Annotated in this window: 99 protein-coding genes, 1 tRNA gene and 1 pseudogene (2 of these 101 running past the window's edge); 43 read left to right on the top strand and 58 right to left on the bottom strand. The window is 54.5% G+C overall.

Annotated features, from left to right (window positions below; genetic code table 11):
• The 4 genes from CCALI_RS04905 to CCALI_RS04890 all read left to right on the top strand — a co-directional run.
• A protein-coding gene (locus CCALI_RS04905; RefSeq protein WP_016482370.1) for a circularly permuted type 2 ATP-grasp protein crosses the window boundary here: on the top strand, nt 1–277 show its 3' portion. Its footprint begins 1,271 nt before the window's first position; only the last 277 of its 1,548 coding nucleotides appear in the window; the start codon falls outside the window, past its left edge; it ends in the stop codon at nt 275–277.
• 2 nt (nt 278–279) lie between these two features.
• A complete protein-coding gene (locus CCALI_RS04900) occupies nt 280–1,236 on the top strand; it encodes an alpha-E domain-containing protein (RefSeq protein WP_016482369.1) in 957 nt (318 codons plus the stop codon).
• Nucleotides 1,237–1,335: 99 nt separating this feature from the next.
• A complete protein-coding gene (locus tag CCALI_RS04895; RefSeq protein WP_016482368.1) occupies nt 1,336–2,223 on the top strand; it encodes a transglutaminase family protein in 888 nt (295 codons plus the stop codon).
• A complete protein-coding gene (locus CCALI_RS04890) occupies nt 2,220–2,558 on the top strand; it encodes a P-II family nitrogen regulator (protein WP_016482367.1) in 339 nt (112 codons plus the stop codon). The genes CCALI_RS04895 and CCALI_RS04890 overlap by 4 nt, the downstream gene beginning before the upstream one ends.
• A gap of 4 nt (nt 2,559–2,562) precedes the next feature.
• Here CCALI_RS04890 and CCALI_RS04885 read toward each other — a convergent pair whose 3' ends face one another.
• Nucleotides 2,563–4,596, bottom strand: coding sequence for a DUF6785 family protein (locus CCALI_RS04885; protein WP_016482366.1), 2,034 nt, complete (start codon nt 4,594–4,596; stop codon nt 2,563–2,565).
• A 302-nt stretch (nt 4,597–4,898) separates the two neighbouring features.
• Here CCALI_RS04885 and CCALI_RS04880 point away from each other — a divergent pair, with 302 nt between their 5' ends.
• The 7 genes from CCALI_RS04880 to yabN all read left to right on the top strand — a co-directional run bounded on the left by CCALI_RS04880 (nt 4,899) and on the right by yabN (nt 10,843).
• Nucleotides 4,899–5,861, top strand: coding sequence for a P-loop NTPase (locus CCALI_RS04880; protein WP_016482365.1), 963 nt, complete (start codon nt 4,899–4,901; stop codon nt 5,859–5,861).
• Between the two features lie 170 nt (nt 5,862–6,031).
• Complete coding sequence (locus CCALI_RS04870) at nt 6,032–6,307, top strand: hypothetical protein (RefSeq protein ID WP_016482364.1); 276 nt, start codon at nt 6,032–6,034, stop codon at nt 6,305–6,307.
• Nucleotides 6,308–6,383: 76 nt separating this feature from the next.
• Complete coding sequence (locus CCALI_RS04865) at nt 6,384–7,154, top strand: FliA/WhiG family RNA polymerase sigma factor (RefSeq protein WP_016482363.1); 771 nt, start codon at nt 6,384–6,386, stop codon at nt 7,152–7,154.
• A 44-nt stretch (nt 7,155–7,198) separates the two neighbouring features.
• Complete coding sequence (locus CCALI_RS04860; protein WP_016482362.1) at nt 7,199–7,468, top strand: hypothetical protein; 270 nt, start codon at nt 7,199–7,201, stop codon at nt 7,466–7,468.
• 82 nt (nt 7,469–7,550) lie between these two features.
• Complete coding sequence (locus CCALI_RS04855) at nt 7,551–8,066, top strand: hypothetical protein (RefSeq protein WP_016482361.1); 516 nt, start codon at nt 7,551–7,553, stop codon at nt 8,064–8,066.
• A gap of 63 nt (nt 8,067–8,129) precedes the next feature.
• A complete protein-coding gene (locus CCALI_RS04850) occupies nt 8,130–9,317 on the top strand; it encodes a peptidyl-prolyl cis-trans isomerase (protein WP_016482360.1) in 1,188 nt (395 codons plus the stop codon).
• 11 nt (nt 9,318–9,328) lie between these two features.
• A complete protein-coding gene (gene yabN / locus CCALI_RS04845; protein WP_016482359.1) occupies nt 9,329–10,843 on the top strand; it encodes a bifunctional methyltransferase/pyrophosphohydrolase YabN in 1,515 nt (504 codons plus the stop codon).
• Here yabN and CCALI_RS04840 read toward each other — a convergent pair.
• Nucleotides 10,840–11,847: a KpsF/GutQ family sugar-phosphate isomerase gene (locus tag CCALI_RS04840; RefSeq protein ID WP_016482358.1), complete on the bottom strand. Its 1,008-nt coding sequence runs from the start codon at nt 11,845–11,847 to the stop codon at nt 10,840–10,842. The two genes, yabN and CCALI_RS04840, sit on opposite strands and share 4 nt — an antisense overlap.
• A gap of 224 nt (nt 11,848–12,071) precedes the next feature.
• On the opposite strand from CCALI_RS04840, the gene CCALI_RS14875 reads away from it, so the two are divergent.
• The 5 genes from CCALI_RS14875 to CCALI_RS04820 are packed head-to-tail and all read left to right on the top strand — an operon-like array spanning nt 12,072 to nt 18,452.
• Nucleotides 12,072–14,531 carry an HD family phosphohydrolase gene (locus CCALI_RS14875; RefSeq protein WP_016482357.1) on the top strand — a complete coding sequence of 820 codons (2,460 nt, stop codon included), beginning with the start codon at nt 12,072–12,074 and terminating at the stop codon, nt 14,529–14,531.
• Nucleotides 14,413–14,871 (top strand): rRNA maturation RNase YbeY, encoded by a 459-nt coding sequence (ybeY, locus tag CCALI_RS04835; protein WP_231725953.1) that lies wholly within the window; start codon nt 14,413–14,415, stop codon nt 14,869–14,871. The genes CCALI_RS14875 and ybeY overlap by 119 nt, the downstream gene beginning before the upstream one ends.
• The gene (locus tag CCALI_RS14870; protein ID WP_016482355.1) at nt 14,868–15,878 is read left to right on the top strand and encodes a diacylglycerol kinase; all 1,011 of its coding nucleotides are present in this window, start codon (nt 14,868–14,870) and stop codon (nt 15,876–15,878) included. The genes ybeY and CCALI_RS14870 overlap by 4 nt, the downstream gene beginning before the upstream one ends.
• 11 nt (nt 15,879–15,889) lie before the next feature.
• Nucleotides 15,890–17,479: a hemolysin family protein gene (locus tag CCALI_RS04825; RefSeq protein ID WP_172636627.1), complete on the top strand. Its 1,590-nt coding sequence runs from the start codon at nt 15,890–15,892 to the stop codon at nt 17,477–17,479.
• Between the two features lie 4 nt (nt 17,480–17,483).
• The gene (locus CCALI_RS04820; protein WP_016482353.1) at nt 17,484–18,452 is read left to right on the top strand and encodes a tyrosine recombinase; all 969 of its coding nucleotides are present in this window, start codon (nt 17,484–17,486) and stop codon (nt 18,450–18,452) included.
• A 79-nt stretch (nt 18,453–18,531) separates the two neighbouring features.
• Here the strand turns inward: CCALI_RS04820 and CCALI_RS04815 are convergent, their stop codons facing one another.
• The 19 genes and pseudogenes from CCALI_RS04815 to CCALI_RS04730 all read right to left on the bottom strand — a co-directional run bounded on the left by CCALI_RS04815 (nt 18,532) and on the right by CCALI_RS04730 (nt 38,515).
• A complete protein-coding gene (locus CCALI_RS04815) occupies nt 18,532–19,683 on the bottom strand; it encodes a cysteine desulfurase family protein (RefSeq protein WP_016482352.1) in 1,152 nt (383 codons plus the stop codon).
• A gap of 102 nt (nt 19,684–19,785) precedes the next feature.
• Nucleotides 19,786–20,898, bottom strand: coding sequence for a cell division protein FtsZ (gene ftsZ / locus CCALI_RS04810; protein WP_016482351.1), 1,113 nt, complete (start codon nt 20,896–20,898; stop codon nt 19,786–19,788).
• Nucleotides 20,899–20,967: 69 nt separating this feature from the next.
• Entirely contained in the window at nt 20,968–22,203 is a 1,236-nt protein-coding gene (gene ftsA / locus CCALI_RS04805) for a cell division protein FtsA (RefSeq protein WP_016482350.1), read from the bottom strand.
• A 24-nt stretch (nt 22,204–22,227) separates the two neighbouring features.
• On the bottom strand, nt 22,228–22,686 hold the full coding sequence (locus CCALI_RS04800; protein WP_016482349.1) for a small basic family protein: 459 nt from the start codon (nt 22,684–22,686) through the stop codon (nt 22,228–22,230).
• Nucleotides 22,683–23,456: a DUF881 domain-containing protein gene (locus CCALI_RS04795; protein WP_016482348.1), complete on the bottom strand. Its 774-nt coding sequence runs from the start codon at nt 23,454–23,456 to the stop codon at nt 22,683–22,685. Before CCALI_RS04795 ends, CCALI_RS04800 begins: the two co-directional genes overlap by 4 nt.
• Nucleotides 23,453–24,301 carry a cell division protein FtsQ/DivIB gene (locus tag CCALI_RS04790; RefSeq protein ID WP_016482347.1) on the bottom strand — a complete coding sequence of 283 codons (849 nt, stop codon included), beginning with the start codon at nt 24,299–24,301 and terminating at the stop codon, nt 23,453–23,455. Before CCALI_RS04790 ends, CCALI_RS04795 begins: the two co-directional genes overlap by 4 nt.
• Nucleotides 24,291–25,379, bottom strand: a complete 1,089-nt coding sequence (locus tag CCALI_RS04785; RefSeq protein ID WP_016482346.1) for a D-alanine--D-alanine ligase family protein — start codon at nt 25,377–25,379, stop codon at nt 24,291–24,293. Before CCALI_RS04785 ends, CCALI_RS04790 begins: the two co-directional genes overlap by 11 nt.
• Nucleotides 25,376–26,794 (bottom strand): UDP-N-acetylmuramate--L-alanine ligase, encoded by a 1,419-nt coding sequence (gene murC, locus CCALI_RS04780; RefSeq protein WP_016482345.1) that lies wholly within the window; start codon nt 26,792–26,794, stop codon nt 25,376–25,378. Before murC ends, CCALI_RS04785 begins: the two co-directional genes overlap by 4 nt.
• 15 nt (nt 26,795–26,809) lie before the next feature.
• Nucleotides 26,810–27,955 carry an undecaprenyldiphospho-muramoylpentapeptide beta-N-acetylglucosaminyltransferase gene (gene murG, locus CCALI_RS04775; RefSeq protein ID WP_016482344.1) on the bottom strand — a complete coding sequence of 382 codons (1,146 nt, stop codon included), beginning with the start codon at nt 27,953–27,955 and terminating at the stop codon, nt 26,810–26,812.
• A complete protein-coding gene (locus CCALI_RS04770) occupies nt 27,952–29,157 on the bottom strand; it encodes an FtsW/RodA/SpoVE family cell cycle protein (protein ID WP_016482343.1) in 1,206 nt (401 codons plus the stop codon). Before CCALI_RS04770 ends, murG begins: the two co-directional genes overlap by 4 nt.
• Nucleotides 29,154–29,531, bottom strand: coding sequence for a glutamate ligase domain-containing protein (locus CCALI_RS16905; RefSeq protein WP_425481263.1), 378 nt, complete (start codon nt 29,529–29,531; stop codon nt 29,154–29,156). Before CCALI_RS16905 ends, CCALI_RS04770 begins: the two co-directional genes overlap by 4 nt.
• Nucleotides 29,462–30,580 (bottom strand): annotated as a pseudogene (murD, locus tag CCALI_RS04765) (UDP-N-acetylmuramoyl-L-alanine--D-glutamate ligase); the annotation flags it as partial. The gene CCALI_RS16905 and the pseudogene murD, both read right to left, overlap by 70 nt.
• Nucleotide 30,581: 1 nt before the next feature.
• The gene (gene mraY, locus CCALI_RS04760) at nt 30,582–31,610 is read right to left on the bottom strand and encodes a phospho-N-acetylmuramoyl-pentapeptide-transferase (protein ID WP_016482342.1); all 1,029 of its coding nucleotides are present in this window, start codon (nt 31,608–31,610) and stop codon (nt 30,582–30,584) included.
• Complete coding sequence (locus CCALI_RS04755; protein WP_016482341.1) at nt 31,603–33,012, bottom strand: UDP-N-acetylmuramoyl-tripeptide--D-alanyl-D-alanine ligase; 1,410 nt, start codon at nt 33,010–33,012, stop codon at nt 31,603–31,605. Before CCALI_RS04755 ends, mraY begins: the two co-directional genes overlap by 8 nt.
• A complete protein-coding gene (locus tag CCALI_RS04750) occupies nt 33,012–34,556 on the bottom strand; it encodes a UDP-N-acetylmuramoyl-L-alanyl-D-glutamate--2,6-diaminopimelate ligase (protein ID WP_016482340.1) in 1,545 nt (514 codons plus the stop codon). Before CCALI_RS04750 ends, CCALI_RS04755 begins: the two co-directional genes overlap by 1 nt.
• 134 nt (nt 34,557–34,690) lie before the next feature.
• Nucleotides 34,691–36,592, bottom strand: a complete 1,902-nt coding sequence (locus CCALI_RS04745; RefSeq protein ID WP_016482339.1) for a peptidoglycan D,D-transpeptidase FtsI family protein — start codon at nt 36,590–36,592, stop codon at nt 34,691–34,693.
• 2 nt (nt 36,593–36,594) lie between these two features.
• Nucleotides 36,595–36,972: a hypothetical protein gene (locus CCALI_RS04740; RefSeq protein ID WP_016482338.1), complete on the bottom strand. Its 378-nt coding sequence runs from the start codon at nt 36,970–36,972 to the stop codon at nt 36,595–36,597.
• Between the two features lie 15 nt (nt 36,973–36,987).
• On the bottom strand, nt 36,988–37,968 hold the full coding sequence (gene rsmH, locus CCALI_RS04735) for a 16S rRNA (cytosine(1402)-N(4))-methyltransferase RsmH (protein ID WP_044949844.1): 981 nt from the start codon (nt 37,966–37,968) through the stop codon (nt 36,988–36,990).
• Between the two features lie 4 nt (nt 37,969–37,972).
• Entirely contained in the window at nt 37,973–38,515 is a 543-nt protein-coding gene (locus CCALI_RS04730) for a division/cell wall cluster transcriptional repressor MraZ (RefSeq protein ID WP_016482336.1), read from the bottom strand.
• Nucleotides 38,516–38,719: 204 nt separating this feature from the next.
• On the opposite strand from CCALI_RS04730, the gene CCALI_RS04725 reads away from it, so the two are divergent.
• Nucleotides 38,720–39,010, top strand: a complete 291-nt coding sequence (locus tag CCALI_RS04725; RefSeq protein WP_016482335.1) for a hypothetical protein — start codon at nt 38,720–38,722, stop codon at nt 39,008–39,010.
• An 845-nt stretch (nt 39,011–39,855) separates the two neighbouring features.
• Here the strand turns inward: CCALI_RS04725 and CCALI_RS04715 are convergent.
• Nucleotides 39,856–40,161, bottom strand: coding sequence for a hypothetical protein (locus tag CCALI_RS04715; RefSeq protein WP_016482334.1), 306 nt, complete (start codon nt 40,159–40,161; stop codon nt 39,856–39,858).
• A 225-nt stretch (nt 40,162–40,386) separates the two neighbouring features.
• On the opposite strand from CCALI_RS04715, the gene CCALI_RS15960 reads away from it, so the two are divergent.
• From CCALI_RS15960 to CCALI_RS04700, 4 genes are all read left to right on the top strand, one after another.
• Nucleotides 40,387–40,557 (top strand): hypothetical protein, encoded by a 171-nt coding sequence (locus CCALI_RS15960; protein ID WP_016482333.1) that lies wholly within the window; start codon nt 40,387–40,389, stop codon nt 40,555–40,557.
• 5 nt (nt 40,558–40,562) lie between these two features.
• Complete coding sequence (locus CCALI_RS04710) at nt 40,563–42,161, top strand: DNA methyltransferase (RefSeq protein WP_016482332.1); 1,599 nt, start codon at nt 40,563–40,565, stop codon at nt 42,159–42,161.
• The gene (locus tag CCALI_RS04705) at nt 42,158–43,114 is read left to right on the top strand and encodes a type II restriction endonuclease (RefSeq protein ID WP_016482331.1); all 957 of its coding nucleotides are present in this window, start codon (nt 42,158–42,160) and stop codon (nt 43,112–43,114) included. Before CCALI_RS04710 ends, CCALI_RS04705 begins: the two co-directional genes overlap by 4 nt.
• 118 nt (nt 43,115–43,232) lie before the next feature.
• On the top strand, nt 43,233–45,068 hold the full coding sequence (locus CCALI_RS04700) for a DEAD/DEAH box helicase (RefSeq protein WP_052572328.1): 1,836 nt from the start codon (nt 43,233–43,235) through the stop codon (nt 45,066–45,068).
• A 377-nt stretch (nt 45,069–45,445) separates the two neighbouring features.
• On the opposite strand, the gene CCALI_RS04695 is transcribed toward CCALI_RS04700, so the two are convergent.
• From CCALI_RS04695 to CCALI_RS04670, 5 genes are all read right to left on the bottom strand, one after another.
• Nucleotides 45,446–45,955 (bottom strand): DUF3592 domain-containing protein, encoded by a 510-nt coding sequence (locus tag CCALI_RS04695; RefSeq protein ID WP_016482328.1) that lies wholly within the window; start codon nt 45,953–45,955, stop codon nt 45,446–45,448.
• Nucleotides 45,956–47,547: 1,592 nt separating this feature from the next.
• Entirely contained in the window at nt 47,548–48,441 is an 894-nt protein-coding gene (locus CCALI_RS04680) for a hypothetical protein (RefSeq protein WP_016482326.1), read from the bottom strand.
• 22 nt (nt 48,442–48,463) lie between these two features.
• Entirely contained in the window at nt 48,464–49,582 is a 1,119-nt protein-coding gene (locus CCALI_RS04675; RefSeq protein WP_016482325.1) for a DUF3592 domain-containing protein, read from the bottom strand.
• Between the two features lie 133 nt (nt 49,583–49,715).
• Nucleotides 49,716–49,814, bottom strand: coding sequence for an RHS repeat-associated core domain-containing protein (locus CCALI_RS16900; protein WP_155850477.1), 99 nt, complete (start codon nt 49,812–49,814; stop codon nt 49,716–49,718).
• 29 nt (nt 49,815–49,843) lie between these two features.
• Nucleotides 49,844–51,499 carry a hypothetical protein gene (locus CCALI_RS04670; RefSeq protein WP_016482324.1) on the bottom strand — a complete coding sequence of 552 codons (1,656 nt, stop codon included), beginning with the start codon at nt 51,497–51,499 and terminating at the stop codon, nt 49,844–49,846.
• 296 nt (nt 51,500–51,795) lie between these two features.
• Between CCALI_RS04670 and tyrS the strand changes: the two genes are divergently transcribed.
• The gene (gene tyrS, locus CCALI_RS04665) at nt 51,796–53,130 is read left to right on the top strand and encodes a tyrosine--tRNA ligase (RefSeq protein WP_231730010.1); all 1,335 of its coding nucleotides are present in this window, start codon (nt 51,796–51,798) and stop codon (nt 53,128–53,130) included.
• Between the two features lie 6 nt (nt 53,131–53,136).
• Nucleotides 53,137–54,855, top strand: a complete 1,719-nt coding sequence (locus CCALI_RS04660; RefSeq protein WP_016482322.1) for a hypothetical protein — start codon at nt 53,137–53,139, stop codon at nt 54,853–54,855.
• Here CCALI_RS04660 and CCALI_RS04655 read toward each other — a convergent pair.
• The 5 genes from CCALI_RS04655 to flhF form a co-directional block, all read right to left on the bottom strand.
• Entirely contained in the window at nt 54,793–56,052 is a 1,260-nt protein-coding gene (locus tag CCALI_RS04655; RefSeq protein WP_016482321.1) for a M48 family metallopeptidase, read from the bottom strand. The genes CCALI_RS04660 and CCALI_RS04655 overlap by 63 nt on opposite strands.
• A 14-nt stretch (nt 56,053–56,066) precedes the next feature.
• Nucleotides 56,067–56,585, bottom strand: a complete 519-nt coding sequence (gene tpx / locus CCALI_RS04650) for a thiol peroxidase (RefSeq protein ID WP_016482320.1) — start codon at nt 56,583–56,585, stop codon at nt 56,067–56,069.
• Nucleotides 56,586–56,645: 60 nt separating this feature from the next.
• Nucleotides 56,646–57,347, bottom strand: a complete 702-nt coding sequence (locus CCALI_RS04645) for an ATP-binding cassette domain-containing protein (protein ID WP_016482319.1) — start codon at nt 57,345–57,347, stop codon at nt 56,646–56,648.
• 15 nt (nt 57,348–57,362) lie between these two features.
• Nucleotides 57,363–58,511, bottom strand: a complete 1,149-nt coding sequence (locus CCALI_RS04640) for an ABC transporter ATP-binding protein (RefSeq protein ID WP_016482318.1) — start codon at nt 58,509–58,511, stop codon at nt 57,363–57,365.
• Nucleotides 58,512–58,783: 272 nt separating this feature from the next.
• A complete protein-coding gene (gene flhF / locus CCALI_RS14865; RefSeq protein ID WP_016482317.1) occupies nt 58,784–60,247 on the bottom strand; it encodes a flagellar biosynthesis GTPase FlhF in 1,464 nt (487 codons plus the stop codon).
• 145 nt (nt 60,248–60,392) lie between these two features.
• Between flhF and CCALI_RS04630 the strand changes: the two genes are divergently transcribed.
• The 3 genes from CCALI_RS04630 to nadB all read left to right on the top strand — a co-directional run bounded on the left by CCALI_RS04630 (nt 60,393) and on the right by nadB (nt 64,136).
• Complete coding sequence (locus tag CCALI_RS04630) at nt 60,393–61,463, top strand: M42 family metallopeptidase (protein ID WP_016482316.1); 1,071 nt, start codon at nt 60,393–60,395, stop codon at nt 61,461–61,463.
• Nucleotides 61,464–61,525: 62 nt separating this feature from the next.
• The gene (gene hemC / locus CCALI_RS04625) at nt 61,526–62,464 is read left to right on the top strand and encodes a hydroxymethylbilane synthase (RefSeq protein WP_016482315.1); all 939 of its coding nucleotides are present in this window, start codon (nt 61,526–61,528) and stop codon (nt 62,462–62,464) included.
• A gap of 79 nt (nt 62,465–62,543) precedes the next feature.
• Nucleotides 62,544–64,136, top strand: a complete 1,593-nt coding sequence (nadB, locus tag CCALI_RS04620) for an L-aspartate oxidase (RefSeq protein ID WP_016482314.1) — start codon at nt 62,544–62,546, stop codon at nt 64,134–64,136.
• 69 nt (nt 64,137–64,205) lie between these two features.
• Here nadB and CCALI_RS04615 read toward each other — a convergent pair whose 3' ends face one another.
• Both CCALI_RS04615 and CCALI_RS04610 read right to left on the bottom strand, forming a co-directional pair.
• Nucleotides 64,206–66,494, bottom strand: coding sequence for a GH116 family glycosyl-hydrolase (locus CCALI_RS04615; RefSeq protein ID WP_016482313.1), 2,289 nt, complete (start codon nt 66,492–66,494; stop codon nt 64,206–64,208).
• A 2-nt stretch (nt 66,495–66,496) separates the two neighbouring features.
• Nucleotides 66,497–67,867, bottom strand: coding sequence for a putative glycoside hydrolase (locus tag CCALI_RS04610; protein ID WP_016482312.1), 1,371 nt, complete (start codon nt 67,865–67,867; stop codon nt 66,497–66,499).
• Between the two features lie 227 nt (nt 67,868–68,094).
• On the opposite strand from CCALI_RS04610, the gene CCALI_RS04605 reads away from it, so the two are divergent.
• Entirely contained in the window at nt 68,095–68,568 is a 474-nt protein-coding gene (locus CCALI_RS04605; protein ID WP_016482311.1) for a hypothetical protein, read from the top strand.
• Nucleotides 68,569–68,678: 110 nt separating this feature from the next.
• Here the strand turns inward: CCALI_RS04605 and CCALI_RS04600 are convergent, their stop codons facing one another.
• From CCALI_RS04600 to CCALI_RS04560, 9 genes are all read right to left on the bottom strand, one after another.
• Entirely contained in the window at nt 68,679–69,998 is a 1,320-nt protein-coding gene (locus CCALI_RS04600; protein WP_231730011.1) for a glucoamylase family protein, read from the bottom strand.
• An 80-nt stretch (nt 69,999–70,078) separates the two neighbouring features.
• On the bottom strand, nt 70,079–70,930 hold the full coding sequence (locus CCALI_RS14860; RefSeq protein WP_016482309.1) for a DUF1559 family PulG-like putative transporter: 852 nt from the start codon (nt 70,928–70,930) through the stop codon (nt 70,079–70,081).
• A gap of 58 nt (nt 70,931–70,988) precedes the next feature.
• The gene (locus CCALI_RS04590) at nt 70,989–71,180 is read right to left on the bottom strand and encodes a hypothetical protein (protein ID WP_016482308.1); all 192 of its coding nucleotides are present in this window, start codon (nt 71,178–71,180) and stop codon (nt 70,989–70,991) included.
• 11 nt (nt 71,181–71,191) lie between these two features.
• Complete coding sequence (locus tag CCALI_RS04585) at nt 71,192–72,253, bottom strand: LacI family DNA-binding transcriptional regulator (protein ID WP_172636626.1); 1,062 nt, start codon at nt 72,251–72,253, stop codon at nt 71,192–71,194.
• A gap of 128 nt (nt 72,254–72,381) precedes the next feature.
• Entirely contained in the window at nt 72,382–75,639 is a 3,258-nt protein-coding gene (locus CCALI_RS04580) for an FtsW/RodA/SpoVE family cell cycle protein (protein WP_016482306.1), read from the bottom strand.
• A 53-nt stretch (nt 75,640–75,692) separates the two neighbouring features.
• Nucleotides 75,693–75,929 (bottom strand): preprotein translocase subunit SecG, encoded by a 237-nt coding sequence (secG, locus tag CCALI_RS04575; RefSeq protein ID WP_016482305.1) that lies wholly within the window; start codon nt 75,927–75,929, stop codon nt 75,693–75,695.
• Between the two features lie 51 nt (nt 75,930–75,980).
• A complete protein-coding gene (tatA, locus tag CCALI_RS04570; RefSeq protein ID WP_016482304.1) occupies nt 75,981–76,217 on the bottom strand; it encodes a twin-arginine translocase TatA/TatE family subunit in 237 nt (78 codons plus the stop codon).
• 79 nt (nt 76,218–76,296) lie between these two features.
• A complete protein-coding gene (locus CCALI_RS04565; RefSeq protein WP_016482303.1) occupies nt 76,297–76,770 on the bottom strand; it encodes a Sec-independent protein translocase subunit TatA/TatB in 474 nt (157 codons plus the stop codon).
• A gap of 17 nt (nt 76,771–76,787) precedes the next feature.
• The gene (locus CCALI_RS04560) at nt 76,788–77,729 is read right to left on the bottom strand and encodes a 1-phosphofructokinase family hexose kinase (protein ID WP_016482302.1); all 942 of its coding nucleotides are present in this window, start codon (nt 77,727–77,729) and stop codon (nt 76,788–76,790) included.
• Nucleotides 77,730–77,831: 102 nt separating this feature from the next.
• Between CCALI_RS04560 and CCALI_RS04555 the strand changes: the two genes are divergently transcribed.
• A tRNA-Leu gene (locus tag CCALI_RS04555) sits at nt 77,832–77,914 on the top strand.
• A 53-nt stretch (nt 77,915–77,967) separates the two neighbouring features.
• A complete protein-coding gene (locus CCALI_RS04550) occupies nt 77,968–78,741 on the top strand; it encodes a class I SAM-dependent methyltransferase (protein WP_016482301.1) in 774 nt (257 codons plus the stop codon).
• Nucleotides 78,742–78,761: 20 nt separating this feature from the next.
• Here the strand turns inward: CCALI_RS04550 and leuS are convergent, their stop codons facing one another.
• The 12 genes from leuS to CCALI_RS04490 form a co-directional block, all read right to left on the bottom strand.
• Entirely contained in the window at nt 78,762–81,419 is a 2,658-nt protein-coding gene (leuS, locus tag CCALI_RS04545) for a leucine--tRNA ligase (protein WP_016482300.1), read from the bottom strand.
• Between the two features lie 49 nt (nt 81,420–81,468).
• Nucleotides 81,469–83,055 (bottom strand): glycoside hydrolase 5 family protein, encoded by a 1,587-nt coding sequence (locus CCALI_RS04540; protein ID WP_016482299.1) that lies wholly within the window; start codon nt 83,053–83,055, stop codon nt 81,469–81,471.
• 27 nt (nt 83,056–83,082) lie between these two features.
• The gene (uvrB, locus tag CCALI_RS04535; RefSeq protein ID WP_016482298.1) at nt 83,083–85,164 is read right to left on the bottom strand and encodes an excinuclease ABC subunit UvrB; all 2,082 of its coding nucleotides are present in this window, start codon (nt 85,162–85,164) and stop codon (nt 83,083–83,085) included.
• 220 nt (nt 85,165–85,384) lie between these two features.
• On the bottom strand, nt 85,385–86,119 hold the full coding sequence (locus tag CCALI_RS04530) for a basic secretory protein-like protein (RefSeq protein WP_052572327.1): 735 nt from the start codon (nt 86,117–86,119) through the stop codon (nt 85,385–85,387).
• 163 nt (nt 86,120–86,282) lie between these two features.
• On the bottom strand, nt 86,283–86,888 hold the full coding sequence (locus CCALI_RS04525; RefSeq protein ID WP_016482296.1) for a hypothetical protein: 606 nt from the start codon (nt 86,886–86,888) through the stop codon (nt 86,283–86,285).
• 241 nt (nt 86,889–87,129) lie between these two features.
• Entirely contained in the window at nt 87,130–88,779 is a 1,650-nt protein-coding gene (locus tag CCALI_RS04520; protein ID WP_016482295.1) for a CRTAC1 family protein, read from the bottom strand.
• 2 nt (nt 88,780–88,781) lie between these two features.
• Nucleotides 88,782–90,065, bottom strand: a complete 1,284-nt coding sequence (locus CCALI_RS04515; protein WP_016482294.1) for a tetratricopeptide repeat protein — start codon at nt 90,063–90,065, stop codon at nt 88,782–88,784.
• A 48-nt stretch (nt 90,066–90,113) separates the two neighbouring features.
• On the bottom strand, nt 90,114–91,343 hold the full coding sequence (locus CCALI_RS04510) for a tetratricopeptide repeat protein (protein ID WP_016482293.1): 1,230 nt from the start codon (nt 91,341–91,343) through the stop codon (nt 90,114–90,116).
• 33 nt (nt 91,344–91,376) lie between these two features.
• Nucleotides 91,377–93,086 (bottom strand): CRTAC1 family protein, encoded by a 1,710-nt coding sequence (locus CCALI_RS04505; protein WP_016482292.1) that lies wholly within the window; start codon nt 93,084–93,086, stop codon nt 91,377–91,379.
• Nucleotides 93,083–94,306, bottom strand: coding sequence for a tetratricopeptide repeat protein (locus CCALI_RS04500; protein ID WP_016482291.1), 1,224 nt, complete (start codon nt 94,304–94,306; stop codon nt 93,083–93,085). Before CCALI_RS04500 ends, CCALI_RS04505 begins: the two co-directional genes overlap by 4 nt.
• A 128-nt stretch (nt 94,307–94,434) precedes the next feature.
• Nucleotides 94,435–95,298 carry a DUF1559 family PulG-like putative transporter gene (locus CCALI_RS14855; protein WP_016482290.1) on the bottom strand — a complete coding sequence of 288 codons (864 nt, stop codon included), beginning with the start codon at nt 95,296–95,298 and terminating at the stop codon, nt 94,435–94,437.
• A 101-nt stretch (nt 95,299–95,399) separates the two neighbouring features.
• Entirely contained in the window at nt 95,400–95,645 is a 246-nt protein-coding gene (locus CCALI_RS04490; protein ID WP_016482289.1) for a hypothetical protein, read from the bottom strand.
• A 394-nt stretch (nt 95,646–96,039) separates the two neighbouring features.
• On the opposite strand from CCALI_RS04490, the gene trpE reads away from it, so the two are divergent.
• Nucleotides 96,040–97,548 carry an anthranilate synthase component I gene (trpE, locus tag CCALI_RS04485; RefSeq protein ID WP_016482288.1) on the top strand — a complete coding sequence of 503 codons (1,509 nt, stop codon included), beginning with the start codon at nt 96,040–96,042 and terminating at the stop codon, nt 97,546–97,548.
• A 233-nt stretch (nt 97,549–97,781) separates the two neighbouring features.
• Nucleotides 97,782–98,783, top strand: coding sequence for a prepilin-type N-terminal cleavage/methylation domain-containing protein (locus CCALI_RS04480; protein WP_016482287.1), 1,002 nt, complete (start codon nt 97,782–97,784; stop codon nt 98,781–98,783).
• Here CCALI_RS04480 and CCALI_RS04475 read toward each other — a convergent pair.
• Nucleotides 98,708–100,015 (bottom strand): hypothetical protein, encoded by a 1,308-nt coding sequence (locus CCALI_RS04475; RefSeq protein ID WP_016482286.1) that lies wholly within the window; start codon nt 100,013–100,015, stop codon nt 98,708–98,710. The two genes, CCALI_RS04480 and CCALI_RS04475, sit on opposite strands and share 76 nt — an antisense overlap.
• A 135-nt stretch (nt 100,016–100,150) precedes the next feature.
• Here CCALI_RS04475 and CCALI_RS04470 point away from each other — a divergent pair, with 135 nt between their 5' ends.
• The 11 genes from CCALI_RS04470 to CCALI_RS04420 all read left to right on the top strand — a co-directional run bounded on the left by CCALI_RS04470 (nt 100,151) and on the right by CCALI_RS04420 (nt 111,896).
• Nucleotides 100,151–100,708 (top strand): nitroreductase family protein, encoded by a 558-nt coding sequence (locus CCALI_RS04470; protein WP_016482285.1) that lies wholly within the window; start codon nt 100,151–100,153, stop codon nt 100,706–100,708.
• 10 nt (nt 100,709–100,718) lie between these two features.
• Entirely contained in the window at nt 100,719–102,206 is a 1,488-nt protein-coding gene (locus CCALI_RS04465; protein ID WP_016482284.1) for an alpha-N-arabinofuranosidase, read from the top strand.
• Nucleotides 102,203–103,147, top strand: coding sequence for a phosphoribosylaminoimidazolesuccinocarboxamide synthase (locus tag CCALI_RS04460; protein ID WP_016482283.1), 945 nt, complete (start codon nt 102,203–102,205; stop codon nt 103,145–103,147). Before CCALI_RS04465 ends, CCALI_RS04460 begins: the two co-directional genes overlap by 4 nt.
• Before the next feature lie 69 nt (nt 103,148–103,216).
• Nucleotides 103,217–103,900 carry a cation efflux transmembrane domain-containing protein gene (locus CCALI_RS04455; protein WP_016482282.1) on the top strand — a complete coding sequence of 228 codons (684 nt, stop codon included), beginning with the start codon at nt 103,217–103,219 and terminating at the stop codon, nt 103,898–103,900.
• Nucleotides 103,884–104,996 carry a M24 family metallopeptidase gene (locus CCALI_RS04450; protein WP_016482281.1) on the top strand — a complete coding sequence of 371 codons (1,113 nt, stop codon included), beginning with the start codon at nt 103,884–103,886 and terminating at the stop codon, nt 104,994–104,996. The genes CCALI_RS04455 and CCALI_RS04450 overlap by 17 nt, the downstream gene beginning before the upstream one ends.
• Before the next feature lie 36 nt (nt 104,997–105,032).
• Entirely contained in the window at nt 105,033–107,708 is a 2,676-nt protein-coding gene (locus tag CCALI_RS04445; protein ID WP_044949814.1) for an MGH1-like glycoside hydrolase domain-containing protein, read from the top strand.
• Nucleotides 107,709–107,710: 2 nt separating this feature from the next.
• Nucleotides 107,711–108,631: a ChaN family lipoprotein gene (locus CCALI_RS04440; RefSeq protein ID WP_016482279.1), complete on the top strand. Its 921-nt coding sequence runs from the start codon at nt 107,711–107,713 to the stop codon at nt 108,629–108,631.
• Nucleotides 108,618–108,827 (top strand): hypothetical protein, encoded by a 210-nt coding sequence (locus CCALI_RS04435; RefSeq protein WP_016482278.1) that lies wholly within the window; start codon nt 108,618–108,620, stop codon nt 108,825–108,827. Before CCALI_RS04440 ends, CCALI_RS04435 begins: the two co-directional genes overlap by 14 nt.
• Nucleotides 108,828–108,848: 21 nt before the next feature.
• Nucleotides 108,849–109,523 carry a DUF1361 domain-containing protein gene (locus CCALI_RS04430; protein WP_016482277.1) on the top strand — a complete coding sequence of 225 codons (675 nt, stop codon included), beginning with the start codon at nt 108,849–108,851 and terminating at the stop codon, nt 109,521–109,523.
• An 82-nt stretch (nt 109,524–109,605) separates the two neighbouring features.
• Nucleotides 109,606–111,021 carry a glycine--tRNA ligase gene (locus CCALI_RS04425; RefSeq protein ID WP_016482276.1) on the top strand — a complete coding sequence of 472 codons (1,416 nt, stop codon included), beginning with the start codon at nt 109,606–109,608 and terminating at the stop codon, nt 111,019–111,021.
• An 11-nt stretch (nt 111,022–111,032) separates the two neighbouring features.
• Nucleotides 111,033–111,896, top strand: coding sequence for an alpha/beta hydrolase family protein (locus CCALI_RS04420; RefSeq protein ID WP_016482275.1), 864 nt, complete (start codon nt 111,033–111,035; stop codon nt 111,894–111,896).
• 102 nt (nt 111,897–111,998) lie between these two features.
• Here the strand turns inward: CCALI_RS04420 and CCALI_RS04415 are convergent, their stop codons facing one another.
• Nucleotides 111,999–112,958, bottom strand: coding sequence for a hypothetical protein (locus CCALI_RS04415; protein WP_016482274.1), 960 nt, complete (start codon nt 112,956–112,958; stop codon nt 111,999–112,001).
• Nucleotides 112,959–113,151: 193 nt separating this feature from the next.
• Here CCALI_RS04415 and CCALI_RS04410 point away from each other — a divergent pair, with 193 nt between their 5' ends.
• On the top strand, nt 113,152–114,438 hold the full coding sequence (locus tag CCALI_RS04410; protein WP_016482273.1) for a neutral/alkaline non-lysosomal ceramidase N-terminal domain-containing protein: 1,287 nt from the start codon (nt 113,152–113,154) through the stop codon (nt 114,436–114,438).
• Between the two features lie 38 nt (nt 114,439–114,476).
• Here the strand turns inward: CCALI_RS04410 and CCALI_RS04405 are convergent, their stop codons facing one another.
• Nucleotides 114,477–115,343 carry the 3' portion of a hypothetical protein gene (locus tag CCALI_RS04405; RefSeq protein ID WP_044948871.1) on the bottom strand. 48 nt of this gene lie beyond the right edge of the window, so only the last 867 of its 915 coding nucleotides appear in the window; the start codon falls outside the window, past its right edge; it ends in the stop codon at nt 114,477–114,479.

Genomic DNA, 115,343 nt, shown 5'->3' with positions numbered 1-115,343 from the left:
AGATCATTTTGAGGGGCGGCATGTGGACTTGCGACCCTATACGCTTTATGGACGCAAAGGGGTTACCGTTATTCCGGGAGGCCTGACACGCGTTGCATTGCAGAAAGGCTCGTTTGTGGTGAACAGCTCGCAAGGCGGGGGCAGTAAGGATACATGGGTGCTAGCCGGCGAGCATCGAGGGGGTAAGATGCCTGTAGGTGAGCTTGCTGAGCCGATCTGTTTAAGCCAACGACAGCGGTCGGGGGCTTTACCGAGACAGAGTGGGGAGGCACAGTGACGATGTTGTGTCGCGAGGCGGATGCCTGCTTTTGGATAGGGCGCTATGTAGAACGTGCGGAAGCCACCGCTCGTATGGTAGATGTGCACTATGCCACAGCGCTGGAGATAGGTTCGCCCGCTCAGGATGAAGCGCTGCGTTGGGAGCCTTTGTTAGCCATTGCTGGAAGCACCGAGGCGTATGCGGCTCGGTATGCGGGGCAAAACGACCGCGACGTGCTGCATTTTTTCGCCTTCGATGTGGAGAACCCAAACTCCATTCTTTCCTGTTGGGAACGAGCACGCCACAATGCGCGCGTGGTACGGGAGCAGCTCTCATCCGAGATGTGGGAAAGCCTTAATGCCGCCTACCTTAGAATGCGGGAGTGGAGCGTGGACAAGATGCTAGCTGATACGCCCCACATCTTCTTCCAGATGGTGAAAGATGCCTCGCACCTGTTCCAGGGCCTTTTGAACCGGACGATGCTCATGGATGAGGCTCGAGACTGGCTTGATGCCGGTCGTTTTTTAGAACGTGCCTCGCAAACACCACGTCTGCTCGATATAAAGTACAAGGAGTTGCTGGGTGATCGCTCTCCGTTGCAGGAGGTGGCCACCGATATCCATCAATGGATCGCCGTTTTGAAGTCCGTAAGCGCTTTTGAAATGTACCGAAAAGTGCATCAGGAGGGCATTCACCCGGAGGGCGTGGTGGATTTTCTGGTGTTCGACATCCGTTTCCCCGCCTCGGTACGTCATGGCATTGCACGTGTGGAAGGCTGTTTGCGGCGCATCGGTGGAAACTCACAAGCCCAGCCGCACAATGAAGCCGAGCTGCGGGTAGGGCGTCTCCTCGCCGATCTCACCTATAGTCGCGCTAAAGAGGTTGTGGCAGCAGGGCTTCATTCCTTTTTACGGGACGTGCAACGACGATGCGCCGAGATAGGCGAGGCGATTTCTGCGCAGTATCTTGCGTATTAGGACGGGAGAGGAGAGCCTATTGAGAGGTGAGATGGGACATCCAGAGGAAAGCGGGCTTTGCAGAGAGATATCCGTGTGAGCAAAGCCTTTTAGAACACGATGCAACTTTGTGTACGACATATTACCTGTTATGCCTATCCGGCAGCGGTAAGAGATAGTTATAACGAGCTTCGGTTAATGCCTGTAAGCGACAACAATCAGACCTGTCGTTCCTTTGAGCTTGACGTGGAGCCTAAAGCGCGCATTTTTAGCTACGAGTTACCAACCGGTACGGTACATCATTTTAACATCCGTGCCCCGCACAATGCACTGACTGTTCGTGCCTATTCAGAGGTTACCACGCATGTTCAAGACCCGTTCATAGGGCTGCAGATGCACGAGGACGACAGCGCGTTCTATGCCCGTGAAGGAGTGCGACAGCGCTTTTACGACTATCTGTCGCCAACTCGGCTAGTTCCTTTAACACCAGAGACCGATCGCATTGCGCAACTCGCCAGGCGACAGGCTGGAGGGCCGGCGACGGCCACCTTTCTGATTGCTCTCATTCGTCTACTCCATCGTGTGTTAGAGTATGCGCCCGGCTCTACACAAATTGATACCCCTATTCAACAGGTGCTGAAACAGAAGCGCGGTGTCTGCCAAGATTTTACGCATCTCATGCTGGCCATATGTCGCCGTCAGCGCATCCCCTCTCGTTATGTTAGTGGCTATATCTATACAGGCCATGGAACGAAGGAGCGTGGGTGGTCGGAAGAGAAACACCTCATCGGCGGGGATGTGATGCACGCTTGGGTAGAGTGTCTTCTGCCCGATGGGGCGTGGCATGGGTTTGACCCAACCAACAATCTGGTGGTGAACGGGCATTACATTAAGGTGCACCACGGCAGAGACTATAGCGATGTCTCGCCGATACGTGGGGTTTATCACGGACCGGCCGATCATCGTATGGAGACGAGCGTTCAGGTGTGGTTGGAGGAGGAAGGTTGAAAAGGATAGAGGCGATTATTCGGCCCAGTCGGCTCGATGCGGTGAAGATCGCTTTGGGCGAGATTGGGGTTACAGGTATGTCGGTGCAGGATGTGCGCGGAAGCGGACGTCAACAGGGGCATCGGGAGAGCTATCGGGGGGCGGAATACGCTATTCCGTTGCCCATTAAGGTGAAGTTAGAGATCGTAGCCCGTGATGAGGAGGTCGAAGCGATCGTAGAGACCATTCTGCGCCACGCTCGCACCGGCGAGCCAGGAGATGGCAAAATTTTCATTCTGCCGGCCGACGATGCGGTGCGTATTCGCACAGAGGAACGGGGCGAAGAGGCCATCTGATTTGCTATGGCCAAGGGAAGGTAGGAGTGGGTGTAAAGCGGTTGAAGATGGCCGGTACGGTGAAGAGAATAGCCATGATGAACTCGCCCAACACAGCTCCCAGAAAGAGAGGGCGCAGGCGTGCGTAGAGCTTCATGCCGCCATACCGGATGATCAGCGATTTTAAAACCCACGCAACAAGACAAGGAAACCAAAACACCATCATCGTCCAACTACCGGAGAGCGCATAGCCTAGAGGATGAAATGGAAACCAAGGCAAGCGGCTACGCAATGCGACTATCAGCACCGTTACCAAAATTCCTATCCCAAAATTGAGTATATCGAAGAACTGAATATTGGGGTTGGTGTGGTTCATGGTAGAGGCCGCATCGGTGAAAGCCCAAACCGGATTGCCCTGATAGACGTAGCTATACATTTGAACAGCGCCGTAGGTGTAGGGCAGGTGGATGCTGTAGTAGCCGGAAACAAGCAGGGCTGTGATGAATGCCAGTAGGAAAACCGGCACAAGAGTTCGACGGCGCACAGATAGACCATCGGCAAGTTTCATCGAGTCGAGGAAGCCGGTAAGAATCAGTCCGCGTTGGTCACGTAGCATCACCGCATCTAGAAAGGCTAAGGAGGTGAGATTCGCCGGACCTAGGTTGCGTAGATCACCTACCATTCGATAGATATCGGTGGGACGAAAGCAGGTTTCGGTCATCAACATGCCTGCCTCGGAGGTACTACGTGCCATGACGAGGGCGATAACGAATATGCCGACTCCGAGCTCGAAGAGAGCAAGCCAGTAGCTCATGCCCAGCAGGTGCAGCCATAACGCGAGCAGCAGTACACTGCCTACGAGGCCGAAGGTAGCAAAGCGATAGGGTAGCAACTCGTTCTCTTCACCCGGCAAACAGACGGGCCGCCTCCATGTCCACAAAGCGCTCCAGATAGCTCGAAGATAGGGACGTGCGGTGTAGATCATGTAGCCCACGAGCGTGAGATAACAGCCTATAAACTGGTAGCCCTGATAGGTTTTACAGCCGTACATGGGCATGGTAGGAAACTGATAGCCGAAGCGGGCTCCGAGAATGTCCTCCAGACGGGTCAGCAGAAAAAAGAACCACAGGGAAAAGAGAAGGTCGGAAGGCAGTAGGTAGAAAAAGCCAATGGCCATAAACGAGATATAGACATGAAAAAAGCCAATGGCGCTATTGTAGGGCGGTTGCGAAAAAAGCAAGCTGTTAAGATCGAAGTCGGTTGTGATGTCGGGCACAGCGGGGGCGTACTGATGTAGCCCTTTAAGGCCAAATACAAAAGCTGGGATGGCGAAGCCCAGCCACATGAGGCGATTCTTAAGGAAGCTTGGTTGAGTACTGCCCCCTATGGTGATGTTCTCTCCACGGATCATCTCTAAGGGAAGTTGCGCAAGAGGAAAGGTGAGACGCTCATTATCGGCCCATTGGCGTCTTAGGAGGGCGGCAAGGCAGAGAAAAGCAGTGAAGAGCAGCCCGACAAATAGCCCCCAAGCTGCAAGAGGAAAAGCCCAGAGTGCCCAAGGGATGTGCTCTCCTGGGCGTAGGCCATCGAAAAAGCGGGCGGCAACAAACTGTTTTGGAGGGCCGTGCGGATCCCAGGGAACCGCCCATTTCGGAATCCATTTAAAAAACATGCTGGCCCACCCGTTTGTGGGAGAAGCAAAGTAGTTTGGCACCACGAGGAGAGGGATGAGCTTCTCCATAATGCCGCGAGAAGAGACCATGGATGCCAACAGCATCATGACGTAGATGGTGTAGAGTTCATGTTGAGCCAAACTGAGGCGCTCCGAAAGCTTGCGGAGGATGGCTTGTATGCCTAAGATCAGGGCCAACATGCCCACTACGACAGGGGGAAGCTGCAGGTAGCCTATCTGAATTTTCCCGACGACGAGTTCGGCGTAGCAAACAAGCACACAAGTAACACCCACGCAGATAAGCCCAATGAGAAGCGCTTTCAAGCTAAGGGCACTTCGCGCGGGTGTCTCTTTAGATTGTGAAAGATTGCTGGGCGAAACCGCCATGCTTTCCTCCAGGAGCGCTAACTTCTGTAATACGAGGGCCTGGGCGACAAACCAGAGCTGTGGGCTTGAGCCGTGCTCATTATGTTTCGTATTAGCTAGCTCTGTCAAGCCGAAGCGAAGTCTTTTGGGCAGCGCTCTAAAAAGCCCTCTTGATCCTACATTTCCGTGCCGATAATGCCGATAATTTGGGAAGACTATAGCTTCTTCACAGTGCCTATGAGAGATAGGTACTTGCCATCAGGGTTTCGGCACCTCATGCGGAAACTCTACCAAGGTAAATTCTACGCAGGAGACGCTCACCTATGCTAGACCAAGCGCATGGACTTCGGGCTTTGGCAAGTCAGAATCGGGATGAGAGAAAGGCAGCTACAAGTCCATCTCTTACCGAGAAGAGCTCCGAGACGTTTGCGCAGGCCGTCGTCACCCCACCCGCGCAGGTGCGCAGAGCGCGCGTTATCGCTGTTACGAGCGGTAAAGGAGGGGTTGGCAAAACGAACTTTTCTTCCAACCTGTCCCTTGCTCTAGCCGAAACCGGCAACCGTGTGATCGTTGTGGATGCCGATCTCGGCTTGGCCAATCTCCATGTGGTGTTAGGCATCTACCCACAATATAACTTAGAGCACGTAACGCACGGCGATCGGTCGTTGCGCGAGGTACTTTGCCCAGGTCCTAACGGCATTCGCATTGTGGCTGGCGCCTCGGGATTAGCGGAACTTGCCGATCTCGATGCCATCCGTCGTGAAGCCCTTATTGAGAGCCTAGGAGAGCTTGATGCGTTAGCAGACGTCGTGCTTATAGACACAGGAGCCGGCTTGGCCCGAAATGTGCTGGCTTTCCTCTGTGCTGCCGGAGAGGTGTTGGTGGTTACCACGCCGGAGCCAACGGCCCTAACCGACGCCTACGCAATTATCAAAACGGTCTATCATGAGAACCCCCAGTCGCGCCTTATGCTGGCAGTCAATATGGCGCAAAACGAGGCAGAAGCCCGTTCCGCCCAGGAGCGCGTCGTCTCCATCGCACGCCGTTTTCTGGGAACAGAGGTGGTGTCTCTTGGAAGCATTCCTCACGACCCTGTAGTGGGGCAAGCTGTGCGAAACGGCAAACCGTTTTTATTGAGCTATCCCTCCTCGCCTGCGGCACGCGCCGTGCGAAAGATAGCCCATCAGCTTACCTACTCTGCCCCGGCACCGGCGGAAGTGGAAGGGGTAGGAGGACTCCTAAATCGCATGCAACGTTTCTTTAACAGGCATCTTGGAGGGCGTTAAGCTCGTCGGGTAAGCAGGAGTCCGAACGATCACAAAGTAAAGATTCAAAGTAAAGATTCATAGATATACCCCATTGGGGTGTATCTATTTCCAAAATTTTATCCACAGGGATAAGGCGTGTGAAGTCGTTGACCTCCCAACTACCAACTATATTAGGTGCATTTTCCGCCATGTTAGTCTCTTTTTTAAGTCTGCTAAATGGCACCTCGCCGGGAACTTGCCTCGCTCGTTCGACGGCGGCGTTTCTCGTGTTCGCCGGTTTCGGCCTTGTGCTGCGCTATGCGCTTACCGAAGGAACGCGAGAGGGGACGTTAGATTCTGCTCTGCTTGAGGAAGGAAGGGAAGAGACAGAGCCTAAGCTGGATGTCATTGTGCCAGGCACAACGGTGGCAGACCTGTTGGGAGTTAAGTCGGAAAATCAGAGGGAAGGAAATTCCAAACAATAATCGTTACTAAAGTCATACCGGAGCGCCGTACGTGAGAGCTTTGACGTCGGCGTTTCGCAATAAAGGAGTGAACCCGATGAGACCAGAAGATGTGCAAAGGGATTGGTATCGTTTCAAAGAGTTTCAAGATGAGAACGCTCGAGCGCGTTTAATACAACATTTCGCTTACTTGGTGAAGATCACAGCGGGACGGGTGATAGCGAATCTTCCGCCTAGCCTGGATCGAGAAGATCTGGTGAGCGCGGGAGCTTTAGGCTTGATCAAAGCCGTTGACCAGTACGACCCCTCGCGGCAAGTAAAGTTCGAAACTTATGCTATTGCCCTTATTCGTGGTGCTATTCTTGAAATGCTACGTGAGGACGACTGGGTACCCCGTTCGGCTCGTGAGCGCATCAAAATGTTGGAACGAACCTACAACCTTTTGGAGGCAAGACTTGGGCGCCCTGCCACAGAAGAGGAGGTGGCCGCCGAACTCCATATGGAGATGGATGAGTTCCACAAGCTGCTCATCGAGGCAGGGAGGTCCTCTCTGTTATCCTTAGAGGATGTTCTCGTTGGCAGTGAAAACGGCGAGAACCTCCACCTCTCCGATGTTATTCAAGACGAGCGTCTCTTGCCCTCTGTTGAGGCGGAGCTACAGGAACGCAAACATATGCTTGGCAAGGCGATCGATCGTCTGCCAGAACGGGAGCGTTTGGTGATATCCCTTTACTACTATGAGGGATTGACGTTTAAAGAGATCGGTCGTATCCTTTCGATCTCGGAGTCTCGAGTTTATCAGTTGCATACCCAGGCGGTCGTTCGATTGCAGGGGTACTTGCAGCGAGATAAGGAGCTTTTTCACTGATGGCCTCCGCTCTCCGCGGCGGGCATCGGTGAAGGAGGTAACAAATGGATCAAAGCGATTTACTTTCTATTCACCGAATCGAAAATACAGAAAGCATTCGCGAAGTGGGGCGAGAGCCGCGCCAGCGCCCTTCTCCGGAGCAGCATCAAGAGAAACCGCCAAAGAAGCAGGAAGAGGACACCACAGCTGAGGAGGACGTGGTAGAGCTAAGTGCCGATGCACTTGCAGGAACCACCATGGCGACGGATGAGACGATCGTGTCAGAAGAGGCCCCGGTTCTCTCCAAAACTCCTCATATAGATATTATCACCTAGTCATGAGAGAACTGCCTGCAAGAGAGATGTTTTTCGACGCCGTTTTGTGCCATATTATTCGTATTGAGAAAGGATGTTCCGTATGGAGTGGCAGGCCATAGGTTTTGCTCTGCAGATACTCCTGCTCACGGTAGGATGGGTTTTGTTTCAAAAAGCTCGCGCCGAGCTTTCCGTTCGTGCTATCGAGGCGCCTGTGCTTTCGGAGCTAAAGGGCTTGCAGCGGAATGTGAATCGGCTCATCGAGCAGCTGGAGGAGGCGTCGTTAGAGGCCTCTGTTCGGCTCGAGCGCAGCTGCGAAGAAGCGCGTGAGCTGTTGGCCTCCTTAGAGCGCCAGATAAAACGATATGAGGAGCTTGCGGAGCCAACAGCTGCGCTGACGCAGAGGAGCGGCAAGTCCCAAAAAGAGGGAGCGGTAAACCACGACCTCAAGGGCGCTCCCATCGAATCTTCACCAACGCCTACTAAAACCACCGCTCCAAAAGAGGCCATCTATGCCTTAGCGGAAAAAGGTATCCCTCCGGCTACTATAGCCCGTGAAGTAGGCGTATCCGAGGGCGAGGTGGAGACGTTGTTGGGGCTGAAACTGACCCATCGCTAAGAAGCCATTCCAAGCGGCCATCTCTTTCTAAACAAAATCCTTCATTAAGGAGACATTCTACCTTTGGCTTCCGTTTCCTTTCGTCAAGGCCAAGGCCTTGCTTGTTGTGGCTGGCGTCTCTCTCTTCGACAGGTCGCTGGAACTCTGTGTCTACTATTGCTACCTCTGCTGACAGGATGCCAAGGCGATAGCATTATCGCCCAAGTGGGCGGTCAGAGTATTAGCATGAAGCGCTATTACGATACCCTTGAAAACCTTACACAGGCCGATTTTAGCAACGCTCCCGATCTGCAGGCCGGTCCCCTAGCTCTGCTGTATCTCATTCGTGAAGCGGCTACCCAACAGCTTGCACAACAGAAGGGGTTCATTCCGTCGGACGATTTCATCGATCGAATTTTAGAGTATCAACGAGAAAAAGACCCCAATCTCGACGATAACATTAGACGTGGTCTAATCTCGGAAAGCCAGCTAAAAAAGCAACTCATACTTCTTTACGAGATTCTCACCATTGGTGCCGATACAGACCATGTAGATGAATCCCAACTGAAACAGATGTATGCCCGAGAAAAGAGCCAACTCGATCTGCCGGAGCGCTTTGTTGTGAGGATGCTCTTGGTTAAGAACGAACAAGATGGCATTGAAACGCTGAACCGGTTGAAAGCCACAGGGAATTTCGCGGCGGAGGCTCAACGCGAACGGGATGCCCCACCCTTCGACGGAGAAGAGATAACAGTAAGCGCCGAACAGGTGAAGCAGCAACAACCGCAACTTTACGAGGCTCTTGAAAAGCTCTCTCCCGGCCAGTTTGCCGATGCACCGATACCTCTCAAGCAGCCAGGGGCTCCAACACCTCTGTATGTGCTGGTGCAGCTCACGCATAAAATGCCTGCCAAGTCTATGAGTTACGAGCAGGTACGTCCGTTGCTGGTAGAGCAGTACCTTCAACAGGCCTTCCCACAGTACCAGCAGCATTTCTACCAAACTCTCACGGAGTATCTGAAAGGGCTTTTGGCACAAAATAAGATCGTCATCTACAACCAACGATATGCAAGTATCGTGTTAGTACACCTGAACCAGCTGTTGAATCAGCCTCCACCCGTGTCGACGCCTGCGCCCGCGCAATCGGTCCCTACACCTCCATCAATTCGTGGAGAGTATCGTGTCTATCGCGTGCCGATGCATGCGCCCTCGCAATCGGTCCCTACACCTCAGACGCCGCAGAGCAGTGCTCCTCCTAAGAGCGGTCCATAGGAAGACATGGTATGGTGACTCTGATCGGTTTGGGGCCTGGCGATCCCGATCTCATCTCGCGCGGGGCCGAACGTACCCTGCGCGAGGCCTCAGCTCAAAGCGCACTCTATCTACGTACTGAACGTCATCCGTGCGTGGCCGCTCTAAAGGAGTGGGGGCTTACGTTTGAGACCTTCGATAGCTTTTACGACACGGCCACAAGCTTTGAAGAGGTCTATCGGTCCATTGTCAACAGGCTATTAGATAGGGTCCATGCGGGAGATTCGGTGGCCTATGCCGTTCCAGGGCACCCGCTGCTCGGTGAGGAGAGCGTGCGCCTGTTGCTCGAACGACTTAACGCTGAAAACATTGCCTACCGCATTGTCTCCTCCTGTAGCTTCATCGAGGCGGTGCTAGCGGCAGCCCATCTCCCTCTATCGGAAGGGTGTGATGTGCGGGATGCACTGTCTCTGCAGCTCGATGATCGGGTGAGCCCTGAGGGTTATCCGTTAGGAGGACGCATTGACACTTCGCGAGGTCTACTGCTTTTTCAGGTGTTCGATAGAGCCTCGGCCTCTCATGCCAAACTGGCCCTCATGCGCTACTATCCTGACGATTGGCAGGTACTGCTCGTGCGCAATGCCGGTGTGCCCGCTATGGAGAGCGTTCAGACCATACCGCTTCATCAGCTCGATCGTCTCTCCATCGATCATCTGACCGCTGTCTATGTGCCGCCACTTCCGCCCTCGTTGCGTCCCAAGGATTTCTACGCGCTCGTAGGAGTTATGGCACGATTGCGTGCGCCTGATGGATGCCCCTGGGACCGCGAGCAGACGCACACCACATTGAAGCGGTATTTCGTCGAGGAGACCTATGAAGTTCTTGATGCGATAGATGCTAATGACCCGAATGCCCTCTGTGAAGAGCTTGGCGACGCCTTGCTGCAGACGGTTTTTCATGCCCAACTTGCTCGTGAGGAGGGACTGTTCACCATAGATGACGTTACAGCACATATTGTGGAGAAGCTAGTTCGCCGTCATCCGCACGTTTTTGGAACGACAGAGGTTGCCGATAGCGCGGAGGTGCTGCGCAATTGGGAACGCATTAAGCAGACGGAAAAGAGTGAAAATGTCGCACAAGCCAAATCGCTTCTGGACGGAATCCCGAAGGGATTGCCGGCGTTGATGTACGCGATGGAGCTGAGCAAGCGGGTTGTAAAAGTGGGGTTTGAATGGCCGGGTCTGGCGCAGGTGCTGGCTAAAGTGGATGAAGAGTGGGAAGAGCTCAAGAGAGAGCTGACGGCTGCCGAACCCGATCAGGAGCGAGTGGCCGCCGAGTTAGGGGATCTGCTGTTTACCCTAGTCCAGGTAGCGCGTAAACAGAACCTCGATGCCGAGGATGCGCTGCGGACGATGTTGCGACGGTTTGAGATGCGGTTTCGTTATATGGAGCGCTGTGCAGCAGAGATGGGCCGTTCCCTAAAGGAGATGAATCTCGAGGAGCTTGATACTTTGTGGGAAGAGGCCAAACGCCAGGAATCCCTCTAAAGCCCGGCCTTAACAAGATCGTTTACCCGTAACAGCCCTAGGCAGATGCCCTCCTCTGTAAGAACAGGGGCTACCGAAATGGGACGTGGACGCTGGGTCATTTTTTGGAGGGCCTCATAGGCGAGCTGGTCAGGCGCAAGGGTTAAGATAGGATTTGGGTTCATCATATCCGCTGCGGTTAATTTGAAGCTCTCTTGTTGATACTTTAGAAAGGCTTGACGCAAGTCCGATTCGGCGATCAATCCGAGCAGGTGGTTGGTATCATCAAGTACGCACACAGCTCCCATATGCCCGGCGGTAAGTTCGCAGACAACCTCTTGAAAGGAGGCGTTGGGTGCCACGTGGGGCAAGGCGCTCCCGTTGGGGGGCAGCAGATCCTGGACGCGCAGGGTGAGGCGGCGCCCAAGGCGCCCGCCGGGGTGATTGCGAGCATACTCCTCTGGGCTTAGATGACGTCGGCGTTGAAGCGCCATGGCGAGCGCGTCGCTGAGGGCAAGTGCGGCGACAACGCTTGTGGTGGGGGCGAGATTCAGTGGACATATTTCGCGCTCCACCGAGGCATCGAGAGTAACATGAGCGTAGCGTGCAAGGGTGGAGTGAAGATTGCCGGTGATGGCGATAAGGGGGATATCACGTGCTCGTAGCAGAGGAAGGAGGGTAAGAAGCTCTTCACTTTCACCGCTATTGCTCAACGCGATCACCACATCTTCACGGGTTACCAGCCCTAAGTCGCCGTGGAGCGCCTCGGTGGGGTGGAGAAACACGGCGGGCTGTCCAATAGAGGTGAGCGTAGCTGCCAGCTTGCGAGCGATGATACCGGATTTACCAACACCGGTTGTGATCACCTTGCCTTGGCAGGCTTCGAGAAGGAAAAGCGCCTGAGCAAAGGTCTCTCCAATGCGTGCCGAGAGACGATGCACCGCTTCCGCCTCAACACGGAGCGCCTCTCTCGCGAACTGGAGAGCCTCGTTCTCTTCCTGGGAGAATCTGTCCTCTTGTTGCATACTTCTCATTGTACCCCGATGTGCAGCCCGAGCGCAGCCACACTTGACGGAATTTGTTGCGGAGTGTATAATGCCATTATGTACGTTATGTGCGATTCAATGTTGCAAGCTCGGCCTGAGTGCCGATTTCTGCATAGAGCGACGAGGGCTACCGACAATAGACGTAGGCAGTGCACGTCTTAGCCTTTCAAGAGGGGCGTATGAGTGGATAGGCCCGATTGCCTATGATAAAACCTTTTAACAGACTGCTGCGTTCGCGGCCGCTTCTCGCATTCCATGAGCGCCAAAAGAATCAGGAACGAAACCTGAACCGTATCTTCTCGCCCCTCCTGATCGTTGGCACCATTCTCCTTTTGACGCTTCTGCTGGCCTATCAGCCGGGAGCAGGGCATATCTATCTGCGCGTTGGCGAGGTAAGCCCTCGAGAAATACGCGCCAGCCGCAGTGTGTTCTATGTCGATACCACTAAAACACACCGTCTTCAAGAAGCCGCTGCCGAGGCGGTGCACCCCGTGTTTGACCCCGACGACAAGGCCAATGTGGAGGCGATGCGCACGGTGGCACAGCTCTTTGAACGGATGCAGACCGAGCGTGCTGCCCTCCAAGCGCATAACCCTATTCATGCAGTAAACCTTCATAATGCGGTTGTCTCTTCTCAATTTACCTCCTTACTGCCTTCCGATGCCTTGCGTCGTATGCTGACACTGCCCGAACCGGTGTTTCAGCGCCTGCAACAGGTCACGAGTCGCCTCGTGAGCACAGCAATGGAGCGCGAAATACGAGACCAAGGGACGGACTTAAAGGATGCTATCGTCCAAACCAGTGAAGCGCTCGACAACGCCCTGCCAGACGCCCAAGACCGCGTGATAGCTCGTATGGTCATCGCACATGCTCTGCGGCCCAATCTGCATTTCAACGCGCTGAAAACAGCGCGAGCGCGTGAGGCCGCTATGCACTCTGTGCGTCCCTATATTGACCGCGTCTTCATGGGCGATCGCATTCTGGCGCCGGGCGAGATCGTTACCCAACAGGCTTTGGATAAGCTCACTGCGCTCGGTCTGGTGAACCCGCGCGAAGAGTTAGCAACGAACGTGGCGATTGCTATATTGACCGTTCTTATGGTTCTGGCCATTAACTACTACATCGCTGTGAACCTACCTCAGGTCTATAGAAACCGCAGGCGCATGGCGCTGCTGTGGACGATCGTCGTACTGGCCGTGTTTGGTCTCAAAGCAGGAGCGGTGCTGTTCGGCATGACCGTGGCTAACGGTCAGCCTGGCTATCTCAGCATCGCAAGCGTAACGGCAATGGGCATGTTAGTATGTGCCCTTATTGATATGAACTTGGCTGTGCTGTTAGTGGCTGTGATGGCCGCATTAACCGGCATTTTGATGAATCATGAGGTGCGCTTTACCGTAATGACCTTGGTGAGTGGGCTTGTTGGGATTATGGGCGTGCAGGTAACGAAGCGCAAAAACCGACTGCTCATGTTGCTCCTCACCTTGGCCATCGTGAATGTGGCTATGGTATGGCTACTGGGAATGCTCTTCGACGACGAGACGGCAGATATGCTGCGGGGCACCTTATGGGCGGTTATTTTAACGGCGCCAGTAGCCACTTTCCTCTATTGGATCGGCACGTTGGCCCTCGAAAAACCTTTTGGTCTCTTAACTCCTTTTCTTCTTATGGAGCTCTCTTCCACCGATCATCCTCTGTTACAGAAACTTTGTGCACTGGCCCCAGGCACCTATGCTCACAGCATGATGGTGGGGACGCTGGCGGAAGCAGCGGCAAGAGCCATAGGAGCCGATGCACTGTTGTGTCGGATTGGGGGCTACTATCACGATATCGGTAAGATGGATCACCCGGAGTTCTTCGTGGAGAACCAGCGGCGTGAAAACGTTCATAGTCGTTTAAGTCCCTCTTTATCTGCGATTATCATCATCGCTCACGTGCGTGATGGCGTGAAGATCGCCAAAGCCGCAAGATTACCACAGGAGATATGCGACATTATCGAGCAGCATCACGGCACGACGCTCATTAGTTATTTTTATCATCGTGCTCTTATGGATAATGGGGGAGGCGATGAGATACCCCTCGGTTTTGAAAAGCGATTCCGATACCCCGGCCCCAAGCCACAGACCCGAGAAGCTGCCATTGTCATGATGGCAGATTCGGTGGAAGCGGCAGCGCGTAGCTTGGAAAACCCCGATCCAGAACAGCTGCATCGGCTTGTGGAAGAGATCCTTCATCATAAAGCCGAGGATGGGCAGTTCGACGAATGCCCCTTAACATTTCGGGACATGCGCTTGATTTCTGATGCGTTTTTGCGAATCCTTCAAGCCATTTGTCATCGTCGCGTACCCTATCCGGACCAAGGTAACGCCGTCGTGAAACCGGACACACTTGCAACTTTTGATGCAAACCTTCCCATTGAGCAGGAGATCGAGAGAAAGGATGTTAGCTCTTCGTTGCTGCTTGAACCCTATGTAGATACCGAAGCATCGGTACTCTCCTCGATCGTCCCTGAAGCAGCGGAGGCCGAACGAGAAACCTATGCCCATCGTGATTTGTCGCAACTATCCCAAGAGAGTTCCGACACTGCCGCTTCGACGCGCCGTTCGTCAACTCCTTCAAAGCGAAGGAAGGAGTCGCGCCGAAGTGAGCATTCTACTGACAAATGATACCGAAGTGCATCAGCTTAACCTCCTATATAGAGGAAAAGACTCCCCGACCGATGTGCTCTCATTTGGCCAGTACACCGCGCCGTCAGATCGGGTGTCCCTTCTGTCTACCGATGGTCTTCCTCTGCTGCTAGGCGACGTCGTTATCTCTGTGGATACGGCCATTCGCCAGGCGCAACAGCACAGCCTTGCCCTCGCGGATGAGCTGGCCTTGTTAGCCGTACACGGCACGCTTCATCTTCTTGGTTATGAGGACGAAACGGAGCAAGGAGCTGCTATCATGCGCCTGAAAGAGCGTGAAATCCTGGGAGTCTCCCTAGACCCAGTGGAGAAGTTATGAGCCAAGAAAAGATAGAGACGTCTTCTGTGGATCGGGAGCTTGCAGTGCCAACGCGCCGCTCTCGTCCTAAACGCATCGATGGTTCAGACCAGGTTGAACCAGCAATAAGGCCCCTATCGGCTCTACGATCGCTTCTCAACTATTTCGGGAACGATGACAGTTCAACCGCGCGGCGTGCGGGCGCTTTCGTCGGTTTTCGGAACGCACAGGACGGCATTTTGCACTGCTTTCGTACCCAGCGAAACATGCGAATTCACTTCATCGTGCTCGTGGCCGTTCTGCTTTCGGGTTTGCTGCTTAATTTTGATAACCGCGACATGCTCGTTCTACTTTTTGCCATTACGCTGGTTATCGTTTCAGAGATGTTCAATACGGCGGTCGAGATCATCGTGGATATGGTGACCGAGCACTATAGCCCGGCAGCGAAGCTGGCAAAGGATGTGGCCGCTGGGGCAGTGCTGCTTTCTGCTATGAACGCTATCATTGCCGGGACTCTCATCTTCTTTGGTCAGAAAAAGTTGGTGCAGATTCAAGAGCAGATGCGTCAGAACACAGGGCCCGACATCGTGCAAGTGGTCGTTATTGGGGTGGTAGCGCTCGCTTTATTAGTCATTATCTCCAAACTGCTCAGCAATACGGGCTCCCCTTGGCATGGGGGCATCATCAGTGGACATACGGCGCTGGGCTTTCTCCTGGCTATGACCATCTTCTTTACGGCTGCCAACTCCTATATTGCTGTGCTCGCCGTGTTGTTGGCTGTGCTCATCGCGCATAGCCGAGTAGAAGCAGGAGTTCATTCCGTGCGAGAAGTCATCCTCGGTGCGGTTATCGCCATTTTTCTGACCTCCTTGGTCTTTCGACTCATGCCGCTCGTTCGTAGCTGGACAATGCATCGCATAACATCGCCTGCTGCAGCGGTGCACAACGTCGGTAAGACCTCTGGCCAGCTTTCGCAGAATCTGCATAGAGTACGTGAGAGCGGTTTAGATCCGGCTTCGAGCCATTAACCATGTTTGCCATGAACCGAAAAAAGAGACATCGTTCTGAACGACCATCAGAGAAAGAGGTTCCGAGTCCGCAGCCCCAAACCGGCATGCGCTGGATATGGGGCGTTGTGGTGGGGATGGTGCTTATAGGGGCGACTCAGGCGTTACTGGCTCATCCAAACGATCATCTTACGGTCTCTTCTGTAGAGGTTGCAACCTCCCTAAGACCTTCTCAAATGCTCATCGCGCTTGTTATCGCGTTCCTGTTCATTCTGGTAAACGGTCTGTTTGCCATGGCTGAGTATGCGCTCATCATGGTACGTAAAACCCGGCTACATCAGCTCGCAGACGAGGGGGTGCGAAGCGCCCAGCTGGCGCTGAAGATGACATCGGGGGAACAGCTCACTCGGCTTATGGCCACGATACAGATCGGGGTTACCGTGGTCGCTACACTCTCCTCGGGGCTGGCCGCTAGTAGCACAGTGGCACCCCTAGCTCACTGGTTACGAACGCATCTTCCTACAGAGTTTACCCCCTATGCGGGTACCGTTGCCCTGCTGGTCGTTACATTGCCTGTTGCGGTATTAACGCTCGTTATCGGAGAGGTTGCGCCGAAGAGTTTAGGCCTGCAGTATGCGGAGCGCATTGCGCTGGTGGCCGTCTATCCGCTTAGCTGGTTGCAAACCCTACTTGTGCCCGCCGTCTCGCTGCTTACCATCCTCTCTAACTTCGTGCTAAAGCCGTTTGGCGGGACGGCGAGCTTCTCCCCACCGGCGATTAACGAAGAGGAGATCAAGCTGTTGGTGGAAGCCAGCGAAAAGCAAGGAGTTCTGGAAGCCGAAGAGACCGAGATGATCGAGTCGATCCTCGATTTCGGCGATACTCCAGTACGTAAGGTAATGACCCCGCGCATTGACATTACGGCCTTTGAGATAGGAGGATCGCTATCGGAGCTTATTCGCCTTATCGGCGAGTCGGGACATTCGCGTATTCCGATCTATGAAGGAGATATGGACAACATTATCGGCATCGTCCATGCGAAGGATCTGCTTGGTCTCGCCGTAAACACGGAGGTGGGTGAGCAGGACATACGACGCATCATGCGTCCGGCCTATTTCATTCCAGAGACCAAGAAGATAGGGGAGCTGCTGTCGGAGTTCCGTAGAAGCCGCCAACAGATCGCTATCGTGCGCGATGAATATGGTGTCACGTCTGGATTGGTCACCATCGAAGACCTCCTCGAGGAGATAGTGGGCGATATTCAGGATGAGTACGATACGGAAGAGCCTATGGTTCATGAGATTGATAGTCATACCTATCTTCTCGATGGACGCATGAGCCTAGAGGATATCAACGAGCGATTTGAACTCCATTTGCCTGAGGAAGAGGCCGATACCATCGGTGGGTTTGTTTTTGCCCTTTTAGGGCGGCAGGCACAAGCAGGAGAAGAGGTCGCTTACGAGGATATTCGATTCCGTGTGGAAGCCACAGATGGGCGGCGTATTACCAAAGTGAAAATGGAGTTGCCAATGCCACGTCAAGAGGAGGGCGAGGTGATGGATGACGAGCATGCATTGATGAACGATGAGAATGAAGGAAAACCGAGCGGTTTGGAGAGATAGAGCCATGCCAAGTGAGTTACACAGCTATATGGAAGATTTTCTGAGCTATATTGCGCGGGAACGTGGCTTTTCACAAAACACGGTGGCAGGCTATCGTAACGATTTAGGGCAGTTTCTCCTCTTAGCCATGCAGCGAGGTGTCCGCACCGTGGCCGATCTAACAGAGACACATGTGCTGGCTTGGATTGCACAGATGCAGGAGCAGAAGTTTTCTGAAAACAGCATTGCGCGAAAGCTTGGGGCTCTGCACTCTTTCGCTCGCTATCTGGTAGTGGCCGGCGCTCGCAAAGACGATTTCATGGCTAACATCCCTAGCCGAAAACGCCCAGCGAGGTTGCCACGTGCGCTTTCGATGGATAGCGTGGAGCGCTTGCTGCATATTCCAGACCCTCAAGACCCTCGTTCCTTGCGTGATCAGGCGCTTTGTGAGCTGCTGTATGCCACGGGGCTAAGAGTCTCCGAGCTTTGCGCTCTCACTGTAGACGATGTGGATTGGGAGGCAGGCATGATCCGCTGCTACGGCAAGGGGCGCAAAGAGCGACTCGTGCCGATGGGAAAGACAGCTGCCGAATATCTAGCGCTCTATTTGGAAAAGAGGCGACAGGTGTTGCAAACCGGTCAGGAGCCCGTTCCACGCGAGCGTAGGCGGGGACGACCACGCGCCACCGGAATCGGGCTGAAGGAGGCAGCAAGCCCTTATCTATTCCCGAACCAGCGCGGCGGCATGTTAACCCGTGTGCAGGTTCGGCTGATATTACGTGAACGGGCTGCCAAAGCGGAGATTAATGAGCCAGTCTCCCCTCACGTCATCCGCCACTCTTTTGCCACCCACCTGTTGTCGCAAGGGGCCGATCTGCGCACCATTCAAGAGCTTTTAGGGCATCGCCAAATTACCACCACCGAAATCTATACCCACGTCAGCAATCTTCGCCTAAAAGAGGTCTACAAACAGAAGCACCCGCGAGCGAGGTAACGAACAGCAGACCTGTTGTCAATGCAAAATGTCTCCGACTCGGATAGACGAGTCGGGGAGAGAACGTGCCACGCGATGCTCAGTTCCTCCTAAGGCGATGAACGATGGAGAGGTAGGCCTCGGCAGCGCGGTCTATCTCATCGAAGGTATTGTGACGGCCAATGCTAAAGCGAATGCCGCTGGCTGCAAGAGAGGGCGGAAGTCCGAGAGCTAGCAGGACGTGAGAAGGCTCAATGGAGCCAGAAGAGCAGGCGGCACCGCTAGAGACAGCGATACCAAGTCGGTCGAGGTTCATCAGCAAGGTCGCACCCTCGATGCCTTCCACGGAAGCGTTAAGAATGCTAGGAAGGCGGTGGCTGAGATGGCCATTGATACGGAGCTCCGAGCACCCCTCTAGGAGTTTCTGCTGGAGCCTATCGCGAAGCGCGGCGATGGTTACGGCGTCTTTTGGACGCCGCGTCCGCGCAAGCTCTGCCGCCTTACCAAAGCCAACGAGGGCCGCCACATTCTCGGTGCCGGCTCGTTTTTCTCTTTCCTGTGCACCTCCGTGGAGGATGGGGGATACTTTAAGTCCCTGACGAATGTAGAGAGCGCCAGCCCCTTTAGGCCCGTAGAGTTTGTGGGCGCTAAGAGAAAGAAGGTCGCAATTTAGTTCGTGCACGTGGATCGGAAGCAGCCCCGCCGTTTGCACGGCGTCGGTGTGAAAGAGCACCCCCCGCTCATGCGCGATCGCGGCTATCTCCGCTATCGGCTGAATCGTTCCGATCTCGTTGTTTGCATGCATTATGGAGACAAGTGTCGTAGAGTCTGTAATGGCCTCGGCAACGGCCTGCGGTTCTACCTGCCCGTCAGAGTTTACCGGTACGACCGTTACTTGATAGCCCAGCGTTTCCAGAAAGTGTGCGGAATGAAGCACCGCATGGTGTTCAATGGCGGAGACCACCAGATGGTTTTTAGTGGGGGGCGCAGCGAGCATCGTACCGATGATGGCTAGGTTGTCGGCCTCGGTGCCGCTTGAGGTGAAGTAGATTTCACTGTAATCGGCGCCGATAAGAGCGGCCACCGAATCGCGAGCCGAATCGAGCGCGGCTCGCGCCTCACGTCCAAGCCGATGAATGCTGGAGGGGTTACCAAAGCCCTCTTGAAGCCAGGGCAACATCGCCTCTAACACCTCTGGCTCGATAGGGGTGGTAGCTGCATGATCTAGATAGATTATCTCTTTCGTTCCCACAGCAGGTTTTCCAGCAACACAAAAACAATAGGGCCATTAAGCCCTTTAGAATATACCGGTATACTCTACTCATGAGCCGAGAGAGTTGTTCCCGCGCAATCGCTAGCGTCGGCGCAGAAAGGCGGGAATATCAATATCTTCGGGCGTAACCCGCTCTGGCTCCTGCGGTTTGGTTGGCTGGGGTGGGGCTGGTTTCTGAGCCGAGGTCGGTTGTTGCCCCGTCGGCTGCTGCGGGCGGCTGTCCATACTCCCAAAACCGGTGGCGAGCACCGTGATGCGCACAGCACCCTCCATACTGGGGTCTGGAACCCATCCGTAGATGATATTGGCATCGCGTTGGTCGCAGAGTTGCGCGATCTGGTCGGCGGCCTCATTGAACTCGGAGAGAGTGAGATCGTTGCCGGAGGTCACGTTCACGAGCACACGGGTAGCTCCGTTAATGCTGGTCTCTAGAAGCTGGGAGGAGACAGCCATCTGAGCGGCTTCGACGGCACGATGGTCGCCTTCGGCCATACCGATGCCCATAAGCGCTGGGCCGGCGCCGGTCATAATGGCCTTCACATCGGCAAAGTCCACGTTGATCATGCCGGGGATGGTAATGATGTCGGAAATGCCCTGAACACCTTGTCGGAGGACATCATCGGCGGTTTTAAAGGCGTCTACCAACGTCATATGGCGATCGCTTATCGAGAGTAGGCGTTGGTTTGGCACCACGATAATGGTATCCACGCGGGCTTTCAGGGTCTCGATGCCCTCTTCGGCAAGGCGTTCCCGCAGGGGGCCTTCAAACTTAAAAGGTTTTGTGACGACAGCCACGGTAAGGGCACCGATTTCCCGTGCAATTTCGGCGATGATAGGTGCCGCGCCCGTGCCCGTGCCACCGCCCATACCCGCGGTAATAAAGACCATGTCGGCTCCGTCGAGCACTTTTTTGATCTCGCTCTTGCTCTCTTCGGCGGCCATGCGCCCCAGATTCGGGTCACCTCCGGCTCCTAAGCCGCGCGTGGAGTTTTCACCAAGCTGAAGTTTGCGATTAGCTTTAGAGATATTCAGTACCTGGACGTCCGTGTTCATTGCGATGAACTCGACTCCAGTAAGACCCGCCTCGATCATGCGGTTCACCGCATTGGTGCCACCACCGCCAACACCAACGACTTTGATACGTGCAGAACCGAGGTCGGGCAGATTGCTTCCAATCAGGTTATTATTTATCATCGGCAGGTATATCCCCCTTTAATATTTCGTATGTTTGGTTTGCGCCCCTATCCGTTTGCGTCAGATAAGCTACACATCGAAGAACCTACGAAACCATTTGATCAGGTTGGGCAGTAGCCCTGTCGCCCGGCGATAAGCGGCCTGCACGGGCGCTTTCGATTGGCGTGCGGCTCCATAACGCAAAAGCCCTACTGCCGTGGCGTACATGGGGTGGGTTAGCGTCTCTCCCAAGCCGCCAAGTCGCGCCGGAGTACCAAGCCGAACCGGCAGCGCCAGCACGTCATGAGCTACCTCTTCACAACCGGCCAAAAGGCTTCCACCACCGCTCAGCACGAGCCCCGCAGGCACCTGCCCTAGCAGGCCCTCTGATTTTAGATCGTCTCGTACCATCTCAAACAGCTCTTGCATGCGAGGCTCGATAATGTGTACAAGCTCCATGCGAGGAAGTCGCCTCGACTTTTCCCGCCCCAACTGATGCACTTGCACAAGCTCTTCCTCAACGACGAGTTTTGGCGAAGCGCTGCCGCTCTCGGTTTTGAGCCTTTCAGCCTCTTCTGGGGCGACGGTTAAGCCATAGGCAAGGTCATTCGTCACATGGTTGCCGCCGATTGGCACGACGGATGAGTGGCAGATAGCCCCATTTTGGAACACGGCCACATCCGACGTACCCCCTCCAATATCCACCAAACAGACGCCTAGTTCCTTCTCTGCTTCCAGCAGCACGGCCTCTGCAGTAGCGATCGGTTCAAGTACCGACTCGATGATGGCAACTCCTGCCCGCGTCACGCACTTCTCAACGTTCTCCAGGAGGGTCGTTGCCCCATGAACGATATGCAGGCTTACCTCGAGTTGCTTTCCACTTAGGCCTATCGGATCGCGAATGTCGCATTGACCGTCTACTGTAAAGCCGCGCGGAATGGTGTGAAGAATACGTCTGTCCGGCGGCAGGGTAATGGTACGGGCTACCTGAATGACGTGGGCAACGTCCGTCGGCGTTATTTCCTGGTTAGGATGGGTAATCGTGATGCTGCCTTCCGTATTGAGAGAGGCGATATGTTCCCCTGTTACCCCCACATAGGCAGCCTCAATGTCATAGCCGGCCTGCTGTACGGCTTTCGAAAGGGCCTGTTCCACCGCGCGAGCGGTTGCCTCTAAATCTACGACGACACCCCGCTTTATCCCCTGAGATGGCTCCAGCCCTACGCCGGTCACCACGATCTCTTGGGGACCATGCAGTTCGGCGATAAGCGCGCATATTTTGGTTGTTCCTATGTCGAGTGCGGCAATTGTTGGCTGTTTTGGCACGCTATCTTTTCCGAGTCATAAGGTTTAGATTCCTTCACCGATCTCCGATTTAGAGGCGATCGGGGTGGGGTTGTAGCCGGCTTGCTGGGCGGCGGCCTCTTCCTGCTGGCGTTTTCTGGCTAGCGCGAGATTGTTCAGGTAGTAGCGCCGGATGAGGGAGAGGTTATTGAACACCCGTGCCCCCAGAACGAGAACGGCCACAAAGGCCAGGTTAATGCCGAGGTGATCGCCGATCCAGGCGAGCAGAGCAGCCAGCAAGGTATTAAGAATGAAGCCGCTTGTGAAGATATCGTTTTGGAAGCGGCCTTCAATGCCTGCGCGTATGCCTCCGAACACGGTATCTAGCCCGGCGAGGGCGGCCAGCGACAGGTAGGGCGCCAGTTGGGGGGGAACGTGCCATTTAAACAAGGAGAAGGCCTCCATTCCCATCGCGGCGCCGGCAATAAGACCGGTTACCGGTAAAAGGACTTGCCAAGATTTCATTTCGTTGTCTCGTTTACATCGGAAGTTGTTGGAACACGACCATAGCGCATCTGGGTGCTGCCCGCGTAGGCAGGAATATGAAGTTTCTGCACCCGTTCTACCCGCACCATGCTGGGGCTCACTTCGCGCAGTTGTTGCAAAAGGCCGCCCGGCAGATTCAAACCTCCCCAAAGTGCGTTTGGATCTCCAATGGCCTGAATCACATAGGGAGGAGTGGTTGGTACACCGTTGACCTGGATAACTGGCCCCACACAGCGAATGGCGCTTGTGGCCACGATGCGCTGGCCGTTCACAGCAATGGCTTCGGCACCGGAGGCGCGCAGTTCGTTCACAACCTCCGCAATGTCGGTATCGTGAATGAGGTTTTGCAGGGTATAAGGTGAATCTGCGGAGACCGACTGCTTTGTGTTGTCGTTGAGGATCACCTCAACGCCAGGGCCAACCAGATCGGTTAGCCCTGCGAATTTGCGGGCATCCTTCAGCTCCTGATTAATGGTGTCGGCACCGCCCTTTCTGCGGGCAAGCTCATCGTTGAGTTTTTGGTTTTCGTCTCGAAGGTGCTTGATTTCGCTTTGGTAGTCCTCAAGTTTTTTGGCGGTATCCATGCTGCTACCATAGACAAACCCTTCGCGCTGTGGGCCTGTGCCGGCACGAGAAAACTGGGTAACAACGCGCCAAGTGGCCGAAAGAATAAGTCCTAGAATGAAGCAGAGCGCCGTAAGCTGCCAAATAAAGGACCTGTGACTTATGTTCGAGGTAAAAATGTTCATCCTTGGATTTTGCTCCGTTCGTTTCTTGGCGGCGATGGTATGGAATGCGATGGGCTCGACGCCTCCGGTTGGGAGGTCGCTTTCAGATAGGCGAGCCGCGGAATTGCCGCTGGATGCGATGGACACGTAAGATTGACAACAGAAAGTAGTTGTGCAACATTGGGCTGTAGTTCATAAATCCGATTCAGGAGAGCGATCTTCTGCTCTATTTCCTCCGCCTGGCCGAAGAGCACGCGCATACCGTCAGACATATTTAAGCATATATTTCGCTCAGAATCAACCTCCACGTCTGCAATGGCAGGATGATTTTCTATTCGACTCTGCTTGAGAATAGTGAGCAGGGCGCCGATCTCGATGTCTTCAAGCGGTCTGCCGCAGACAATAGCTTCTTGTGGAAGATGGATAGTAGGCAAAGGGGGCAGGGAGCTGCGTGCTAATCGAATGGGCACTCCTTCGTCATCCATTTCATAAGTTGTCGAGCCAACCACGAGGCGACAGAAGGGCTGACGTAGCCCAATGACCAACCGTAGCGTGTGCGGAAAATGACGAACGATATGCACCGATCGCACCCACGGCAAGTGATGTAACGCTTGGCGAACCGAGTGCGTGGGCGCAATAAACCAGTTATGTCTTAAAAGCTTCGCGGCTGTTTGTTGGGTTAGGTCTATCTCTTGGGGAGACAAGTCGGCTAGCCCTTTGACCACAACGTCGCTTACCCTCAAATAGGGCGAGGTGAAAAGGGCACAAGCAACCTCAATACAAAGCAGTAGGGATAGTGTCCCCACCACCAACCGGCGTTTTTTGGCTGTGGAACGATAACTTTTGGGAGGAAGATCAGCTATCATAAGCCGTGGTGACCTCCTGTTTTGGAGGGATCGTGTGGCGAAGGGCGCAGCGGATAAGCCGTTCCACTAGCTCAGCAAACGAAATTCCGGCAGAGGCCGCAGCATCTGGCAAGAGGCTTGTAGGCGTCATTCCAGGTATCGTGTTCACTTCTAAGATCAGCGGTTCCTGGTTCGCGACGATCAGGTCGGTGCGGGACATCCCACGGCATCCTAACAGCATATGGCAGCGCGTGGCGACCTGCTGGGCTTTTGAAAGCACCTCTGCGGGCAGTCGTGCCGGGATGATATGTTCGCTACCACCCATAGTATATTTACTGTCATAGTCATAAAAAGTCGATCTCGGAACGATCTCCACCACCGGCAACGCCTCTACATCGCCAGTCTCCGGATGTTCCAGAACGCCCACCGTTATCTCGGTCCCGGATACATACGGTTCAATAAGTGCCAAAGCGTCGTAGCAGTGGGCGGTTTCAATAGCGGTCTCAAGCTGTTCTGGGCGCTCTACCAGGGTACAGCCCACACTAGAGCCTTCCTCGTTGGGCTTTACGAAAACAGGGAGGCCACCCCATTGTGCGGTGATGTCTTCCAATAGCGAAGTGAGCGAGGGCATTTTGCCACGCACAACGGCAATGTCAGGAACGATTGGCAGGCCATCGGCTCGAAAAAGCTGTTTGGAGAGATGCTTATTCATTGCCAAAGCGCTAGCCAGAACGCCTGAGCCCGTGTAGGGGATGCCGAGGAGATCCAGAAGACCCTGAACTCTGCCATCTTCGCCGTTTCGCCCGTGTAAAGCAATAAAAACGACATCGGGACGCACGACAGCGGAGGCGGGCAAAAGACGCTGTCGCTGTTTTTCTAGCCATTCGAGGCCCGGCAGCGATACTCCCGTTTCCGAAAGGCTCACGAGATGCTGTGAGGCTAAATAGAACAGGGCATCCATATCGGCGCCTACGGCGTCGTAACGCGATGGATCGAGCGCCTCAAGGATCATCTGGCCGCTAGACAAGGAGACGGCGCGTTCGGAGGAGCTGCCACCCATTAGAACCAGGACCCTGTATTTTCTACCGGTTGAGCTCATTCGGCAAGCCCTGCCTTTTGAAGGAGATGGAAGAAGGTGATGGCCTCGTCACGAATATCGCCGGCTCCAAGAAACAGCACGACATCACCTGGTTGCGCTAGCGCGCGCAGCATCTTGGGAGCGTCGGTTTTATCTGGAAGAAAGATGGCCGGCATAGAAGGTTTTAGACGCACGATGCCGTGCACGATATCGGCGGCGCGCACGCCGGGGATAGGGCGCTCGCGTGCCGGATAGATATCGGTGACGATGACCGCGTCGGCCTCAGAAAGGGCCGTAGCAAACTCGTTCAGAAAGTCGCGGGTTCGGCTGTAGAGGTGAGGTTGAAACACAACGATAAGGCGAGAACGAGGATGGACTTGACGCTGCGCCGCAAGAGTCGCGCGTATTTCTGTTGGATGGTGGGCATAGTCATCTATAATCTGGATGGTGCCATTTGGCAAGCGCACTGTGCCAATCGGTTCTTGTCGCCGTTCCGCTCCCGTAAAAGCCGCTAGTCCTTCTGCGATCTGCGTTTCGGTGAGGCCGAGAAGCTGCCCCGATAGAGCGGCCGCAAGGGCGTTCAACAGGTTATGCCGGCCAGGAAGATGAAGGGTTAGGGTTAACTCACGCCCTTCAAAGTTCCAAAGAAAGCGGGTGTGCTGGCCCTCCTCTAAAATTCTAACATCGCTGAGGCCGTAGGTGTAGAGAGCGCAAGGCGGATGGAAGTCCTTGAGAAGCTGTTGCACCCCTGGGTCGTCTCGGCAGACGATAAGCGCTCCATCGGCAGAGCGGATTTGGGATGCGAAGTTCCGAAAGCCGTTCACTACATTTTCTGGGGTCTGATAGTAGTCTAGGTGATCGGCTTCGATATTGGTGATCACCACATAGTGAGGGTGAAGATGTAGAAAAGAGCCATAGGCTTCGCAAGCTTCTGTGATAAAAGGAGCCGATGGGGCACCTATGCGGGCATTTCCGCCGAGCTGAGGCACCTCTGCGCCTACGAAAACGGTGGGGTCTTTACCGGCCTGTTGCAACATCACGCCGATCATCGCTGTCGTGGTGGTTTTTCCATGGGTGCCGGCGACAGCTAAGGTGGGGCCACGATGTTCATCCATTAGGGCGCCGAGAAAGGCCGCGCGCGAAAGGACGGGAATCCCTCTTCGGTAGGCCTCTTGCAACTCCGGGTTGTCTTCTGGAACAGCAGCAGAGGCAACTACCATGTCAACGGACGGCGCGAGGTTTTCACGTGCATGAAAATCGAATATCTCGGCGCCCTCCTTTAAAAGCCTTGCCACAGCTGGGTTGGAGTCGGCCTGGGCGTGAGGGTCGGACCCGCTCACCTTTACCCCGCGTCGCAGTGCCGCCTGGGCGAGGGCGCTCATCCCCACACCGGCAATACCGATGAAATGAATATGTTTTGGCAGCTCGCTGATCATGGCGCTAAGAGATCCCTATTTTAAAGAAGCTATTTTACCCTGTCGGGCCTCGACGAGTGAGAGAATTTCATTGGCGACCGATTCGGCCGCATCGGGGCGCCCCAACGCCAAGGCGGCATTGCGCATCTGTTCACGTCGGGTCGCTTCGTTTTGTAGTCCCAACACAAGTTGAACCAGTCGCTCGGGCGTTAACGAAAATTGAGGAAGCAACAATGCGGCTCCAGCCTGCTCCAAGGCGCGCGCGTTATGGGTTTGATGGTCGGCATACGCTGTGGGCAGGGGCACAACGATGGAGGGTAGCCCATTGGCTAAGATCTCCGAAAGGCTGGAAACGCCACCGCGGCACACCACCAGATCGGCGGCACGGTAGGCGTAGGCCATCTGTTCCGTTTCTAGAAACGCAAAAGGATGGTAGCCCTCCCTATGGGCTAGGCCCTGCGCTTCGAGCTGGTTCGAAACCTCAGGGAAGTCGCGCTTTCCTATCTGATGAAGAATCTGCACTCCGGCCTCCAGCAAAACGGGTACCGTCTGCAGAACCACTTGATTGATGGCGCGTGCGCCCTGGCTTCCGCCGAGTACGAGAAGGGTGAAGCGCTCGGAAGAGAGACTGGGAAAGTGTTGCCTTGCCTCCTGAGGCGTGATCTGTTTGGGAGCAATGATGCCCCGTCGTAGCGGCAACCCCGTAAGCACCACGCGATCCGGCGGAAAGTAGGCGGCAGAGGCTGGAAAAGCGATACAGACACGTTGTGCCCATCGAGCAAGGAGACGATTGGTGCGACCTGGCACAACGTCGGGAGCGCAGATAACCGACGGAATGCCCTCACGTGCGGCGGCCAACACGGCGGCGGCGGCCACATAGCCGCCTGTGCCGAGAACCGCCTCGGCGCGAAACCGACGAAGATAGGTTCGTGCCTCCTTATAGCCGTTCCAAAGCGACCAGAGAACCAACAGAGTGGAAGGGGAAAGCACCTTACGAAGCTTACGGGCGGTGATAGGCTGAAAAGGCCACCCGTATTCTGGAACGATCTGGGCTTCCATGCCGTTAGCGCTACCAATATAGAGCACTTCCGCTGCGGGCCGAAGCTGGGTGAGGCTTTCAGCTACGGCCAGCGCAGGAAAGATATGACCACCGGTTCCTCCCCCTGTCACCACGACTCTCATGACGAACCCTCCCATGTTGGAGGTGCGGAAATCTTCTCTACGGCCGACCGCTTGGAAAGGGCGGCCTGTTGTGCGATGTTCATAAGCAGCCCGATATCGGCCAACATTAGAACAAGAGATGTAGAACCATAGCTGATAAAGGGAAGAGGGACACCCGTTGCCGGAATCGAATCGGACGCCACCGCGACGTTTACAATGGCTTGCCAGGTGATAAGAGCTGTTAGACCCGCGGCCAGCAGCGCTCCGAACCGATCAGGCGTGTGGCGTGCGATGGCAAAGCCACGCCAGCTGATAATGCCAAAGAGCACCAATAAGATGCACACACCCACCAACCCCGTCTCTTCGGCATAGGTTGCAAAAACGAAATCCGAGTCGGCTTGTGGAAGGTAGTATTTCTCCCTTCCATTTCCTAGTCCAAGCCCCGTCCATTCGCCAGAGCCTACAGCTAGGCGCGCATGATAGATTTGATAGCCAATACCCTGAAGGTCTTTTTGAGGATGCAAAAAGGCGAGAATGCGCTCTTGTCGGTTCCCACTAGCTCTCCCAAAAAGGCTTGTGATGAGCACTAAAAAGGCGATCATGCCCGTGAAAAGCAGCAGGTGCCGTTTGCGTACGCCGGCCAGGAAAAGTTGGGTGAGCAAGGTGAGGAACAGCACAAAGGCGGTTCCGAGGTCGGGTTGTCTCTCGATAAGCATAAGATAAAGCAGACTTACCAGCAAAACGGGCGCTAGATGCTCTAGGGAAACAGCAGTTTTAGCTCGGCGCGAGCGTCGCGGCTCTTTTTGGCTTTCAAGACGCGGTACGGAGAGACGGGCAGCCACGTAGAGAATCAAGCAGAGCTTAGCAACTTCAGAGGGTTGAAAACTGAGGGGCCCGAGGCGTATCCACCGGGCGGCGCCGTTCATTCGGATGCCTACGTGAGGAATATGAACCGCTATAAGGAGCCCAATTCCCACGAGCAGTGCAGGGATGGCGGCGACGCGCAGTCGTCGGTAATCGGTATAGAGGAGCAAGCTTAGCGTGCAGAAACCGATGAAAGCGCCAAGCGCTTGCCGTTTCACAAAGAAGAACGGATCGTGAGCAAGGTGTGGGTTATAGAGCGCTTGGGCATAGCTGGTATCTAGCACCATCCAAAGCCCAATAACTGTAAGGATAACAGCGGTAACGAACAGCCCTAGCTCCGGCTGGCGCGATGTCGTCATGGTTCTTGCTCCTTGAGAAGGGCCTTAACGGCGGAGCGGAAAGCGGCCCCACGAGCTTCGAAATTGGCAAACATGTCGAAACTTGCACAGGCAGGCGATAAGATGACGATATCTCCGGGCGATGCGAGAGCGTGCGCTGTGTGCACCGCTTCCTCTAGCGAAGCCGCACGATGGATGGCCTGAAACCCTCCTCTTCTGAAAGTCTGCTCCATACGGTCGGCCGCCTCACCAATAAGCACAAGGGCTTTCGCATGGCGAACAAGTGCCGGGGTGAGCGGAGCAAAATCCAAGTTTTTTCTGCCCCTCCGGCGATCACGATAGCTGGCCGCGAAAGTGCTTCCAGCACACGCGTGGCGGCCGCGATGTTGGTGCACATGCTGTTGTTGATGTAGAGTACACCCTCACTCTCGGCAACGATCTCCATGCGGTGAGGAACCCCCTTGAAACGGCGGACGGCTTCTGCTATGGCCTCTGGGGTGGCGCCAAGGAGCAAAGCCGTTATGGCGGCGGCCAGCACGTTCTCCACGCTATGAACGCCGGGCAAGGATGTTGGAAAATCGGTGATGGGCAAGAGAGGGGTTGCTGTGGCCGCAGAAGAACGATAGAAAAGCCGATCCCCTTTACGCCATGCGGCAATGGAGCCCTTCGGCTCTTCCTGGGCACTGAACCAACAGAGCTGGGCCTGAAAGTCGGCTGTCTTCAGCGTTTGTGTGATGGGGTCATCGGCATTAAGCACGGCGAAATCCTCTGGCGTTTGATAAGCAAATAGCCGCGCTTTTGTCTGTGCGTACTCCTCTATGCTTGCGTACCTATCCAAATGGTCGGCCGTGATGTTGGTAAGCACGCCAATTTTCGGCCGGAAACTCTGCGTCCATTCCAGTTGGAAGCTCGATACTTCCGCCACGAGGGTGGTGTTTGGGGGAACGTTTTGCTGCATTGCCGCTTCCACCAACGTTTTTTTGATCTCATCGGCGCTGATGTTGCCGCAGGGAATGGCTGGAATATCGCTCTGTTGGAGCATATCGGCGATCAGCAGGGTAGTGGTGGTTTTGCCGTTCGTACCGGTTATCGCTACGATAGGGAGGTTGGTAAGACGATAAGCCAGCTCTATTTCTGACCAGATGGGAATACCCTTTTGGAGGGCGCTCTGAAGAAGAGGATTCCCTTTCGGCACGCCGGGGCTAGTAACCACGAGCTGTGTGTCTGGGTAGAAAGCGTTCTCCGGGGTGGCGGGCGCACAGAGGAAGACCCCCATCTCCCTCAATTTCGTCACCGTTGTGGCAGGTAGCTGTTCAAGCGGTTTCTGGTCGGCGACAAGCACCGCCGCGCCCAGTTGGTGCAAGGCCTCGGCGGCGGCGAGGCCGCTTCTCCCGGCACCCACCACGGTAACGCGCTTTCCTTTCCAGCTGCCGACGGGTTCCATTCTAGTATCTCCAAAGCAAGGCGAGCGCAGCGCATACGAGGCCTGCGAGCCAAAAGCGAAGTACCACCTGGGTTTCTGGCCAACCTAGCTCCTCAAAGTGATGATGGAGGGGGGTACGAAGAAACACACGATGGGTTTTCGCGTAGTCTAACCCACGACGCCTGCGGCGATATTTGAAAACGAGCACCTGAACGATGACGGAGACCAGCTCTGCCCAGCAGACAAGAGAGGCCACCACAAATCCCACCTCCTGTTTTCCCATGATGGCCGCACCGGCCAGGCCAGCACCGATGGCTAAAGAGGCCGTGTCGCCCATGAAAACGCGTGCGGGATAGGCATTCCACCAGAGGAAACCGGCGAGCGAACCCGCCAGCGCGATACAGAAGAAAGCGATGGTGGGCTCGGTGGAGTAGACCAGCACGGCCAGCGCCAGCGCTGTTATGAGGTTCAACCCAGCGGAGAGACCATCGAGACCATCTGCGAAGTTCGTCGCATTGGAAAACCCCACAATCAGCAGAAGACAAAGCAGATAGTAGAAACCGTAGAGGGCGATGGGGCTGTAATAACCTAGTTGAACCGGCGCGATGTTGACCAGATTGATGTCGGAATTCGATGTGAGCGCTAACCAAAGGACAAAGAGAGCGGCGACAAGGCACTGTGCCAAGAACTTTTCGCGCGCCCGTAGGCCAAGGTTCTTTCCTCTTTTGAGGCTAAGATAGTCGTCTAAAAAGCCGATGGCTCCAAACGCCAGGGTGAGAAGGAGGAGGGGAAGTAGCTTTAAATCACCGATGAGATGTCGGTGCATATCCCACTGAAAAAAGCCGATATAGGCTAACATGGCAAGTGTCAGCCCAAAATGGATGAGAAGCCCTCCCATGGTAGGTGTGCCCTGCTTTTTGGTATGGGTTTGGGGGGCATCTTCGCTGATGTTTTGCCCGATTTGCATGGCCCTTAGGCGTGCGATCAGTTTTGACCCAGGCAGCGAGGAGAGAAGAAAGGTTACAATGAAGGCAAAGACAAGTCTAGGCATGAGTCTCTCCTGTAGGGGTGCCTGTGAGGGCGCTCACGATCTGCTCCATCTGCATGGCGCGAGAGCCTTTAACCAATACCGTGTCCGAGGGACGAATATGCAGCCCGATGTTTTTGGCCGCCTCTTCGGAAGTGGGAAAGTGCTGGTGCAAGAGGGGCACGCCTGGTTGAAGATTCCTGTTTGCCTCCTCCGCGATCTGTTGGGCGAGGTCTCCCACGGTGATAAGAAGACGCAGGCCTATTTGGGCAACCGCTTGCCCTACCATCTGGTGCGCTTTCAGCGCGAAGTCGCCTAACTCCTTCATGTCGCCTAGCACGGCAACACGGTTTTCTGGGCCGGTGAGGCTCGCGAGCGTCTGCAGCGCGGCGAGCATGCTTTCAACGCCAGCATTATAGCAGTCGTCAAGAACGCAGGCTCCGTTTTGCGCCCGCCGTGAGGTCATCCGCCCCTCTGCCCCTGGCCACTGGGATAGAGCCGTAAGCGCTTTTTCAAGAGGGACCTCCAACGCGAGAGCCACCGCCAAAGCTGCGGCGGCATTGTGCGCCTGGTGGCTACCTAAAGCTGTCATCTGCACCGTATGACGATGACCATGAAGGTCTAAGGCCAATCGCAAAGACCCTTTTTCGCGCGCTTCAAGAGGTTTTACCGAAACATCGGCCGGGGAGCCTGTGCCGGAGAAAGTGATGATACGGCAGGTGGAGGCAACACGGCTGCGAAGGTAGGGGAGGAAGTCGCACTCCGCCGGTAAAACGGCGATTCCATCTGCAGGAAGCCGCGCGAGTAGCTCCGATTTTGCCTCAGCGATCTTTTCTCTAGAGCCGAGCAGTTCGATGTGCGCATAGCCGATTTTGGTGATGACACCGATGTTGGGAGAGGCGATCTCGGCAAGTCGGTCAATTTGGCCTAGTCCCCGCATTCCCATCTCAATAACGGCCACCTCATGATGGGATGCAAGCTGAAAGAGGGTAAGCGGTACGCCGATCTCCGTGTTAAGGTTTTTAGGGTTGGAGAGAGTTGTGTATCGCGTACGAAGGAGGGCTGCCGTCAGCTCTTTCGTGGATGTTTTCCCTACACTACCTGTGATGCCTACCAGAGGAATGGGAAACCGACGACGGTAGTGGGCAGCTAGATCGCCCAAAGCACGAAGCGTATCGGGCACAACGATCTGTGGAATGGGGAGGTCATGGAGAGGGATTTTGACGATGGCGGCGACTGCACCGCGTTCGGCAGCCTGTTGCAGAAAACGATGTCCATCCGTATGCTCGCCTGTAAGGGCAAAGAAGAGGGCGCCCGGCTGGAGCGTGCGCGTATCTATGCTTACGCTCTCGACGAGGGTGTTTGGGTTGCCGACAGGCGGTGATTTGAGCACTTCGCATACCCATTCAATGGAAAAAAGCGGCATTAGGGCGTCTCTCCTTGCAGGGCCTCTCGAGCTACCTGACGATCGTCGAAGGGAAACTTAGTGTCACCAACGATCTGGTAGTCTTCGTGGCCTTTACCAGCAATAAGCACCATATCACCGGGCTGGGCGAGCGCCACGGCCTTATAGATGGCAGCACGTCGGTCGGGCTCCACGATGATCTGCGCTTTGATATGAGGGTCGCGCTCTGGGTTCATGCCGGTGAGAATCTCTTGGATGATCGCGTTTGGGTCTTCATGACGTGGGTTATCCGAAGTGACGATGGCGATGTCGGCCATGGTGGCTGCCAAGTTGCCCATAATAGGCCGTTTGCCTCTATCACGATTACCTCCACAGCCGAAGACACAGATAAGTCGCTTTGGCTGAAGACGTAAGGCGGATTGCAGTAGGTTCTGCAGTCCATCCGGGGTATGGGCATAGTCTACGATCACGCTGAAGCCCCTATGGGCTGTTGGAACCGGCTCGAAGCGGCCAGGCACGGGCGGTAAGTTCGCTAGCCCTCGTGCGATCGCTTGCCTATCTACGCCGAGCCGAAGACAGGTAGCGATGGCGGCGAGGGCGTTTCCTACTTGGAAAGCGCCTCCGAGCGGCACCGTGATGGGCAGCTCAAAACGCTCGGTCCCGGAATCGTAACAGGCGACAAACTGTGTGGAGGTGGCTGAGAGCGTGATCGACTCGGGGCGAAGCACGGCCGGGTCGTTGGCATCTACGGAGTAGGTAATGATGTCGCCCCGTGCCAAAGTCACCAACTCTCTGCCCTCCCACTGAGAGACGTTGATAACGGAGATGAACTCGGCTTTGTCGGGGCGCGGATAGAGCACCGGATATTCGGTGAAGAGGCGTGCCTTTGCGTTGAAGTAGGCCTCCATCGTTTTGTGGAAATCGAGATGATCTTGCGTTAAATTGGTGAACACTCCCGCCCTAAAGGCGATGCCATCCGTGCGATAGAGAGCCAGTGCGTGAGAGGAGACCTCCATCACCACCGAATCGGCACCTTGGTCGCGCATGGTGGCCAGCAGCTCCTGCAGTTGGTCTGCCTCAGGGGTGGTATGTTCGCTGGGTAGGGTGGCACCATCGAGCTCGGCACCGAGCGTGCCTATGGTGCCCACGCGTTCTCCGGCGGTGCGGAGAATGTTGGCGATCATGTGGGTCGTCGTGGTTTTACCGTTGGTTCCCGTAACCCCAATGACCCGCAACGTATGCGAAGGATCGTCGTAAAAGGCACAGGCGAGCAGAGGAAATGCCTTACGTGTATCCGGCACTTTCACAATGGGGATATGCGGGGGCAGCGTAATGCCAAGTTTTTCAAGAGCGTCCTGCTGCACCACCACCGCTGCCGCCCCGCGTTCAACGGCTTGAGGGGCGAACTGATGGCCGTCGAAGTTTTGGCCTATAAGGCATACGAAAAGCCACCCAGGGTTAACCGCCCGTGAGTCGTGAGTAAGTCCTGCAATAGATGGGTTGTTTGTGGAAGAGACAGCAGCATTCGGCAGTCTTGCTATCAAATGATGCAATGGTTTAGACATCGGCTTGTTTCCCAAATCGCTAAGTATTTCTATTTTAGTATAGAACGCCGAACAGGTTTCCTGCATCATCGCTTCAGGCGCTGTGTTTCCGTCAAAGAGCTGCCGCATGGCGTGCCAGAATCGGGCGGAGTGGCCTAATTTCTATTCGTTTTGGTCGGCAGCGTAGACGGCAGAAAGGCGACTTTCGGCAGTTGCCCAGCGGCGATGGCCTGTGTGTTTTGAGGGTCGTCTTGGGGAACACGCCAGAGAGCCATCAGTCGCGCGGCGATATTGTGAAAGGCCGGAGCGGCGACCTCGGCCCCGTAGTAGCGGCCGGTAGTTGGTTGATTCACCATTACCAGAATGACAGCACGGGGCACGGTATTTGGGTCGGCGGGAACCATGCCGATAAAAGATCCGATATAGGCGCCAGGGCGATATTTGGTAGCGGTGCCGGTTTTGCCGGCCACTATATAGCCAGGGATGGCGGCAGGTTGGCCGGTGCCCGAGGTAACAACACCGCACAGCATCTGGCGTACCTCCCTGGCCACGCTGGGAGATATCACCTGACGTACGGGGGTTGGAGGAATACGTTCGACAACGCGGCCATCGCTGGAGACCATCGCGGTGACGAGGCGCGGTTGCATGAGGAGACCGTTGTTGGCGATGGCGGCGTAGGCCATTGCCAGGCCGAGAGGAGTGACCGTGACGGACTGGCCAAAGGCCGCACGAGCGGTTTTTGCGGCGCAGTAGGGGGCCTCGTACTTATCTAGCGACCAGTGTCCTCGTGCGATGCCGGGCAAGGGCAGATCGGGACGGGTAAATAGGCCAAAGCGGGCATAGATCGCTTTCAGTTGTTGGCCGCCAAGCCGCAGACCGATCTGAGCTGCCCCGATGTTGCAGGAGACACGCAGAATTTTAGCGACATCCTCGTCGCCGTGAACTTCTCCATGAGCGCAATGGATGGTGCGTCCTTGCACCCGAAACTCGCCGCTGCAGTGAAAGTAGGACTGCGGAGTGATGACCCCTTCTTGCAAGGCCCCACAGACGAGCAGGGGCTTGATGGTGGACCCGGGTTCATAGCAATAGGCGGTGCAGCGATCATAGATGGAATCGAAGGGTATAGGCGAACGTTTCTGTGGGGCGTTCGGCAGTGGATTTGGGTTAAAGCTAGGTAGGCTGACCAGGGCGCGAATATCGCCGGAACGAGGGTCTACAACGACCACAGAGACGCCATGTGGATGAAACTGATTCCATATGCGCATGGCCTCTTCGGTGGCAATATGTTGCGCGTCGGCATCGAGAGTGGTGTAGATGTTCAGCCCGTTGTTTGCCAGGCGCAGCTGATGCAGGGTGTTTGGTATCTCGTGGCGATGGGCATCGAGTTCCACCTCCGCATAACCATCGGTGCCTTTAAGCCATCGGTCGCAGCCCTGTTCCAAACCGAGGACGCCCTGTCCGCTCGGATTAACAAAGCCGATGACCTGCGCCGCATCGGCGCCGCAGAGGTAGCGTCGTACGCGATTATCCTGAACGCCGAACCCGCAGAGATGTGCCGCTTTAAAAAGCTGCGCTTGCGTTTGGGTAAGGCCATACTTCAGCGGATAAAAACCATGTTCGGCATAGTGCCCTTCCGCCAGACGTTGTTGATAGGCGGCCACGGCCTGTTGTATTTGAGTGTTCAGCTGCGACAAGGGGATCCCTAGGAGCATGGCCGCGCGCGGGAGGTCGTTTGTCAAGCGCTGTTGCAGCCGTTTGCGAGTGGCGCTGTCCATAAAGGGATTGGCCAGAACGGCGGGGTCGAAGCCCGCGGTGCCGCTGTAGGTATCTATGGCGAGGGGGCGGTCTTCGGCGTCGAAGATGGCCCCGCGATGGGCTTTGCTGGGGATATCCTCGATACGGCTTTGAAAGGCGGCTGCGCGAATTTTTCGACCTTGAAACCCCTGTAGGTAGGTTAGACGTGCCATAAGGCCTAGGTAGGTAAGGGTAATGAGGCCGCCGGCCAGAAGGAGCCGCCGTTGCGAAAAGACATCGCCTTTTCTCTGGGTACGTTTCATGCTCAGGGGGTAGCTCCAAGCGTGATGGTTTTTCTTGGGTCGGCCGGAGTCAGGCCGAGTTGGGTGGCTTCCTTTTCGATGCGCGATGTCGAGCGGATCTGAGCCAGGGCGCGTTCGAGCTGCACGGCGCGCTCCTTTTCAATCCGGATCTGGGCGAGGAGATGGTCCCGCCGAAAGCTCTCTTGGTTAAGCCAGGCACAGCAGCCGAAATAGAGAAGTCCGAGGGCGCACGTGGGCAGCGCCACAAGCAGAACGAGATGGAGTTGAATCCCGATGGGGACGGAGGCCGCTTTCGCCGGGGCTGGGACAGGCCGTTTAGGCGCAGCGACACCGTGACGCTGGGCCGGTGGTCTTGCGAGTGGACTTCTTGCTGTTGGCATTTCACGCTCCTGGTTTTAAGGTAATGGAAGGCGTCGTGCGGCACGTAAGCGTCCACTACGTGCCCGTGGATTACGACGCAGCTCCTCATCGGAGGGGCGTACCGGTTTCTTTGTAAGGATTTCGAGCACGGGAGTCCGAGAGGAGGGGTTGGGAACGACGGGCGGTGCGGCGTCGAGGCCCACATGCTTACCGGCTTTATAGGCGAACAGGCGTTTTACGATACGATCTTCTAGGGAATGAAAGCTAATGACAACGATACGTCCGCCCGGGTTCAGGCGTTCGATGGCGGCGGCGAGCCCGGTCTGTAGCTGTTTCAGCTCATCGTTAACGGCGATTCGAAGGGCCTGAAAGGTGCGGGTGGCGACATGGATGGAGCGTGGCCAAGCGCGGCGTGGCACGGTGCACTCCACCAACGCCGCCAGTTGGCCGGTTGTTTGAATGGGGCGGCCTTTCTTGAGTTCCGCGTGAATGGCGCGCGCAATGGGCCGTGCCCAGGGTTCCTCGCCGTACTCTTTCAAAATCCGCTCCAGCTCCGTCTCCGAAACCCTTCGAAGAAGCTGCGCGGCCGTTTCACCCTTGCTTCTGTCCATGCGCATATCGAGCGGTTCATCTCGGCGAAAGCTAAACCCGCGCGCGGCGTCGAGTTGATAGGAAGAGACACCCAGATCGAAGAGGATGCCATCGAAGGTTGTCGGTGCGCCAATGGTGGTATCAAGGATTTGGCCGAGATGGCCAAAGTCGCCATGAAGCAGGAGAATATGATTTTGCGAAGAAAACTGTTTTAAGGTACGTTGGGCAGCGGCAAGCGCCTCGGCGTCTCGGTCAAGCCCGACGAGCGTGCCGTGAGGGCGGATGTGCTCCGCGATGACGAGGCTATGACCGCCGCCTCCGACGGTAGCGTCGAGGAACGTTTCGCCTGGGCGCGGGGCAAGAAACTGCAGCGTCTCCTGGAGGAGCACGGGTTGGTGGTTGTAGCGTTCAATCGAGTTCGTCATCATATCAAGCGGTACCCTCCTGTGTCGGCACGGTTTCGCCTGGGGTGGGGCGGGTTGGGGCGGCGGACACTCCTGCCACGGGTTGGAGGCTCAAGCGATTGCGCGACGCAATGCCCGCCTCCTGTTCCGTAAGGTGTTCGCTCCAAGCGCGCCATCCGGCACGGCTCCATATCTCAAGGCGCGTTCCGCTGCCGATAATCACCACAATGTCGCCCTCCTCCATCCCGGCCCACTCGCGGAAGTGACGGGGGATGGAGAGGCGGAACTCGCGATCGGGACTAACAAATTCGCAGTTCCCGAACATACGTTGGAGGAAGATAAGGTCGGGATCAAGCTCATCGTAGAGGGAGGAACTGATCAGTTGGTTTTCAAGGGCTTCCCAAACCGGCAAGGGGTAGGCACGAATATGGTGATCGGGGCCTATGGTAAGCACGAATTTACTCCCCAGCGTTTCGCGGAAGCGCTGCGGAATGATCACACGCCCTTTATCATCAAGTGCGTGCTCGAAGCGCCCCCACATTCGCAAAGCGGGAGAGTCGATCAGCATAGCGCCCTGTCCTCTTGCCTCGTTAGAGGAAGTCCTCATTTAGAAATTTTGGGATAAGAACTCCACTTCGTTACCACCAAGTTCCTACCGAGTTACCACTCTACCCCACAATTCTACCAGGTTCGTGGAGGCCTGTCAATAGGACAGCAGGAAAAATTTTCTTTTTTGGGGAACGTAAAAAAGAAGAGGAGGGGGAAAGATACCATGTTTGAATCGTTATGGATGCCGAACTACGGTTTTCGGATGACCGGGAACATTTTTGGGGGGCGAACGCCGGCTGCCATTCTCGCCCGGTGGGACGCTTATACCTACTCCGCTTCTCTCATTGCCAGGTACGAGTTGACGCTCTGGTTTGAGCCCGAGTGGAGGGTTGCAAAGGCTTTGGCGCGGCGTTTTCCCCACTGCACGGTGCTCTCTATTCCGGAGGAATCGTACACGCCCTCTCTTTTTCGAGTGCCTGGCTGGCGCCCCAAGCGTCCTCAGCCGATACTTTGAATTCGTAGAGGTTGTTCCCTCCCCCTACCCTCTCCCAGGGGAGAAGGTTTCTCTCACCCAGCCTTCTCCCAGAGGGAGAGGGGGACTTATTCCGCCCTAAAGCCCGCTTGCACAGGAGATAGGAAGCGGTGCGTTCACATCCTACTTAGGGCAAAAGCTGAATGCAACGAGCCCTGTAAACCCGTCAACTCCTGTCAACTCCAACGTGAGACCATACAGCTCTCTCAAACTAAATAAAGCTACTCCATCTGTTTCGTGCTGCAGGCAACGCGAAGCCAATCTATAGAGCTAGGACTCTATTTACAAAGCCTACAACCTCAACGATAACCTCCTTTTAAACCATGTCTACTAAACCCTTCTCTGCTTAATCGTTCTCTGCCTTGCTTTCAGAGGACTCCGCTCGTAACAGCTCCGTTCGATCCGCTGTGCTCGAACCTGGCGTCCGCAACAGCGTCTTGACTTCCTCGTCCCTAGCCTTTCAACGCTGTAAAGACACTGTCAACGCTTGGCGTAATGGAGGTTCTTCACAGCCTTCCAAGCAGGTGGAGAGAGCCTTTGCCAACTCTTGCTTCTCGGAAAAACCGCTCAGATGAACTGCTCCAGACAACAAGAAGGATCGCGACCATAGGAGCGCAGATCTGCGCTCACAGTTGGGCGGCTTCAGCCCACTTTGCGGTCTTGCGCCTGCGCCCTTGGTGTGCCCGCACCCGTCCGCCCCTCAAGGGGCTCCCTCTTCGAAAGATAATCGGAGAAGAAACGGAGGAAGTCTCCCTAACAAAAAGAAAAGCCCCTGCACCCCAAACAGTGATGCAAGGGCCTCGTTCCGAGCCGCCCAGCCCGGATGATTAGCTTGGCATGAACGGAGACGGAGGCATTGCCCCGCCGTTGGCCATCCTGTAGCTTACATATTCGCCCACATAAAGGTTGAACCCGGAGGGTGGCTTCCCGCTTGCCGCCTGATTCCAGGCGTCTTTGGTTGCCTGATCCTCTGCCTGCCAGGCCGCTACAGCCGTAGTGAAGTAGTCCCTGATATAGAGCTGATTAGCCGTCCTGGGATTGGAAGGGATGGCATACTGCCTGCTGTAGTTGATCCCCTTCCACTTGGCATAGACCATCGTATCTGCAAAGGCGCCGCTGGCATCAATGGACATCAAAGGCCCGGTTACTTTTGCTATATTCTTCTCACCTCCTTAAAAGCGCAGATTGCAAGCCTTCATGGGGCAAACACAGATTTCCCCTCTACTAATAGTGGGGGTTCAAGGGTATGGCGGGAGACAGGCGATTTTCCGCTTGACTTTCTCCACCCATATTCATATAATTATTGCGATAGGGCTAAACAGAGGGACCGTCTTAGGGAAACCGGGAGTAAAACGAATATGCGCAAGACGACGATCGAACTTACCGAGGAGCAGTATTTCTTCCTAAAGGAGAAAGCCCTGGAGCTTCAGAAGCAGAAGCAGAACGCCTCCATTGTCTCCATCATCCGTGACCTGGTTGAGAAAGACCGGCAGGAGTGGGAGAGCAAGCAGAAGGAAAGGCAAGGGTAACAGCCATGCGTAAACTTTCGGAGCAGGAGATCGAGCGAATCGTAAGCCTCCTCAGGGAAGGCAAGCCCTTGCCGGAGGATTACAAAACAAGCCTTTTTGATACCAAGAAGGAATACGAGCTTGTCTATGCCGACAAGGAACGGGAGGAGGACATCCTGGCCGACACCATAGCCGTGCCGTTGCAGCCGATCAAGACCTTCCGTAACGGTGAGGACGGCAGTGGCTTGTCCGATATTTCTCGTCTTGACCAGCACCTGCTGGAGCATTTCAGGAGCAAGTTCGTTCTTCAACCCATGCTCAATCGCTCTCTTGTCAGTTTTCAAGCCAATAAAAATAGACCTATCTATCGTTGGTACAAATTCAAAGAGGCCTTTTCAGCTTCATTGGTCGAGTATCTGCTTCAAAGGTATAACATCCGTGCGGGCAGAATTCTAGACCCCTTCGCGGGGAGTGGAACAACCCTTTTTGCCGCAAGTGCGATGGGTATAAATGCAGATGGCATCGAAATTCTCCCCATAGGTCAGCAGATCATTACCACGAAGAAAATCTTGGACGCAGAGTTTACACCTGACGACTTTGAACGCTTACGGCAATGGTCTGCTTTGCGGGTTTGGGAAAAATCAGAAAAGGGAGTTCCCTTGCCAGAGTTGCGCATCACCCAGGGGGCTTATCCCGAAAGGACAAGGGAAGCCATCCAGAAGTATTTGGGCGCTTGTCAAGAAGAGAACGTCCGAGTTCAGGCGGTGTTACGCTTTGCATTGCTTTGCGCTCTAGAGCCAGTTAGTTTTACACGTAAGGATGGACAATACTTGCGCTGGGATTATCGTTCTGGGCGCACCCAGGGGAAGAAACCTTTTGACAAAGGTGAAATCTTGAGTTTCGAGAAAGCCATTTGCGAGAAGATCAATGAAATTGTATCCGATATTTCTCGCACTCACCCGACTAGTCTCCTTCCTCCGGAGAAATATCAGGGAGAAATTCGCCTGTATGCTGGATCGTGCCTCGAAGTCTTACCAAAGCTTCAGGAGAATTCTTATAATGCTATCGTCACCTCTCCACCATACTGTAATCGCTACGATTATACGCGGACATACGCACTTGAGCTGGCTATACTTGGCATAAATGAAAAAGAGTTGTCGAATCTGCGCCAGGCAATGCTCAGCAGCACAGTCGAAAATCGTGCGAAAGAACTACTTAAGATGAATCCAAAATGGAAAACCGCGCTCGCTGCTGCTGATGAGCAAGAGCTGCTACAGGCTATCTTGAAATATTTGGAAGCCCAAAAGGCGCGAGGAGAACTGAACAACAACGGTATTCCCAGAATGGTCAGAGGCTATTTCTACGAGATGGCGTGTGTCATTGCTGAGTGTGCACGTGTCCTCAAGCCTGGTGCATTGCTCTTTATGGTCAATGACAATGTTCGATATGCGGGTGCGAGCATTTCAGTGGATATGATTCTCTCTAACATCGGCGAGAAACTGGGCTTTCAAGTGGAGAATATCCTTGTTCTACCTAATGGCAAGGGCAACAGCAGTCAACAAATGGGGGAGCATGGGCGCGAAGAGCTTAGAAAATGCATTTATGTTTGGAGAAAGCAGCAATGATCAAACGCCCGTACCACGACCATCTTGAATCCAGTGAAGACCTTGTGACCACCTATGAAGCTACTCGCACTGGTTTTGTGGCGCTTGCCCTTGAGAAAAACCGACGCGCTACGCCGTTTGTTGTGGAAGCGAGAGCGCTACAAGAAGCTGCATCAAAGGCAAAAACACCCATTGACTTGCTTAACATCAATGGCATAGAGACTGGACTTTTGACAGCCGCTGGTTTGTCTGACAAAGCTCTTGTTCACTTACAGTCCGAAGACAAGATAGAAGCTATCAAGAGTCTCATCAAGAATTTTCTCGAGCCGGCCGGAGAGAAATTTGTTGAAGAATTGGTTTACAGGTTTCTATTGACACGTGGAGATGCGCTCGGCGGCTCAATGCGAAACATTGGTGGTGCATTAGCACAGAGAAAAATCACCCGCGCTATCGTTTCAACCCTCAGAATCGCTGGCATTGAATACAGGTGGCAGCACTTAATGACCAGGCAGTGGATTGATGTAAGTGGTGATGATGCGGAAATAGAGTTGTCTTTACGTGGCCTGAGCTGGCGAATCCAAGGCAAACATCGCACCCTGATTTACAATCTGACTGTACCGTTGGTTAAGAGCAATGTAGATATGTGCTTGTTTAGCCTCGATCCGCAGGAATTACAAGCTACTGAGTTTAAAATCCCCGAATCATACTTTGCCCTTGGTGAACTCAAAGGCGGCATAGATCCTGCAGGGGCAGATGAACATTGGAAGACCGCACGCGCAGCCATCGACCGTATACGCCAAGCATTTTCCAAAGCAGGTTACTCTCCTCACACTTTCTTCATTGGGGCAGCAATTGAAAGAAGAATGGCAGACGAGATCTGGAATCAATTAGAGACTGGCTTGCTCAGCAATGCTGCAAATCTGAATAACCATAGACAAGTTGCATCAATATCTCGATGGCTATGCGGATTGTAGAACATAGCGCCGCCCACCACGCGCTTGCACCTGACGCCGCACCAAATCCGCCATTGAGGACAGCCTTGTCGGGAAAGGCAAGCGGACCCTGGTTTTGAATGACGAGGCACACCATTTAATGAGTCCTTCTGATACCGCCCTCAAGAAGTGGAAGGAATTTTTGCTTGATCCAAAATACGGGTTCAAATTCATCGTGAATGTCTCCGGCACCTGCTATATCGGGGACGACTATTTTACGGATGTCATTCATCGCTTTTCCCTGAGGGATTCCATTGAGCAGAAGTTTGTCAAATCCATCCGCTATGTGGCGGAGGACTCCTCAGGAGGCGAGGACGAGAAGTTCCAAAAGATTTACGACAATCACATTGAGAACAAGACCGTCAAGTACCGGGCAGTGAAACCCATCACTATCCTGGTTACGAAGAACATTGCCGCCTGCAAGCGCCTCACCGAAAAACTGATTGATTTCCTTGCCGAGAAGGAGAAGATCAGCAAGGAGCAGGCGGCGGCGAAGGTCTTGATCGTTACCTCTGCCAACGAGCACAAAAGCAACATTCCCATCCTGCGGCGGGTGGACGACAAAGACAATCCCATCGAGTGGATTACCTCGGTCAGTATGCTCTCCGAAGGCTGGGATGTGAAAAACGTCTTTCAGATCGTCCCCCACGAGGAGCGGGCGTTTAATTCAAAACTTCTGATTGCCCAGGTCTTGGGAAGAGGCTTGCGGGTGCCTGAGGTTTACAAGGGAAATCAGCCGGTTGTAACCGTCTTCAATCACGACAAGTGGTCCAGTAGCATCAAGCACCTGGTAGATGAAGTTTTGGAGATCGAGAGGCGCATCCACTCCTACCCGGTGGAGAAGAAAGAGGACTACAACTTTGACCTTTACAACATTGATTACAAGCGGATCGAGGAGGAGGTAGAGTATCCGCAAGAAGACCCCTATGAACTCCTCAAAAAAGGGTACATCACCTATTCAAGCCAGGCTGAGGAGGTTGAAAAGAGCACGACTTACACCAGGGCGGTCAGCGGGGAGCAGGAAGTCAAGAAGACGCTGATTGAATTCAAGATGTATTCTGTGGAAGAGGTGGCGCAGGACGTCTTCAATCGCCTTCTCATTTTTGATCAGGAGGCAGGAACCGAATATAGCAAAAACTTCCCCAAGGGAAAGATTGCAGAGATCATCAGAAACTCCCTTGAAAGAATCAAAGACAAAAGTGGCAAGGTAAGCGAGACAAACCGTAACCAGACCTTAGCGGCGTTTGGCGTCATCAGAAGAAAGGGAGCAAAGAGCCTTCGGCTCAGGATTGAGGCAAAGGACCTCATCAAAATAAACACTAGGGAGATCAAAAAGAACAGCCTCGGCGTGGGCGCTCTCCGGCGTGATTGCACCATATTCTACGACGACTATTCCTTGAGACTGGGGGAGGCGACGGACAGAAAGCTGTTGAAGGAGCTTGAAGAGGATGAGAGCCTGCCAAGATCGGCCTTGATAAAAGTTGAGAACAAATACAATTTCAAGACCCCGCTTAATGTCGCCCTGGCTTCCTATGAGCCTGAGCGCAAGTTTATCCGAGGATTGACTTCCGAGGAGACGGCGAAGTCAATTGATGCCTGGATCAAGTCCACGGATGTAGGTTTCTACAGTATTGAGTATTCCTGGCGCAAAGGGGAACACCCCAAGCAGGGAAGTTTTAACCCTGATTTCTTTATCAAAAAAGGCAACGATATTGTTGTGGTGGAAATCAAAATGGACAACGATGTCTCGGACGAAAACCGGGCCAAGCTCCGGTATGCCAAAGAGCATTTTGAGCGAGTCAACGACTTGCAGAAAGAGCAGAGGTATTATTTCAAATTCCTCTCCCCTGGCAGCTTTGACCTGTTTTTTAAGGCGCTCAGGAACGGCGCTTACAAGGACTTCAAATCCGAGCTTGAGGCAAAGTTAGAGCAGTAGATTGACGGAGGTTAAGGAATGCCCCGACACCGAAGCCTAAATCTAAGGAAATTTATTGATTCAATCCCTGAGCCTCTGATTGAGGAATATTTCGGGCAGAAGGTTGGCGGTGGGGTACCCCTTTTGCCTCGATTGGTTGCGAGGCAATCGCGTAAAAACCATTCAGCGGACTTCATTTTTAGCGTCCTTTCTTGGACTCGTCTTCCCTTACCGCGCAATTGATTCAGCTAATGTCCCAAAAATCATTATTCCAAAACAGAGGGTATAACCTTGTAGATCGGCTAGTCCCATTTGTCACATTCTTGGCCTGTATCCATTTCTAGACACCTTCCATGAACCGCCAATACCCCTCTCTAAGCGCATAAACACACACAACCTTACGCCCCTCCGCCCTCCTGACGACGCTTCTCGCGCTTCCGTATCTGCGTCAGTAAGAGCAACAGCACAATCCAACTCACCAACACAAGGCCCTCCACTACCCGGAGCTTAACCAACATAGAAACTAACCACTTCTGCTCCATCCCATCCGCTAACGTGTTCTCCCGAGGGGATACCTCCGAATACCGTATCTCCACTCCACTCCCAACCGCCGGCTCCTCATCCCCTAACAGGCCGCTCGAACCCCTGTAAACAGAACCCTTTACCCTAAACTCATACTCTATTGTCTTCCCACCCTCCATCCCTGCTACCACATCCCGCACCACCCCTTCCGCACGTGACCCGCTCGCCAGCAACCTCTCTACCTCCCGTAAACGCTGCTGGAACTGAACAATACGCCACTGCAAAAGGCCGAGCGTCAACACACCTAGCACCCCACATAGCCCGATCGCTTGACGGAGCTGTTCTCCTCTCGACGTAGACCGCCCAAAACGCTGTCTTAGGCGCATCCCCTTTTCCTCCTTTCTGTCTTTTAACTACCCTCGCTCCTCCCCATCCTCTTCGGGTTGTGAGGACGGGGAAGGGCTGCCCGAAGCTGAACCGCCCTCAACCGGATGAAGCAGGCTCGCCTCCGAACCTTTCTCCCCTCCAACCGCTGGATGCAAAAGATGGCTCTGTTGCGTCCCTAGCTCATCCATCCGAGCCCCTACACGAGACAACAAACTCTCTAAACTGACCTGCCGGTGTGACCAATGCGCCAGCGCACAGTTGGGGTTTCCATACGCTCCCGCACTGNTGATCAAACGGTACAGCTCCTTCACATCCGCATAGCTCCCACACCGAACAAACCAATCTACCACCAACACAAAAAACGACGCGTCCGGATAAGCGCATAACATCCGCTTCTCCATCTTATCCAAAACACGAAACTCGTCGCANGACAGAGACGGCAACANCCGTTTCAAAATCTCCACCACAATACGGCTCGTGCGCGTGGTGTCCACCTCGCCCTTTATCGGTATCGGCAGACTACGCACGAGCTGCAAAAACGCCACTTTTAATCCGTCCGGATTGNCCCACCTGCTGTAAATAGTAGAGCATGTCCTCGGTGGCTTTCACTGTTGCCGCTGGGCGAGTCGCTGCCGAATAGGTTCCACGGAGGCACCAGCACATAGACCCAGCAAAGCCCGACAAACACCCCGACCCAAACCAGGCTCCACAAGACCACAGGCAGCACTTGCAGGGAAGCCAGCACGGTCACGGAGTAGGCCACGCCGTAGGCATAGAGGAGGCTCACCATCAACAGGGTGAGACAGCCCCATCGCCACTGTCTTTCAACTTGGGCTTCAGAGAGGTTCAGTCCTTTACCGAGACGCGCGCGCACCTCCTCTGGCGAGGCCTCTATGGCATTGGCTGGGTTGGCAAGCTGCCGAAAAAACTGCCGGGTCGCGTCGTTAAGGCAGGTTTTGGGGATGGCGATGCTGGTGCCGGCTCCCACGACCACGAGGGCATGCCGCTCCGACTCGACGGCATAGATCTTGTCGAGGGGAATGCGTCGTTCCTGTCCTTTTTTGAGCGCGACGAGGGCTCCATCGGCGATGCGTATCTGGGCTTCATACAACCGCCGACACAGGTCTAGGGCATTTCCCACATGTACAACGGCCGTCAAGATAAACAAACAAATAAGGAAAGCAGGAACTATATCTAGTGCCGCTGCGTCGCTGGGTGTCTGCCCATGCTCATAGTTAGAGACGACAAAGGAGATAGCCAACATGTCGGTGAGCCCCACCATCAAAACCCCTGTGAGGACAGCGCCTCTCCAGTGTTTGAGGCGCTGCCAGCGGCTGAGGGGGCGTTGAGGGCATTGAAACGAAGGGATTTTGAGGTTTGGTTCCATAGGTCGCCTTTCTCTAGGACTGGCTCTATCAACAAGTGAGGTCGGCCGCTGCGCCAAAGAGCTGCAGGTGGAATGCAGCAGATATTACCACGATATATTACTCGATAAACACACTCTAAAGCCATTTTCTCAAGGGTACGAACTAAGAAGCATCCGGGCGAGGGTATCTAAAAGCCCTCCATGGTCAAAGGCGGGTATGCTGGCCTACTCCGTTTCGGAACCCGATGTCGGATGCAGTAACTCCCACTTCTCCTCTCTCTGCGCGCGCAACAGCTCTTTGCCTGCGTGAGACGCAAAATAATCTTCCAGTGAGGCAAGGCTCTGTTCGACGACTTGCTTTAACTCCGGATCCGGGACGTAAACTAAGAGTTCCAGCCATCTCTTGCTCGCGGCGTCACCTACCTTGCCTAAAGCACGAAGGTCCGCCAATACAAAACGACGTGGCAAACCCGCTAAGCTCTGCCCCTTGCTCAGCAACGATACGCTCAGGAAACGATGCAGAAACTCTAAATACGCGCCTTTCCACCAACCGCGATCACCCGCTTCAACCCCTTCTAATAAGCGAACCAGCTCCGGCCAAAACCATGTCATTAATGGATAGCGCGCCTCTGTGTAAAGCTGGGGAGGATCGTTGTACAGCGCCTCATAACTCTGTCCCCATCGCACAAACTCCCCACACAAGCCCATAAACTCTTTCGCTTGCCAGTAACCTATCTGATACGCCACAAAAAACTGTACCCCCATCTGTAACAGGCTCTCTAAGCCTTCCTTCCCTTCCGGATGGAGCTGGCATAAAGCGCTTTCCCATGCCGACTCCCAGCGTTTCCAACAGCCTCCCAACCCCAAAAAGCCCGTCCAGCAGAGGGCATACACGAGCCCCCCTCCCAAAAAGCCGGCGACGTTGCTTTTGATGAGGGTTATCAGCATCCACGCCATGAACAATGGCAGGCCCATTATCAGCAAAATCAGGTACCAGCTCATTGTCCGGCACTGAAGACGTTGAACGCGCAAAAACTCCCTTATCTGCGCGTCCACGGGGGCGTGTTCCCATCGTGCGCGCGACGGAAAAGGGTGCCAGGCTTCCCGCCTGCTTGGCATAGTTGCGCCCTCTCTCTTCTTGCTACTTGCCTCGGACATAACGCTTCCCCAAATAGCGCAGATAACCGACAGCTAAAACTCCCAACGGGACCTCCAGCACTTGCACCAACCGTAATGCCCGTATCAGGCTCTGCAACCAATCCGCCTCCACTCCATTGGCTAGGGTATTGATGTGCGGGTTCGATGGGAGATAGACGATCGGGATTGATTGACCTACTGCTGGAGAGGCCATTGCGCCCAAAGGGCTCTTACCGGTATATTCGGAACCGTTCACTTGAAACACATAGTGCACCCAATCCCCTGAATGGCGCGTCCACTCCACCTGGGTCACTTGCCCCTGCACCCGTACGCCGTGCTGTAGGGCTTGGTTGACCTCTTCTAAACGATGACTGTAGCCTTGTATTAGAGATGGCATCATGCCTATAGTTAGTACTAACAGTACAACAAGACCTATCACCATCAGTTTGATTCTTTGCTTCATCGAAAAACGCCCCTTGCTCGAGATCATACTCTCTTTCTCAAAATCCGATCCTTCGTCAGCGAGTGGAACCTCATTAGCCGCTGGGGTGCTTTGGGTTGCTTCCGGCTTTGCTGCCTCTTGAGAGCTCGTATCTAAGCAGTTCCGAACCCTTTCCGGCAAACAAGATAAGACAAACGCGATGATCTCTTCACGGTTGGGGTCTATCGGCCAAATGCAAGTGAACTCGGTGCCGTCTGGTCCGTAGATAAGAAAGGTGTCTGGGATGCGCCTCGCCCCTCCGCCGGTTGTATAGCGGGTCACCGTTTGAACGGCCACCCGTGATACCTCGGCATAGGGGAGACGCCGCTTTTTGAGACCATTAAACACCACGATCCCGTCGGTATGAAAGCAACGGTAGCCCACCATTCTAGGCCAAACGAACGCTAAAAGGAACAACAGCATCCCGAACGTGTAGATCCGGATACCGAGCATATTCGGCTCGAAAAAGCTTATTACGTTGACAAACCCAAGCAGAAGAAAGATACAGCCGAGAAAGGCCCACAAGATCACCACGCCAACGGTTCCACAGCCAATGCTAAGCGTACGCCAGTCGCGCAGCACATAAGGCGGATGAAACGGCTCGGTATCGTTCCTGAGAATAGATTTGTTTTGGGTCTGCATGTACCTATTTTACCTCGCTTAAGTCTCCTTTTTTGGACAAGATATTCCGAAGGTTCCTAGCATCAAGTCAATAAGGCCGATAGCCCCACCAATTCCACTAGGTGTTCTTGGCATGTGAAACACTGGCTCGCCTTCATCGGATGGCATAAAGGTTAATGCCTCCGACGTACCCTATCGGGTCGCGGGTTAAGAACCTGCCAGCAGCCACATCGTAGTACTGATGACCTCGCAAGCTTAACCCCCTCTCCCAATCCGTGTCACTTAATGGGTAAGTCGAAAGCGTTTTCCAATACTGCCTAGAGCGCCACTAAGACTGTACAGGGCGCACATCAGAACTGTATCCCCCTCTACACTCCCGCCTTCGCGATTGATAAGCCCCTCAAAAATCTTTCGGTACTGACCACAAAGAAGCTCTAGCTCCTCTAGAGCGCGTGGATATAACACTGTCAAATACTTCTTATCCGCTAACCACCGCGTAAAACGGACACGCTTGGGGGCGTCCCACAATACTTCCTGAGGCGACCCAAACGCTTCCTGTAAAACCCTTCCACACTCTTCTATCCCTACCTTCCAACAAAGCCGCCCCGTTTTATACAGGTGAACTCCCAAGGTAAACCAGTCATCCTGAGTAAATAAGACCTTTGCTTCGAGGCCTATCTCACTAGCGTGCCCCGATAAGCTCCACTTGAAGCTCTCTAGCTCTTCATCACTTCCCGTCGCAGATAACCCCTCCAGTAACTTCAAAATCGCACTGCTGTGTTCATAAAAACGAACCATGCAACATAAACTATAGTCTACTTCCTGATAACTCAAACCCTTGACCCGCACCTGACCTTCCGCTTCTCTTGCCAGCTTCTGATCGCTAAACAATGGATGCAACCGCCGATACAAACGCTTGACCAACTTGTAATCTAATTTCAAACTCGTAACACAACTCTTGTCCTCAAATACCCGCTCCGGTTGATAGGGCTCGAGAGAAATCGGCTTGTGTTGTCGCGGGGTCAAATGCGTTGCCTCCTCCTCCAAAGCCGCCTCACCAAAGGGAGGGGGGAGCACTGGAAGCCCCAGAGCTTCCACCCGCTGCCAAAACTGCTCGGCCCGCTTCTTTCTCTCTGCCTGCACCTGGCGTTCTAGCGCGATGATGGGCACACATGACGCTTCATAGACCGCTCCTCTGAGCGCAAACAGCTCGGACACCAGATCGGCCAAATGAACCCATATCCCCCGCAGCGTACGCGCCTTCCATAAACTTTCTAACACATACAAGAAACGATGGCCTACTCGTTGTAGCGCCTGGTGCGAATGCAACCACCACCAAACAGCGCGCTCCGTCAGGCCTAAACCCGAGAGGTGCTCCTTCAGCCCCTCGATTTCGGGCTCCTCCCCCATGGCCTCCGTCCATAACAAGCTGGACTGCCGCTCCTCTCCGCGGCTCTTTAGTGCCGAGTTCACGATAGGATCCAAAAAACGGTACCATTCGCAATCGAAAAAAATCGGCTCGAAACTCTCGGTACTCTCGTAGAGCATCGGCTGAAAATCGTAAGTTGCCTCTTCAATCAATTCCTGCAAATAGACTAGAGTCCTTGCCCACCGCTCTCGGCTCGTCTCCTGACACAACACCTGCCAACAGGCACGTGCTTTCCAACAAAAACGGCCAAGCTCCAAGCTCATCCCTAACACATAGCCAATCGAAGGCATCAGGGAGAGAAATTGTCCCGCCTCATACTCAGGAGGAAGAAGGAGGGGTATCCTCTGTACCGCTCCGCCTGCCAGGCTACTATATGAAGAAAAGTTATCCCCTTGCTTCTTAGCGATCCGTTCAGCCAACAACGCCAGCCGATTGGCCTGAGCGTAGAGTTTACAAAACACTCTAGCCTGTGCGGTTCCCTCGAACAAAGGCGAAAAACGTTCCTCCATAGTTGCCACCTCCTTGCTACGTAAAAGACACGTAACAACATGGCGTTGTACAACACCATTGTAGCAAAGCTGCGAGGAGTCTTCAAGGGCTTTGCAAGAAATTTTTTGGGGAGATGAGTGGTCGTAAAAAGCAGCTGGCAGAGACCATTGCCATATCACAAAGAACGACTTGCTTGCGCTCGCTCCTTGCTATGGGAGAAATGGGTAGAAGGCACTCATCGGCAAGAGAAAAACGGGGTCAGAGATGCGAAACGGATGATTTGAGAGGGGGCGAAAGGAGCGTTTGCTCGTTGGCGATGTATCGCGCTGTGGCGACAAACACTAGGCTCCAACATGGGGTAGACTCTCTGTTAACGCAAAACATAGCTGTTGGAGGAGCTTTTGGAGACCACAACAACCATACCAAGCGATATTTTACAACAGGCCGAGCGCTTGAAAAGAGGCACGGCCGGGGTCATCCCGGAGGGGGGCTGGAGGAGAAGCTGTGGAAGGCGCGACAAGAGAACCGACCCCTGCGCATTAAGTTGGGATTAGACCCCACGGCGCCGGATATCCATCTCGGTTTCGCCGTCGTCTTGAGAAAGCTGAGGCAGTTTCAGGACCTTGGGCATCAGGTGGTGATCATCGTGGGAGATTATACCGCGCTGATAGGAGACCCCTCAGGCCGATCGACCACCCGACCCATGCTCTCGCAGGAGGAGATAGCGGCCAACGCCCGCACCTATGTGGAGCAGCTGACGCGCATTCTGGATCGCGAGCGGACGGAGGTGCGCTTCAATAGCGAGTGGCTGGGGCGACTTACCTTTGCCGATGTCGTGCACCTCGCAGCGAAGATGACGGTGGCGCAAGTTTTACAGCGAGAGGATTTTGCCAATCGCTACGCTCAAGGCCTGCCGATAGGCCTGCACGAGCTGCTCTATCCTTTGGCACAGGCGTACGACTCGGTGGTGATCAAAGCCGATATCGAAATGGGCGGGCTCGACCAGACGTTCAATATTTTGGCCGGTCGCGACCTCCAACGGGAGATGGGACAAGAGCCCCAGGTAGCCCTCTTCATGCCCCTGCTTGTGGGGCTGGACGGCGTGAAAAAGATGAGCAAGTCGCTGGGGAACTACGTGGGGATAACGGAGCCGCCCCTCGATATGTATGGAAAGCTAATGTCTATTTCCGATGCGATGATGCGCGACTATTTTGTGCTCTGTACCGATGTTCCTCTTGAAGAGATAGAGGAGTTGTTGCAGCGGGCGTCGAAAGGAGAGGTGAATCCAAAGGACGTTAAACGGCGGCTAGCCCGCGAGATCGTGACGATCTATCATGGGGCGAAGGCGGCAGAGGAGGCCGATGTAGAGTGGAACCGCGTGCATGCGGCGGGAGAGCTGCCCACGGAAGTGCCCGAAGTGGCGATCGGGCCGGAACATGCCCGCGAGGGGCGTATCTGGATATGCCGACTGCTGGTGGCAGCCGGCCTGGCGAAAAGCAATAACGAAGCCCGCCGTCTCATTGAACAGGGTGGGGTGGAACTCGACGGTAAGCGCGTGCAGGATGCAAGTGCCGAGTTCGACCTGGCAGCGCTGGAGGGTAGACTGCTGCGCGTGGGAGCACGGCGCTTCGTGCGTATACGAACAGGGTAGAACAGAATGCAAGAGGCGAATAGTCCCCAATCAACAAAGGGAAGAGGGTGGCCCGCCGAGAGGCTGCAGCGTATCGGAAAAAAGGCCGCTCTGTCCGTTTTGATTGGGGGGCTTTTCGTTTGGCTGCTAGCCGGGCATGCCCCGAATCGAACGGCGCCTCCAACACAGAGCGGCATGAGAAAGGACTATCTGGTACCGCCTCGGTTTGATACCCTACAGGCGGACCCGCGCGATACCCACGTGCTCTACATCGATCCCCTTCACCTGCCGCCCCCAGTTTCTGCCCCGCTCTATGTGGCCAATCTGGCGGAGGATTGTGGCGGTTACCTGGTTTCCGTGCGACAGGTGCTCTGTGGGCGAGCGCATCTGTTCGGCAATGTGGCGCCCATAGTGCACTTACCCGCTGCAAAACTCATCGTGAGCCTCCAGGTGATGTCGGTGCAGCACGATCTGCACGACATTAATATAGATGCTCACTCAAAGGTTTACGCCAAGGACGACACCGGCAAGGAGTTAGTGGGGAGCTATCTTAGTAATTTTCGCTTCCCAGGAGGAATCGGAGCGCTTTTCGAGTTACCGGCTCCGTCGCCCTCTGCGCGGCTGCTTACCTACTTTGCCGGCACCTTGGTGCTCTCTTCCCTTTCGCAAGAGGAGAAGTTTGCCGAGCGCTACGAGTCGCGTCTCTATCCGACTTTAAGCCAACTTAGCCCCCATCCGCAACCTCTTCCACAGCCGCCGCCTGTCCAGAGAGTCCCGTTCCGGATATCCCATGTTCCGTTGCCGATAGCCACGCACATCTATGGGCTGCTTTCTGCGCGTCTCCTGCCGAACGATCAACTGGGCAGGTTCGGCAGTCTGCCGAATCTCCTCTGTCTCACACGAACACAGGCCGCCGCTTTGCGCAAGCTCTTCCCGCCTTTTGTGCCCGACCCCGGCCCACTTCATCTTCCAAACCATCTGATCCTTTCGCCCTACACCTCTGGGCATTTCGTTGCGCCCATAGGCGGGATGAACCTCTCGCAGCTCGATTGTACCTTGACGCCAACCTTAGGCCGCTATGGCCTTATGCCCACAAGGCTCACGATAAAGCTCATGCGAGCGTCTGACGATAGAGCCCCACTGGTATGGCAGAGCCGTTTTGACTTTTGGGATCACGAGCCGGTGATTTTTATCATGCCATCACAGTGGTCGCCCGCTGGTGAGCGCCTCGCGGTCTGGATGGAGCTCTATCTCGATATGCCACCGCCTCTGGCCAACCCCGTTCCTCCTGGGCAGTGCATTCATCTTACGGTACCCGATGGCGAACTCGGTGGAGGGCTTACCGGCCGTGTGCTTGTGGAGGGAGCTCCGTTGGCGTTGGGTATCGCGAAGATCGCGCTTACCTGTGTGGAGGGGGCGGTGAAAGGGCAGGAAGATGAGGTGTGGCTGCCTCTGGATAAGGATGGACGATGGTTCCTTCAGGGGCTGTACCCGGGCAGATATGAGGTACATTTGCTGCAGGTACAACCCTACTTAAGTCCTTTTAGCGTCTCCGATGGTTTTCAGTGGGCGGACTATGTGCGTTTGCATAACGGTATCCAAAAGGGGGCTTGGCAGAACGCTATACAGCAACCGATCAAGGTGGTTGCCGGCAGCATGACGGCGCTGCAGGACTGGAACTATCTACCGGTATCGGGCGGCTCCATGCCGCCAGGGGTGGTAGCTCAGGGCAAACTGAACCCTTGAACGCAAGGAAGGATGCGTGCCGTACCACCACTGAATGAGGGCTGGTGGGTTGGGATCTTCATAGTCGCGTTCGGCAAAGCCGATAAAAAGCTGTGCCATCGCCCGATTGAGATGGGTTAAGCGAAGCGCAAAGGCGTCGGCGCGATGCTCAAGATAGCGCGATTCGAGGTTGGCCAGCGGCATTTGGATTTGAAGCAGCACGTAGAGGCAGAGAAACAGCGCCGGAAGTGCGGCGAGATCGGCTGGGCTCTCGATGCCCCATTTTCTGGCGAAGCGCTGTAGCAGGGTGGGGAACGCCTTGGACAAAACCCAGAGCAGCACGCCGGCTCCCAAAATGTTACTAAGAGTTATGATCCAAACATGTTTCTCCACGTAGTGCCCCATTTCATGAGCTACCATCACAAGCAGCTGATCGGGTGGGAGCGTTTTTAGGGCGGTGTCGTCAATGACAATACGGGTGGTGGGGCCAATGCCGGTGACGTAGGCGTTGACGTGGGTTGTTCGGCGGCTGGTGTTCTCAACGAGAATGACTGCATGACGGATGTGGGCTTTCGCTGCCAGGTTTTCAATGGCTTGACGAAGCGGCCCCGGAGGAAGGGGGCGATAGCGATTGAACAGGGGCGCGATAAAGATGGGCTGTATGACGTTGTTAAAGAGGATGAGCGGGGTAAGCGCCGCCCAGAGCCAAAGCCACCAGCGCTGTGGGCTGCGAAAGTAGACGACGTAACCAAGCCATAGAACGAGAATAAGCGGCAACGAGAGCACCCAGGATAGGGCGGTATCCTCCAGCCATCTGCCCCAACCCTCACGTGCAAACCCGAACTGTTTTTCCAGTAAAAGGCCTGCCATCCCCAGAGGCATTTGCCAGAGGAGAAACAGCAGCGAGAAGGCGACATAAAACAGTGCCAGCGCGCGCAACGGGGGCGGTTTCTCCGAATTCGGTTGGCGTGTTGTGAGACGATAGGCCAAACACCGAAGTTGTGCCGCAATGCCGAAGTGCAGGATGAGCCAGAGCCCCAGCCCGTGCCAAAAGATGCCAAAGAAGCCCAAGGCATATCCGAGGCGTTGGTAGGTGATGGCGCGCTGGGGAATATGAAATGCGACGGCGGGAGTGGGTGCCGCCAACAGGACGATGGGCACGGCAAGCAGCACAAGCCCTAAAAGAGCGATGCAGGCTGTTCGTGCTGCTTGCCGCATAAACGAGCCTACCTTTAGGCCACCGCGGCGAGGGCGGCGTCGTAGTTAGGCTCTTGGGTTATCTCGGGGACATACTCTACGTACTTAATCTTGCGATCGGGGCCGACCACGAAGACGGCACGGGCCAGAATCCGTTGCAACGGCCCTTCGGCGATGAGGAGGCCGTAGGCTCGGCCAAAATCGGCCGTTCTATGGTCGGATAGCACTTTGATCCGGTCAATATGTTCGGTACCGCAGAAGCGCGCTTGCGCGAAGGGCAAGTCCATGCTGACGGTAAGGACGGCGACGTTGTCGGGGAGCTGCGCGGCTTTTTGGTTGAAGGTGCGCGTTTGCTGCGCGCACACCGAGGTGTCCAGGGAGGGAACGACGGAGATCAGCAGGGTCTTTCCAGCAAAGTCGTCCAGTGTGGCGTCGCCGAGCCCGTCGGCAGCGTTCTGTTGCAGACGGAAGTTGGGGGCGGTGTCGCCCGGTTTCAGTTCGGGGCCTTCGAGAGGCACAGGGTTGCCCTTGAAGTTGACGGTTCGATGTGACATGGTTTTTATCTCCTTCTGATAGATAGCGTTGCACAGAGGGGCGCTTTTCAAAGCCGCTTTTTACGGCAAGATCGTCCGCAGGGGTTGAGCCGCAGCCGAGCCCTCCTCTACCTTCTCTAAGCAGCCGTCGAGCAGATAGTAGATGCGATCGGCTCCTTGGAGCATCAGGGGATCGTGGCTCACCACGATGACGGCGCCCCGATCTCGATAGGCCAGCAGCAGATCGATGACGGCGCGACCGTTGCTATGGTCGAGCGCGGCTGTCGGTTCATCGGCGAAGATCACCTCCGGCTCCTGCATCATGGCACGAGCAACGGCCAAACGTTGGCGTTCTCCACCCGAGAGGTGGGTCGGAAAGCTGTTGCGTAGATGCGCAATGTGCAGCTGTTGCAGCAGCTTGTCAGCCTTTTGGGCAGCATCCCGATCCGCCGACGCGGCGGCCACAAGCAGGTTTTCATGAACGGTAAGGTAGTTGATAAGGTAGGGATACTGAAACACAAACCCGAACTTCTCTCGCCGTAGCCGAACGCGCTCTCGCTCCGAAAGCGCGTAGAGGTCGGTGCCTTTGTAGAGCACTTTTCCCGCCACCGGCCGTTTCAGCCCGCTTAAGAGATAGAGCAGCGAGCTTTTTCCGGAGCCCGAAGGCCCCATCACGCCGAAGAATCCGGTTTCTGGAATGACCAACGAAATATCGCGTACGGCGTAGGCAACGCGATCTCCATCACCGTAACTTAGACTGATATGCTCGGCTTGCAACAGCATGAGGGCCTTTCATGTTTAGTAGATAGCCTGCTCGGTTTCCGGATCGAAGAGGTGACTCTTGGCCATGTCGAAGACGATTTCGAGCTTGCCACCCACTTTGGCCTTAGAGGCGCTATCAATCATCGCGATGAGGGAGATATCGTTGCTTTTAAGGTACATCTCCATGTCGCTACCGAGCGGCTCTACCACATCTACATCCACGGTAATGGTGTTGCCTGGGGTTGGCTGAACCAGCCCAGGCAGGCTTTTATCGTAGATGTCCTCAGGACGAATGCCCCAAATACAGCGTTTGCCCACGTAGCTACGCGCCTTTTGGGCCTGTTCTGGGGGCAGCGTTACCTGGAAGCTGCCGGCGTCCACAAGCAGCTCTCCATTGCGTTCTACGATGGTGGCAGGAACGAAGTTCATTGCGGGCGAACCGATGAAGCCCGCCACGAAAAGGTTCGCCGGATGGTTATAGAGGTTAAGGGGGGTGTCGCACTGCTGGATAACCCCGTTATTCATCACGGCGATACGATCGCCCATGGTCATCGCCTCCACCTGGTCGTGCGTTACGTAGACCGTGGTGATGCCTAGGCGGCGATGCAGCTTAATAAGCTCCGCCCGCGTTTGAACGCGGAGTTTCGCATCGAGGTTAGAGAGCGGCTCATCCATCAAAAACACTTTGGGCTCGCGTACAATGGCCCGTCCTAAGGCAACGCGCTGGCGCTGGCCTCCAGAAAGCTCTTTGGGTTTGCGTTGCAGGAGGTGTTTCAACCCCAACATTTCGGCCGCCTCGTTCACTCGCCGATCGATCTCCTCTTCGCTGAAGGCGCGTCGCGTATTGAAAGGCCAGGGCAGGTTTGTCGGCACCCGTTTTAAACGGAGGCCAAAGCTCATGTTATCGTAGACGTTCATGTGGGGATAAAGGGCGTAGTTTTGAAAGACCATGGCGATGTCGCGGTCTTTGGGCGACACATCGTTCACCACGCGGTCACCAATGATGATCTCCCCGGAGGTGGCCTCTTCTAAACCGGCGATCATGCGCAGCGCGGTCGTCTTGCCACAGCCGGAAGGGCCTACGAGCACCATAAACTCACTGTCACGAATTTCCAAATTCACATTGTTAACGGCAACCACTTTGTTGAACACTTTGGTGAGATTCCGTAGTATCACACCGGCCATGCAGGCATTTTCCCCTTCATTGCGAGTTAACGGTTCCAACGGTTTCCTTCTTTGGTTTTCTGGGAAGGCGCCCACAAATTCCCTCTTTGGGCAGAACTGGCGCCCTCTTTGTCTTCATTCCGTAAAAATCATACCACGAACCTAGGCTCAAAACCTACACGGATGCCAGCAAAAGCATCCTTAGGGGCATGATTGCAACAGCAAAAAGAGAGGCCGGCGCGATGACCGCGACGGCCCTTTATCGAAAGGAGTTCGCAAGAAGTTTTTGTTCGTTAACGGCCCTCTTCGAGGAGAAGATGCGCAAAACGTCGCCCGTCAGCAACCTCGATATCTTCTGGTACCTTTTGGCCTGTGGTGATATAAGCGAGGGGCACACCGGTTTTGTCGAGCACGTTGAGCAGAGAGCCGCGGCTGTCGGTCTCATCCAGCTTAGTGAAGATGAGGTTATCCACACGCGCTTTAGAGAAGCGCTCCACCGCTTCTAGCATGTCGCGCTCTTTCATGCAGGCAGAGAGAACGAGATAGCTTTTGGTGTTTAGGCGATCGATGAGGCTCTTGAGTTCTCCTACCTGCATGGTGTTTTTTTGGCTCCGTCCGGCTGTATCAATTAGCAGGAGGTCGTAATCAGCACACTCGCGTACGGCGGCGACGGCTTCGCTCTGATCATAGGCCACGCGCACGGGAATGTCCATGATCTGTCCATAGGTTTTTAGCTGCTCGACGGCGGCGATGCGATAGGTGTCTACCGTGAGCAAGGCGACTCGCTTGTGTTCAAGCAGGGCAAAACGCGCCGCCAGTTTGGCAATGGTGGTCGTTTTGCCCACGCCGGTTGGCCCAATAAAGACCACTGTCGTCAGTTGGCCTGGCGTGGGGGAAAGGGGAGCGGCGATGGGAATGCGCCGCGCAATGAGGTCCGAAAGGGCGGAAAGTGCCATGGGCAGCCGCGCTTGTTCGCTCCAGCGGCTTACGTCGGGCAGATTTTCCACAAGGTCGCGAGCTAAAGCCTCGTCTACTCCAATTTCTAAGAGCCTCTTGTAGAGTTCGGGGCAGGCCGGCAATACAAGGGGAGGCGGCGCGGAGGGGGCAACAACGGGGGCGAGCGCGGAGACAACCGCGGTGACCGTCTGCTCCTGCGCGAGCTGCTGTTGTTGCTGTAGGGTATCTAAGGCCTCACGTATCTCCGCTAGGGCCTGCTCTAGCTCGCCAATACGTTGCATGGAGGAAACAGAGGGCTTCTTTGCCCCGTTCGTTGTGGGGGTGGGCTCTGCTGCGGGCTCTACAGGATGGCTGTTGGTTGCAGGGGTGGTACGGCGAGCTTTCGACGTAGAAGAGGGAAGATACTCCTCTTCGTGAGAGCTGGAGATGCTTGGGGAAGGGCGTGTTTTGGTGGCGCTTGCTGAGCGGTTGGACGCGGAGCGTTGTTCTGTGCTGTTGTTGGCTACGGCGGCGATAGTGCGATAGGCACGGGCGGCAGCCGCCGAAGTAGCGCCGGCGGATTCTTTAGGGCGGCCCTCCTCTTTTGAGGCGCCAGTCGAAAGGGATTTTGCTTCGACCTCTTCACGAGGAACGAGGCCGGTGGCGGCCACGACGCGAACGATCTCGCGGGCGCCGATGCCGAGTAGCCCTCCTTTGCGCGCTTTACGGGTGTCCAAAATGATGGCTTCTGGGCCAAGCTCGTTGCGTATCTGGGTGAGACACTCCTTTAGGGAGTTCGCTTCATACTCTCTAATGAGCATCGAATGGGATCGCCTCCGTGGGAGGATTCAGGCCAGAGATGGCTTTCCCCTCTATTATCGGTGTCTTGGAGGGCAAACTATAGGGCACATCGGTTGAATGCGGGTACTATAGTTCTAATTTTCGAAGAAAGGGAGGGAAAAGCGGTTGGATTTCGAACTGCTAAAAACACTGTGTGAAACGCCGGGGATTCCTAGTCGGGAAGAGCCGATTCGTCGGGTGGTAGCGGAAGCCCTTCGCCCCTTAGTAGACGCTCTCGAGGTGGATGCCATGGGCAATCTTATCGGCCATAGGCGCGGCGAGGAGGGGGGGCCGCGCGTGATGATCGCGGCGCATATGGATGAAATAGGCTTCATGGTCAAGCATATTGATAGTCGTGGCTTCCTGAAGCTTCTGCCCGTTGGCGGCTGGGACCCTCGTAATTTGGTGTCGCAGCGGGTGTTCGTGCATTCGCGTTCGGGACAGCGATTGCCTGGGGTGCTGATGCCAGGCACCAAGCCGCCGCACCTACAGACGCCGGAAGAGAGCAACAAAGCTCTGAAAATAGAGGACATGTTTGTTGATCTGGGGTTGCCGGGCGAGAAGGTGAAGGAGCTGGTGGAGATCGGCGATATGGTGACGATGGATCGCACGTGCGAGCGTGTGGGCGATACGGTGGTAAGCAAAACACTCGACGACCGCCTTATGGTTTTTGTGATGATCGAGGCTCTGCGGAAACTAGAGAGACGCGTGCCCGCCCATATCTTCGCTGTGGCTACCACCCAAGAGGAGGTGGGCTTGCGAGGGGCCACCACAGCGGCTTTCGCCTTAGAGCCGAATATTGGGATCGCCTTGGATGTTACGCTGGCCGTTGATTTCCCGGGCGCTCCCGAATCGGAGCAAGTTACCCGTTTGGGCGAGGGGGTTGCCATCAAGATCGTCGACTCCTCTCTGATCTGTCATCCTAAACTCGTGCGCCATTTTCGCGATGTGGCGGAACAGCGGCAGATTAAGTATCAGCTCGAAATGCTGCCAAGAGGGGGCACGGATGCGGGCGGCATACAGCGTAGCCGAGGCGGAGTGCCTTCCTTTACGCTCTCGGTTCCGGTGCGCTATGTTCACACCGTGAACGAGATGGCGCATGTGGAGGACATTCAGGGCGCCATCAATCTGCTTGCCGCCTACCTTGAGGAAGCGCATACACGCCACTACGACTATCGTGATGAGTTGAGCGGTTAAGCGATCATCCGAAGCTTCTAAACGGCATGATACGTAGAAAAAGGTAAGGTGGATCGATCCCTGTGGAAACGCCCATTCAAAAGGTACGTTTTGGCACCCGTGGCAGCCTTTTAGCACGAACCCAAACTCAGTGGGTAGCGCATAGGTTCCAACGGCTCTATCCTCAGATCGAGGTAGAGCTGGTTGTCATTGAAACCACCGGCGATAAGCAGCGCGACCGGCCTTTCACTGCGGTCGGCACAAAGGGGATGTTTGTAAAGGAGATAGAGGAGGCGCTGCTGCAGGGCACCATTGACGTGGGCGTTCACAGCGCCAAAGACCTGCCGTCGGAGCTTCCGAACGGCCTTTCCATTATCTGCATTCCTCCCCGTGAAGTCCCCTACGATGTTCTGATCGCGCGCGAGGCGCGCAGTTTGGAGCAGCTGCCGGCACAGGCCGTTATCGGCACGAGCAGTCTGCGACGGCGAGCACAGATAGCCTCGGTTCGGCCTGACCTGCGGTTTGTTGAGCTTCGCGGCAATCTCGATACGCGCTTGCGTAAATTGAAAGAGGGGCAGTGCGATGCTCTCGTGCTGGCCTATGCCGGTCTCCATCGGCTGGGGGCGGAGTGGGAAGGACGGATCACGCAGATCCTCCCCAAAGAGGTTTGTCTCCCAGCGCCTGGACAGGGGGCTTTGGCTATAGAGGCAAGAGAAGATAGAGAAGACCTTAGAGCCCTTTTCTCCGCGCTGCACTGCACGGACTCGGCTTGCACTCTGGAGGCGGAGCGGAGTTTCCAGGCGGCTTTGGGCGGAGGCTGCACGGTGCCGATAGGGGCCTTAGCTTCTCTGGAGGGCCCTAGTGCCGTTGTACTTGAGGCGGTTGTGGTAAGCCCGGATGGACGGCAACGACTGTTTGACACTTACACCGGGCTTCGCTCTCGTGCTAGAGAGGTGGGAGCAACGTTGGCTCGGCGGATGCTCGAACGCGGGGCGAAGGTGTTGATCGAAGCCCACCGCTGATTCAAAAAGCGCAAAGGGGCTATAAGAAGGTGCCCCATTCCAAAGATGTCGGGGCCGTGGGATTTTAGGAGAGAGGACGATGAAGGTTCTTGATACGGATTACTTGGTGATCGGCAGCGGCTTGGCCGGTTTGACCTACGCTTTGCGATTGGCACCACATGGACACGTCACCGTGCTCACAAAGCGATCGCGCACCGACGCCAATAGCAGTTGGGCGCAGGGCGGCATTGCAGGCGCGTTGGGTGAGGACGATTCGCTGGAGCTACACCTGCAGGACACATTGGTGGCTGGAGCCGGTCTCTGCCATCCCGATGCCGTGGAGATTTTAGTGTGTGAGGGGCCGGAGCGCATTCGTGACCTCATTCGGTTGGGGGCGCACTTCAATACCGAGATCGGGCCGAGCGGCGAGGAGGTGCTCTCTCTAGGACGCGAAGGGGGGCATTCGCGAAACCGCATCGTTCACACGGCGGACTACACCGGATGGGAGTGCGAACGGACGTTGTTGGAGGCCGTGCGCAACGCGCCATCGGTGGAGATACTTGAACACTACTTTGCCTGCGAGCTGTTGGTAAGGTCTATTGGCCATGCCAACGTGTGCGTTGGAGTGCTCGCTCTGGAGGAGCAGACGGGAGACTATGTGGCTTTTCGGACACGTGCCACCCTGCTGGCGACTGGAGGTTGTGGACAGGTTTACGAACACACCACCAACCCGTCAGTCGCAACTGGGGATGGCGTGGCGATGGCCTGGCGAGCCGGCGTCCCGATAGCAAATATGGAGTTCATCCAGTTTCATCCCACTACGTTGTACCACCCTAAGGCGCGTGCTTTTCTCATTACGGAAGCGTTGCGGGGAGAAGGCGGACGGCTTTGCCATAAGGATGGGGAGACGTTTATGGAGCGGTATCATCCTCTCAAAGAGTTGGCTCCCCGTGACGTGGTTGCGAGGGCCATTGTCAGCGAGATGCAGCGGCGTGAAGTGGACTGTGTCTACCTCGACGCCACGCACATTCCCGAAGAGAAGCTCAAACATCACTTCCCAACCATCTATGCGCGTTGTTTGGAGGTAGGTATTGACATCACCCGCGATCTCATTCCCATCGCGCCGGCTCAACACTATCAGTGCGGTGGGGTTGTAACCGATCTGTATGGAGCCACGCCGATTGCGCGACTCTATGCGGCAGGTGAGGTGGCTTGTACAGGAGTGCACGGCGCCAACCGGTTGGCTTCTAATTCGCTATTAGAGGCCATGGTGTTCGGCTATCGCGCTGCCGAGCATACGCTGCGCTGCGCTTCCGAGCCGCTCTCTGAAGAGGAGAGGTCGTTCCGATGGCTAGCAGAACCGGCCAAAGTAAGTACAGGAGATGCTGAAGCCGATAAGGAGGTGGTTCGCCAGTGCAAACGGCTTATGCAGCGCAACGTCGGCATCGTGCGCACTACCGCGGGTCTCCTGCAAGCGCGCGAGGCGCTCGCAGCAGCGCTAGAGCGTTTTGGAGCGGATAGACCCTCCACCGTTGAACAGTGGGAGGCGCGTAATGTGGTGCAGGTAGGGTGGTTGATTGTCGAATCGGCCTTGCGACGGCATGAGAGTCGAGGTTTGCACTATGTTTTGGACTATCCGGAACCGGTTGAGAGCGAACGGCACGATACCGTGCTCATCAACAAAATGAGCTGACCGCGTCTCTTCGTATTGGAGCGGCATTAAGTCTCCACGTTTTTGAGGGCATTCAATAGTCGCTTGCGCCTATTTAGTTGACTGCTCCCAAGCACTTAAAAGCGCCCAGGCGGCCATGCTGCGGGCATAGTAGCTGCCGCACTCTGGCTCGTTAAAGGGGTTGCGCTTTTTGCCGTCATGCCGATTGCGCACCGCCTCGACAACCCGTACCGCCTCATCGCGCATTCCATAGTCGAGAAGCAGAACGGCAAACTGATACTCAAAGCCCGTCATACACTCACCAAAATAGGGGAAGGGACGTTCCGGCCGATTGCCTAAGGGATAGGAGCAGATAACGGTTCCGGCTTCCTCGGGAGTGGCGAAGGTGCGCATGTTGTTGTAGTGATCCCGCAGACTCTCATGATGGTTGTACCGAAAAATGGAGGCGAGAGCTTGACGTATATGGTAGCGATCCAACAGGTCTCCTAGTCCGCAACGGTTTGCACGGTATTGACCCACAAGCTGGTCAATTAGGCAGCCAGCGCCGAGTTGAAACTGAGGGTGGGGGTTGCGATACTCGCCGGTGACGGCAGTCATAGGGGCTGGCTGTGATGGCGGCGTTGCGATCTTCTGCTGGTAGTATTGGCCATTGTAGAGGTTGTTGTCCACCCAGTAGGCACCCTTTTTGCGCAGCTCTCGGCAAGTGTGGGCAAAATCGGTATCACCGACGATCTCCGCCATGCGCGCTGTGGCCTCTAAGGCAGCCAGATACCAACCGGTGCAGAGTGGGTTCGGGCCGAAAAACTCTACGTCGTAGGTGTTATGTTGGGCACCTTCCATCACGCCGTCTTTATCCGCATCCCATCCTCCAGGGAGCCATGCAAAAGCCAGCATGCGTTTCACCGTAGGGTAGACCTTACGCAACCAAGCCTCACCGTCGCGCTCTTTGTCGTGCAGGTATTGGGAGTAGACACGCACGATCAGCCCCATCTGCCCATCGGCAGCAGCACCGTACCAGGTTGGGTTAATGAGGGGAAGGGAGAGGCGGAATCGCTCTCCTCCATCCTGCACAACCCCGTAGTTAAGATGCGATTCGAGCATGCTGCGATGGAGATCGGGAAAGAGGCTAAGGGTTGCGACCTCATAGTTCCAAACGTGTGTGCAGCTGCCAATGCAGCAGCCGCTCTGGCCGGCACAACCCTCCCAGCCGAGGAAGGTGCCATCGGCCAGTCGAAAACAGGTATGGGTGCGCAGGGGAGTGAGGTTGAAAAGTGCGGCTTCACGTAGCGCATGAGGTGCAGGATGCTCGACAACGCTCTTCACGAACGCGATGGTTCTCTCGCGTAAATCTGGCAGGTGTGGGATCACACGGCGTGCCACGTCCAGCGCGTCCTGAAATTGGGTGGCATACCAGTTGGTTTGAATGGGGTCTTGGCCGGCTTCGGGCGACCACCAACCCTCCTCTTGGAGGTTGCGGAGGGGAAAATGCCATGCGATGAGGAGATGAACCGTTTGGCTTTTGTTGGGCGCTAGGGGCGGCACTATCATGGTGAGGGAACTATGCCAGGTATCGTTGGGCGATGGTGGGCAGGGCGCGTTTGGATCGGCATCGGGCAGCCAGCCGGTTTGCAGGAGCGAGTCGATAATGCCCAAAGCCTCTCCATTCCATGGACTCCCCTGGAAAGGCCAACGGCGCGCCACATGTATCTCCTGTGCGTCGGTGAGGAAAGCCATGGTACCATTTTGAGCTGTGCGTAGCTCCCGGGCTTTGTAGAACTTCATACCGTGCCAGCCCACAACCTCTGCGGTTTCCGTGACGTTGTCTTTGAGATCGGAGACCATGCCGTCGGTTCCAATGATGTTGGTCATTAGGAGGGTGAGCGTGGCACGCACAGGTAGAGGGGTCATATTGGTTAGTGTGATGGTGAGAAGGCCAAAGGGAAGGCTAGAGTTGGGCGTGTCGTTAGGGATGAGGGGGTTGAAAGCCTCGATGGTGGCACGCACGGGCACATCGCTTTTATCTTCCAAGATCACACGGCCGAAAGGATAAGCCGCTTCGAAACGGGCTCGGGGAAAGCGAGCAACCCCCATGAGCGTGCCGGGAGCGCCGAAATCGGCGCCGAGATCGGTATCGCTTGCCGCTTCAAGCACCCGCAATTTGATCTCCTCTTTTGTTCCCACGTTGCGTTGGGTACGGAGCAGCAGATGGGCGTAGGGTGGGCGCCAACCGCGGTTGGGGCGGCTCATCAGCTGCCATTCGGTCAGCTGCCCACGGCCGCCAAGGGCAAAGAACCCGGTGCCGATGCCGCCGACAGGCATGGCGATGGCTTTTGTGTGTTCGTGGTCGTAGCGAGAGAGAATGGGCCAGTCACTCTGCATTTCTAGTCTCCAGTCTGCTGATAAAGTAAGATGGCGCCGCTATGGGGCGGCAGAACGATTTTGCGAACGAGGCGATGATTCAGCCGTTGCATCGGGGAGCCAAAGTTAAGGGTTAAGGTGCGTGTATCGGATGGGTTCACATAGACGGCACCGTTTTGGAACGTTCGGCGCCACACCATGCCGCCGGTGGTAGGCACTTTGTGACGCTCTTGCAGCGGAAGCCCAAGCGGAACGTTAAAGTAGTTCGAGTAACGTTGCACCTCCTCGCGCATAATGCGGAGGCTAAAGCCGATATCGTTGCGTTGCCCTGGGTAGAGGGGCATCGGCTGAAAAGCGAGGCGGCCCTGACGATGCTCGATGAGCAAAAAGCTGGCGAGAGCATACTCCAGCTCGGCAGGGTTATGGTAGGCGCCGGCCGCGATAAAGAAGAGGGCGTTAAGCGAATACCGTTCGGCCGCCTCTTGTTGGCGTTCCCACTCCGCTTCCGAGAGCGGTTTCCCTGTCCAGTAGGGTTCAACCCAATCTTCCACCCAAGCGCCGTCTATGTAGGGAAAGTAGTCATCCCACAGACGATTTTTAAGGGCGGGGGCGTCGGCTTGGAGAGGGGGTGGAAGCGTTGGGTGTCCGGCCGGCCTATCGAAGCCAAGAGCCTCCGGCACCATGAAAAACCTCCCCTGAGCACGCGCAGCTCGAAGCCAGCGGAGGGTGGCCTCAGCTCGGGCGGCAAAGTCGGGATATTTGCCCGGTTTTTCTGGGAGGAACGTGTTGTTAATCGGCAGTTCGGCCGCCACAACGCCATCGGCGCCATATTGACTCACGAGCTGAAGCACACGATCACGCCATAAGTGCGCCCAGGCGATGCTGCCAAAATCCATCCAATGGCCTCCGGGCGTGGGGTAGGGGATCTCTTTGCCGTTCGCGTCGGTAAGTACATGCGCCTTCATCGCCGGCGTCCAGCCGCCTACATTGCCTTCGGCGTTAGGGTTTTCCGATAGACAAGAAGCATAGACGTAGAGAAGGGGGCTAAAAAGCGGGTGCGCTTTTCTAATGGCCGGATAGGTGTTTGGCGTTAAACAGTTAGGGCTAATGGCCACGACATCGCAGTTGTTTCCTATCCATTGGGCGTTGTCAGGTGAAAGCTTCGTGCCGTTTTGAGCCGATGCCTCTACGGGGTCTTGGTTCTCCCCAAGGCCCATGGTGAACACGCCTCCAAGTCGCACAGGGCAGGCCGAACGAACAGGGGTAAGGGGCTGAAAGCCGTTCTGAGCTTGTGCCTTGTTGGGCGCAGATGGTGCCCCTGAGGTCAGCCCTAACAGCAAGAGGCCATTGAGCATGGAGGCGCAAAGCTTTCTTCTAACCTTCTGCGATGACATAACAGCCTATTTTATCAACTTTTCTCTCCTCAATTCGGCAGTCTAATGCAGAACTCCTGCCGGTAACGGCGCCGCATTTCTATTGGGGAAGCCTGCAAGGCGACGCACATTAGTCAGAACGAGATGAGGAAAAATTTTTCAAAAATACTAGACAAATGATGACTTTATACAGTATGCTATTCGTGTCGCCGTGATGCGACATCCATCCCTTTTTAAGGAGCAGGTACATGCCGACGATCCAAGAGCTGTTTGCCCAACTGGTACGACAAGAGGCCGATCATCTCATACGCCATGCCGAGGCCACCCCACCTGACAAACAAATCTGGAGCCCGCTTGATAAAGGCCGAACCGTTCTCGATCTGGTTCAAGAGTGCGCGTACATGAACGGTTTTGCTGCCAAGACGCTTGTGGATAGACGCCAGCCCGAATGGAGCCAGGTAGAGTTCGACCGATTTCGTGCGGAGTTTAATACCATGGAGAAGGCGCTAGCCCGCTTACGTACGGAAACCGAGTCGCTTGCGCAGGCCATTCTGGCGTTTCCCACAGAACATCTCAACGATCCTGTGCAACTGCCTTGGGGCGTAAATGGTACCCTTACCGTCTGGATCACCATTCCTTACTGGAATATGTGCTACCATCTCGGTCAGGTTTGCTACGTTCAGACGCTCTACGGAGATCAGGGGTACTACTACGGCTTCTAGATCGACCCTCTGCGGGTAGAGCAAACGGGTAGGATTTGGCAATCCTACCCGTTCTTTTGCGACAGAAACGATCTCATGGGCCATCGCTTGTTATAGCACGATGCGAAAGCCTATTTGCCTTCGGTGACATCGCTTGGACTGAAGCCGATGCGCTGCCACGCCCGCTTTGTGGAGGGCAAGGCGGCAATACGTCGCCACTCGAAACCGGTACGTGCATCCTCTATACCTAAAAGCGCCATGCCTAGATCAATGCCAATAACGTCTTTATCAAACCAGTCTCTGTCGAGATTGAAGGCGTTACTGAAGCCGTAGCGTCCCCATAGTCGCTCATGAAACTGCGAGTACATGGCATGAGCGATGGCGCATGCTTGGTTTGGCTCGAAAAGGATGGCGGCGATGGCTCCGGTCGGCGAGACCGTTCCATCTTCCGGCTTAGGCACCCCGTAGGCATTATAGCCGTCTGGGCCGTCGGAAGCGTTTAACCCCCACATACCAGCGGCGTAAGTTTTACGCTCTTTTCGATGGTCTAAACAGAACAGACGATTGATCTCCACGCCATTGGCGGCGTTTCGCCAATAGTTCCACCCGTCACGGTCGCGCCATCCACGAAAATCGAAGAACTCATAGGGCATTTCGTGTAGGAAAATAGGGCCTCCTACGAAAGAGGTGAGGCCATGGTAGGTATATCGTGGCCGTGTCCAGGCCCACCAGCAGGCAGCTGGCAGCGGATTCTTTGGGGCTCCGATGCCCAGTAGGTAGAGCATGATGCCTTCGGAGTAGCTATCCCAGTTGGCGCTTAAGAAGCCACTTTCGGGCTTCCATCCCATAGAGAGCACACGCTTTTGAGGATCCTGCCCACCATTGGTTAGCATCCACTGCCAGTCGAGACGCGTATACATTGTGTCTGCGAGACGCTGCACCTCCGTTGCAGGCCATTGCGCCCCGGCCGACAGCGCGCCAAGCAGCAGGAGCGCCGTATCTATGGAGGAAAGCTCACAGTTCCATACGCGCTCGCCGGTGTGCATGTCCACAAAATGGTAGTACCAGCCGTGCACGTTAGGCATCTTTTCGACCACAAAACGCAGCGTTATAAGCGCCCTTTCATAACCTTGCTGAGACGTTATCCAGTGGTGTTGCACGGCGATGGGCAGAGCGGCAAGTGCATAGCCTGTGCTGGCAATACTTGCAACCGTGTAGTTATCCGCGGGCCCTACGTTGCTTGCGCGGTCTTTTACCAGACCGGTGTTCGGATCGGCTTGTTCCCAGAAGAATCGGAAAGCACGTCTTTCTATCTCTGTTAGTAGAGGATCGGTTAAATAGGCAGGGGACGACCTATGTACAGCCCATTTTATTGGGTTCCCCAAGCTTCCCTGCGTGCTTAGCCAGCCTAACAAGGCGATCGTTATCCCCTTTATCCACCATCGGAACACAAACAATTTCTACGTCCTCCTTACAGCATGAAAGAGGCTCTCTCTGTGGAAGGAGAGAGCCTCGCTTGCTTACCAATACTTTACTGGAACAGACCTTGGCTTTCGGTCTGCTGTAAGGTGGTACAGAATGTATTGAGCCAACTTAGGTCTATACCACTGCCATCGTAGTTGGAAAGACCATTTGGATTGTAAGCCCACATGTTTGTGCCATCGGGATTTGATTGTTGGCATGTGGCGTCCCATGTGGTGAACTTGGCGTGACCGTCCATAAAGGTGAGGTTTACCGCTCGGTCGCTGCCCCGATGCTTGGCACCCCAGTTCGATCCACTCGGCCCCCAGGCGTTCGGCCCTACATTGGGTATCACAGCCATCCATGGGCCGTAGTCCGGATAGACATCCTTGTTCTCACCAATGATGAGTGTGTTGGCCGGATAGTCGAACGCAACAGAACTATACTGGTTGCCGGCCCACCAATCGCCAGAGCCTATAGGCGCGGAGGATTTAAAGAAAGCTCGGTAGTAGAAGTAGCCTCGATAGGTTTTCGGTAGGCTGGGGTTATAGGGTGGTGTCGTAGGGCCGGCCGTTTCGTCCAAGACTTGGGAGGCCGGGTTGGAGGGGCAGCGGAAGATCTGGTAGTTTTTGATGTAGGGGTAGATCAAGTGCTTCCAGTTGCCCTCGATGTAGGTGGGGTCAACCGCACGTACGAGTGGAAGCATCTCATCGTAATCCTGCGAGTACATGGTTATCCCCAATCCGATCTGTCGCATATTGGACAGACAGCTGGTGAGTCGGGCTGCCTCGCGGGCCTGGGCGAAGACGGGGAAGAGGATCGCCGCGAGAATGGCGATAATGGCGATAACCACGAGAAGTTCGATCAGCGTAAACCCATCTAGCACGTGCCTACGCTGTCTAGCTGTAGAAGCGGTTTTCATTGGTTTCATCTCCTTAGATTTGATTTGTTGAACTTGCATGCGGAAGAAATTTTTTGCTTTATGGTTGCCCTGTGCGCGCCGGCTGCGGCGGGATGGAGGGCAGAACCGGTTTGCCCAATCCGGCTTGCTGTGGTGTTAACGGCCTACCTGCCGCGGGACTATGAAACATACGAAGCGCTAAAAGCCCGATGATCACCACAAGCACGATCACGATGGCGGCAACGATGCCGGGATGTATCTCTTTTTGCATCTCTCACTCCCTTATGACACAAGGTAGGCCCCACACGAACGACGAACATCGAGTGTGGGAGCCACACGGATTTGGAACGGTTTTACGCGCATTCCGCGCAAGCGCGCATGCAGCAGCTCAACGGCTTTATGAGCCATGTCGTAGACGGGCTGTCGCACGCTGGAGAGCGGCGGGTCTACGTGGTCACACATGCCAGTAGAGTCGAATCCCACAATGGCCACGTCTTGAGGTACCCGTAGTCCTAGCGAACGCAGAATCTGCAGGAGGCGCACGGCCACATCGTCGCTCCAAGCGAACACAGCCGTTGGGCGCTCTTGAGCAGAGAGCTGAAAGAGGGCTGCAATTTGCGAGAAGTCGGCCGCGGGTGAGGTGGCTTCTTGGATCCACTCCTCCTTTACGGCAATACCGGCTCGTTCCATGGCACAACGGTAGCCTTGGATACGCTCTTGAGCGGCACCGGAATGGGGCGATCCTGCTACATGCAGAATCCTGCGATGCCCTAAGCGCAAAAGGTGCTCCACCGCTAAAACGGCGCCTGTTGTGTTATCGCAATCCACATACCAGATGTGCGGCTTGGTGGTGTGCGTGAACATCAGGACGGCTGGAAAGTTGTGCGCATAGAGGATCTCCGCAAGCGGATCGTCCACATCCCGCAGTAAAAGGGCTCCATCCACACGGCCGTCCATGAGGCGGGCGGCCTCAGCGGAGACAGGATCTTGCTCTTCCAAGTACCACTCCGGTGTTGTCTTGCGCGTATGCAGCATAAGGTCGTACTCTAAAGTAATAGCGGCGTCTGTGACTCCGTGAAGCAGCTCATTGGTAAACCCTGACCAACCTGCGAAGAGGAGGGGGTACTGCATGACCACAGCGATGGTACAGGTTCGTTTATGAGCGAGCCCTCGAGCCAAGGCATTGGGGTGGTAGCCTAACGAGCGTGCCGCGTCGAAGATACGCTTTTGCGTCTCTTTAGGGATGCGCACGACATCGCCGCGGCCATTGAGCACATAGGAGACGGTAGATTTAGAGAGGCCTACCTTCTCTGCGATCTCTTGCATTGTAATTCGTCGTGCCATTGCTTCGTAAGCGTCCTTTCGAATCAGCTTAACCGGTTGAGCTAACTGCATTATAACATACCGGCCTTCTTGTTGTCAACATTTTCGGCATTCTCTTGCAAAAATTTTTACCCGCGTTCCCAAACGACCTAGTAGAGGCGGCGTAGAAAGTTGCGACAGACGATGGCCGCTGCTGAACGACCATAGCCACCGTTCTCGATGACACAAGCAAAAGCATAAGGCTGAACGAAGCCAATGAACCAGGAATGGGGCTTGGCACCTGAAAGGCCCGTTTGAGCCGTGCCTGTCTTGCCAGCCACCGGCTCTGCAATATCGTTAAAAATCCCCGCTGCAGTTCCGTTGGTCACCACGCTACGCATTAGCCCTTGTAGGATCGCCGCGGTTTGGGCGGTCATGGCCTGCCCCACCTGCATCGGTGGCATCTCTTCACTTCGCGCGCCTGGGCGAAACGTCTTCAGGCTTGCCACTAGGCGAGGTTTCATGCGCTTTCCCTCGTTGGCTACCGATGCGGCCAGCATCGCCATCTCCATGGGTGAGGCCAACATGCGTCCTTGACCATAGCCGAGGTCGGCCAAATCGGCATAGAAATCGGCCAGCGGAGGCACATGGCTGAAACCCATGTCCTCTTGCAGACTATCATGGAACATCTGTGGCCCGATCCGAGTGGCCAAGGTGGCAAAATAGATGTTGGACGACACGCGGAATGCCTCCGGCATGGTAATGGCGCCGAAGGCTGGGTCATGCGGATCATCGTGGACGATCCGGGTATAGACCTTCTTCCCAACGTGCCACCGCACCGTAGCGACGCGATTGCAGGGCACAACAATGTGGAGGGCGTTTGGAAGGTGATCCAGCGCACAGGCCGCTGTGGCGACTTTTAATGTAGAACCTGGTGGATAAAAGCCATCGAGCGCTCTGTTGAAGAGGGGCCCTCCATTGTCTCCGGCAAGCATCTGATGGTAGGAAGTGGGGGTGAGCGCATTGGGATTGAACGAGGGCAGCGTTACGGCCGCGAGCACATCGCCGGTTGTCGGTTGGAGTACCACAAAAGCCCCCTTACCACTCAATTTATCGGCCACGGCAGCCAGTGCGTTGTAGGCGATGGTCTGCAAAGCCGCATCTATGGTGAGATGCAGATCACCCCCTTTGCGGGGACGATAGCCGGGGAGGTCTTTTGCACGATAGTCCTGAATAAGGTCTGAGAGGTGGTTGTAGCCACGTAACACCGCGTCATACGCTTTTTCAAGGCCGGACGGGCCGCCTATGGCTGGGTTTGCCACGCCAATGAGCGAGGCGGCACAAGGTCCAATCGGGTAGAAGCGGCTGTGTTGTGCTATCAGCTGTACCGCGCGCTGCCGATCGGGCACAAGCTTCAATATCTCGGCGGAGCTGGAAGTGGCCAAAACACGGCCTTGCCGATCGTAGATACTACCCCGCGGGATGCGTTCGGCAATGGCCAGAAGTCGCGGGTTATAGTGGGCACGCACCACGCCGTCTCGGTCGGGGGTATAGATGGGGTAGGTAGCAAACCGATTGGCCTGGACCACCATAGTCTGCCCTAATCGTCCCAAGCCTATGACGCCTAGCAGCAAAAAGGCCACCCCCAACTCCAGCTTTTTGGAAACGGAAAGCAATGCAGGGTGCAAAGGCTCGGCCTCCTCTGCACGACGTGGGGTTGCCGAGATACCTAACAGCAGACCGATGAGAACGAAACTAGAAAGGAGGGCGCTATCGCCATAACAGAGGAAGGGGAGGGAGATGCCGGTGAGCGGGGTAAGGCCGGTGACGCCTCCTAGAATCAGGAGCACCTGCATGATCAGGATGGCGGTGAGACCACAGGCGAGCGCTCGGTCGGTGGAGTGGATAGCTCGTCGAGCGATAGCTAGTCCCCGGGCAATGAGCGCATAAAAGATCAGCAACACCAATAGAGCCCCTATGAAGCCCGCCTCTTCGCTCCAGGCAACGAAGGCGAGATCGTCCTCTCCGCGAGGTAACACGCGCGGCATACCAAGCCCCAACCCTGTGCCGCTCCACCCACCTGATCCAAGAGCCCACAGCGCCTGGCCAAGCTGCATTCCTTGGGGATGTGCGTTTCTCCAGGGATGCAGCCACATATCCACTCTTACCGGAAAAACCCCAATCCGAAAATGGTAGGCGATATAGCTGCCGAGGCCCGTAAGGATCAGGCCGATCCAGAGGTAGCCGTTGCTTCCGGTGGTCAGCATCAGCATGAGGATGAAAGCACCAAAGAGTAAGAGCCCAGGTCCTAGGTCTTTGATGACCAAAAAAAGAACCAGTGTGAACCCAAATAGCACCACAACAGGGCCGAGATCGGATAAAGAGGGAAGCTTCCAGCCTTTTTGTGGAGAGGTTCTTTGCGCGAGATCGGCGGCGCGTTCGCCCAAATAGCTTGCAAGAAAGAAGACAACAAGCAGTCGTACTATCTCTACGGGTTGAAACCCGAACAGGGTTACCCTCACTCCGCCAGGCCCTCGGCCAAAGAGCCACAGCAGCAACAGCAATAGGGCTGCCCCAAGTCCCCACAAATAGCGGTAGCGCTGCAGCCATTGGCGTCGGCGCTCTGGTGTAATTCGCGCGCAGAGAACCAACAGAACGACTCCCAAGAAGATGCCGTAGGCGTGGTGTAGGTAGTCTTCAGAGTCGCGCAAGGGATCGCGTAGGCTAAAGAGAAGGGCCACACCAAAGCCGGATAGAAGCAGGGCCAAAGGCACGAGGAACGGATCGCCGAATACCCGTCCGCGATTGCGCAGCCAAGGAGGGAGAAGAAATAGAAGAAGACAGAGCAGCCCCGCCACGATCCAGAAGTGCCAAAAAACGGTGGAAGGACGCCTTACCAAGTAGTTTTTGAGAGACGGTTTGGTGGTGGTAGGGTCTAACAGGGTGGCTTTTGCGATGAGAAACGAGGGGGTAAGGTGTCTAACACGCTCCGGAGAGAGCTGGGCGAGGAGGGCATCACGAAAAGCTGCAAGCCGTGCCGCTTCGAAGAGGGGAATATGGAGCACGGCGGCAAACTGCGTTGTGTTGGCCGTATGCCAATCGAGGTGGGAGGCCGAGAGGCGTTCCGCGAGCGAGGGCCACTGAGCTTTTGGAAAAAGCGGAATTCCGAGCAGTTCATTCACGCTCGAAAAACCGCCATGGGTGTTACGATAGGCTACGATCTGTTGGGCTATACCAAGGTCTATGTTCAACGAAAGGGCGAGAGTATCGGCACTAACCTGATTGACCAGCAGGGCGTTGGCCGGAATCTCGGCGCGCCAACGGGCAAAAAACACAAGCAAAAAAACACACAGCAGCAGCACACAGGCCGATAGGCTAAGCCGTCGTTCGATAAGGCGTTGACGGCGTCTGCTCTGCTGCCCCTCCATGTATAACGTTTCCTATGGAGCCTCCTACGCGACGTCTAGCGTGTTGCTTTGCGCTAGCTTCCGAGTATGGCATACAACAGCAGGCAGACGCATAAGACCGCTGCCAGTCGCGCTGTTATCGAGTTCAGTAACTCCTCTTTGCCCGCTTTCCCTTTGAAGGTCGAGACAGAGGCCGATCCGATTTGCCCCTGCAGCCCGTCAATTTTGCTCTCCTGAATGGTGATGACGTAGATGAGAGCAACAGAAAGCAAAAAGATAAGCACGCCCAACAAACCATGTATGATCTTCATATTCTCTTTTTCTATCTCCTATGTAGGCTTCAGCGGTTTTTGGAAGGGCCTTTAACGCCCTTCTCGTCTCATCTCCTCTTCAACACGGCGTCGGATCTCCGCTTCGCGCTCGCGCTCTCGACGCAGCTCATCGTCCTCGTCTTCACCGCGCAGGCCCTTCTCGAACTCGCGCTTGCCTCTGCCCAGGTTCCGCATCAGCTCTGGGATGCGGGAGCCTCCAAAGAGCACTAAAAGAACCACGAGGACGACAAGCCATCCCCAGTCGTTTGTGAAAATATTAGCAATCATCTTTCTATTCCCCTCTTTACAACGTTCTTAGCCTATTTCACTTACGGAATTTTGGCACATTTCCGCCATAAACCCGAATCTACTCCTTGCGTGGAACCGTTCCTTCCGCCGGCCGAATCGCAACGGGAGGACTCTCCTGAAACGCGGTACCTAGGGTGCCTTCCGTGATCCCTTGAGAGCCGTTCTCCTCTTCGGTCGGGGCCAGTGCGGGCGCGGCGGCGTCACCCTTTGGCCCCTCGTTTACGTTGCTGTAGGCCGTATACATGTTCACTCCGTCGTACGGTGGCCGATACGAGGAATTAGAATAGCCATTGTTAGTATTCTGCTGATCTGCAATGGGGTTGCCGTAGCTATCGTACCGTGTTGGTTGGTAAGAGCTGTCGTAGTAGCTTGTGTTCAATGTATTGCTGAGCTCGGAGGTATAGCGTCGAAACTCCCGCATGGCCTTTCCGAGCTGCCCCAATATTTCCGGCAACTTGTTTGGCCCGAAAACGATCAGCAGCACAACCGCAACAGCGATGAGCTGTACCGGACTATCTAGAAATGCAAGCATCTTTCCTTATCTCCCCACTACGCTAGCCGCGAAACCTGCGCCTGTTCGGCACGTTTCTGCACGATGTCCACCTCGCAGAAGCCAGCACCTAAAACCTCGGCGTTGGCAGCGCCTGCTCCCGCAGCCAGGCGTAACGCGTTCTCTACAGAATCGCCTTTCTCTATGGCCAATAGCAAGCCCGCTAAAAAGCTGTCGCCGGAAGCTACCGCACTCATCACGTTCACGCGCGGGGCATGCACGTGGTAGGCCTCCTTCTCCGCAATCCAGAGCGCGCCCTCTGCTCCCAACGTGCACAAAAACACTTCCACCCCGTAATTCTCCCGCAGCGCCGTAGCGGCACATCGGGCCGTTTCCACACTCGATATCGGATGCTCCCAAAGCTCCTCCAGTTCCGTGCGGTTCGGCTTTACCAACCAAGGGCTGGCTGCAATCCCTTCGCGGAGCGCTGCGCCACTGCTATCTAGTACCGTCTTGGCTCCAGCCTGTTGTGCCCTCCGCAAGATCGTTTTTACCCAGCTGGCTTCAATGCCGAGCGGCAAACTTCCGCAAAACGCCACCATCGCAAAGGAATGGCTTGTTAACAGCCTTTCCAAATGCGCCATAAAACGGGCCATCTCCGTTGCGGACACCGTAGGCCCTAACTCGTTGATCTCCGTCTCCGTTTTGCGCAGAGGATCCACGACTTTGATGCAGAGTCGGGTCTCCTTACTGATCTCTACGAAATCGTGAGCGATGCCTTCACCCGCAAGGGCTGTTTGAACGATATGCCCATTGTATCCGCCTAGCAGACCGGTTGCAAGCGCCTGACCCCCTAAACGCGTATAGACTCTGGCAACATTCAGGCCTTTGCCGCCAGCAACCGTAAGCGCTTGCGATGGCCGGTTCAATTTGTGGACGGCAAAGTCCTCTATCAAATAGGTTTTATCCACACAGGGATTGAGCGTTACAGTGAGAATCAAGCGGACTTTGCCCTCCCAACCACCGATATTTCACTTGACAAATTTTACCCTATCTGGTTATACTAAAACTGTCTGCGGTTGTACCTGTCTTGCTCTTTCTATGCCCAGGTGGTGAAATGGTAAACACGCTGGTTTCAGGTACCAGTGCCCGAAAGGGCTTGGAGGTTCGACTCCTCTCCTGGGCATTGCTGTTCGTTTGGCGGCTTGGTGTTAGGTAAGAGTTTTATCTGGGGATCCTATGCCGATTAACTTTGATCGTGTTGCCGACGACTACGATGCCAGTCGCTACCTGCCTGAGGACGCCGCCCAACGTATTGCCGCTTTCCTTTGCCAAGCCGCCTCTCTCGATATGCATAGCCTCGTGCTCGATGCAGCATCGGGCACGGGCCACTTTGCGCTACCTTTGGCCTTGCATGGGGTGCAGGTTGTAGGGGTAGACATTTCCGAACGGATGCTGGCCAAGCTGCGCTCTAAAATGGCATCTACCTCCCTGCCTATCCGCCTTCTGCGTTCCGATCTCACCTCCCTTGGGCTAGTCCATCAGGCCTTCGATGTCGTCCTCATGGCCCATATTCTGCATCTCATTCCAAACTGGCAGCAAGCGCTTCGCGAGGCGTTTCGCGTGCTCAAGCCCAACGGGGTTTTGCTTCTTGTTTGGAGACAAGGAGGGCGTTCGCCTATCCACCATCACTACCATGAGCTGCTTAGAGGGCGCTTTGAGATTCCCAAACATCAAGGAGCCCATTCAAGCGAAGTTGCACAGTGGTTGCAAAAGCAGGGAAGAACCGTTGAGATTCTAGACACCCAACATTTGCATTGGCAGTGGCAAGCCCCCATTGCACAGACCGTTGACTTCCTGCAGAAGCGCGTTTGGTCACGCCTATGGCGCGTTCCTGATGAGGTTCACGATTCCGTGATGAAGGAGCTGCGCGCTTGGGTGCTGGCCAACTACGGCTCTTTGGATGGCTTTGAGGTTCTCGAAGGCAGCATCATGGTGCAGAAAGTTTCCTAAGAGGGCCTATCTCCTAGTCTCTATTTGCTTACCACGATGTTGACGAGCTTTTGCGGTACCACGATGATTTTCTGAGGAACGCGTCCCTGTAGTTCGGTCTGCACGCGGCCAGAGGCAAGAGCAAGGCGCTCTAGCTCGTCGGAAGGGGTTTCTGGAGAAACCTGTAGCTTGTCACGAATCTTTCCGTTGATCTGCACCACCACGGTGATCTCCTCTTCTTTGGCGACTTCCGGGTCGTATTTAGGCCAGCACTGGTTGAAGGTGAACCCCTCTTTACCCAAGCGTTCCCACCACTCATCGGCCAAGTGAGGGGTGATGGGAGAAAAGAGGATCGGCAGGGTCTCTAGGGCCTCCGATATAAGACAGGCCTGCACCGGTGTTGGCTCTCGGTTAGCTACCGCATTACGGTAGGCGGAAAGCTCATTGGTGTACTCCATGAGAGCCGCCACTGCCGTGTTAAAACGAAAGTGCTCGATATCGGTTTCGACCTTTCGAATCGTCTGGTGCAGTTTTCGGCGCAGAGCGCGATCGGTGGGAGACAACTCGCTGAGTGGCGGCATATGTTCACGCCAGTCGGCACGATAGTGGGGACGGAGTTCGTGCCAAATGCGCCAAATGCGATTGACAAATCGATGGGCGCCCTCCATACCCTTATCAGACCACTGTACGTTCTCCTCATAGGGGGCCACAAAAAGCAGGAAAAGACGCAAGCTATCGCTCCCATAGCGTTCCGCCATCTCGTCGGGAGTGACCACATTTCCCTTGCTCTTGCTCATACGCACCCAGCGCCAGACCCACTTTTCGGGCGGAATCGTCTCTCGCTCTTCTGGCTTGAGAACCTTCCAGTTCTCAATCGGTTCATCGGCGCCGAGCTCTTCTTCCTCGCCGTTTTCCTCCTTTCCCACCTCTCGCCCAGGAGTGTAAGCCAGTACGGCTCCTTGGTTACGATAGGTAAGGAACGGCTCATCGAAGTGCAGGTAGCCCATATCGTGGAGCGCTTTCGTCCAGAAACGGGCGTAGAGGAGGTGGCCCACGGCGTGTTCTGCACCGCCGGCGTAGAGATCAACGGGCAGCCAGTAGCGCACGGCTTCTTGACTAAAGGCCTCTCTATTGTTATGGGGGTCAGCAAAGCGCAGATAGTACCAGGAAGAGCAGGCGGAGCCGCCCATGGTATCGGTTTCGCGGCGAGCAGGCCCGTTACAGCGCGGGCAGGTGGTATGGACAAATTCCGGTATGCCCGCCAGCGGCGATTCACCGGTGCCAGTCGGCTCGTAGCGCTCCACCGGGGGCAACAACACGGGAAGCTGGTCCTCGGGCACGGGCACCTCCCCGCAAGTGGGACAGTGGATGATGGGGATAGGAGCGCCCCAGTAGCGTTGACGTGAGATCAGCCAGTCGCGAAGCCGATAGGTTACCACGCCACGGCCAATGCCTTTCTCTTCGAGATAGGAGATGACACGTGAGATAGTCTCTTTGTTATTGGGTAGGCCGTCGAACAGCCCTGTATTCACCATGGTACCGCCCTCGGGCACGGCTTCGGTGAGAGATTCGGCCGTCTGTTCTGGGCTTATTTGGTAGACAAGGCGAATGGGTAGGCCGTAACGTTTCGCAAATTCGAAGTCTCGTTGATCGTGGGCGGGAACGGCCATGATAGCCCCTGTTCCGTAGCCCATGAGCACGTAGTCAGCAATGTAGATAGGAATTCGTTCCCCAGTGACGGGATTGATACAGTAAGACCCAATGAAGACCCCAGTTTTCGCCCGCTCAACGTTTTGTCGGTCAATGTCGGAGGTGCGCTGTGCGCGTTCTTTATAGGCTTCTACCTGGGCGCGATATTCAGGTGTCGTAAGCTTATCGACAAGGGGATGTTCCGGTGCCAACACCATGAAGGTTGCGCCCCATAGCGTATCGGGGCGTGTTGTGAAAACGGCAATGGTTTCCGTATGCCCATCCACAGGGAAGACGATCTCGGCTCCTTCACTGCGCCCGATCCAGTTGGCCTGCAGCGCTTTTACTCCTTCTGGCCAGTTTACACGTTGAAGCCCCTCTAGCAGCTTTTCGGCATAGGCGGTGATGCGAAAGAACCACTGAGGCACCTGGCGTTTTTCCACCAGGCTGCCGCAGCGCCAGCAGCGGCCGTTTACAACCTCTTCATTGGCCAGCACCGTTTTGCACTGTGGGCACCAGTTGACGGGCGCGTTGGCCCGGTAAGCCAAGTTGTTTTTATAGAGCTGCAGAAAAATCCACTGCGTCCAGCGGTAGTATTCTGGACTGCTGGAGTTGATCTCTCGGCTCCAGTCGTAGGAGATGCCAACGAGTTTTAATTGGCGCCGGTAGTTAGCCGCATATTCAAGCACCATCTCTTTTGGATTGCGGCCGCGTTTAATGGCTTCGTTCTCGGCGGGTTGTCCAAAAGCATCCCAACCCATAGGATGTAACACGTTGTATCCCTGTAGCACTTTTAGGCGGCAAGCAACATCCAAAGGAATGTAGTTGCGGCAATGCCCGACGCTCAGGCCAGCTCCCGACGGGTAAGGAAACATATCGAGACCATAAAACTTAGGGCGGTCATGACGAATCTCAACACGGAAAAGCTGGGCCTCTTCCCAGCGCTGCTGCCACTTACGCTCGATGGCTCGAAAATCGTACTGGCTGGTACTGTTGTTCTCTGCGCTCATAGTGTCTATTATACGCGACTTGGGAACGGTCTATCAAGCGGCTTGGAAACTATTGGGCGGCGACGGAGGTTTTGGCAGCGGCATGCATTTTATTCAGCTCTACGTTCGCGTCGTGCATGGCTGTCGCTAAATCCCATCGAGGGCGGTCGGTAACATCTACGATGCCGAACGCGTAGTTCTCTCCATAGACCTTTTCAGGGCCGTGGCCGGGGCCTTTGCCGGTAATCGGTTCGTCGCGATACATAAACCAGAAAAAGCCTACGCAATAGGGATTGGAGGCGGCATCGCGCGCCCATTTTGTGTAGAGAGGAGCTTCGTCCGCGTCGTTGTCCACAGAGGTGAACCATTTGGAGAAGCCTCTTTGCCCTTTGTAGTAGGGTGGGAAGCAGAACTCTCCATCGAGAACAGGCTTATGAGTGGATGCCAGAAGATGCTGGAGGAGATCGTCTTCAAAGGTGTAGCCATAGCGGTCGTAGCCGATGACGTCGCAGTAGGGGGCAATAAGGCTCCAATCGCTTTTGTTCTGCCACCAACCCGGCACGATCCAGAAACCGAAATAGAGGTGATGAGGGTCTATCTGTTTCACCGTGTTATAGAGAAAGGCATAGTAGCTTTTGGCGAAGAACTGCCGAAGCATTTCGAGGTCATCAGCCGGTGGATGAGGTGTCATCTGATAGAGCGTTTGGAGGTTCGGCGGACTCACTTTCCATGCGGTGGCCATGGCGGCGACGTTATCATGGTAACGGGTTTTAAGAGCCTCGTCCACGAAAGCGCGTTTGGCTGGGACATCTGCCCCTTTAGCAAGTATCTCCTGTATCTCTTGGTTTGTGATGATCTCTTGATATTCGTTGTTGATAGACCATCCGAGAATGTAGGGGTCGTTGCGATGAGGCCCGATCTGTTGTTGAAGCGACTGACGGATTTGGGCTTGCACGGTAGGATCGAAGATGTCGGGATGGCGTCCGAGAGTGGGTGCTTGGTAATGAAGCACCGGGCAAGAGGGAATATTAGGAAGAATCTCTGACCACTTGCCGATTCCGCAGAACCCCCAACGCTTTAATCGCTCTAGAGCCTCTTGGTAACCTTTGGAACGCCAATCGGGTCCAAACTTACGAACCAGGTTGGCAGTATCGAAGGAGAAGTAGTCGGTTGGATCGGTTGCATCCCAAATAGATTTTCCCCATGCGCTGGCAAAGGTGCCTGTTTTTGGGGGAAGCCATTCAAAAAGGCTCTCTCGGCCGGTGATGGGCGTGCCGTTAAAGAGGGCGGGCACATTGCAGACGCCTGTGTAGAAGCAGGGGTTTCCCTGAGGGGTAATAAGCCACCATTTACCGTTATGTCGTTCGACCCTATAGAAGCCTGTCGCTTTATCATGCCAACCAAGGTCGGTTTCGCCGCCGAAGGGATCTCGATGGGACGGAGCAAGCCAGCGGGTACGCATAAGCTGCTGCTCTTTTTGAAGGGCGGCCTGCAGGTCGGCATCTGAGCGGACCTTATCCGGCCAATCGGTGAGGAGATATTGGCCATAGCGATCCACGATGGGGCCGGTATTTGAGTTTTGCGGCGCTTTCGCCGCGAGAGTACAGCCTATCAGTAGAGAAGTATAAAGCGTTCTTCGCAGTAAACTTTGCCGCATAGACGGGTTCTCCCACTTTTATGACGTCTACCGGGTGCGGCGTCGGCCGTTTTGAGGGTAGGAAATAGGATGCGTTCGCTCGTTTCGGGGCGTGTCGTGGGTAAGTTTTTGAGCGGGCAGCAGCTTTTTCAGCGCGGCGATCTCGTCACGAAGCTCGGCGGCATACTCAAAATTAAGAGCGCGTGCAGCCTCCTTCATCTCTTTCTCGAGCTGCGCAATCACCGTTTCAACCTCTTCCAGGCTCATGGTGTCGGCATCCTTTTGAAGGCGGCTCAGGGCATTTTGATGCGAGTACTCCGCTTTCTCTTCAGCCAACCGCTCGGCTGCAATCAGCTCACGGACGGCCTTTTTTACCGTTTGCGGAGTGATACCGTGAGCTTCATTGTAGGCAAGCTGTTTTTGGCGACGGCGGTTCGTCTCCGCGATGGCGCGCTCCATGGAGCCGGTGATGTTGTCGGCATACATGATCACTTGGCCCGATACGTTACGGGCAGCACGGCCGATTGTTTGAATCAGCGAGGTTTCACTTCGGAGAAAGCCCTCTTTATCGGCATCGAGTATGGCCACTAGAGAGACTTCGGGGAGGTCGAGGCCTTCCCGAAGTAGGTTAATGCCCACCACCACATCGTGCACACCGAGACGAAGATTCCGTAATATCTCGTTGCGCTCCAACGTTTTGATGTCGGAGTGAAGGTAGTTCACCTTGATGTTGAGGTCTTCAAGATACTGGGTGAGATCTTCGGCCATGCGTTTAGTGAGGGTGGTTACCAGCACGCGCTCTCCTCGAGCGACGCGTTTGCGAATCTCTCCAATCAGGTCATCAATTTGCCCTCGTGTAGGACGCACAATGACTTCGGGGTCTACTAGGCCAGTAGGGCGGATGATCTGCTCCACGATCTGCTCGCTATGTTCTCGTTCGAAGGGGCCAGGGGTTGCCGACACAAAGATGGCCTGGTGAATACGGCTCTCAAACTCGTGCCATTTCAGAGGGCGATTATCGGCTGCAGAAGGGAGGCGGAAGCCGTAGTCAATCAGCACATCTTTGCGAGACTTATCGCCATTGTACATCCCTCGGATCTGCGGCAGGGTCTGGTGGCTTTCGTCTATCACCAACAAGAAGTCGTCGGGGAAGTAGTTGAAAAGCGTATTCGGTGGGGTACCGGGCGCACGACCGTCAAGATGACGGCTGTAGTTTTCAATGCCTGAGCAGTAGCCCAGCTCCCGAATCATCTCTAAATCAAATCTGGTCCGCATTTCGATGCGCTGGGCTTCCAGCAGTCTTCCCTGACTCTTGAACCACGCGATGCGTTCCGCAAGCTCCTCTTCAATGGAGTGGATGGCCTTTTCAAGACGTTCACGCGAGGTCACGAAGTGAGAGGCTGGAAAGATGGTGATGCTATCGCGCGTTCCAACGATCTCACCCGTAAGGGGGTCTACAAGGGCGATCTTCTCCACCTCGTCGCCGAAAAAGGAGACGCGGATGATAATCTCCTCATCGGCGGGCTGGATTTCGAGGGTATCGCCCCGCACGCGGAAGGTTGCGCGAGTCAGCTCAAGGTTATTTCGCGTGAACTGCATATCAATGAGGCGGCGGATGGCCTCATCTCTATCCATGTACTCTCCGACCCGGAAGGAGAGGATGATCTGGCGATACTCGTCCGGGGAACCAAGGCCGTAGATGCAGGAGACGGAGGCCACCACAATAACGTCACGGCGTTCTAGAACCGCTTGCGTTGCGGAGTGACGCAGACGGTCTATTTCGTCGTTAATTTGAGCGTCTTTCTCGATGTAGGTATCCGATTGAGGGATGTAGGCCTCCGGCTGATAGTAATCGTAGTAGGAGACGAAGAACTCGACGGCGTTATAAGGAAAGAATTCGCGAAACTCCGAGCAGAGTTGGGCGGCCAGGGTCTTGTTGTGGGCAATAACGAGGGTTGGGCGTTGTACCCGTTGAATAACATTGGCGATGGTAAACGTTTTACCGGTACCCGTTGCGCCGAGGAGGGTTTGGTAACGCATGCCTCGATTCAGCCCCTCTACAAGCTGCTCAATAGCTTGCGGTTGATCTCCAGCCGGCGCATACTCAGAAACGAGTTGAAAAGCTGCCATGGTTCCCACTTCCTCTCTTCATAGTCATGTGGAGAGCACGTACCTTAGATAGTATACAAAATGATGCAGGATTTGGTTTCCCGAATGGAACCCTAAGTTTTGGCGTTGGAAATATTGCAGATATGGGCAACGGCATTCCAGCGAGGTCTCTAGACAGCTGTGGAACGCCGCCACCCTCATTCTGCCTGTTGGGTAGGCGTCGCTTTTTGGCAGCGGAAGGCTATTGCGATGGCGAGTTCGATACGAAGCGTCTTGCTTTTCCCGCTTTGATGTCGGCGATGAACTCGTTCCAAAGCGTGTCCACATCCCTACCGGTGTATTTCTGGAAAAGGGAGATATCAAATTTCCCTTCTCTCAAAGCCTGATTGAGTTGTTGTACCAGGTGCCTGTCATATTTCGAGGTGGTCCAGGCGAGAAAGGCAGCGGTGGTGCGATAGGCATCGTGGTAGGTCGCCTTTTCGATGTTGATGTAGGGGCGTGGGGCTTTGGGTTCATAGAAGAAGAAGCGCACGTAGTCTGCAATTCCCTCCACAAGCCAGCCGGCATTGGAGGATGGATAGGACTGCACGACGTGGGTTAGCTCGTGGATCACCATACCGAGGTCGTCGGGGTGGTGTCGCACATAGTCGGCAGAGATGGTGATGACATCGCCAGCGGTATAGGCAACCCCGTCCATGTTACGAAATCGAAGGGTGACGTGATCGGGCGGTACAAAACCGGGACTTGCCAAAAGTTTTACGATACGCGGGTACCAAACCTCACAGAGGTCTTTAGCCTGTTGCAGCCATGGGCCGAGGTCGGGTGCCTCTGAGGCATCTACGGAGACATGGAGAGTGATTTTGTTGGAGTTGTGGGTTTCGTCGCTATGAGGCGGGGTTTGTGCCAAAGCTAAGAGAGGGATGGAAAGGAGCCATATTCCAATAAAAACACCGCGAAGCCTTTGCACGCTCTTCATTCTCCTTGAGTAAAAAATTAGGATATGTTATCTTACCTCACTTTGAGAACGACAGGGCATCAAAGAAGTTTGTAAGAGGGAGCTCTATGCCCCCTGGTTTTAGAGGAATCCTGCCTGGCAAGTCAGCGCTCTGTTTAATTTTGGTGTGAACCCTTCTGACCTTTCAATTTACGGAGTTTGTAAACCATTTGGGTGGTGTGGGGACACCGGTGGAATCGCTAGGCGTTCCCATGCTGGGTATGTGACCACCAAAAGCGGCCATAAAAACGCTCCAAGCCAGTATTCCGATGAGAATGCCAAGGAACATGCACACGCTAGCAGCCACCATAAGCCCCGTGCCGAGTCGTCCATTTCCGCTCTGTTTTACCTTGTATCCACACAAGATCGCCACCGGGCCAAAGACAATAGGAAAGAAGAAGAGAGAGATGAACATGCAGACAACGGAGCCGATAATCCAACCGATTGCATCACCCGAACCCGGCACCGTTTGAGGGTAGTAGTAGGGCTGATTCGGATAGAGTTGTGGGTTGTAGTAAGCAGGCATAGGGGGCTGGCTAATACCAGCGGAGAGTTGGGGAGGAGCAGGCATGAAACTTGGGAAATGCAGCTCTGGAAGGAAGGCAGCCTCTAGCCGTCGGCCGGTTTGGGCCTCCTCAAGGATAGTAGCCGGAATCACTCTCGATTCCTGAACCCACCTCTGCAAGATAGTGACATCCACTGGGCCGTAACGATGCCCATCTTGTGCAAGCACATAATATTGTTGGGACATTTTGACCTCGCCGGATGATGATTGGCGCTTTCGAGCTCCGATTGCCCTAAAGAGCTCTTTTGATGATTTTCGCGAACGCCCTGCTATCTTCCTTCTGGAAGGACTTTTTGCAAGTGTTTAAACAGCGAGATACTAGTTTTGTGCTATTTGAACTCAATTGGCAAAGCAAGGTCGTCTTTTCCTGTCGCCCTCTTCCTTTTCGCCACTAGAGAGCAAAGGCAAAGACAGATCGCTCCCATCTCTAAACGGAGCGTGTGATGGTGACGCGCTGGTCTACGTGCTCGATGGAAGCATGTTGCATTTTGCCATCGGGCCAGCGAATGTGTAGGGTAACCGGTCCGGAATAGCTACCGAGGCCAAAGTGGGCTATGGGTTCACGCGCGGAGAGCACGCTGCCACAGGTGCGAATCTCTGCGATACGGCGTAGAGAAGGAGCTTCCAATGTAACCATCGCCCCTAATGCAGACCTGTTCATTCCAGGTTGACGGAGCATCACTTCAATCCAGTGATTGGGCTCGGAGACGTTTCTAAGCAGCACCGATCTTCCTTCAAGGTTACAGATTAATACGTCCTGGCGCCCATCGCGATCGTAGTCTCCAATGGTCAAGCCACGGCCTACCAAGCGCAAGCTACCTACGCCACACTCTTGGGATATCTCGTTGAAGTAGGCGTTCTGATTATGAAATACTTGTACCGGTTGAGCGTAGGTTTGTGCTTCATCAAAACTATGAACGTTGTCTCTTACGTGACCGTTGGTGATGATCAGGTCCAGCCAACCATCGTTATCAAAGTCCACAAAAGAGGTGCCGAAATTGACGTAGGGCATCGTTGGAGGCCCAATGCCGCACAGGCTACTAACCACATGAAAAAGGCCATTGCCATCGTTGTGGTAAAGCGAGGCAGGCTGTGCGAAGTATGTGGTAACAATGAGATCGAGTCGGCCATCGTTGTCGTAATCGGCCGAGTCGACGCCCATTCCTCCCTGAAGATTTCCTTGGGCATCATAGGCAGTGCCAGTGAGCACCCCCACATTTCGCCAATGACCTTGCTGGTTAGTCCAAAGATCTCCTGGCATCATATCGTTCGCCAGATAGAGGTCGGGATAGGGCCCGTCGAGGAGACGGGAGGCAAGGGCGCCCCACGTCTTTCCGGTATCTTTCCATGGAATGGCACGAAATCGTCTACCGTCTAAGTTTAAAAACAGATGACCAGATAGAGGTTGATAGATCTCTGGCCCACAAGCCGAATGCGCCCTGCCGACTGTGCAGATTTGCGGTGTAGACTGGTTGAACAGGACGTATTGTCCTATGAAAAGATCAAGGCGACCGGAGCCGGTGAAGTCGGCAAAGGCTGCACTCATGCTCCAATCCAGCCCTTCGATGCCGCTCTCAGCAGTTACCTCACGAAAGCGTCCCTTCCCCTCGTTATGGTAGAGCGCATAACAGTGATAGCCGGAGAGAAAGATATCTGGCAGGCCGTCTCCGTCGTAGTCGCCTACAGCACACCCCATCCAGTAGCGGTGCGGATCGAGCCCGCTTTGGGAGGTAACGTTCTCAAACGTTCCGTCCCGTCGGTTGCGATAGAGGGCGAGATTATAGGGACCGACCAGCAGAATATCTGACCACCCATCGTCATCGTAGTCTAGAAAGGCACAGCCGCCTCCGGCCGTTTCTAAGATGGTTAGTGGGCTGCGTCCGCCGTGCCCAAGGGAGAAGCGAATGCCAGCCTGCTCGGTAACATCGGTGAGGCGAATAGGGGGGAGATTTGATGTGTTTTTAGTGGACGAGATAGGGGCGGGATCCGCCGGCGAAGCGGATAGAGAACGGTGTATTCCACAGCCGCTTAGCAGGCCAGAAAGCAGGAATAGGCGACGCGAGATACGATGTCTCATAGCTATTGACCCGCGGGTACCTGGGCGTTTTGTATCTGCTGAAGTTGTTGAAGGTGAGCCGTGATCGTGGGATCGTTTGGCGCTAACTCATGGGCATTCTGAAGGCTTTCAATAGCTCCAGCCAGATCGGGTATTTGAAGCTGGAGTCTGGCAAGTTGTAAGTAGAGTTTCGGGTTGTTGGAATTACTTCCTAATTCGAGGCGAATATTCTCTATGCGTCGCCGAAGGTCTTGATGCCGTTGATAGATCGCAAGCGCTTTTGTGGCCTCCGCAGTGCGTCCAAGGTGTCGAAGAGCCTGTCCCAACGCATAGTAACCTGCATCATCGGAGGGATTAAGTTGGATAGCCTGTTCAAAATCGTGTACCGCCTCTTGCCAATGCCCCTGTTGTTCCGCTAGCAGACCCTCCTGGTAGGGCAAGAGGGGGGCTGTGGGGGCATGTTGCCGTATATAGTCAAGCGTTCGAGCCGCCAAAGCGATATCGGAGGGACTGCGCGGATTTTGGAGGAGGATAGTCACTAGGTTTGACTGGATGGGTAGGTTGCGAGGGGCAAGAAGGGCCGCCTGGCGGGCTTCGGCAACAGCTTGGTCTATCTTTCCTACCGCCGCATCCACGCTGCTTGCCAAGGCAAGATAGTCAGGATTTTTAGGATCGAGTTGAAGTGCGCGTTGTACGGCTTGCTCGGCGTTGGCCGATTGTTGCATCTGTAGGTAGCAGATGCCTAACTCACGCCACGCCACCGAGTCTTTTGGGTCGAGCTTCACCGCCGCTTGGTACTCATCTGCGGCATGAAGATAGGAAGCTTTGTGGATGTAGATGCGCCCTAAATCCACATGCGCCAACTCGTAGTTTGGGAAGCGACTTGTGACCGATTTAAGCAGCTCAAAAGCCTCTTTGTAGTGTTTTTGGGCGATGTATATCTCAGCTAAGGCCGTTGGTGGTTCTGGATCGTTTGGGTTGAGAAGGGTAGCCTGGATGAGAGCAGGCTCAGCCAGTTGCGCATCGCCGTCGCGGGCCAAACGAAGGCCAAGCTCTCTCCAGGCATAGCCATCTTTAGGATGGCTTTCGGTGTACCAGTGAAGCTCTAAGAATCCCATGTGACGGATGTGGAATTTGTGGCTCCATGGGCCAAACCACCAAGTAAGTCCAGCTGCAAGGACGGCAAGAACGCCGGCTAGGAGCGTAATTTGCAGCTTTTTAGGTATGCCTAGATAAGGCGATCTCTCCTCTTTTGTGGAGGCTAGGTTATCTGTGGTTGTCATCTCATCTATTGAAGTGGTTCGCATGATGCCTCTCATCCTGATTTCGAGCCTGGCCAATAAATGGTCTGCTTGTCAAGTAAGGTTCTTCTTTCTAGCGGTTGTGTCTAGGGCCTCCATAGCTTTTTGACGACAGAAGGGCAGTTGATATAGTGCCTCTTGGTTATGTGGATCGTAGTGGAGCACTTGCAAATAGGCTTCTGCAGCAGCAGCATAGTTGCCATGTTGCAGGAGTGCTCTAGCAAGTTGGAGAGCGATGGCAGGTTTGTTGGGGTTTTTCATGACCAGCTCTTGTAAATGAATGATCGTAGGCGTAACATTTTGGCTGAGTGCTATTTTTTTCTCCACATTCTGAGCCGCTACTATCCGGTGCTCCATGAGATATATTGTCTGCAGAATACGGAGGAGATCGGTGTCAGAAGGATTGACGTTGAGTCCCTCTTCTACGAGCTTTTGTGCGTGAGTAAGATCATGACAAGCAAGAAAAATTTCCGCACCGGCCTGGCATCGCAGCGGTGTCCAACTCTCTTTTTGGGCCTCTTTGGCCGAATCAAGAAGATCTTTAGAGGAGTGAGCTTCCTTAAGAAGGATCAGAGCTAGAAGTCCATGGATTTTAGGCGTGTCATAGGCGGGGGTCATTTCAATACGGCGTCGCAGAAGCTCTTCAGCCTTAGCTAATCCTCCAACATGGGGTGCGATCTTCACGAGGTCCGAGTAGAGCTCTTCTTCCATAGGGTTTTGGTCTATGGCGGCTAAAAGTTGTTGCCAGGCCTCGTTCCAGCGCTGATACCGTGTGAGGCAGGTGATATAGTCCGTATGATCGAAGTTAAGTCTAGGATTGATGGCTATTGCTTTTTCAATATCTCTAAGGCCATCCGCATAAAGGCCAGCTCTCGTTTCAATCTGCCCAGCGCGAACAAGCGCCTCCGCGTTATGATGATCGAGCCGATAGGCATTCTGATAGGCATAGTACGCACGAACAATCTGATTTGCGCTAGCGGCGCATTGGCCCAAGCCCAACCAGTCCTCTGATGAGGATGGATGACGAGCAACCAGTTGTTGCATGAGTGCTGTAGCTTTTTGGGCTTTACCTTCTCCGACGAGGCGGTAGCATAGGGTGCGTACAAGCAACTCATCATCAGGATGATGAGCCGCTTGGGTTTCCAACTCAGAAGTGGAGGCATGTTCTAGCCAGCTATTCCGAGCGATATTGTTTTCTGCGATGATGAGGGCGACCCCGCATAGAGTCAGGAAGACGATGATAAGCGGGCGCACGATTTGGCTAGGACTCCAAGGAAGCTTCACGATTCCGATCTCCTCGCAAAAACGTGTCTATCATCAGATTGATTCTACGACTCTGATATCTTTGTTGATGGGAGGTCTAACAACCGTGCTTCGCTTACTGCTCGGCCAGATCACCTCAATTTTCTCGACCTCTTTTACGGAGCCGAGGCCAAAGTGAATTCGCGGATCGCTTGCGGAAAAGAAGCTTCCTCCAGTTGTGCACTGTCGCGTCCATGTATTCCCTCCCGCCGTTAAAGTGGCATGCGCACCAAGTCCCATGCGATTACTAGAACGTCCTTCCAAAGTAAGGCGAATCCAATTGCCCGCCTGTGGGGTTTGATTGATAAGAAGGCGTGGCCGGCCTTCTAGGTCTGTGGCGACGATGTCAAGAAGGCCATCGTTATTGACATCGCCTATAGCTAAGCCACGTCCGACCATAGGGGTGGTAAAGCCGGGGCCGGCTTGTTGAGACATCTCGATAAAGGTGTGCCCTGCCTGATTCATGAAAAGCTGCATAGGCTGACGATACCGATTGAACTTATCTAGCAAGTCTTCATTATCGTGGATATGACCGTTGGCGATCACGATATCCAGCCATCCGTTATTGTTTGTGTCTATAAACTTTGTTCCGAACCCAACCATGTTTCGGGTTGGTTGATCGATACCGACATTAATCGAAGCGTACTCAAAGATGCCCGAATGGGTTGCGTGATAGAGACTATCCGGCTCTCCTTCAAAAGTCGCAACGAAGAGATCAATCAGCCCATCGTTATCGTAATCACCGAAATCTACTCCCATACCCCCTTGCATCTCACCTGCGCCGTTCAACGCCACTCCGCGCAGCAGCCCTTCATTTCGGAAAGACTTACCTTTCTCATTGATGAAGAGGTCTCCAGGCATTTCGTCATTGGCCAAATAGAGATCTGGCCATCCATCCCCGTTAACATCGGCTACAGCGACACCTAGGCACTTCCCGTGGGCGTTGTCAAGTCCGAGTTCGTGCGTCACGTCGGTGAAATGTCCTTTGCCGTTGTTATGATAAAGACTTCCAAAATCGGGATCATAGAAGATGGGGCCACAGGAGGACTTATATTTTCCGTAGTTGCAGAGCTGGAGAGTCTTCGAATTGAAGATAACGTAGCGTCCGACGTAAAGATCCAAATAGCCATCCCTATCGAAATCAAAAAACACAGCGCTGGTATGCCATGAGGTAGGTGATGGAGAGAAGAGGCCTGCCTCTTCAGAAACGTCTTCGAACCTTCCATTACCTACATTGCGAAAAAGTTTTAACACACCATAACCGGTCAATAGGATATCAGGCCGACCATCATTATCGAAATCTCCGACAGCACATCCTAAGTAAAAGCCGGGTTTTTCCAGCCCACTACCCGGAGTGACATCGGTGAATGTACCGTTGCCATTATTATGGTAAAGAGCGCAACTTGATGAGCGGGTCCCCGTTTGACCTACCAGAAGTAGATCGAGGTGTCCATCCCCATCGAAATCAAAAAGCGCACACCCCGTTCCAATCGTTTGCAAAATGTTCAACGGGCTTGGATGGGGAAGATGGCCGAGTTGGAAGGTGATCCCACTTTGAAGGGTGCGATCCTCAAACCAAGGCGGATCATTGGGAGATAGAGAAGCGCTAGCCGTAGAGGACTTGGAGAGGGTGTCGTAATTTCGTGGCCGACATCCTCCCAAAAAGCTTATAGCCCCAATAGTAGAGAGTAGGAGTTCCCGACGATTGAGATAGAGTCGACTCATGGTTGTGATGGATGTCCTGAAGACGTTTTGGGTGTACTTGCCGTTTTAAAACTCATATAGCAGGCAGCGATCTCTTTTTCGATTCGTCGATCCGGAGGGCGCAGCGCGCTATAGACTTGGTACTGCTGCAGTGCTTCTGAATAGTTTCCATACTTTTTGTAGATACGCGCCATACGTAGGCGGAGGTCAGGATTGCTCGGATCGGCAATAATGCGTTTTTGCATATAGTCTATTTCTCGCTGAGCACGACTAAGCTCTTGAGCGCCTTCAATCAGTCTCTGACCTTCTTTAGTTTGACCCGATTGAACAAGGCAGAGGCCTAGGTGATAGAGCGCTTGGGCATCGGAGGGGTTAAGGTGAAATGCTTTACGGTAGTTGGTGATGGCAGGCTTGTAGTCTCCGTCGCGTTCGTAGAGTTGCCCTAGATCAAAGTAGGCAGGTTCCATTTCGGGCTCGCGGGCGAGCGCGTTGAGAAACTCTTGTTCTGCCTGGCCTCTAAGTTGTGGATTATCCCCTTCCTGTTCGAACACATATCCAAGCAGATAGTGTGCATAGGCATTGTTATAATCGTCGCGGATAGCCTGCACGAGCTGTTGTTCTGCATCGGTGTAACGGGCGTAGTGTAGAAGAACTTCTGCTAAGGCAATGCGATACTCGGGATTATGGGGCTTGAGTGCCACGGCACGTTGCATCGCCAAGAGCGCTTGGTCTGGCTCATGAGCATCTCCATACATCTGTCCGAGGGTATACCAAGCGAGATCGTTTTTGGGTTGTAGTGCGACGATCTTCTTGAGCGGGGCTGTGGCGTGTTCGGGCAGACCGCTTAAATAGTAGGCTTGTGCCAATCCGAGATAGGGCGCAATTTGATGGGGTCGTAGTTGGGCAGCTCTTTGGAAAGAGGTTTGTGCCGCTGCATAGTCCTTTAGGCGAAATTGGGTACTGCCAAGCCCTATATAAGCCTCATAGAGCTTGGGATCGAGTTTCGTAGCCCTTGTAAACGCGTAGGCAGCGTCTGTTAGATCGCCGGATTTCAAGAGAGCAGAACCGTAGTAGAGGAAAACCAGGGGATCGTTAGGGCGGTCATGAACGGCATAGGCTAGTTCTTCCGCGGAAAGCGGTTTCAACATACGTTCTTCCGCCCACCGGCTGTTGCGGATTAGAAGACTCACCACAATAAGCACACAACCTATTGTTCCAATCAAAACATATTGTCGCTTCATTGATGCACTCTATCTACATCATTCTGGCTTGAAAATACACTTGCTGCAAAAAGTTGGGAAGCTATTGATGAGAAATCTTCATCAATAGCCTCCCCTAATCCCAACCAATTAGCTAACACGCACTCTTGTTAGTTCACGCACCATTTCCAACCCGGGTTATTCTGCTCCGGAATAGCCACTTTATTGTAGGGATAGGTCTGTTGGAACCATCCGTTACAGTCGGGCGTGGTGTGGTAGAGTTGATTACCTTGCTTAACGCTCATGGAGGCCGGATCTTGCGGTGTCACTTCAATGGACTTAACGTGTCCATCGGAGTAGCAGACTTCGGCACGCTGCTGATGTCGCGGAAGACCCCACGTGAAGCCCTGCCAGCTAAGCCAGCCAGTGACGAGAGAGGCATCCGACCCAAAGGTGGTATCTTCCATATTCCACACAGTGTGAGGTCGTCCCAGCCAGTCCGTGCCTCCACAGGCATTATTATGGGTCTGAGCGCATCCCCAGTCGGAGTGACCATCAATTACCAACCAGGTATCCGCTGGTGCTACGGCTGCAGCCTCAGAAAGCGGTTGGCGATTCCTTCCCCACTGATTGTTGTACAGATAGCTAACTGGATTACGATTCCACGACCAGTCGGTTGGGTTGTTTGGATTCTCATCCATGTCGGTCGAATCAGGACAACGATAAAGCCCTTTATTTTTAATGTAGGGTGCCACCGTATTTTGCCAATCCCAGGTACCGTCTTGTTGGCCGTTTGAAGGATCTATGGGACGCCAACCTCCAAAAGGATAGTGCTCATCATAGTCGGTGGTGTACATCTTGAAGGCGAGGCCAAGCTGTTTGAGATTGCTAGCACAAGAGATAGCGCGTGCCTTCTCACGGGCTTGGGCAAACACGGGGAAGAGTATCGCCGCAAGAATGGCGATAATAGCGATAACCACGAGAAGCTCGATAAGGGTAAACCCTTGACTAGATTTTGATTTTGTCGGTTGCATAGTGCAGCTCCTTCCAAATGTTATTGAGATTTTTTGTTGTATCGTGGCGGTTTTTGAAGCTAAGATAAAGGTTGAGGCGAGGAAAGCTCCTGTTTCCACCTCTACTGTTTTCCGCCTGAAGGCATGTTTGCATAAGGAGAACCACCTGGCGCGCCGCTTTCGCTAGGCGGCCCGTTTTGATAGGTTGGTGCTCCTGGGTTTTTGATATTCGCTGGCATATGTGCATAGGGATTACTTCCCGCACGTGCTGCTGGCCCTCGCAGGTAATGCCACCCAAGGAAGGCCAAAATCAGCACAACAACCACAATGGCAGCAACGATGATGGCCGGACTTACTTCTTTGTTCACATCACTCCTCCCTTAGTGATTTGTGTGGGCGTTAAAACCCACATGACTTGACAGAATAGATACACCCTCTCGCTTTCATCGTAATTTGGTTAGATGAGAAGCGTATGTCGGTATCTCTATTGTCATTATATCATACTATCCTGTGGAATGCAAATAGAGATACAACAAAAAAAGACAGGCTTCCTGATTTTTATGAAAACAACGGGGACTGGCTTTGAATTAACTATAGGTCGTTATTTTTATCATCGCTAAGGTAAGATCGTTTTTGCACACGCAGAATTGCAATAAACGCTTATTCAGGCCGTGGGACGCGCACACCTGTAGAAAGAGGATAAAGAGTACAATATTCTAGCTCAAATGGATATGAGAAACCATAAGGAAAGATAGTCCATCTATGCCCAGCAATGTCAAGCCTGATCGTGCGACGTTTCGTACACTCGCTCAAAAAGGAAACCTCATACCGATCTATCGTGAGATACTCGCCGATAGACTAACGCCGGTTTCTGCCTTTGAACGCCTTGTGGCCGATATAGGAGAGGAAGGCGAGAACCCGCGTGCTTTTCTCCTGGAGAGCGTTGAGGGTGGGGAACGCTTAGCTCGTTACTCCTATCTAGGGGTGAACCCTGGTCTTGTGCTGCGCACGAAGAACCGTGAAGTGATATTGCTCGAAGAAGGCCACGAGCATCGTTTCCAGCTTGAAGGAGGCCAGGATCCCCTCCACGTGCTTCAGAACCTGATGGGGCGCTATCGGTTTGTTGCCACCTCCGATCTCCCTCGATTCTGCGGGGGCGCTGTCGGCTTTTTTAGCTACGACCTGGTTCGCTTTTTTGAGAAGCTGCCCGATACAAACCCCGACGAACTTCAGGTAGATGATGCCTGCTTCCTGTTTACCGATACACTCGTGATTTTCGACCATGTGCGGCATCGTATCCTCGTGCTTTGCAACGCGCATGTGGACGGCGACCCCGATGCGGCCTATGAGGCGGCTATCAAAAAGATCGATTCTCTGGTGACACGTCTGCAGGCGCCCTATACGCCTCCGCCGCCACGTGTTCCCAATCGAAAGGTGGTGGTTGAGCCGTGTACTCCACGGGAGGAGTTCGAGGCCGCAGTAGAGCGCTGCCGAGAGTACATCTTGGCTGGCGATGCGTTTCAAATTGTGTTATCGCAACGTTTTAAAGTTCCTTTCTCGGCACGACCGTTCGATCTCTACCGAGCGCTTCGCTCTATCAACCCCTCGCCCTACATGTGCTATTTTGACCTCGGTCAACGCAAACTGATCGGGGCTTCCCCAGAAATTTTGGTAAATGTGCATGGCGATACCGTATGCGTGCGCCCGATTGCAGGCACCCGCCCTCGGGGTAAGACGCCCGAAGAGGACGCCCGACTGGAGGCAGAGCTCCTAGCAGATGAGAAAGAGCGCGCGGAGCATATCATGTTGGTTGATCTGGGGCGCAACGACATCGGTCGTGTTTGCGTTTTCGGAAGCGTGCGTGTGGATGAGCTGATGGTGATCGAGCGCTACTCGCATGTGATGCATATTGTGAGCAATGTGGTGGGCAAGTTAGCTCCTGACAAAAGCGTGTACGATGTGTTACGCGCCTGCTTCCCAGCCGGGACAGTCTCCGGTGCCCCTAAGGTGCGTGCGATGGAGATTATAGACGAACAAGAGTGGACACGCCGAGGGTTCTACGCAGGTGCTTTGGGCTACTTCAGCTATAGCGGAGATATGGACATGGCGATTACGATTCGCACCATGTTGACCGATGGGCAGGTGGCCTACATTCAGTCGGGCGGAGGACTGGTCGCCGATTCGGTGCCCGCGCTTGAGTATCAGGAGAGCGTGAACAAAGCGAAGGCCCTGATCGCCGCTATCGAAATGGCCGAAGAAGGTTTGGAGTAAGTTGCATGGTTTCTAAAAGAATCGAGGCTATTGTCAAGAATCGAGGCTGTTGTCTTTAGTGACTTAAACCTTTGCATGGCGGTGGCTTCGGTAGCGTAAAGGAATGGAGTGTCAACACAAGGAAAAGCTGACTAGATGAAGACTACGCGGCAATCCTGTTGTCGGTGAAGAAAAATGTGCTATAATCTCATGCTTTCCTTTTTACAGATGATACTCATGGAGGTAGAGGGCATATGGGTAGGAAGAGCGCTTTTACGCTCATTGAGTTGCTTGTCGTTATCGCTATTATAGCGATACTGGCTGCCATCCTCTTCCCGGTGTTTGCTAGGGCACGCGAGAGCGCCCGCCAAACGGTCTGCCTTTCTAACGAGAAGCAGATCGCCATGGCAGCCCACATGTATATGGACGATTGGGATGGAGCCCTGTTCCATCATCATGAGGAGTGGGTGCTTGACGACGGCACACAGGTGCCGAATTTGCCGCCGACAGTGGACGGCTGCATTGGGGGCGGACAGGGAAACAGCAACGCTGAAAAACCTTGGATGATCTTCTTTCAACCCTATATGAAAGGTCGGCTGATCGGCTTCTGCCCTTCCGATACGGAGCCGCGATCGCAAATTTTGGCGACGAACCTGCAGGAGTATAACGGTGGCATCACCGTTTTGGGGACCGAATGTCAGGCCGCACCAAATGGAGAGCAGTGCCAGGCGGAGATACACCACTGGTGTATGTGGAGCTACTTGCTGAACTCCATCTTCACGCACAAATCCTGCCGGTACGCAATGGAGGGCGTTCTTCCTGGCTTCGCCACGGAGGCCGTAATAGATGCCTTGCCTAATCCTAACATCATTATGTTCTCCGAGCGTAACTCTACGGCACTCGATGCCCCGGACAACCCGGACTATGGCTATGTGCCTCAAGACGACTACGACACATGGGTTGGCGAGGCCGCTTTGGTGCGATGGGGCAGTGGAAAATACGGCGATCAAGGTTGGATTAAATACGACCGTCATAATGGCGGTTCCAACTATATCTACTTCGACGGTCATGTGAAATGGATGCGATGGGGGCGCGCACGGGTTGATGAGTATCCCGACCACATAGTGCGCAATCCGCTGCCAAATCCCGCCCCCATAGTTTCAACAGGTGCTTTCAATGCTTATGAATGTTGCGATTCATTCTCGTTTGCACAGGCGATTGGCACCCCGCGCAGCAGCAGATGTTTCTCCCTCTGACTGCGATCCTCTTTAAGAATCGGTCGCAACAGCTCCTCTTTAGGAAAGGGAGGAGGCACACTTGCGCGCAAAAGTAAGCGCTCCGCCTCCTCCCGTTTTGCCTGCTCTTCAAGTTCCAAAAGCGTTTGCATCGCCTTTTGGCGAATCTCTTTTGGAACCCACTCCTGTAACATACCGTGATGAACAAACCGATTTAAGTAGGCTAGGGCATCGAGATCGCCAGCCTGAGCGATTTTATCTAGAACGGCATGTGCATACTGTGGGCCGAGACGGGCGAGATGCAGCGAGGTCTCGTTAGAGGCCACCGGGCTGCCTAGCAGATTCCAATAAAGGGTTGCCCGATGATACTTGGAGAGCTGTCGAAACATCTCTGTAGAAAGCTGCGGAAGAAGTTTGCCCAGAGCTAAGTAGGCCAGACCCATATGGCGCGGCTCGATCACGGCGTCGGCCTGCAATGAGTAGGTTGTAGCGAAGAATCCATCATCCAAATAGGGGAAGGGGAGCTGTTGAATCCACTGTTCGACAACCTCCGATAATGGCAGGCCAAAGCGAAAGTCGAAGAAAGTAAGAAGACGATCTAGGCTCTCCTTTGTCTCTTCCCAGAGAATGTCTAAAGGCCATAGTTCGTCGGAGGCGAGGAAGTCGGCCAAAGCGCTTACCACGCGGGGGCTTGCAGGGGTAGGAAGCCTTTGAAGGATCAGGTGCACCATCTCAAACTCGCCTTCAGACAGAAATAGCGAGAGGTGGCTACACAGTTGCTCCCAGTCGGCTGAAACCAATCCGCTGAGCTCTTGCGAGGTATCTGCCAAAAAGCGTTTCAAGGTTTGGATGAGGAGATGGTTGAGCTTTGGATGGGTAGCATCGAGGGAAGAGATAAGAGCAGGGAGCAGCTTTTGATCGCTAATGGCTTCAAGTTGTTGGATGAGCTCGCGTTGCGCCATACGGCGATTTTGACCAGCCAACAGCTCTAGACCAAGCAGTACCCCGCATATAAGCACCTGCAGAACGTGTAGGCCTATGGCAGAGCCGATGCCGTTCTCCTCCCCTAAAGGCTCTCGAAGGATGGTAAAGCATGGTAGAAGGAGAAAGAGGACGCAAAAATAGCCTAGCCATCGCAAACGCGCGCGATATTCTTCCGTCTTCCAGGCCTTGATCCGCTGAAGAAGCCGTGTTTTGGCATCGGAATCTGTGTTTTGAACCGGCGACCAGATCGCTCTCTTTTTCGTTTCCATCTCCGCCGCGACCCTCATATTCTAAACTTCTCAACGGGCCGTTGGGATTCCTGCTTTTTATGCAAGAAACGCGGAAGAGGTGGTGTATACTAAGTACGGAACTTGTGTGTCGTTTAAGTTTTTCTGGAGCTGTAGATGACGTTAGAGATTCATCCGCTATTGGCACAACGCCGCAGCCCCCGCGCGATAGACCCTAATCGGCCCGTTCCCCGTGAGGTCACGCAGAGACTGTTAGAGGCAGCACGTTGGGCGCCCTCTTCTGGCAACTCGCAGCCGTGGCGCTTTGTGGTGGTGGATGCCCCAGACGCCCTTGCACGCGCTCGTGAGGCGCTCCATCCGGGCAATCAGCGATGGGCAAACCGCGCTCCGCTTTTGCTTTTGATCTGTGCCAACCCTCAGGATGATGGAGACATCAACGGGCAGCCACTCTATCTGTTTGACTGTGGGTTGGCGGCAGAAAACCTGTTATTACAGGGAACGGCCGAGGGACTTGTGGTTCATCCAATGGCTGGATGGGACGAGAATATCATGCGTACTGCGATGGGTGTGCCCGATCCCTACCGGGTTGTGGTGGTCATCGCTGTCGGCTATCCCGGACGCCTCGAGGATTTACCGGAGGATCTGCAGAAACGAGAAACGGCTCCGCGCGCACGCAAACCGCTATCAGAGCTAACACACTATAACGGATGGTGAGGATTAACGTATGGAAGACGTGCGTATCACGATCAAGCCCGATGTCCGCATTGGAACGATATCTCCACGTCTGTACGGACATTTTGCGGAACACCTAGGGCGCTGCTGTTATGATGGACTGTTTTTGAAGCCTACGAGCGCGCCGGTTCCTAACCAAAAAGGTTTTCGCACCGATGTGCTCGAGGCGCTGAAAAACATGCCTATGCCATTGCTGCGTTGGCCTGGGGGGTGTTATGCGGATCACTACCATTGGCGCGATGGTATCGGACCTAAGGATCAGCGCCCTAGAAGGCTCGGGATGTCCTGTGGAGAGGTTGTCGAGGACGACAACAGCTTAGGCACCCATGAGTTTCTTTGGTTTTGTGAGCAGACGGGGGCCGAACCCTATTTGGCTGCAAATGTAGGAACGGGATCGCCTCAAGAGATGTGCGATTGGGTTGAGTACTGCAACAGCGCTCTAGATACAACCCTTACCCGGCTACGGCGGGCAAATGGAGCGGAAAAACCGTTTGGGGTGAAGCTGTGGGGGGTTGGTAACGAAAACTGGGGGTGTGGAGGCAACTTCGATGCGCGCGATTATGCGCTGGAGTATCGGCGCTATGCAACCATGCTTCGGCATGTAGACCCCCACATTGAGCTTGTTGCTTGCGGCTTCGATGAGCCGTGGAATCGGACTCTCCTGCAAACCTTGCGCCACCATCTAGATACCATTGACCATCTTTCAGTGCACCGCTACTGGCACGGAGAAGGGGGAGAGCTCGATCCCTCTGAGAAGGTCTCTTATCGCCTTTTTACCGAGGCATCGCTGACGGAAGCCTTTGTGCAACAGACCGCCGACATCATTCGTGTGGAGCTCGGCGAACGACGCCGTGTGGGGGTTGCTCTGGATGAGTGGGGTATTTGGCATCCGGAGGCGAGACTTCAGTTTGATCCTGATAAACGCGGTGGGCCCTACGAGCAGGTTTCGACCCTACGCGATGCCCTAGCGGCCGCCATTGTTCTGGAAGGCTTTCATCGGCAGTGCCGCGTTTTGAGTTTGGCCAACCTCGCGCAAGTCGTAAATGTGCTTCATGCGCCCATTCAGACGCGAGGGGCTGCTATGTGGCGTACACCCACCTATCATGTCTTTCAGCTTCATGCCCCACATATAGGGGCCACCGCTCTGGAGGTAGAGGTGCATGCAAGTCTTTTGCCCGTTAGTGAGGAGCTGCGCTGCGTTACGGCTACCGCTTCGCTCGATAAGGAGGACAATCTTACACTCACCGTTCTCAATTTGCATTTGGATCAGTCGGCCTCGGTGCATTTCGGCGGCACAGAGGGCCGCGTGCTGTTCGATGCACAGCTGTTGACAGCCGATAACCCCCTCGCTCATAACTCGGCGGAGAAGCCGGACGCGGTGGTACCGCAGCCCATTAAGGCCACTGAGAGCACGCAGGGCGGCTACCTTGTGAATCTGCCGAAACACTCCATGGCGACGTTCCGGTTAAAACGAAGATGACACCTCTTCAACATATCGCTATTCCGGGTCTCGTTCATCGCACATCGGGCAAGGTACGCGAAATTTTTGAAGTCGGTAACGACTCGCTGCTTATTGTCGCCACCGACCGTATATCGGCTTTCGATGTGGTGTTGCAGGAGGGCATTCCCGATAAAGGGCGTGTGCTTACTCAACTTTCTGGGTGGTGGTTTCAGCAGTTGAGCCCCTTGGTGCCCAATCACTGCTTGGCGGTAGATGATGCGGCCATACTGCCCTATTTGGAACGTAGCGGTGTTTCCCTCGAACCCGCCCTAAAACGGAAGTTGGCCGGACGAAGCATGCTCTGTCTGAAGGCAACGCCGCTGCCGATCGAGTGTGTGGTCCGAGGCTATCTTGCCGGCTCGCTATGGAAAGAGTATGTGGCGGCAGGTGGAGAACATAAGGATGTGATTCTTCATGGGGTGGCGCTGCCGGGCGGCTTGAAAGAGAGTGAAAAGCTACCGGAACCCATTTTTACACCGGCGACGAAGGCAACTGTCGGTCATGACGAGAATATCTCGTTGTCCGCGGTGGCCGAGCGCATCGGAAGCATCTTCGCGCATCGCGTTGCTGAGATCAGCCTTGCGCTCTACCGGAGTGCAGAGGAGAGAGCACGGCATTCGGGGCTGATTCTGGCGGATACCAAGTTCGAATTTGGCTTACGCAACGGCGAGCTTATATGGATTGACGAAGCGCTCACGCCCGACTCCTCCCGCTATTGGGAGGCCAGCCTTTATCGGCCAGGGCAGAGCCAGCCTTCCTTCGATAAGCAGTTCGTACGCGACTGGTTGGAGCAAACGGGTTGGAACAAACAGCCTCCCCCGCCAACGCTCCCTTTAGAGGTGGTTCAGCGCACTGCAGAAAAGTATCGTGAAGCCTATCGGCGGCTTACAGGTAAAGAGCTGCCTACCTATGAGGAGTGAGCTTGGTTGTCCGATGCCTAGGAACGCTAGCATCCTGCTGGCCATGCCTATGGAGAGCGTGAAACTGCCATGTCGAAACACCAAAGCACCTCGCATCAACAAGCTCTAAAACAGGCTCTGCTTGCGGTTGGCATCACATTTGTCTGGATGATCCTCGAAGCCGCCGTCGCGCTGCTGCTAGGGGCTGCAGCACGCAGCTTGCTTTTAGAGGGCTTTGGGCTAGACAGCCTCATCGAGTTGCTCAGCGCGGGTGTGCTGCTTTGGCGTTTGGATGCGGAGTACCGGCGTGGACTATCGGCCGAATCGCTGGAGTCGGTCGAGAAACTGGCGAGCCGTATTGCCGGTACTCTCCTGGCCGGTTTAGCTTGCTTGCTTTCCGCGCTTGCAATAGGGCGCCTATTGGGGCACGGATTGCCTACCGATACGGAACGAAGTGCGTGGGGCATCTTGGTAGGGGTTGCGGCGAAAATTGGAATGCCGCTTTTGGCCGCTTGGAAGTTGCGACTGGCGGAAAAACTGCAGAGCCGCGCCCTTCGTGCCGAAGCGGTAGAGAGCGCCGCTTGTGGCTACCTCGCCATCGTGCTGGTGGTCGGTCTGCTGGCTGAGCGCCTTTTAGGATGGCAATGGATTGATGGCGCGGCGACACTCCTGCTGGTGCCTTTCTTATTGCGAGAAGCCTTTGCAGCCTTCTTTGGTCTGCCCTGCTGCGGACAGTGTGCCGTTAAGGAGCAACAGAATGAACATCTATCATGAGCGAATACAGCGTCTGCAAGCCTTAATGCAACAGGAGGGTTATCGGCTTGCCATCCTCTCTTTTTCCGATCAGATGCGCTATCTGACTGGCTATGTAGAAAACGGTCACAAGCGGTTCTTAGCGCTTTTTGTGCCTTGGGTAGAAGAGCCGGTCTTTGTGGTACCAAAGATGAATGTGGCGCAAGCCAGTCAGAACCTTGCACAAATTTCCCTGGTCTACGGCTGGGAAGATTCAAGCGGTTGGCAGGACACGGTGCGCACGCTATTTCGGGGTTGGGATATTCGACCCGGACAGGCAGTTCTCGTGGATGATGAGCTGTATGCGGTGCATCTGCTAGGACTTCAAAGTATAGCGCCGAACCTAACTTATCTGCCAGCAGATCCGGTGCTTTCTAGGCTTCGGCGTGTGAAAACCCCTGATGAGCTATCTGCCATGCAGCGCGCGGCCGAGATCATTGATACGGTGATGGAGGCCACTTTGGCCTCTTTAAAGGAGGGTGTAACGGAGATAGAGGTCGCTGCGCTGGTAGAGCAGCAGATCCAACAGCATCGTTCGACGCCCTCTTTCGAGCCGCTCATCTGTTTTGGAGCGAATGCAGCTATGCCGCATCATACGCCTGACGCTACCCCGCTAAAGCGAGGCGACATGGTAATCGTAGATATCGGCTGTACATGGGAGCATTATGCATCGGATACCACCCGTACCGTCGCCTTTGGCGCACCGCCGGATGAGGAGGCAGAAAGAGTTTATCGGACAGTTGCTGAGGCACACGTTGCCGCCTTTGCGGCCGTGCGCCCTGGTATCTTGTGTGAAGAGATAGATAGGGCAGCTAGACAGGTTATTCAGAGGGCCGGCTATGGAGAGAATTTCATCCATAGAACCGGTCATGGCATTGGGCTTTCCTGTCACGAACCACCCTATATTCAAGAGGGGAACACGCTTCCCCTTGAGCCTGGTTTCTGTTTCTCCATCGAGCCTGGCATCTATCTATCGGGGCGCTACGGAGTTCGATTAGAAAATATTGTTACGGTAACTGAAACCGGCGCGTTATCGCTGAATCGTCCGATTCCGAAAACGCTACCGATTATTGCGTAGGGAGAGGAGTTCGCTATGGATCTAGAGGAGCGAGGAATGAACGACGAAGAGATGCGCCTGCACCAGACAAACTTGCACACGGCGGACTGGAAGCGCTGGGGGCCTTATCTTGCGGAAAGGGCATGGGGAACCGTGCGGGAGGATTATAGCCCCGATGGAAGCGCATGGGAGTACTTTCCACACGACCACGCCCGCTCAAAGGCCTACCGGTGGAACGAGGATGGGCTTTTGGGTATCTGCGATCGTGGTCAGTATCTTTGCTTCGCCCTAGCTCTTTGGAATCACAAGGACCCTATCCTCAAAGAGCGGCTTTTTGGCCTTACCGGCAATCAAGGCAACCATGGAGAGGATGTGAAGGAGTACTACTTTTTTCTAGATAACACACCCACCCACTCCTACATGAAAGCTCTATATAAATATCCGCAAGCCGCTTATCCTTATCAACAGCTTATTGATGAAAACGCACGCAAAACAAAAGAAGACCCTGAATACGAGCTTTTTGACACAGGCATCTTCAATGAGAACCGCTATTTCGATGTATTCGTTGAGTACGCTAAAGAAGCTCCTGAGGACATCTTGATTCGAATAACCGTGGTGAATCGAGGGCCGGAAGCGGCTCCTCTCACCTTATTACCCACTCTCTGGTTTCGCAATACATGGATTTGGGGTGAACACACACCTGTGCCCAATTTAACCGCTGCACAGCCGGAAAACCCTGCTGGAAAAGCTGAGGCGATCAAAGCGATTAGGGCGGAGCACCCCATTATTGGAGAGATGTGGCTTTTATGCCAGAGCATTTCGAGCGGACCTGAGCTACTTTTTACCAATAATGAAACCAACTATCAGCGCCTCTATGGGCCTAGCGTCAACAATTCGTCCCCCTACGTGAAGGATGGTATCAACGATTATATTGTGCAGGGCCGGTCTGAGGCTGTCAATCCGGAAAAGACGGGCACAAAAGCGGCTGCCTGTTACCGCCTCACGATAGGAGCGGGTGAAACATGCGAGGTGCGTTTGAGGCTTACCCGTTGGTCCACGATATCTGAGCCACTTGGAGTCTCTTTCGAGCGGATTTTCAGAACACGTAAACAGGAGGCAGACGATTTCTATGCGGCCTACGTGCCCGACGGCGCTTCCGAAGATCTGCAAAACATCCAGCGCCAAGCTTTTGCCGGCATGTTGTGGAGCAAGCAGTTCTACCACTACAACGTGGCTACCTGGCTAGATGGGGACCCCGGCTTTCCGCCACCACCGCCGCAGCGCAAGAGCGGACGTAATCATGATTGGAGGCACCTCGATAATTTCGATGTGTTCTCTATGCCCGACACTTGGGAGTATCCCTGGTATGCTGCCTGGGACCTCGCCTTTCACTGTATCGTCTTTGCGCTGATTGACCCCGCTTTCGCCAAGCGACAGCTGATCCTTCTTTGTCGCGAATGGGCGATGCACCCCAACGGACAGTTACCTGCCTATGAGTGGAACTTTAACGACGTAAATCCCCCCGTGCACGCATGGGCTGCCCTGAGAGTCTATCGCATCGAACACCGGCTGACAGGAAAGGCCGATCTCCATTTCCTTGAGCGTATCTTTCACAAGCTTTTATTGAACTTTACCTGGTGGGTCAATCGCAAAGACCCTGAAGGCCGGAACGTCTTCCAGGGTGGTTTTTTAGGAATGGACAACATCGGGGTGTTTGACCGCAACGCTCCCTTGCCAAGCGGAGAGACACTCGAGCAGTCAGATGGAACGGCCTGGATGGGCTTCTTCTGCCTCTCTATGTTTGCCATTGCCGTGGAGCTGGCTCGGGACGACCCTGCCTATGAGGATATGGCCATCAAATTTTTCGAGCATTTCCTCTTTATCGCCGGCGCCATCAACAATATCGGCGATTCGGGAATATCGCTTTGGGATGAGCAAGACCACTTTTTCTATGACGTGCTCCGCATGCCCGACGGCACGGCCATTCCTTTGCGAGCTCGCTCTCTCGTGGGGCTCATTCCGATCCTCGCCGTGGAGACAATTGAGGATGAGGATCTGAAGCGAATGTCTGAGTTTCGTGAGAGGGCCGAATGGTTTTTGGAGAAGCACCCTGAGCTAGCTAGCCTTGTATGTCATCTCCATGTCAAGGGAGATCAAGATAGACGACTGCTAGCGCTTGTGCGCCCAGAGCGGTTGGTAGAGGTGCTGCGCCGAATGCTGGACCCCAACGAGTTCTTGAGCGATTATGGTATCCGGAGCGTGAGCAAGTATCATGAGCAGCACCCGTATGTGCTCAATCTCAATCAGGAGATACGGTCGGTAGACTATGAGCCGGCGGAATCACGAACAACCTTGTTTGGAGGCAACTCCAACTGGCGCGGGCCTATTTGGTTCCCCATCAACTACCTCATTATCGAAGCCTTGCAACGTTTTGACTACTATTTCCGCGACTCGTTCAAGGTCGAATGCCCCACAGGCAGTGGCAACCAGATGACTCTATGGGAGGTAGCTACGGAGCTTTCTCATCGCCTGGTGCACATCTTCCTAAGGGACGGGAACGGGCGACGCGCCGTGTTTGGCGACAACGAAACTTTTCAGACCGACCCGAATTGGAAAGACTACATTCCCTTCCATGAATATTTTCATGGGGATACAGGTAAAGGGCTTGGTGCCAGCCACCAGACAGGGTGGACAGGCCTTATTGCCAAGCTAATTGAGCAAAGTGGAGCCTAGCGATGCGCATTTTCTTGTGTTTCATGCTTATTGCCTTGCTTAGCATAGGTTATGAGGGAAGGGCTTTGTCGCAGACCACGAACGATATCGTCTACGCTAGCGGGAAGCCTTGTACTTTGTCTCAGATGTTACAGCAGTTGGTTACAGCAGATATTGTGTTCGTCGGTGAAGAGCACGATGACCCTCAAGCCCATCTATTAGAGTTACAAATACTCGAGGATCTCTATAAAGCGCATCCACAGCTTGCCCTCTCTTTAGAGATGTTCGAGCGCGACGTGCAGTTACCGCTCGATGAGTATCTGCAGGGGTTTATCACGGAGCCGCAGTTTCTGGCGTGCAGTCGCCCCTGGCCAAACTATAAAACGGACTATCGGCCATTGGTAGAGTTTTGTAAGACACATGGTCTACCGGTGCTTGCCGCCAATGCGCCCCGTAGGTACGTGAATTTAGTGAGTCGAGAGGGTATGCAGGCACTGGAAAGGCTTCCAAAAGCCTCGAAGGTCTTCTTACCTCCCTTACCCTACTCCATGCAGCTACCGGAGGGCTACTCCAAGGCGCTGGATACTGTTTTAGGGCCGGCGCATGAAGGGCAGAATATGGCCGATCCCGCCATGCCTACCTTGCAGCATATGAAGGAGGCACAGGCGCTTTGGGACGCGACGATGGCGGACTCGTTGGTCCGCTTTCACGATCGGCATCCCAGGATCCATCTTCTGCAGATCAACGGACGAATGCATAGCGATTATGGGTGGGGCATTGTAGATCGTGTTAAACAGCTGCGTCCTCGGCTGAAGATCGTAGTGATCTCGATACAGAAAATGCGAACGCACGACGTCCCAGAGGCGTCTGCGCTACAGGCGGGCGATTTCGTAATTCTTACCTATCCGAAGGAGGGAACGGCGAACACCGATGCCGCACCCTAAGGCCAAACCCAATCGGCTGAAAAAGCTGTGGGGCGGTTGTGTCTTAAGCATCGGAGGGCTATGGCTCATCGGGGGGCTTTTTGGTGTTTTTGAGGGGCAGTTAGTGGCCTGGCTGTTCGTTCTGTGCGGTTTTGTGCTCTTACGGTTGGGCTATCAGCTTTTTCGAGACATGCCCTCTCCGCCTAAAGAGCCATAGAGGAGGAGTATAAAAGACGCGATGCATTCCCTGCAATCACCGCCTTATGTTCTTTATAACCTCACGCTAGCGACTATACCCGTTGTTTTAGGCTTTCTATTAGCCGGTTGGTTTAAACAGCGGCGTGTGATGCGGCGTGGCCTGGCGGCTTTTTTTTGGGTTCTTATTTTTGTTCCTCTGTGCCTCTTATGGCTAGTGTTTCTGCCCAATACCTGTTATTTGCTTACCGAATGGAGGCACTTCTTCACAGATAGCCCTCTGGTGCAATTGCGAGATACCGCGATAACGCCGCGGCAGCAGTTGCAGGTAGCAAAGCTCGGGTTCTTCTTCCTTCTCTACAGCGGCTATGGTATCCTCTGTTATGCTTTGGCGATTCGGCCGGTTGCGTGCGTTCTGCGTCAGGCACGCCTGCAGCCCGGCTTCTTTGCTGTGCCCTTTTTTCTTCTGATCTCCTTGGGCGTCTATTTGGGGCTCGTCGTGCGACTTAACTCTTGGGAGGTGGCGTTGCATCCAAAGGCGGTTTGGTTCAGCATCGTTCACGTGTTTCAGACCCCTGCGCTTCTCAAGGTGATACTCGTTTTTGCGATTCTGCTTTGGATACTTTATGAGATTGTGGATGCCTGGTTCGATGGGGTGCTCATGCGGTTTCGGCGGCGTTCCTCTGGCAGCGATTCCTACAAGCTTGGCAAGGGATGAGAAAGAGGACAGTATCTGCCCCAAATTGAGGTAAAACATACTGCCACGAGTTCTCCTTAGAAAGGAATTTTGCATACCTATCATGGCTGCGCAGACCTTAGACCAGATCGTATCGTTGTGTAAACGACGAGGTTTCATTTTCCCCGGAAGCGAGATATATGGAGGACTACAAGGAACTTTCGACTACGGTCCCTTAGGGGTAGAGTTAAAAAATAATCTTAAGCGTCTCTGGTGGCAGCACAATGTGTACGACCGAGACGATATGGAGGGCCTAGATTCGGCTATTCTTATGAATAGGTGGGTCTGGTACTACTCCGGTCATGAAGATACCTTTGTAGACCCTCTTGTGGACTGCAAGCTCTGTAAAGGCCGCTTTCGCGCCGACAAGTTGCAGGAGGCTAGCTGTTTAAAGCACCCGAAACTTCATCCCGGTGAATGCGAGGGCGAGCTTACCGAGCCACGGCCGTTTAATATGATGTTTAAAACGCAGGTAGGGCCGGTGCCGGACCCAGAGTCTTTCGCCTATTTGCGCCCTGAAACCGCACAAGGTATTTTCATTAACTTCAAAAATGTACTTGACTCCACCGGCCGCAAACTGCCTTTTGGTGTTGCACAGATCGGCAAAGCATTCCGCAATGAGGTAACCCCGCGTAACTTCGTGTTCCGCACCCGTGAATTCGAGCAGATGGAGATAGAGTACTTCTGCCGTCCTGGGGAAGATGAGGCTATTCATGAGGCCTTCATTAAAGACCATTTGGAGTGGTGGATTAAGGTGTGCGGCCTTAGCCCAGATCGCCTCTCACTCTATGAGGTGCCTCCTCATGAGCTTGCCCACTACTCAAAGCGGACGGTGGATATTATGTATCGCTATCCCATCGGAACCGAAGAGCTTGAGGGAATCGCCAATCGCACCGATTTCGATCTCGGCTCGCACACCCGCGACCAAGATAAGCTTCAGATCACCGCAAAGGTTAAGAAAAACGAGCACTCCACGGAGCGTCTCACCTACTTTGACCAGGCAAGCAATCGGCATATCGTGCCCTATGTTATCGAACCTTCAGCGGGAGTAGATCGTGGGGTTTTGGCCATTTTATGTGAGGCCTACGACGAGGAGCGCCTGGATAACGGAGAAACGCGTGTGGTGCTGCGACTTAAACCGGCCTTAGCCCCAATAAAGGTGGCCGTGCTTCCTTTAAAGAAGAACGAACCGCAGATCGTAGAGACTGCCAAGCGTATTAAGCGAATGTTGCAAGAGGCGGGCGAGTTTCGTACGGTCTACGACGATACAGCAGGCATTGGGAAGCTCTATCGCCGACAGGATGAGATCGGCACACCGTTTTGCGTGACGGTGGATTTCGACACAATAGGACGGGCGGAGGATAATGGCCTAAAAGATACGGTGACGGTGCGCGATCGAGATACTATGAAGCAAGAGCGCGTTCCAATTAAAGAGTTGTACAACTATATTCGAGAGCGCATTATGCCGAAGAAAGGTTAACAAGGTTCGACATGCGTGCAACTTTTCTAGCAAGCCTTACACTCCTACTAACCACGAACTTTATGCTGCTAAACTCCATGGCGGCTAGAGCGCAGACATTGGTTCATGTAAAGCGCTCCGATGGCCGTATCCTTGCGCTTATGGTTTATGAGCCGAGCGATACAAAGGATCCAGCCGTGGCCATTATCTCGCCTGGCGCCGGGGGCACAGAGCGCGGGTATAGCTACCTAGGAGAGGCTCTTAGTAAAGATGGGTGGTTGGCTGTTGTTGTGGAGCATCCGGAAAGTGGCCCTCAAGCCTTAGCGAAAGCGGTTCGTGCGAAGGGCTTGCGCGATGGACTAGCTGAGATAGTGAACAATCCTCAAAACTACACAGCTCGGTTTGAGGATATCGCGGCAGCTCTTCAGTGGGTACAGAAGAAGGTCCACCCTTCCTTCAAGGCCCTCATCGGCCACTCTATGGGAGCCATTACGGTTCAGTTGGAGGCAGGAGCCCAAAATAAGTTTCATTTACATCCTCAGGGAGGGTTCGATGCCTATGTCGCGCTCTCTCCCCATGGACCGGGGGTGATCTTTCCTGCGAGATCGTCTGAAACCATTAGGTCACCGATTTTGATGATCACGGGAACCCAAGATGAAGGGTTAGAAGGAGACTATCACTGGCGCATGAAGGCTTTTGAGGGTCTCCCAAGCGCGGGGAACTGGCTGGCTGTTATCAAAGGAAGTAATCACATGAACTTTGCTGGCTATGGTTTAGGGGCGGTCAAAACCGAATCGGTCGTAGTTACCCTGGTAACTGCGTTCTTAGACGCATTGAAAGCGCACCACCAACCTCTTCCGCCAAGGCTTACCGGAGTTCAGCTGATAACCAACTAGGCTTACGCCTTTCCTGGAGAACTGAGCGCACCTTAGAGCGGGCTGAGAAGCTTGGGAGTGAAAGCGCTTGAGCTGTTCAATGAGGTTTTCTACGCACCACGCTTAAGGGTCGCTAAAATCGTTCCACCCGATCTGCTTGTCGATCGCGTCGAGACTAGTTCCGGCCGGTGCGTCCTGTTCTTTTGCACCTTGGGGAGGCGCGAAGGCGAGCCAGAGATAGCCCTCATCGGTGCTGTTGGAGAAGAAAATGTTAGTCACTGTTGCACTCATAGATGCTTCGACACCATGGGCATTAAAATTGTCTATTCGCAGGTTCTTTTCGTAGCGGGTGAGCAGCGTCTGGCCCGAGGGCTCGGTAGTGAGATAAAACTTCCACTCCATTGTCACATGTCCCGTCCGCTTCGATTGAGTAAGCGTGAGAGTGATATAAAAATCCACTACGCTCTGTTTAGGTGTGCTTGAAACAACTTTTAACGATTCAATACCGGACACATCGGATGAAGCAAATGATGATAGAAATCTATAAGGCGCCGAGAACAGACCTTTGTCTATTTCTATGAGATCGCTGAGATCGCTGACAGCAGAGCCCGCTAAGAGGTCGAGGAGTGGGGAATCGGCCGTATCAACGAGTTGCGGCAAGGCCGTCCGCTGTTTTTGATCGGCTGTGAGCGGCATTTTTACGTAGTGGTCGGAGTGATTGTAGGATAGAGCGTAGAGCGATTCGCCATCTACAAAGAACAGAATGTGATCGGCCGGATAGTTCTTATCTGCAGGAAGTTCGCGTAGGCAGTAGAGGTAATCGGGTGCACGGAAAAGATAGGTGTTCATGCCGACACTTGTTTGGGATTTGCCTTTGTTAGGCTCATTGGTTGCGAACGTTTTCTCCTGTAGGCAACAGGCGGTGCAATGCGAGTAGGTATCTTGCAGTTTTTGGAGGAGAAGGAGAGCTTGTGGGTCGATGTCTTTTGTGAGCTTGATATCAGCAGCAGACGCGCAAGGCGCGAAGCTAACGGCTATAAAGCTTAAAAGGCCGATAAGCTGCACGACATAAGAGGGCTTCATTTGGAGTCTCCGTTGAATGGATATACATGCGCCCCTAATAACATAAAGCAGAACGCATCTTAGCCACAAAAAACGCCTTATGGGGAAGATCGTGACAACTTGTGTAAAACAAAGATGATGCTGGAACAGGAGAAACGGAGTATTCCACCGAAATCTAATCACCACAACAAAAAATCGGTGAGGTGCAGGAAAAATGAGAAGGAGGGGCGTTGCTGATCTGAAGGCAGGTGTGGCCGAGAGAGATATTACGCCGCCAATAGGGTTGCCGATGTGGGGCTACGCAGCGAGAAAAGAACCTGCACAGGGGGTGCTCGATCCGCTCTATGCGCGCGTGCTGGTGCTGGAGTCTGGCTTAAGGCGGCTCGCTTTGATATCGCTTGACCTAGGAAGAACGTTTGGAGCGACCTCCCTGGCGCAATTAAGAGGAGCGTTGAGGACGCGTTGCGGAATTAACTATCTTATTGTCGCGGCGACCCATACTCATTCCGGACCGGTGATTCAGGAAGAGTACACAGGCGGCACGCCTCCATGGGAACAGACAGCTTTAGAGCAGATAGTGCAGGCGACAGACACGGCAGTCAAAGGGCTGCAACCGGTGCGACTTGGAATAGGCTATGGGCGCGCCTTTATCGGTCATAACCGACTTAGGATAGAGCCAGATGGTACGGTTATTTGGTTCTCTAGCAACCCACAACGGATTCCGACCGCTCCTGTAGATCCCACCGTTACGGTTCTTCGGTTGGATACCTATGATGGTGAACCACTGGCAATTCTGGCACACCATGCCTGTCATCCCGTCGTTTTGGATGCGGTGAACCTCAACTATTCCGCCGATTTTCCTGGGGTCACCGTGCGGATGGTTCGCGAAGCGTTTGACAACAAGCCGATCTGCTTCTTCCTTCAGGGAGCCACGGGGGACATCAACCCCTACTATGCGCACCTTCCACCGTTGGAGAACGAGATAAAGCTACGGGACTGGACAGGTTTACGGTTGGGAGAAGAGGTGATACGGGTGGCAAGCGGCGTTCGAACCGAGATTTGGGAGGATACCACTATCGGCTGCACAGAGGAGGTCCTGCGCTTTCGACCTCGATATCGGCCTTCAGCGTGGCGAGCGGCTATTAAGAGCTTTGGTGAGGAGTTCGCTCGCTGGTTTAATCCTCGCATGGAGCAGGAGAGCCGAGTACCTCTTACCACCGTGCTCATTGGAAAGCGATTAGCGCTGATGACCATCCCCGGCGAGCCCTTTGTCGCTTTCCAACAAAGTTGGCGGGAGTGCTGCCCCGTCCGGGATAGCCTGTTGTTAGGTTATGCCAACGGCTATTTCGGCTATTTCCCAACGATTCGTGCGGCGGCGTACGGAGGGTACGGGGCCAGCGGCCCTACAGCGTGGATAGAGGTGGGCGCTGGTGAGAGGCTGGTAAATCAGGCGACGGTAAGGGTCTACGAGATGTTGGGACAGCTGCAGCGAAGGCCTTGAAAATGTAAGACGTAACTCTCAAAAATTGCAAACATCGTTCACTCTGTGTTCGAAACGGAGGATGGCGCAGCGTTCGTTGGTAACGGCAAATAGTAGAGTCTATGGTTGTAAACAAAACTAACGGCCTTCCCTCCAGGGACGGTGCGGAGGTCAAGAGGGTCGGTTGGAAAAACCAAAAATCGAGCGGGTTTCGGAGGGGTATTAACCACCAGCTCGCCCAGCTTTTGGAGCTGTCCGCTATGTTGCGGATAGAGCCAAAGCGTGAAGAGCGTTTTTTGAGGGTTGGGAAGTTTGGGAAAAATACGCTTTAGCCATCTCAAGAACATCGGCGCAGGTAGAGGCTGCTGCGTAAGGTAGACGCGCGAATCGGAGGCGGTTGAAGCGTAACCGATGAGAGTGGTGCCTGGCGGTATGGGAGGGGCAGGAGGGGTAAGCGTGACGGAGAAAGAGATGTGCAGATCAGGCAACAGACTTCCAAAGCCGTACTGATGGCGCGTGTTGAAGAGAACATGTAGATTGGAAGGCAGCAGAGGGCTACTTGCCTGATAGAGAGCGAGTTGGGCACGGCTGGTGAGCACCTCTATGGTGCTTCGTCCTAGGGCCGCGAGGAGTGATGGATTCGCCTGCAACGCGTTAGTTGGAACAGGAGTGGTTAGATGATGTGTGAGGTCGTATGTTCGGATTGGGAGAACACCGCCGGTGTAGACGGGGGCTGTTTGGCGATAGAACACCACCTGGTCGGCCGAGAGCCAGGCGTATATCTCACCGCTTTCCGGGTGGATGGAGGTCAGCTCATGGGCTCGTGTAAGCAGGGTATTAGGATTTTGAAACGAGTGAACAAGAAGGGGAAGAAGGAGTGCGCCAGCCAAGCAAGCAAGTAGAGCGAAGATCACAAGCATCGCGCT

The sequence above is a fragment of the Chthonomonas calidirosea T49 genome, from assembly GCF_000427095.1.
In the GTDB taxonomy this organism is placed as follows: domain Bacteria; phylum Armatimonadota; class Chthonomonadetes; order Chthonomonadales; family Chthonomonadaceae; genus Chthonomonas; species Chthonomonas calidirosea.
This window is presented reverse-complemented; position numbering and strand designations above follow the sequence as displayed.

Coding starts and splice junctions, on each gene's coding strand:
- CCALI_RS04420 (WP_016482275.1), top strand. CDS start 111,033: ATGCGTGCAACTTTTCTAGCAAGCCTTACACTCCTACTAACCACGAAC.
- CCALI_RS04655 (WP_016482321.1), bottom strand. CDS start 56,052: ATGCGGCAAGCAGCACGAACAGCCTGCATCGCTCTTTTAGGGCTTGTG.
- tpx (WP_016482320.1), bottom strand. CDS start 56,585: ATGTCACATCGAACCGTCAACTTCAAGGGCAACCCTGTGCCTCTCGAA.
- CCALI_RS04790 (WP_016482347.1), bottom strand. CDS start 24,301: ATGATAGCTGATCTTCCTCCCAAAAGTTATCGTTCCACAGCCAAAAAA.
- CCALI_RS04480 (WP_016482287.1), top strand. CDS start 97,782: ATGGGTAGGAAGAGCGCTTTTACGCTCATTGAGTTGCTTGTCGTTATC.
- CCALI_RS04895 (WP_016482368.1), top strand. CDS start 1,336: ATGCAACTTTGTGTACGACATATTACCTGTTATGCCTATCCGGCAGCG.
- CCALI_RS04640 (WP_016482318.1), bottom strand. CDS start 58,511: ATGGCCGGTGTGATACTACGGAATCTCACCAAAGTGTTCAACAAAGTG.
- CCALI_RS04520 (WP_016482295.1), bottom strand. CDS start 88,779: ATGAGACATCGTATCTCGCGTCGCCTATTCCTGCTTTCTGGCCTGCTA.
- CCALI_RS04430 (WP_016482277.1), top strand. CDS start 108,849: ATGCATTCCCTGCAATCACCGCCTTATGTTCTTTATAACCTCACGCTA.
- CCALI_RS04885 (WP_016482366.1), bottom strand. CDS start 4,596: ATGGCGGTTTCGCCCAGCAATCTTTCACAATCTAAAGAGACACCCGCG.
- yabN (WP_016482359.1), top strand. CDS start 9,329: ATGGTGACTCTGATCGGTTTGGGGCCTGGCGATCCCGATCTCATCTCG.
- secG (WP_016482305.1), bottom strand. CDS start 75,929: ATGAAGATCATACATGGTTTGTTGGGCGTGCTTATCTTTTTGCTTTCT.
- CCALI_RS04615 (WP_016482313.1), bottom strand. CDS start 66,494: ATGCAGAGTGACTGGCCCATTCTCTCTCGCTACGACCACGAACACACA.
- CCALI_RS04785 (WP_016482346.1), bottom strand. CDS start 25,379: ATGAGCTCAACCGGTAGAAAATACAGGGTCCTGGTTCTAATGGGTGGC.
- CCALI_RS04700 (WP_052572328.1), top strand. CDS start 43,233: ATGAGTCCTTCTGATACCGCCCTCAAGAAGTGGAAGGAATTTTTGCTT.
- mraY (WP_016482342.1), bottom strand. CDS start 31,610: ATGCCTAGACTTGTCTTTGCCTTCATTGTAACCTTTCTTCTCTCCTCG.
- rsmH (WP_044949844.1), bottom strand. CDS start 37,968: ATGACGAACTCGATTGAACGCTACAACCACCAACCCGTGCTCCTCCAG.
- CCALI_RS04865 (WP_016482363.1), top strand. CDS start 6,384: ATGAGACCAGAAGATGTGCAAAGGGATTGGTATCGTTTCAAAGAGTTT.
- murG (WP_016482344.1), bottom strand. CDS start 27,955: ATGAGAGTCGTGGTGACAGGGGGAGGAACCGGTGGTCATATCTTTCCT.
- CCALI_RS04455 (WP_016482282.1), top strand. CDS start 103,217: ATGTCGAAACACCAAAGCACCTCGCATCAACAAGCTCTAAAACAGGCT.
- CCALI_RS04670 (WP_016482324.1), bottom strand. CDS start 51,499: ATGGAGGAACGTTTTTCGCCTTTGTTCGAGGGAACCGCACAGGCTAGA.
- CCALI_RS04410 (WP_016482273.1), top strand. CDS start 113,152: ATGAGAAGGAGGGGCGTTGCTGATCTGAAGGCAGGTGTGGCCGAGAGA.
- CCALI_RS04525 (WP_016482296.1), bottom strand. CDS start 86,888: ATGTCCCAACAATATTATGTGCTTGCACAAGATGGGCATCGTTACGGC.
- CCALI_RS14855 (WP_016482290.1), bottom strand. CDS start 95,298: ATGCAACCGACAAAATCAAAATCTAGTCAAGGGTTTACCCTTATCGAG.
- CCALI_RS04900 (WP_016482369.1), top strand. CDS start 280: ATGTTGTGTCGCGAGGCGGATGCCTGCTTTTGGATAGGGCGCTATGTA.
- tatA (WP_016482304.1), bottom strand. CDS start 76,217: ATGATTGCTAATATTTTCACAAACGACTGGGGATGGCTTGTCGTCCTC.
- CCALI_RS04530 (WP_052572327.1), bottom strand. CDS start 86,119: ATGAAGAGCGTGCAAAGGCTTCGCGGTGTTTTTATTGGAATATGGCTC.
- CCALI_RS04795 (WP_016482348.1), bottom strand. CDS start 23,456: ATGAACATTTTTACCTCGAACATAAGTCACAGGTCCTTTATTTGGCAG.
- flhF (WP_016482317.1), bottom strand. CDS start 60,247: ATGCTCATTAGAGAGTATGAAGCGAACTCCCTAAAGGAGTGTCTCACC.
- CCALI_RS04610 (WP_016482312.1), bottom strand. CDS start 67,867: ATGTCATCGCAGAAGGTTAGAAGAAAGCTTTGCGCCTCCATGCTCAAT.
- CCALI_RS04515 (WP_016482294.1), bottom strand. CDS start 90,065: ATGCGAACCACTTCAATAGATGAGATGACAACCACAGATAACCTAGCC.
- CCALI_RS04750 (WP_016482340.1), bottom strand. CDS start 34,556: ATGTCTAAACCATTGCATCATTTGATAGCAAGACTGCCGAATGCTGCT.
- CCALI_RS04550 (WP_016482301.1), top strand. CDS start 77,968: ATGCCGATTAACTTTGATCGTGTTGCCGACGACTACGATGCCAGTCGC.
- CCALI_RS04565 (WP_016482303.1), bottom strand. CDS start 76,770: ATGCTTGCATTTCTAGATAGTCCGGTACAGCTCATCGCTGTTGCGGTT.
- CCALI_RS14875 (WP_016482357.1), top strand. CDS start 12,072: ATGATAAAACCTTTTAACAGACTGCTGCGTTCGCGGCCGCTTCTCGCA.
- CCALI_RS04870 (WP_016482364.1), top strand. CDS start 6,032: ATGTTAGTCTCTTTTTTAAGTCTGCTAAATGGCACCTCGCCGGGAACT.
- CCALI_RS04710 (WP_016482332.1), top strand. CDS start 40,563: ATGCGTAAACTTTCGGAGCAGGAGATCGAGCGAATCGTAAGCCTCCTC.
- CCALI_RS04505 (WP_016482292.1), bottom strand. CDS start 93,086: ATGAGTCGACTCTATCTCAATCGTCGGGAACTCCTACTCTCTACTATT.
- CCALI_RS04460 (WP_016482283.1), top strand. CDS start 102,203: ATGACACCTCTTCAACATATCGCTATTCCGGGTCTCGTTCATCGCACA.
- CCALI_RS04825 (WP_172636627.1), top strand. CDS start 15,890: ATGAACCGAAAAAAGAGACATCGTTCTGAACGACCATCAGAGAAAGAG.
- CCALI_RS04855 (WP_016482361.1), top strand. CDS start 7,551: ATGGAGTGGCAGGCCATAGGTTTTGCTCTGCAGATACTCCTGCTCACG.
- CCALI_RS04705 (WP_016482331.1), top strand. CDS start 42,158: ATGATCAAACGCCCGTACCACGACCATCTTGAATCCAGTGAAGACCTT.
- CCALI_RS04435 (WP_016482278.1), top strand. CDS start 108,618: ATGCCGCACCCTAAGGCCAAACCCAATCGGCTGAAAAAGCTGTGGGGC.
- CCALI_RS04605 (WP_016482311.1), top strand. CDS start 68,095: ATGCCGACGATCCAAGAGCTGTTTGCCCAACTGGTACGACAAGAGGCC.
- CCALI_RS04415 (WP_016482274.1), bottom strand. CDS start 112,958: ATGAAGCCCTCTTATGTCGTGCAGCTTATCGGCCTTTTAAGCTTTATA.
- CCALI_RS04645 (WP_016482319.1), bottom strand. CDS start 57,347: ATGCTGTTGCAAGCCGAGCATATCAGTCTAAGTTACGGTGATGGAGAT.
- CCALI_RS04465 (WP_016482284.1), top strand. CDS start 100,719: ATGGAAGACGTGCGTATCACGATCAAGCCCGATGTCCGCATTGGAACG.
- CCALI_RS04800 (WP_016482349.1), bottom strand. CDS start 22,686: ATGAAATCTTGGCAAGTCCTTTTACCGGTAACCGGTCTTATTGCCGGC.
- CCALI_RS04585 (WP_172636626.1), bottom strand. CDS start 72,253: ATGGCACGACGAATTACAATGCAAGAGATCGCAGAGAAGGTAGGCCTC.
- tyrS (WP_231730010.1), top strand. CDS start 51,796: ATGTATCGCGCTGTGGCGACAAACACTAGGCTCCAACATGGGGTAGAC.
- CCALI_RS04675 (WP_016482325.1), bottom strand. CDS start 49,582: ATGCAGACCCAAAACAAATCTATTCTCAGGAACGATACCGAGCCGTTT.
- CCALI_RS04840 (WP_016482358.1), bottom strand. CDS start 11,847: ATGCAACAAGAGGACAGATTCTCCCAGGAAGAGAACGAGGCTCTCCAG.
- CCALI_RS04880 (WP_016482365.1), top strand. CDS start 4,899: ATGCTAGACCAAGCGCATGGACTTCGGGCTTTGGCAAGTCAGAATCGG.
- CCALI_RS04725 (WP_016482335.1), top strand. CDS start 38,720: ATGTTTGAATCGTTATGGATGCCGAACTACGGTTTTCGGATGACCGGG.
- CCALI_RS14870 (WP_016482355.1), top strand. CDS start 14,868: ATGAGCCAAGAAAAGATAGAGACGTCTTCTGTGGATCGGGAGCTTGCA.
- CCALI_RS04470 (WP_016482285.1), top strand. CDS start 100,151: ATGACGTTAGAGATTCATCCGCTATTGGCACAACGCCGCAGCCCCCGC.
- CCALI_RS04580 (WP_016482306.1), bottom strand. CDS start 75,639: ATGGAGGGGCAGCAGAGCAGACGCCGTCAACGCCTTATCGAACGACGG.
- CCALI_RS04745 (WP_016482339.1), bottom strand. CDS start 36,592: ATGAAACGTACCCAGAGAAAAGGCGATGTCTTTTCGCAACGGCGGCTC.
- nadB (WP_016482314.1), top strand. CDS start 62,544: ATGAAGGTTCTTGATACGGATTACTTGGTGATCGGCAGCGGCTTGGCC.
- CCALI_RS04680 (WP_016482326.1), bottom strand. CDS start 48,441: ATGCCAAGCAGGCGGGAAGCCTGGCACCCTTTTCCGTCGCGCGCACGA.
- CCALI_RS04660 (WP_016482322.1), top strand. CDS start 53,137: ATGCAAGAGGCGAATAGTCCCCAATCAACAAAGGGAAGAGGGTGGCCC.
- trpE (WP_016482288.1), top strand. CDS start 96,040: ATGCCCAGCAATGTCAAGCCTGATCGTGCGACGTTTCGTACACTCGCT.
- leuS (WP_016482300.1), bottom strand. CDS start 81,419: ATGAGCGCAGAGAACAACAGTACCAGCCAGTACGATTTTCGAGCCATC.
- uvrB (WP_016482298.1), bottom strand. CDS start 85,164: ATGGCAGCTTTTCAACTCGTTTCTGAGTATGCGCCGGCTGGAGATCAA.
- CCALI_RS04445 (WP_044949814.1), top strand. CDS start 105,033: ATGAACGACGAAGAGATGCGCCTGCACCAGACAAACTTGCACACGGCG.
- CCALI_RS04540 (WP_016482299.1), bottom strand. CDS start 83,055: ATGCGGCAAAGTTTACTGCGAAGAACGCTTTATACTTCTCTACTGATA.
- CCALI_RS14860 (WP_016482309.1), bottom strand. CDS start 70,930: ATGAAAACCGCTTCTACAGCTAGACAGCGTAGGCACGTGCTAGATGGG.
- CCALI_RS04440 (WP_016482279.1), top strand. CDS start 107,711: ATGCGCATTTTCTTGTGTTTCATGCTTATTGCCTTGCTTAGCATAGGT.
- CCALI_RS04770 (WP_016482343.1), bottom strand. CDS start 29,157: ATGACGACATCGCGCCAGCCGGAGCTAGGGCTGTTCGTTACCGCTGTT.
- CCALI_RS04860 (WP_016482362.1), top strand. CDS start 7,199: ATGGATCAAAGCGATTTACTTTCTATTCACCGAATCGAAAATACAGAA.
- CCALI_RS04695 (WP_016482328.1), bottom strand. CDS start 45,955: ATGCGCCTAAGACAGCGTTTTGGGCGGTCTACGTCGAGAGGAGAACAG.
- CCALI_RS04730 (WP_016482336.1), bottom strand. CDS start 38,515: ATGCTGATCGACTCTCCCGCTTTGCGAATGTGGGGGCGCTTCGAGCAC.
- CCALI_RS04820 (WP_016482353.1), top strand. CDS start 17,484: ATGCCAAGTGAGTTACACAGCTATATGGAAGATTTTCTGAGCTATATT.
- CCALI_RS04450 (WP_016482281.1), top strand. CDS start 103,884: ATGAACATCTATCATGAGCGAATACAGCGTCTGCAAGCCTTAATGCAA.
- CCALI_RS04500 (WP_016482291.1), bottom strand. CDS start 94,306: ATGAAGCGACAATATGTTTTGATTGGAACAATAGGTTGTGTGCTTATT.
- CCALI_RS04590 (WP_016482308.1), bottom strand. CDS start 71,180: ATGCAAAAAGAGATACATCCCGGCATCGTTGCCGCCATCGTGATCGTG.
- CCALI_RS04425 (WP_016482276.1), top strand. CDS start 109,606: ATGGCTGCGCAGACCTTAGACCAGATCGTATCGTTGTGTAAACGACGA.
- ftsZ (WP_016482351.1), bottom strand. CDS start 20,898: ATGATAAATAATAACCTGATTGGAAGCAATCTGCCCGACCTCGGTTCT.
- murC (WP_016482345.1), bottom strand. CDS start 26,794: ATGATCAGCGAGCTGCCAAAACATATTCATTTCATCGGTATTGCCGGT.
- CCALI_RS04475 (WP_016482286.1), bottom strand. CDS start 100,015: ATGGAAACGAAAAAGAGAGCGATCTGGTCGCCGGTTCAAAACACAGAT.
- CCALI_RS04740 (WP_016482338.1), bottom strand. CDS start 36,972: ATGCCAACAGCAAGAAGTCCACTCGCAAGACCACCGGCCCAGCGTCAC.
- CCALI_RS04715 (WP_016482334.1), bottom strand. CDS start 40,161: ATGTCCATTGATGCCAGCGGCGCCTTTGCAGATACGATGGTCTATGCC.
- CCALI_RS15960 (WP_016482333.1), top strand. CDS start 40,387: ATGCGCAAGACGACGATCGAACTTACCGAGGAGCAGTATTTCTTCCTA.
- CCALI_RS04755 (WP_016482341.1), bottom strand. CDS start 33,012: ATGCCGCTTTTTTCCATTGAATGGGTATGCGAAGTGCTCAAATCACCG.